The organism is Paenibacillus sp. lzh-N1 (assembly GCF_002872435.1).
Taxonomy (GTDB): Bacteria; Bacillota; Bacilli; order Paenibacillales; family Paenibacillaceae; genus Paenibacillus; species Paenibacillus polymyxa_C.
Genome location: NZ_CP025696.1, coordinates 840,001 through 955,343 on the forward strand (window position 1 = coordinate 840,001; position 115,343 = coordinate 955,343).

Consider the following 115,343-nt stretch of genomic DNA (forward strand, 5'->3'; position numbering starts at 1 on the left):
GTATAAACTTCGCCTGTTGCCTTTTTACCGCACACTGCCCATCTGGTTTGATAGGTATCAGCTTCTTCAGCTGATTAATCGTTCTCTACTTACTTGATCATCTTTTGCTAAATCGTAGTAATAAAAATATTCTTCTAAAATCTTCATCGAGTGGCCTCCAAAAACATTTGTCCTCGCACATTTCACATATTCTTCACATTGCTAGACATACGCTGTAGTGCATCTGTTAAAGCCACAATTTCCTCATCTGCAAACTTATAGAGGAGCTTTTCCTGAAACGCTTGTCTTTGCTCTGTCAAAACTTGCAGCTCTTGAATTCCTAATTCGGTTAAACGTATATAGGTTATACGCTTATCCTGCTCTTTTTTACTTCGTAAAATCAGACCTTCCTCCTCCAGCCTTTTCAGATGCCGGGTCACTGCTGCACCATCCAGAACGAGCAGATGTTGAAGCTCCAGCTGACTTAGTTCCTGACGATGATTAATATGATACAAAATTTCGACCTTGGTGAAGCTGGTTTTTAGCTGTGCTTCAAAAGCGTTATTCATTTCTTTACACAAAAGATGCATTCGATAAAATAGCTGGCTTTTTTCAGAGCAATGTTTGATGACAAACCCTCCTCCTAATACTTGACCCATCAATTGATTCATTTTAAGCATTATACACCCTCACTAAAAATAAACAAGTCCTGAGACAAGTCTATAGACAAATCCTACAATCACAAAAAAATGCTCAAGCTAAACGAATAGCCGCATTCTAGAATTTATAGTTAAGGTCATTCGATGTCTTTCCTACTCTATTAGATCGTATTATTGATTTCGATAAATTTATGTTCAATTGCTGTCATTTCGTGATTGGGACGGGATATTAAATATGTATCCATGTAGCCAAAAATTGAAGGAACCGGTAAATAAGACGTTACTTTAAATTGTCGCGCCAGCTTTTTGGACATAAGGGTAATTCCCATTCCCATCAGAGCGAATTCTACCATCGTATCAAATATTCCAACCTCAACAACCTCGCCATGGGTCAATTGCATGTCCTGATACATCTTCTCTAAATGCGTGAGGTACAGGCAGCTATCCGACAATATGATAATAGAAGCTCCTTGCAGTACCTGTTGGAGATCCGAGCCTTCGTGTATACCTTTCCCCACCAGCACAAGCTCTTCACGGCATATTTTTTGATAATGAATATATGGGTTGGTAGGATATCCTGTAACAAAAGCAATATCAAGCTCGCCGTCGAGGATGAATTGCTCCATTTCGGTGGTAGTTCCGGTTTTTAATGTCACCGAAGCCTGCGGGTACATCTCATATACCTTCGTTAGCGCCCTTGTTGTTTCGCCTGCTACAATGGACTGCATTGTGCCGACGCGCAATTTCTCCTCCTGGGGTCTCATTTTCATCTCCGTGTCTTGCCATAGCAGTAAAATTTGCTTGTACTGAGCATATAGAATTTCTCCTGCGGGTGTCAGTTCCATACCACGAGGCTTTCGGTAAAATAACGCTGTGCCATAATAGGCCTCCAGCTTCTTTATTTTAGCCGTCATATTCGATTGCAGATGATTCAGCTTCTGGGCAGCTTCTGTTAGACTTCTAAGTTCCGCCACTGAAACGAATGCCTGCATATTTTGAATATCCACCTCTTTCCCTCCCATCAAATAAAATGATATCTATATCATTAACAAACATTATTCTTTATGAGTTAAGTGTATTATATTGGGCTTGAGCGGTATTTACTACCCACATTTTAAAATCAGGAGAGATGGCACATGGTACAACAGAAGATTCGTGCAGGTATCATAGGAGGTTCGATGAATAACAAATGGGCCAGCCAAACACATATTCCGGCTTTGCTCAAGCACCCGAGCTTGGATATCACAGCCATCGGCACTTCCCGTATGGAAAGTGCACGAAAAAGTGCAAAAGGCGTGGGGGCGTCATTAGCTTTTGACGATGCGAAAAAGCTCGCAGCTTCAAAGGAAGTGGACATGGTCGTGGTGAGCGTAAAAGTTCCCCATCATAACGAGGCCGTAATGGCGGCTATTCAAGAGGGGAAGCATATTTTTTGTGAGTGGCCTCTGGGAGCCAACACTGCGGAAGCTGCTGAAATGGCTAAGGCGGCGGAACTGGCGGGCATTCATCATACCGTCGGCTTGCAGGCACGGCAGGATTTTGAGGTTCAAACGATGAAAAAGCTGGTGGAAGACGGGACAATTGGTGAAATTGTATCCTGTCATATGCAAGTAGCTACTTCTGGCAAAGGAGGACGAACAGATCAGGATACGGCATACTTGCTGAATAGAGCCAGTGGTGCCAACCTACTAACCATTAACGGGGGACACTCTTTGGATGCACTGCAATACATCGTTGGTGAATTCCGCGAGCTGTCTGCTGTCACAGCATCCCGTTATAACGAAGCCATTATTCAGGAAACGGGTGAAATCATTGCCAAGGATACAGCCGATCAAATTCTGATTCACGGGCTGTTGGAAAAAGGAACTCCGGTATCGGTTCACATTCAGGGCGGGGTGAATTCTAAGTTTGAGCTAGAGATTCAGGGGAAAAAGGGCAGTTTGCGTTTGAGCCAGAATCCTTCGCTTGGACATGTTCAATTTGGGAATCTGACGCTTGAAAAACTTGTATATGATCAGGGAAGTCATCAAAGTTATATTCCTAATGACTTTTTTGAACCCATACGCATAGCTGCTGAACCTGATGGCTGCTTAGACTTTCCCAAAGAAGGAGTAACCCTGAATGTAGCCAAGGCCCATCATGTATTTGCCGAGGATATTTTGACGACCACCCGTCTCGCCCCCGATTTCAACCATGCACTAAAGCTGCATCAGCTACTGGACCGCATTGAGGAATCGGCTGCAACCGGCAAAAAGATTGTATGGTAAGGTAGATTTATAAAAAAAGAACCTTCAATATCAAGATAGATGTGGAATTGAAGGTTCTTTATAATATTAATCAGTTGAAATTCTCCTTTATTTAATAAAGTTATGCATTCTCGACTTTTATACTATCACCTTCAACCAAAATAAATTCCGCGTTGCTGATTGGATATAAATTTAGTTGGCTGCCATATTCCTCAATGATGTTCTCCACCGCTTTTTTAAACGGGATGTTCGTATGGTGGGGGACTGGATAGAATTCAATTATTCCGAGCGCAGCAAAAGAATCCAAAGCAGGCGCCTCCTGCACATTGTCCATAAGTCGAACATACTCGATATTCGATGATAAAATCATCGAACCTGCCGATTCGCCTATATAGAGCTTCCCTGCATTAACTTCTTCAGCAATGATTTTGTCAGCCCCGCTTCTTCTTAGCTCTTGAAGTAAATAAAATGTGTTGCCTCCGGTAATATAAATATAGTCATTTTCTCTAATTTTACTTTCTATTTCATTCAATGTTGCTGTGCTGATTTCAATTTCATCCACGACTAATCCTAAATCCTCTAATGCTTTTTTCCCTGTATTCACATAAAACTTAACTTTCTCTGGAATACTTGCGGTGGGGATGAAAGTGACTTTTTTTCCTTCCAAGTTTTCATCGGCGAAATGGACTAAGCATGGTGCAACATCCTTAAATGAGGACGACAAAAATAATTTTCTCATGTCTTTATTCTCCTTAGAATAGCGTTTAATGAAATGGGATATGTAACACTCTAATCTAGATAAATTATAAAATATATTAGTATCAAAACATGACACCATTAGAGGATGACATGAAAAAAATAAACGTTTAATTCCATACTTGCTTTAAGCTATCTATAGCTTAAAGCAAATAAAATCATATAAAAAAAGGAGACATTACCATTGAATAATATCTCCTTTTTTCAGTCTTCATATTCCGTTTTGTAACAACAAATGAATTTATATCTTCGTAGCATGAGGCAATACTATTCGCCTTTAGCTAAAACCCAATTGAGGTTGCCGTGTAGTAAACTTTCCCGAGCAAAGGTTCGACCTTGCCCCCGTAAAAAGACTCCAACCGCATAGCGATAGTTCGCCGATGCGGAGGAGCCTGATGTTGTATTGGTGAATCTCAAAGGGTTCGTGGTTAAGATGCGGGAGTCTCCACGCTTATTCCCACTCGATTGTTGCTGGTGGTTTGGACGTTACGTCGTACACGATACGATTGACGTTGTCCACTTCGTTGACGATACGAACGGATATTTTTTCCAATACGTCCCAAGGGATACGTGCCCAGTCAGCGGTCATGCCGTCGATCGAGGTTACTGCGCGAATACCTACAGTGTAGGAATACGTACGGGCATCGCCCATAACGCCAACGCTCTTCATATTCGGCAGAGCGGTGAAGTATTGCCAAATTTCCCGATCCAGACCCGCTTTGGCAATCTCCTCGCGCAAAATAAAGTCAGAATCACGTACAATCTTGAGCTTGTCCTCTGTTACTTCGCCCAATACACGGATGGCAAGACCCGGACCTGGGAATGGCTGACGCCATACAATTTCGGCCGGAAGTCCGCATTCTTCGCCGACTTTACGCACTTCATCCTTGAACAAAGCATTCAGTGGCTCGATCAGTTTGAATTTCATGTCTTCCGGTAAACCGCCTACGTTATGGTGCGACTTGATGGTTTGCGCCGTTGCTGTTCCGCTCTCTACAATATCTGTGTACAACGTGCCTTGTGCCAGGAAGTCAAAATCATCGAATTTAGCTGATTCTTCTTCAAAGACGTAAATAAACTCGTTACCGATGATTTTACGTTTTTGTTCCGGATCATCCACTCCTGCCAGTTTGGACAGGAAACGTTCACGTGCATCAATTTTGACAACTTTCATATCAAATTTACCAACGAACGTCTCCATTACACTTTCGGCCTCACCCTTGCGCAGCAGTCCGTGATCAATGAACATACATGTCAGTTGGTCTCCGATCGCTCTGTGAATAAGCATGGCTACAACGGAAGAATCTACGCCGCCACTTAAAGCGCACAGTACTTTCTTGTCGCCTACTTGCTGACGGATTTCACGAATTTGCTCTTCAATGAACGATTCCATGGTCCAGTTGCCTTCACAGCCGCACACTTCATACAGGAAGTTGCTAATCATCTCATTACCTTGAACAGAATGACGTACCTCTGGATGGAATTGTACTGCATACAGATTCCGTTCCAGATTACTCATCGCAGCAATCGGCGCACTCTCTGTTCCCGCATCCAGTGTAAAGCCGGTTGGCAGATCTGTAACGTGATCGCCATGGCTCATCCACACGGTTTGACGGGAATCCAGTCCTTTAGTCAACCGAGCGCCCTCATTGAATTGCACGTCTGCTTTGCCATATTCACGCTTGCCCGCACGTTCTACCTTACCGTCCAGTTGATGAGCCATCAGTTGCATGCCATAACAAATACCAAAGATAGGGATGCCAAGATCATAAATTGCCCGATCCACCTGAGGAGCATTGTCTGTATATACGCTGGAAGGTCCGCCTGAGAAAACAATCCCTTTCGGCGCCAGCTCTCTCAGCTTCTCCGCAGGCGTATTGTATGGAAGGAGCTCGCTATATACGCCGAGATCCCGAATTCTTCTTGCAATTAACTGGTTGTATTGTCCTCCAAAATCGAGAACTACAACGATTTCATTAGGCTTATTCATTACCGTGCCTCCCTCAATTGTTCGTTTCATTATACGCAACGATAAAACAACACGTCAAGAAATCAACCATAGTTGAGTGGTCATGAAAAGATTGATAAAATAAATTGATTCTAAATTACTTAATCTGTCCGTAGGAGTGTACACAATGGATGTGCTGAAGTGGATCGCGCAATTGTTCGAAGAATATGGATACGGCGTCCTTTTTTTCGGCTTGCTGCTAGAATTTATTGCCTTGCCTTTTCCCGGGGAAACCACGATGGCTTATGCGGGATATCTTTCCTATGCCGGTACCCTGGATTTTAGCAAGCTGGTGCTTTTAGCTTTTTTGGGCACAACCATCGGTATGACCATTACCTATTTTATTGGAAAATGGGCCGGACTTCCCTTTATTCAGAAATACGGCAAATGGGTTTTGTTATCGCCGGACAAGCTACAGAAAACACAAAAATGGTTTCAACGTTATGGATACTGGCTTATTTTCCTTGGATATTTCATCCCAGGTGTCAGGCATTTTACCGGCTATTTTGCTGGAATTATAGCTCTTTCTTTCCGTAAATTTGTTCTGTATGCTTACAGCGGTGCTTTATTCTGGGTCGTCCTCTTTCTAAGCATCGGCAAGCTGTTTGGTCCGCAATGGGATGCCATTTTTCATTTGGTAGAGCTGTACGCACTACGAATCGCAGCTGTCGTTGGGTTCATCATCCTGCTGTATTTTATATATCGGTGGAGAAGCTTCCTGTTTGGATCACTATACAAATCCAAAAAATCGGTAAAAACCAGCAACAAGGATGACACGGAATAGTCACACTCCTGCCGCCTTATGACTACAGGCCCTTGCATAATATATCGAAATCACGAAAGGTATTACTACATCCCCCGCTCTTCCAGCCGAGCCCACCATTCGCGGCTCCATCATCTCGGGCGCTCCCCTTACTCCAAACATAGACAATCCGATGATCCCTTGGCTCTACGTCGTCAGCATACCCAACAATCGACCCTGTAAATACAATGGGGCCAAGCATAAATTCATATTTTCAGAGCATACTAAGCCAACAAACTCCAATATCGGAGGATTTTACGTATGCCGAATCCGAATAAAAGTTGTCCACTTACTCATGTGTCCTCTAACTTGAAAGATAATGTAAATCATATCGAGAGCTCCTTTGGGAACAGCGGAGATGTAATCATTAAAGAGCTATTATGGATGCAGAAATGGCCAGCGGCTCTGTTTTATATCGATGGTCTGGTCAACACTCAATTACTTCATGATTCCGTCCTGCGTTCATTAATGCGCGTAAACGAACATCATGTACCGGAAGGCACAGAACCATTCGACTATTTGAAAGATCAAATTTTGATTGCAGGTAACTCGGGTAGTGTGGATGAAATGGATGCCTTATTCAACCAGATGCTATCCGGCGGTATTATCATTTTGCTGGACGGATACGCAAAGGGCATATGGATTGATGCGGTCGGTTGGGAGGATCGCAATGTCAGCGAACCCCAATCCCAAACCGTTGTACGGGGGTCCATGGAGGGTTTTACTGAAAATTTACGTACCAATACAGCTCTAATTCGTAGGCGAATCCGTGATCCGCGACTGTGGATGGAAACAAGACAGATCGGTCAAGTGACTCATACCAATGTAGCCGTGATGTATGTCAAAGGAATTGCTGACGAAGGGGTTATTCAGGAACTGAGAGAACGTTTGGACCGAATTGATATTGACGGAATTTTGGAAGGGGGTTACATCGAGGAGGAAATTCAGGATGAAACCTTCACCCTGTTTCCCACCATTTATAACAGCGAGCGTCCGGATTCAGTCGCTGCCAGCCTGCTGGAAGGGCGAATTGCTATTTTGGTGGACGGAACACCATTTGTTCTGCTGATACCTGCATTGTTCGTTCAATTTTTCCAATCGGCAGAGGATTATTACCAGCGTGCTGACATCAGTACGTTGCTGCGTTTGCTGCGTTTCTTTTCCTTTTTTATCGCAATGCTGGCACCCGCTGTTTATATTGCGGTAACTACCTTTCATCAAGAGATGATTCCTACAAACTTATTGGTCAGTCTCGCTGCACAAAGAGAAGGCGTACCGTTTCCGGCTTTTGTCGAGGCGATGCTCATGGAAATAACTTATGAAATTTTGCGTGAAGCAGGAGTTCGAATTCCGAAGACCGTCGGGCAAGCCGTATCCATTGTAGGTACACTGGTCATTGGACAAGCAGCCGTGGATGCAGGAGTGGTCTCGGCGGCTATGGTTATTGTTGTATCAATCACAGCGATCTCCAGCTATGTTATTCCGGAAAACGGTCTTTCCATTGCGGTTCGTATTGTTCGCTTCGCCTTAATGATGCTAGCGGCAGCCTTTGGACTTCTGGGAATATTGATGGGGTTAATCGTACTTTTGTTGCACTTAACCAGTCTGCGATCGTTCGGAGTATCTTATATGAGCCCGTTTGGTCCCTATGTGGAAAGCGATATAAAAGATACGATGTTTCGCCTACCTTGGCCTCGCATGAAGACACGGCCTCAATCCATCTCTATCCAAAATACAATTCGTCAAAACACGAAAAAAAGACGGATTGGCAATAAATCGAAAACCAGAAGGGATCAGCCATGAAACAGACCATACATTTGTTCTTCGTCTGGGGACTGATTGCATTACTATTAGGTGGTTGCTGGGATCGTAAAGAATTAAACGAGCTGGGCATCGCTATTGGGATCGGAGTGGATATGGAAGGTGACCAGTATCAGGTGACGGCTCAGGTGGTCATTCCTTCGGCAGTAGCTTCCAAATCTTCACCAAGTGCAGGCTCGCCCGTCGTTACTTATGAGGCTACTGCGCCCACAATTCAAGAGGCTATTCAAAAAATGACGGATACAAGCCCGCGAATCATCTATTTATCTCATATTCGTATGCTGATTTTAGGTGAAGAGTATGCGAGAAGAGGAATTTCTGATGCGATTGAAGCCTTGATGCGAGAGCCTTTTACCAGAAGTGACTTTTATATTGCGATAGCCAAAAATAACAAGGCTTCCACGATGTTAAAGATCCCCACTCCACTGGAAAAGTTACCGGCCAATAAAATGTTTGCTTCATTGGATACGTTAACAAAAACATGGGCTCCTGCCACCAAAGTAACCATGGATCAACTGCTGAGCGACTTGGCTAATCCTGACATCCAGCCCACTCTGCCCGCATTGGAAGCTTTGGGAGATACAGAATCGTCCAATGAAAAAGGTGTGGATGATATCAAAAGCATATCTCCTGGAACCACACTGAGGTTCTCCGGTATCGGTGTCTTAAAAAAAGACCGCTTGCTGGGCTGGATCAATGAACAAGACAGCAAAGGGTTCAATTACATTCGAAATACGGTGGAATCAACTACAGGACACGTCGACTGTCAGGGAGGAGGTAATATCGCCTTATTAACCTTGAACAGCGAAACCCAAAGAAAAGTGATCATTCGCGATGGAGAACCTGTTATCTCCATATCCGTTACCAACGACAGCACAATACGAGAGGTCAACTGCCAGCATATGAAGTTAAGCAGTATGGCTGACATCAAAGAAATTGAAGCTGCAAGCAATGAAAAAATAGTTGAAATTTTGAGGCATTCTGTAGAGACTGTCCGACGTGAGTTTAAGTCAGACATTTTCGGCTTTGGTCAGCTGATCCACCAGTCCAAACCTGAACTTTGGAAACGACTAAAAGAAGAAAAAGAAAATCCATTTATGGACTTACAAATTGAATATAAAGCAAAGACCACGATCAAAAAAATTGGTTCCTTGTTTGAATCGTTCCAAAAAGAAATGAAGGAGTGAGCTTGGTGGAGGAGAAAGGGCGTATCAGCATTACAAATATAGCCATACTCGTATTTTTGAGTATTATCGGAGACTGTGTATTGGTATATCCCTCCCTCATTACTAGCATATCCAAGCAGGATGCCTGGATCAGCTCATTACTAAGCATCCCTGCAGGACTGGCTGTACTACTGCTATTCCTGCGGGTACATCAGCTATATCCTGATCTCACCTTTGTTCAGCTATGCGAGCGAATTTTGGGTCCGTGGCTAGGCGCCCTCATCTCCATATGGTATTTGTTCCATTTAATGATGAATTCAGCGATTTATTTAAGAGAAGTCGGAGATTTTATGAACAGCCAAACCTATGTGATGACGCCTCTTCCCGTGATCAATTTACTTTTAATCCTTGTGCTAATGTGGGGCATGTATATGGGATTGGAACCAATTGCGCGTACGGCTCAAATCTTATTTCCATTTTGCTTGGCTTTTGCTTTGTTTTTAATCCTGTGCTTGCTTCCCCAATGTGACAGTCAGCAGCTTAAGCCCATTATGGAGCAAGGTATTCCTAAAATTATGGAGGGCAGCCTATTTGCGCTCTCCTACCCATTCGGTGAACTAGCCTTTTTACTCATGATTTTTCCCTATGTGAACAAACAACCGGGTCTAAAAAAATCGGTTTTACTTTCCGGACTTGCTGCCAGCATTCTGTTAAGCGTACTACTCCTGGTTTCTCTCCTGGTGCTGGGTCCTTTTGTAACCGAACATAGCGTGTACACCTCTTATATGCTATCTAAAAAGATCAATATAGGAAATTTCTTACAGAGAATTGAATCCATGATGAGTACTGCCTGGATTATCACTACCTTTGTTAAAACCATTTTACACTTCTATGCCTTTACCTTAGGAATGACTCAGCTACTGCGATTAAATAATGTTCGGACCTTTCTTGGTCCTAACTTCATGATCCTGTTTGGTCTGATTATCGTGTCGGCGCCTAATATTACTTATTATCTGGATACGATCGTCCACGCCTGGATTTATTGGGATTTGACGGATTCCATTGTCCTTCCTTCGCTGCTGCTTATCGTATACAAGTTAAGATCGAAAGGCCGCCACAGCCTGGGACCCAGTTGATCCACACCCTTAACGGAAGGAGCCTTCACTGTGCTGATCACTACTGTTATTATCTGTATCGGTCTAGCCATTGCTGCCAAAGATTTGCCAGGCTTGTATCGAAAACATCGCTTTAAAGATATGTTCGTGTACATCATTATGCTCGGAATAGGCACATGGCTTAGTGTCCTTGCCGCCAAGTCAGAGGTTACGCCAAGCCCGTTGGTACTGATTGAAATCATCTACAACCCTGTTAACGCTTTTGTGTCACATATATTTGGTTTTTAGAAAGGAGACAGCCACATGTCAAAAAAAGCACGTATTAGCGTTCGGCAAGTGACTGTCCTGATGTTTATGAGCTTAATCGGGGATATGCTCTTAATCTATCCGACTATGATTACACATATTGCTCTTCAGGATGCCTGGATCAGCTCCATACTGTCCATCCCGCTGGGCTTAATTATTATTTACGTGCTTATTCGCGTTCATGAACTCCACCCGAATCTTACACTTATTGAAGCGATTCGCAAAATTATGGGACCCGTGTTAGGAACCATTATCTCCTGCTGGTATCTGTTTTATTTTTTAATGAACACCGCTCTTATTGCGAGAGAGGTAGGCGATTTTCTGAATACACAGTTATTTGTACATACCCCTCTACGTGTTCTGCTCGCTATGGGAATATCCTTAATGGTGCTTACTGCGCTAACGGGAATTGAAGCTTTCGGTCGGGTTAGCGAGATGCTATTACCAGCATATATATTAATCTTCTCTGGTCTGATCCTTGCACTCCTGCCACAAGTTCAGCTTTCTAATGTACGACCTGTTTTGGAAAATGGGCTGGCTCCTGTTGCTAAAGGAATGGTTCCAGGCGTGGCAATGCCTTTTGCCGGAATGTCCATTATGCTTATGGTTTTTCCTTATGTAAACAAGAAAGCCCATTTTAAAAAGGACATGTTGCTCGCTTCCCTTATAGGCGGAATCGTGATTAGTCTGTTTCTGCTACTCTCCCTTCTTGTGATTGGACCCTTTGTGACTAATTACAGTCCATACATTTCTTCTGTACTCACGACAAAAATTAATGAACTGAATTATATTACACGCGTTGAATCGCTTGTTGCTTTAACCTGGGCACTGGCTGCCTATTTCAAGGGAGTTCTTTTCTTCTACGCCTTCACTTTTGGAACCCCCCAGTTGTTCCGAATTTCTAATAGTCGTCCATTCGTCATACCCGCAGGAGCGATTGTGTTTGGTATGACCATTTTGATAACCCCAAATGTGTTTTATTATGTAAGAACTCTTGTTTATCCGATGGCTGCCTGGCATTATACGAACGGCTTGTTCATTCCGCTTCTTTTGTGGGTTGTTTACCTCTGTCGGCGAAAGTGGAAGCAGCGGCAAAACATATCTACACATTAACAAAAAACCTTTTGAAACCGAGCTTAAAAAGCATAGCCCGATTCCAAAAGGTTTTTTTCATAACTTATGCCATGTCCTGAATGTATGCCAGTGCTGCATCAATATGCCCTTTTACTCTTAAACCGCGCCATTCATGAACTAAAATGCCATTCTCATCAATAAGGAACGTAGAGCGAACAATGCCCATGTACTGCTTGCCGTACATCTGTTTTTGCTGCCATACACCATATGTTTCAGCCACCTGATGCTCTTCATCAGATAACAACTGAAAAGGTAGACCGTACTTGGCAATAAACTTGTCATGCTGCTTAAGTGGATCGGGGCTTATGCCCAGAATCACGGTGTTCAAACCTTCAAACTCCGCATGTTTATCCCGAAAATCACAAGCCTGGGTCGAGCAGCTAGAGGTTAAGTCCTTGGGATAAAAATACAACAATACTCTACTGCCGCGATAATCCGACAGCTTGACACTCTTGCCCTCACTACCAGGCAATTCAAAGTCTGGTGCAGCTTGTCCAATAACGGTCAATGTCGTGGACATCTTATCATCTCCTATCTTGTAGGGGTTCTTATATCATCCACCCTATGAGCCAGCCCCCCGGTAACGCCGAATCCCCCAGTTCCAAGCCAGTAAGCCCAATGTCAGAAAAACAATTCCCATCACAGGAGTTAAGAGCGCCATATGGCGCATGTCCTCTCGTTGAAGGAACAGGGAAGCCGGGTATACACCGACAAAAGCAAAAGGGAGTATCCAAGTCAGCACAACCTGAATGGCACGGTTATAGATCGTTACCGGATAACGTCCGTAGCCCTGAATATTGTACATGAGCGGAATAATTCCTGTGGGCGCATCCGAAAAGAATGAAAGAGAAGTCAATATGGTGTATATGCCCGTATAGATCGCCACGGCACTTAGACTCAAAACGATCAGCGCCGGTACGAACCACCACTCCATAGCCAAATCCATCTGTGCGCCGCTGATCCCCATAATAATCAGACCGATCACTGAGCCAACCAGCGCGGGCGGGTCCACATTTTCAAGGAAAATCTGGAACAGATTATACGCAGGACGGGTCATTACCCGATCGAGTTCACCTTTTACAATATAACGCTCGCTAAAGTTCCAAAGGTTAACGAAACAACTGAACAGTCCATAAGGAACCATAAAAAATCCATAAACGAACACAACTTCGCTTTCACTCCAGCCACCCAAGCTGTTCGTATGCATAAAAATAACTAAAATAAAAATAAGATTCGTGGCCTGAAAGAGCAGATCCGAAATGACTTCTACCCAAAAATCAGCACGATAGGTGAGCCGTGACTTCATGTAATTTTTCAAATATTCGCTAATGAGACCCAAATAGTACATCATCGGCTTACCCTCCCTGCACGAACAGACGTCTGCGCGCCAGCCGCCAAATGATGATCATCGGCACAAGCAGAACGACTAGCCAAATGATTTGGATACCCAGCACATTCCATATGCCAACGCCTTTTACACGTCCCGTAAATACAGAGCCCGGCAAATAAGTAATTGCCTGAAACGGCATCCATTGGGAAACTGTCGCCAGCCAGCCCGGAAACAAACTGATTGGCAAGATCAACCCCGAGAACAGGTCTACGACTACGCGCTTCATGCGCATCATGCCCTCGTTATTTTCAATAAAAAAGGCCGTCAATCCTGTAATGATATTAATCTGAGTATTGATCAGAAAGCTGAAAAACAGCATGACCAGAAAACCAATCCAGGCTACCGGGTCACTAGGAAGCTTTACGGGAAACAACAGCATCGCAATCGCCATGCCCGGAATCATAAACAAGAGGAAGCGAAACATCCCCTCGCCGAGCCCCTGCATAAACTTAACAAGTACATAGTTATAAGGTCGGATCATCTGAATAGCAATGCTTCCATCCCGAATATCCGTCGATATTTCGCGATCTAGATTGTTAAAATAAAAGGCTCTCGCCATCCACGATACGGCTACATAGGTTGTCATCTGAGCAGCAGTAAAGCCTCCAATACTACCCGCATCACCATATATCGCTTTGTATGTGAAATAATACACGCCAATATTCATGGAATAAATAAGTATGCCTGAATAATAGTTCACACGATAAGCAAGCATGGTGAGGAATCGAATACGAATAAAATCGGTATATACGCTAAGCATGAACTTTGGCCTCCACTATCGGATTGCCCTGGCGTTCTGCCGAGCCAGACTGATAGATACTGCGGACGATATCATCCGTGTTGGTTTCAATGATTTTGATATCCGTAATGTCCGTGCGACCAACTACGTTAGCTAGTACATCCGATACATTAATATGAAGAGGAATCCACACCTTGGCAGCCAAATCGTTATCCATGGTCCACGTCAGCGGCATATCGGCTGTCCATGCCTGCAATTGCTCCAGCTGTGTCGTCGTACCAAATTGAAACCGTACTTCCCTTCCTGTCCCCCAACGATCCTTGAGATCATCCAGTCCACCATCATAAATGATATTCCCATCATCCAACATAATGACGCGCGAGCACAGCGCTTCAATATCCTGCAAATCATGGGTTGTCAGCAAAATAGTGGTCCCGTGTTCACGGTTCATGTCCTTCAAAAACTCGCGAATTTCGGACTTCACCATAATATCAAGTCCAATGGTCGGCTCGTCCAGAAAAACAATGGACGGATTGTGCAGCAAAGCAGCTACCAACTCACAACGCATCCGTTGTCCAAGGCTAAGCTTGCGTACCGGGCGACTTAGCAGATCCTGCAATTGCAGCCTCTCTACCAGCTCATCCAGCCTACGTTTGAAGTCTGTGGCCGGAACCTGATATACTTTGCGCAGCAGTTGAAAAGACTCGATCACACCGATGTCCCACCAAAGCTGGCTGCGCTGACCGAAAACAACGCCAATGTTACCTACAAATTTCTCGCGATCCTCATAAGGGACATATCCTCCCACCTTGAGATGTCCCGATGTCGGCACTAGAATACCTGTCAACATCTTAATCGTGGTGGACTTTCCGGCCCCGTTCTCACCAATATAACCGCATATTTCCCCTTGCGGAATACGGAAGGATATATCTTTGACCGCAGCTACCTCGTTGTATTCGCGGGCGAATAAATCAAGGAAGGCACCTTTTAAGCCCTCGCGGTTTTTTTGAACCTTAAATGTTTTGCGCAGATCCTGCACATCAATTGCTAGCATACTATACCTCTCAATCAGGATTTGTAAAATCCATAGTTAAATTGATTGTGCTCCAAAAAGAAATTATAATGTAATGAACTGAAAAGCGAAAGGGAGAGCATCCATGACAAGCAGAACCAAAAGGACGATATGGTCGGTTCTAGCCGTGGTAATCGTCGCGATTGTCGGCTTTGCCGTGTACTATTTTACATCCATTTATAATCAGCTGGATAATCTGCATAAAGAGGGTGCTAACTCCCCCTTCAAAAATGTAAAGCAGGTCGATCAGGTTCGTACACCAGAACCGCCCAAGTGGGAAGGTACCGATATGGTCAACATTTTGCTGATGGGTGTCGATGGCCGTGGCATCCAGAAAGGGGAAGTCCCCCGATCGGATAGCATGATGGTCGTATCACTGGACCCCGTGAAGAAAAAAATCCACTTGTTCTCTATTTTGCGTGATACGTACGTGGATATTCCCGGCTACGGAAAAAATCGAATCAATACTGCCATTACTCATGGCCCCAATACGGCCATGAAGACGGCTGGCGATCTATTGGGCATCCCAGTGCAATATTATGTGTATACGGATTTCCAAGGCTTTATCAAACTGGTGGACGCTGTAGGCGGCATTGATTTTGAAGTGGAAAAGGATATGCATTATACAAGTAATGCGGATAAGCATGAATACGATATTGATTTGAAAAAGGGTATGCAGCATCTGGACGGCAACACGGCGCTTCAATATGTGCGGTTCCGCCATGATGCCATGTCCGACTTCTCCCGTTCCGGACGGCAACGGGCATTTTTGGAGGCCGTAGCCCAGAAAATGCAGACCACAACTTCCATTGCTAATCTGCCAAGCATTTTAGAGCAGGTTAACCCGTACATTGATACAAATCTCAGTGTTAACGATATGTGGAAGCTGGCGAATGTAGGGTACCAAAGCAGCTTTGCAGGCAGCGAACAGGTTCCACCGATGAAGCTGCTTGGAGAAGAAAATGTGGGCGGCGCGGCAGTTCTTACCGTCCGCGATCCCGAAGAACTGAAATCATATGTGCAGGATATATTTAATAATCCTCCCACACAAACACAGGAACAAAATAAGGATCAGAACGAAACGAAACAGCCAGATAGTGCATCGTCTTCCAAGACGGATAAAGCCTCCTTTACAGGGGGCAGTAAAACCAGTAATGAGGATGCTTCCACACAATCAACAACAAAGACAGGACAAAAAGAGCTATAATGATGTATGCAGGGGCAGCCGTGAACGCTGCCCTTTGGCGTGTGTATACCCTATTTTAATGAACGGAAAGGAAGTTTTGATGATGAAACGGGATAACTCCGAAGCACTATATAAAGAAGCCCTGGAGCATATTGTCGGGGGCGTTAACAGCCCTTCACGCTCCTTTAAAGCTGTAGGCGGCGGCGCTCCAGTATTTATGAAACGCGCCCAAGGTGCTCATTTCTGGGACGAGGATGGCAATAAGTATATCGACTATTTGGCGGCCTACGGCCCTATTATTACCGGACATGCTCACCCCCATATTACCAAGGCCATCAGCGAAGCGGCTGCGAATGGCGTATTGTATGGAACCTCGACGGCATTGGAAATCAAACTGGCCAAGATGCTAAAAGAGGCCATTCCTTCTATGGATAAAGTTCGGTTTGTGAATTCCGGCACAGAAGCGGTCATGACGACGATTCGTGTGGCACGGGCCTATACTGGGCGGAACAAGATCATCAAATTTGCCGGTTGCTACCACGGTCACTCGGATCTGGTACTTGTAGCCGCAGGCTCCGGCCCTTCCACACTGGGCATACCTGACAGCGCAGGCATTACAACCAACATTGCGAGCGAGGTCATTACTGTGCCATTCAATGACCTTGACGCGTTGCGTCAAGCTTTGGAGCGCTGGAGCGACGATGTAGCGGCAGTCATGGTAGAGCCGATTGTCGGTAATTTCGGCATGGTGATGCCGCAGCCGGGTTATCTGGAAGGGCTGTGCTCGATGGCGCGGGCGAATGGCTCCCTCGTCATTTATGACGAGGTCATTACCGCCTTCCGTTTCCACTACGGCTCAACCCAAACGTATGCAGGTTTGGACAACCATGATGCGATTCAGCCGGATTTGACCGCACTGGGCAAAATCATGGGCGGCGGTCTGCCAATTGGTGCATACGGCGGCAGCAAGCAGATCATGGAGCAGGTTGCCCCACTCGGCCCAGCCTATCAGGCAGGTACAATGGCGGGCAACCCGGCTTCGATCTCGTCAGGCATCGCCTGCCTTGAAGTTCTTCAAGGGGAAGGCGTGTATGAAGAGATGGAACGTCTGGCTGTGAGACTGACGGACGGTATTCAGTCTTCCGCTGATCGTTATGGCGTGCCATTGACGATCAACCGCATTCGGGGAGCGTTCTCGACGCATTTCTGTGATCATCCGATCACGAATTACGCGCAGGCGCAGGATACGGATAGCGAAGCGTTCGCATCCTTCTTCCGCCACATGCTGGATCGCGGTATTCATCTGGCTCCGTCCAAGTTCGAAGCCTGGTTCCTCACAACAGCGCATACGGACGAAGATGTGGATGCCACGCTGGAAGCGGCGGACGATTCGTTCCGTGCGATGTCACAAGGTAAATAAGCAGAGCAGTAAGGGATAAAATATGAATAGGATGAGAGCTGGAAGTAATCTTAGGGACGGGTATCCGACCTCTGGGACTGCGTTCCGGCTCTTTTTCATTTCATAACTGTACCCGTACAGTTGCAGATTTTATGAATTGTATCTGGTTATGCTATCCGGTTATATTGAGAGAACCACAAGTTGAGATCATGATTACGGAGGTTTATTATGCACAGTCGTTCCAGAAATGGGGTCGCCTATCTGGCAGCTCTCAGCTATGCAGCTATACTTGGCTTTTCATTTTTATTTGTAAAATTGACGGTGACGGAGGCAAGCCCGCTGGATGTGATCGCCCACCGTTTTGCGTTGTCATTTATCGCTTTGACCATTCCAGTACTGCTTGGTTGGATCAAAATCAATATCAAGTTGCGTGATATGCTGCGCATTTTACCATTGGCGCTGCTTTCACCTTTACTGTTTTTCCCCTTGCAAGCGTTCGGGCTAATGAGTACTTCTTCATCGGAGGGCGGAATTATTCAAGCTACCGTTCCGATCTTTACGCTTCTACTAGCCTCCTATTTTCTTAAAGAGCGCACAACAGTGCTTCAAAAGATATCCTTACTGCTATCTGTCTTTGGTGTCGTTTTTATATTTGTGATGAAGAGCGGAGCACCGTTAGCTTCCAATAGCTTTGGCGGTATTTTTCTGCTCGTGCTCTCTGCTATATGCCTATCTGGCTATAACGTACTGGCTCGTCCATTAACACAAAAGTACAGTCCGATGGAACTGACCTACGTTACCTCCATTTTGGGATGTATTGTTTTTAACTTGGCGGCCTTGGGGTATCATGCCATAGACGGTTCTATGAGCACTTATACTGCGCCGCTGGTAAAGCCTGATTATTGGATGGCACTGGCTTATCTGGGCATACTATCTACCCTCGTCACCTCGCTGTTGTCCAGCTTTGCCTTGAAGTGGATCGAAGCCTCCAAAATGAGTGTGATCGGTAATTTATCCACCCTTATTTCCATGATGGCAGGTGCTTATATTTTGAAGGAGCAGCTTGCCTACTATCACATTATTGGTGCTGTGGTGATCATTATCGGTGTGGTCGGCACCAATTTCGGAGGACGAAAAAGCTTCACGCCGATCAAAACAACTTCGGCTAAATCACAATAATGGGCTAAAAGCAGACAGGTGCTAATTTGCCTTCAAAAAAAGAAAACTCCAAGCTGGGTCATTCCAGCCTGGAGTTTTTAACTTCATAGTTTTTTGCGCACTAGACCGGGTACGCCATAACACTCATTAACGCCAGCTCCGGCTGTGTCGTGTCCAGTCTGCTATATTGTACAATGATAGGCACGTCGCTAGTGACCGTAATTGCGTAAGGAATACCTGACGGAATTCGTTCGCCGGACTTTTCCAGCGAGGCTGTTCGGATATGGCGGGTTCGTCTTCCTTCCACCACCTCGATCAAGCCCTCCAACGGCTCGCGGTCTTCAAAATAAATGTCTATACTCAGCTTTGCCGCACGGTTTCCACAGTTCAGCACACATATGCTCTCATGACTGAGCAGCTCTCCCCGGCTTTCCGGTGGAATATATCCGTCGGGGATGACCCAGAATAAACTTCCTCGCGGCTGGTTAGCCGCCTTTTCCTGAGACTGTTCAGGTTCTCCCATGCCATTAGCCTCCTTTCACCTATGAATACCTTCACACTTCTAAAGCCTTTTTTACCCGTACGGATTCTCTTTGGTACGCAGCAGTTGAGCCAGAAAAGCAAGCGTCAATCCTTGGCCCCATCCCTGAATGCGTTTGTAGGGTACGTTGCGATAGCCATCTATATCGTTCATTACAGCAGTTCCAGCGGATACGCCAGTCACTGTGCCGTCCTCTTTAATGCGGGAAAGGATGCCGTCGATCGCCTTTTGCGTGTATTTGTTAAACAATCGGCCCTGCATAAGCAAAGCAGTCGCAATCCCTGCCGAGCCGGAGGTTTCCAGATAAGAGGTATCATCATTCAGCACTGTATGCCATAGTCCTTCTGAGGATTGCAGCCGCACTAGTGCATTGAGTTGGTCACGCAGCGAGCCGTCAATGATCATATAAGATGGATGCTGGACCTCCACACATTTCAGCGCCTTGGCCATCGTGAGGGCTGCCCATGAATTGCCGCGCGCCCAGTATATTCCCGACATGCGGCTTTGGTTCGCATGATCCCAGCCGTGATAATACAAATTCGTATCCGGGTCCTGCAAAAATTCTTCATGCCCGTGATATTGCCGAATCCCATCCTCCCAATATGTCTTGTTGCCCAGCAAATGCCCGATCCGCAGCAGATAATAACCGGCCATAAACATCGTATCCACCCATGCTTGCTGCGGAAATACATCATGTAGTGAATTCACGGTGTGCTGGAAAATGCCATCGGCAAACCGCTCAGCTTTTTTCGTCAAAAATTCTGCCATCTCGATGGCGATATCCAGGTATTTTTGCTCACCTGTAGCCTGATGTAGTGCCAACAAACAATGTCCAATAGAAACGCCGTTTACCGACAGAGGCGGAAGTCCATCCTCGATATTCTCGTCAACCCATTCTTTCAGCTTGGTCAAATACTTTTCATTGCCTGTTGCTTCATAGGCCTCGCATACTCCATAAAAGGCTACTCCACCCGGCCAATCCCAGCTATAGTGCATTTGAAACGTGCGTTCCACTACCCGGCCAATCACCTGTTTAATCTGTTCCTCATCAAAACTCAATGCGGGCACTGCTACGTCTCCTCCTTTGGTAAGCTTCACGTTAGTTGCCCTCCTTGCCACCTGTTCCAAAAAAGGTCATCCGTCAACGTAAGTACATGCGCAGCGGTTGCAAATCCAGTTCCTTCACAGCCGCCGTCACCATATTTGCAATCCGGATCGCACCATTCTCATGAAAATGCGTATTATCCTCCAGGCCGCCGGAAAAGTTCATGTATTCCCCAGGCAGCAGCCACATAAAAAGCTCCTTGCTTTCTTCAGGGCCCAGCTCTTCATATAACTCCTGCGTGCGGGCAGACAAATCAATGAGCGGCACGTTCGCTTCTTCCGCCAACTCGCGAACCGCCATTATATAGTCGCCATGTGTATCGGACAGCGTACCATCCTCGTTAAAATAGCGACGATGTACAGGCGTAATCAGCACCGGGGTGCCGCCCTTGCTTCTCGCTCCGTCGATATATAGGCGCAGATGCTCCTTGTAGGTCGTAAAAGGCTCCGTGGCCCGCTTCGGATCAGGCTTCTGATCATTATGACCGAACTGGATGAACAGGAAGTCTCCTGTCTTCATTTCTCCCAAAATAGCATCCAGACGTCCCTCGTCCACGAAGCTTTTGGAGCTTCGTCCCGATACAGCGTGATTATCCACGCAGACATCATGCTTGAACAGGGCCGGCAAGGCCTGACCCCAGCCTGTATACGGATAGCCGGACAGCCCTTGATCCGTAACCGTAGAGTCTCCGGCTAGGAATAGCCGAAGACTCTGCAGTGCGGGTGCAATTTCCAGCGCATTGAGCCGTGGCGCAGTGCCAGATACGGTGAGGCGCAGTCTGCCGCCTCGGACAGGCACCGTAAACATCGCTTCCGTGAACTGGCCCGGCAGCGTGTGTACCGGGGGCAGCATATGCTTGCCCTCGCCAGCCTGGAATCGCGTGAGCGTTTCCGCCAGTGGATCGCCGACCAGTATAGTGACGAGATACAGCCCGTCTGGCACATCTGCAATAAACGAAGCGTTCAGTGGAATACAAAAGCTGTTTCGCAGCCGTGTGCGTGCATCCTTGGCTGGATTCTGCCTTTGTCGCCCGTACACATGCTCTGTAGTCTCGAAGCCATAGCCCTGTTCAGCTGTATATATGCAATCCGGGGACACTGCCTTGTAGCCATCCGCAGGCTCTCCCGGACCAAAGTCAAACTTCCACATTTTACTCACTCCTCGGTCTTAACCCTTCAGGCCACTCGTGCTCATTCCTTCTACAATTTGTTTTTGGAAAGCGAAGAATACAGCGATAACAGGTAGTAGGCTTAAGATGGACATCGCGAACATTCCTCCCCAGTTGGAGGCTGACTCGCTATCGAGGAACATTTTGAGTGCAATCGATACGGTATATTTCTCTGGAGAGTTCAGATACAATACCGGACCTAACAGATCCTCCCACTTCCAGTAGAAAGAGAAGATGGCCGCCGTTGCCAGCGAGGATTTGAGCAAGGGTAAAATAATTCGAAAATACAATCGGAACTTGCCGCATCCATCAATCGTCGCCGCTTCATCCAACTCTGCTGGAATCGTGCGTATAAACTGCACCATCAGAAAGATGAAGAACGGCATCCCGAAAAAGGATGGTACTACCAACGGTAAGATTGTATTGATCCATCCAAGCTTGGTGAAAATGATATATTGCGGTACCAGCACTACATCCCCTGGCAGCATCAGCGTCACCATCATCAGAGCAAACCACAAGTTACGCCCTTTGAATTTTAAGCGTGCGAAGCCAAATGCGATCAACGAGGAGGAAAGCACAGCGCCAATCGTGGAAATCACTACGATCGTGAGCGAATTTAGAATATATGTGCCGAAGTTATAACCAGTTGTGCCTTTCCAGCCTGTTACATAGTTTTGCCAAATCCATTCTGTAGGGAAAAGCGAGGAGGCTGTGACGAATATCGTCCGACTTTCTTTAAATGAGCTGAACAGCATCCAAAACACGGGATACAGCATTAGGAGCGCCAGTGCAGCAACCAGAATGTGATAAATTGGCCATTTGAACGTTTTCCATGCCATTGGTATCAGCGCCCCTTTTCCGTTTCATAGAACACCCAGAATTTGGATGTCATAAATAAAATCGCTGTCAGTATCGCTATCATAATGAGCATGACCCAAGCCATAGCCGCCGCATATCCCATATTGCTGAACATAAACGCCTGCCGGAACAGATACAGTGAATGCAGCATCGTTCCATCCATTGGACCACCCTCACCCTTGGAGATAACATAGGCCGGAACGAAGGTCATAAACGCGCTGATCGTCTGCATAATCAAGTTAAATAAAATGATCGGACTTAGCAGCGGCAGCGTAATACTGAAAAATTTCCGTACTGGCGTAGCACCATCTACACTGGATGCCTCGTACATTTCATGCGGAATGTTTTTCAGTCCTGCCAGAAAAATAAGCATGGATGAACCAAATTGCCATACAGACAAGGTGATTAGCATCATTAGCGAAGCATTCGGATCACCAAACCATTTCACCGGGGTTGCCCCCAAGGCCGAAAGCAAGCTGTTAACAATGCCCTCATTACTGAAAATATTGCGCCACATGATGGATACTGCAACGCTCCCCCCGATAATAGAAGGCAGATAGTACATCGTCCGATAGGTGCCCACCATGCGTGACTTGGTATTCAAAATCATCGCCACAAACAACGCGAAAATCAGCCGCAATGGTACACCGACCAATACATACGTAAACGTGACTCGGATCGAATTCCAGTATTTAGGATCGCCTGTGAACATTTTTTCGAAGTTACCCAGACCAATCCATTTGGGCGGGGTGAACAGATTGTAGCTGGTAAAGGATAGATACAGCGAAATAAACATTGGAATTAATGTAAATGCCAGAAAGCCCACAATAAACGGGCTGATAAACGCATATCCGGTCATATTGGCTTTCAAGCTCTGATGATTTCGCAAGCTCATCAAGCCTCCCTTCTGTTGCATTTTAAAAATTAGCAAATTTAAATATATATCAATCGTTGTTATATGAATTTTGTTGCGATATCTACAAAGGTTGCCTCTACGATGGGTTCGTCGGATCAACCGTACGCAATCATGCTTGGCCCTACGCACGGTTAACCTAACGAAACGTTCCTTCAACCCTGCATTATTACTGCTTGTTATTCGCAAGGATGGTATTCGCATCAGCCCGGAATTTGACCGCTGCGTCTTCAGGCGTCATCTGTCCGAAATTGACTTGCTCAATATAATCGGTCAGAGTAGCAATCACTTCCGGCGATCCAACAGGCGGCGGCGGGCTCATTGGAGAAGCCTTAGGCTCCATGGAAGCCACAAATTCAAACACCTGCTTCGTTGCCTCGCTCAATTCCGGCGCTACAGCTTCCTTGATTTTGGCAGAAATCGGTACGCCGCGTTCGCCTTTAATCAATTTATTCGCTTCTACATCATTCATCCAGAAATCAATAAATTTTGCGGCCTCATCCTTCACCTGTGAACGGGAAGCCACTGCCCAGTACATTGTAGGCTGCATATACACGCCTTTTTCCATATTCGGTCCAAACATCGGAGCAAGCGCCATTGGCCGATTAACGACCTGTTGTAAGCCCACATATTGATTGGACCACTGCCAAATGCCGATGCCTGTTCCTTTAACGATATCCGATTCCTCAAGAATTCCCTTGGTTTGGTTCATGACTTCAGGAGTTGGTGTCGCCCCCTTTTTAATTAGCTCAGCTAAACCGCCGAAGAAATCAACAAACAGCTTATCGTCGTCATACCCCAATCCTGTTCCTTCCGTATTGTAGAGAGACTTTCCATGTGTCCGCAAATAGTAGTGGAAGAAAATATCCGCAGCCATTGAGCTGTCAAAGTAAACTTTATTAGAGGCTGCCTTCAAAGCCAGCTCTTTGTATTGATCCCATGTCCAGTCGTCAGGAATTTTGTCTATGCCCGCTTTTTTGAGCAATGCCGGATCATATTGGAAGCCCAGCACATTGACACCTGTTGGAATACCATATTGCTTTCCGGCAATGATCCCGGTTTTGAGTACATTTTCGTTCACATCAGCGACTTGGATTTTCTGATTCAAGTAAGGCGCCATATCCTCCAGTTGGCCGTTCTTCGCATATTGGCTAATATACGAAATGTCCATCTGTACGATATCCGGCAGTTGGTTTGCTGCCGCCTGCGGGGCGAGCTTCTTCCAGTAGTCATCAAAAGAGGCATATTCCACATCAATCGTCACATTCGGATTTTTTTGCTTATACAAATCGATAACCTTCTGCGTATATTCGTGGCGCGTATCCGATCCCCACCAAGCGATCCGCAACTTTACTTTCCCGTCTGCACTTGTGCCCGAATTGCCTCCACCGTCTGCTCCACTACATGCCGTCGTCAAAACGAGCAGCATCGCTATGATCAGAAACCATCCCTTTTTGCCCACCTATCTCTCCCCTTTTCGCTGTTCTAGAAAGGAGCCTTATTACAAGTAACAATGTACTTACGCAAGTTTGATAGCGTTTACATTTGCTCCTGTTGTTATTTTCCCAAATGCAGAGAAACATTGGAATACACAAATCCGATTTCAAAGGTTCAAAAAACAGAGGGACTCAGCAGCTCATCCCCGTTCGTATGATTTAATGTACTCGGACGGTGTCATACCTGCCCATTTTTTGAACACCTGGCTAAAATATTGCGCATTCCCGCCGAAGCCGAACCATTCTGCCAGCTCAAACACCTTTACGTCTCCCGTCTCCCGAATATGCTCAGCCGCACGTTCGATCCGGTAACGATTGACGTAGTGCGAAAAGTTTTCACCCGTCACTTTTTTGAAAATTTTCCCTAAGTAGTCGGAATTCATATAGAGCATTTGCCCCGCCACTCCGTTCAGTGAAAGATCGGATTTTCTATAGTTTTGCTCAATAATTGTGATCATTTTATCCACCGTGGAAGATTGGCGGTATACATTGCTTTTATAATAAATTGCGGTCATTCGTTCGGCAGCTTCCTGTACAAAAGATTTGAGACATGCCAGTGTTTTTTGCTCTGCCAGCACGACCATTCGGCTCGTGAACGCCGCACGCTCTTCTTCAGGACATATACGGATCATGGCAGCATAGAGCTGTAGCACATAGGAACGGGTTACGGAGATTTCCAGCTTCATACGGGACAAGATTCCGAACAGCCGATCCACTTCCTGCGCAACCTCCTCCCTATTTCCAGCCTTGATCAGCAGACCGAACTTCTCCTCGTCCAGCTCCAAATCTGCCATCTCCCGGGTGTCCTCAGCCGCCAAATCCTCCTTCGTAATGAGACTCCCCTCTCCGGTGTAAAAGCGGTGATTCATACAATGCAAAGTCTCCCGGTACATCCCCCGCGAATGCTGCATGCTATCCGACTCGCTAACTGCGACGGTCACCTCCAGCTTATAAAAGCGGTGAAATGTCGTACGTACCGCTTCAATCTGTTTCATAAATCGAGATGTGTCATCCTCACTCTCCAGCACAATTAGCAGCTGCCCTTGCATAGTCGTACTGAGCAAGACATGATCCATTAAATCCCCTGCTATATTTTGCAAAGCAAACAAATGCTCCGGCTCGTGGGACTCCTCCACCCGCAGCAGCAGCATTCGAACCTGCTTATCTTGCAACTCCAGACCGAACAAACGCTCATAAAAAGCGATATCACGGCTGCCGTAAGTTTTATAGGAAATAAACTCCTTCAAAAAATGCTCCTTAACATGCGGCAGCATACGCTGAAAATCAAGCTTCATCCGGTTCACAAACTGCTTGCGTTCTTCCTGTTCCTCTCGCTCCTGTCCCAACTCTGTCAGAGCGTCATGAATTTGCCGCTCGTTGCAGGGCTTCAACAAGTAGTGCTTCACCCCGTATTGCATAGCCCGACAGGCATAGTCAAAATCTTTGTAACCTGACAACAGAATAAACCGAACGTCTGGAAAATGCTCCGTCGTTTTGGCAACGAGTCCGATACCGTCCAGTCCTGGCATAGAAATATCGCTGATCACAAAATCAGGCGGACTCGCCTGGATCTGATCGTATGCCTCAATCCCATTACGCGCCGTACCTACCAGCCTTGTTCCTGCCTTGCCCCAATCGACCACCTGTGATATGCCTTCCAAAATCATACGCTCATCATCAACCAATAGCACCTTGTACACGACCCTGATCCCCTTTCACATATGGAATACAGACATGAATTGACGTTCCTGCTCCTGACTCGCTATGCAGCTCTATCCCCCAAGGTGTACCAAATGTCAGGCTAATCCGTTCTTGAATATTCGCAAGTCCAATCCCCCGCCCACGGGTGGTGATCTGTCCGCTCCGCAGCTTTTCCAAGAAATCCGGGGTCATTCCAGGTCCGTCATCTTCAACCCGCAGGAACAGCGCCCCTTCGCTTTCTCTGACCACAATCGTGATCCGACACGGTTCAATACGCGGCTCCAGCGCATAATGGATTGCATTCTCCACCAAGGGCTGAAGTGTTAGCTTCGGAATTTGCGCGTCCATCAATTCTTCCGGGACATCGAGATGGAAAACGAGACGTTCATCAAAACGTGTTTTTTGGATCGTTACGTAGCTTCTCACGATATCCAGCTCTTTTTGAAGCGGAATCAGCTGTTCTTCAAAACTGACCGCGCTGCGTAATAAAAAAGCAAGGGCTTCCACCATTTCTGAAATCCGATCCTGTTTATTGGCCTTGGCGAGCCAGTTCACAGACTCTAATGTATTGTATAAAAAATGTGGATTTATCTGTGCCTGAAGCGCCTTTAGCTCTGTTTCCCGCAGCAGTAGCTGCTTGGCAACATTCTCATTAATAAGCTCACGGATACGGCGGATCATCTTCTTATACGTCCGATGTAGTAAGCCTACCTCATCCTGTGTGGAAAGGGGGACCGCTCCAAGCGCTTCCTCTTCCAGACGGTCGAGATCCCCTTTTTCTATTTTACGCATATTCTGGATCAACTGAACGATCGGTTGGGTAATGCTGCCCGACAGCCTGGCTCCTAGCGCCAATGCAATAAGCAGCATAATGACAAAAATAGCGCTTACAATTTCTTTTATTATCGTAATACTGCGAAACATATCATCAAAGGGAGTCATATGTAAATACGTCCAGCCCGTATAAGAGGATTTGATTTGAGCAGCAAAAAAGGTCCCGCCTGTATAGGTCGCGATCCCGTAAGGCTGCTTCCGCCCAAGCTCTGCCTGAATATCGCTCTCACTCAAAAGCGGTGTTTCGGGATAAATCATCCGTCTTCCGTCTGTAATCATCAACTGTCCGTCACGGCCGGAGGTCTGCACACGATCCGCTACAATCCGGTCAATTCGCACACGAATCGCAAGCGTTCCAAGCCCGTTCAGCGTAAAATTGGAATCGGTAAAAGATTTGAATTGCCGTGCTGCCAGCAAGGAGGAATGGCCTGCCGCATACCATGCATGGGAGCCGTCATATTCGTCTGCCAACTCCGACAGGGTGGATCGAAGCTCTTGGGGGATACCTTCGCGGTTGCCCGCACTCATCACCTGTCCCTCTTTGTCGATTACCATCATAGAATAGACATAGGTTTCAGAGCCGGCAAAGGCAATAAGCCTATTCGTTATTTTTTTGCGCAGTACCATTTTGACATAAGGTGACGTTTCCTTTTCCAACTGGAGCAAATAACGCTGAAGCTGCTCATCCGTTATTACCTTAAAAGTAACCTTTTCAACATCCTTCAGTTCATTTTCAATGCCAATTGAAGAAATATTGAGTACCTCGGATGTCTTTTTGTACATTTGATTATCATAAATATGAAATACGTATTTAAGTATGACTGCAACAACCGCAAAATTAACCAGCATGAGCACCGTAATCAGCAGTACCATCTTATGATGGATTCCAGCATTTTTGTAAGCGCTCTTAAAATAGGTAATCAGTACATGTCGCCTCCTTCGCTCATCCTGCACGGTCCAGCTCAAAATGGAGAAAACTCTATATATTATACAAAATACCCCATGCCTTGGTCATTCGGCAAGAGGTATTTGGGTTTGCTTAGCGTTGATCGTTTGCTTTCGATTTGTCCGCCTTGCTCATATATTCGTCATATCGGTCATCAAGTTCACGTGCCATACTCCGGTATTTTCGCGTCTCTTCGACAATAGGGTCCATTTGAGTCTGAACCCGCACCTCATATTTGGGGCTGAGTCGTTCCCGTTTTTTGGCCTCATTCTCACGAATTTCGCCTTCCGTCAGCAGTTCACTGAGCTGGCGTTCCAATTCTTCGGATTGGCTCATCGCGATTTCCTCCTTCAGGATGATGGTTACGTAGTATTATAACCCGGTTGCGTCCGCTTCTTTCAGCACTTGAATAAGTTGAGAATGAATAGCTGTATTCGTAGCTACAACATGCCGTACACTCAGGTCATAAGGTTGGCCTAATGTGTTCGTAATGGTGCCTCCTGATTCCTGTACCAACAAAGCACCCGCGGCCACATCCCAGGCATTCAAACCGATTTCGCAATAAGCGGACAAACGTCCCGACGCCACATAAGCCAAATGCAAGGCTGCCGAGCCGAGCGCCCGAATGCCCCGTACTTGAGGTGTAAGAACCTGCGTAATTTTCATATTCAACGGTTGTGCATACGTACGATCCGGCGGGAAGCCGATGCACACCAGACTATCTCCCAGCGTTTCTTCTTTCGATGCTCGCATACGATTTCCGTGGACGTATGCGCCTTTTCCCTTTTCCGCTACAAACATTTCATCGCGGGACGGATCATAAATTACACCGACAATTACCTCTCCACGATGAGCCAAGGCAATAGACACACTGTAGTACGGCAGACTGTGCACGAAATTGGTAGTGCCGTCTACCGGATCAATGATCCATAAATATTCCTCTTCACGGGCAGCCTCTAATGCTCGGGCTGAAGCTTCAGCTCCCGGCTCTACCCCTTCTTCACCCAAAATGGCATGATCGGGAAAATGGGTGAGGATGAGTCTGCGAATCATCTGTTCTGCACCTTTATCTACCTCGGTTACTAGATCGGTCGAAGATTGCTTGGTATTCAATTGTTCAACAGTGCCCAGTCTGCTCTTAATCCATTCCCCGGCTTTGGATGCCGCATTAATAGCCACGGCCGTATAGCTTTTTCCTGATACGATATAGGGAACCTTTTCGTTTTCATGTTCGTTCAACGTGTTCACTCTACTTTCTATATCATTGTTACGTGGTTTACGAATCTGCCCTGCAGACAGTCTCTTAACCATCTCTGTTTCAGTACAAGTTTGCTAGTTTACACATTCTAGTATACACAATAAGCTTCATAAAGTTTCTCCATATGGAAGCTTTATCCGCAAAATACTACTTTTTAAGGCGTAATTTCTATGGAAGCCCCATCCAACACTTTGACCCCGTTATCTTCCTGAAGACGCAGTTCATTCATTAATCCGAACAATGCTTCATCCTTAAGTTTGGCTTCAAGCATGACATCAATCCGATCCGTATATCCAGCAATATTACGCAGAAAGGTCAGCAACGGCTCCACCAGAACACCGTCTGCATGACCACGAGGGTCTTTTTCACTTTTAGGACTGGAGGCATGAATTTTGGGCGGCAATGGATGATCAGTAGAAGATCCGGCTTGAGCCAATTCCCCTTTCCAGGTCTCCAATATTTCCGGCCATAGCTCCCACGGCTTTTCCCCCTCGTTATTGACCCATTGATGATGAATATCGAGAACCATCGGCAAGCCCGTTATTTTGCAAGCTTCCAGTGTTTCCACCGCATTGAACGTTTTATCATCATTTTCCAATGTTAACCGTTGTCTTAATGAAAGATCCAGGGCATTCACTTGCTCTACAAAACGCTGACCTGAGGTCACCTTATCTCCGTAGGCACCACCAATATGAATGTTGTTCTTGGCTTCAGCACCAAGTCCCATGGCCTCCAGCATCGCCACGTGGTACTTCAGATCATTAATGGAGCTCTGTAACACTTCAGGACGGGGAGTGCTGAGCACTGTAAAATGATCGGGGTGAAACGATACTCTCATCTTATTCGCCTTGACATAGTCCCCCACCTCTGCAAAATCAGCGGCAAGCGCCTCAAACGGGTCCCAGTCCCGCAGATCCTGATGGGTCGCAAGCGGAATCAGCTTGGATGAGAAACGATAGACCTGAATATCACTCGCACGATTATGACGCAGCAGCCTCAATGTATTATGGAGATTTTCGGCTGCAATCCGTTCTAGCTTGCGGATCGCCGCTTCTCGGTCTCCGATCTTGTTAAAGCTGGCCATGGTCATAGTTTTAGAAGGGGATGCATTTTGCACGGTGACTGACATGGCAACATATCCGAACCTTACGATCATAGATGTCCTTCCTTTCAGCAGTTCGCAGTAGATGGCAAGGCCGCTTTCATTCTGTGACCTAAACCCCTTTTCTACTGATCATACCCGGAAAAGCACCTGCTGATTCGGTGTATTGCACAAAACTGTAAGAAACAAACAGCTAGGATTGCTGCTGTGCTCCAAAAAACATTTCATCCGCCAATGCGGTCTGAATTCTTGATTCCTCTTCATTCAGCTTACGAATGAGAGTCATTTCTACCTCGGTCACTTCGTCACCTTGGAAATTGATTTCGGCGATACAGCCCACAATCTGAACGATGGCTACTGCCACGTTGTCCACGCTATATGCGATGACCTTCTGTCCTGTCGGAAAAACGCGCAGTCCGGATTTAACCATTTTGCCACGTCCATATTCCAGCAGTTCATAAAGTTCTTGTTCGCTCTTGAATTTGCACACCGAGTTAAATTCAGTTTGAAAGCCCATGTCTAGCCGCCACCTTTCATAATTAAGGGTTTGGTAAAATGCTCAAGTACATCAATATATATGAACAAAAAGGAGAGTGATCAGCTCCCCTTCATTTTTTTCGTTTATGAGTTCTCATAGTGCAGTGCCGACCGGCGCTCATAACGCTCCAGTGCAAGAGCAATCATGCGATCCAGTAGACTTACATAGGATACGCCGGTTTCTCTCCACAACAATGGATACATGCTGAACGGTGTAAAGCCAGGCATCGTATTCACTTCATTAATAAGGATATGTCCATCTGAGCGTCTGACGAAGAAATCTGCACGGGAAATCCCGCAACCTTCCAGAGCGCGGAAAGCTTGCAATGCGGATTCACGGATACGATCTGCCACTTCCTCGTCCAGTGGTGCCGGAATGAGCATTTCCGATTGGCCATCGGTATATTTGGCAGCATAGTCGTAGTAATCACTCGACGACACAATTTCACCCGGTACCGAGGCAATCGGCTCATCATTACCAAGTACGCTGACCTCAATCTCACGGGCATCGACGTACTCTTCCACGATCACCTTCAGATCAAATTGCAAAGCCAGATCTACAGCCTTTTCCAGTTCTTCTCGGTTACTCGCTTTGGAAATACCGACACTTGATCCCAGATTGGCTGGTTTGACAAAGCAAGGATAACCTAGCTCAGTTTCAATGTTACGCACCAAGTCATGACCGGTTTGTACCCACTGTGTACTATTAAAATAGCAGTATTTCACTTGCGGCAATCCTGCATGCTCAAACAGCTTCTTCATGACGCCTTTATCCATACCTGCTGCCGAAGCCAGCACTCCTGCCCCGACATAGGGCATATCCGCCATTTCGAACAGACCCTGAATCGTTCCGTCCTCGCCAAAGGTGCCGTGCAGCAGCGGAAACAGTACATCCAGTGTCTGCTCTCCATACAGCTTGCCGAACAACGTATCTAATGCCGCCTTGGTGCCGCCTTCAGCATGCTCCAGCTTCAATTGCTCTACAGTAGTCAGAGGCGCATTTAACAGCGTCCCTCTACGCCAATCGCCAGCCTTCGTAATATAAAAAGGAATAATCTCGTATTTCTCATAGTTAAAAGCGTTCATTACCGCATACGCCGTTTGCAGCGATACCTCATGTTCGCCCGATTTACCACCGTACACCAGCCCTACGGTCAATTTTTGATTTGCCATGCCTATCCTCCGCTTTCTTGCTTTCGTCATTGTGCCTGATTTGCTTCACTGTACCTGTTATCCATCATCTCATTTAAAAATAGTCGGCGATGTGATAAAAGCGATATACCGTATTGTCCGTCCACGCATACGAATTTTTATAGTCCCAATAACGATGTCTGGAGCTTACCGTATGTGCATTGACTAGCGGCATGCCGCCAGCATCAAAGGCCGTTACCACCGTGCTGTGCTGGAAAGTTCCGTCACCATCCCAATCATAAAAAATGACGTCCCCCAGCATGAGCTGCTCCGGTCGACTCACCTGCTCTGCGGTCAAACCCCAGGAACTGGAACCCAAATACCGTTCCAGACTGTTGGAAACCGCCCAGCTATAGCTCCACAGCTCACGTCCGGCGACCCGTCCTTTATACCACCAGCCCGATTCTCTTTTACCAGTATAGTGGATCGGTGCACCACCTGCAAAGAGGCACTGCGAGATATAATTGGTGCAATCCACATCAAAAGCCTCAAACTCCGGGTTAAAACTATCCCACCATTGATCTGCATAGGCCGCTGCTTCTTCACGGCGATATCGGCTGGGGCGTGCTGATGAACCGAAGCCCAGCACACCACGATTTAGCAGCGGCAGACTTCCTCCCTGATTAAACGACGCTTGTTCGAAAGGAACCTCTCCTCCCGCTGGCTTTCTTTCTGCCGGATCACGCTCAATCCTCGTCACCTGCCAGGCTTCACCCTCGCGTGTAAACGTCAGGCGCTCCCGTTCAATCCGATCCTCCCGGTGAGTCATTCCGCCCTTCTCATAAAAGAGCCGCACATGCAGTTGTACATCGACCACTGCCTCATCCGGAGTATCCTGCACTATTCGTATCGGCTTGGCTCGTGTCTCGCTGCGTAGGGGTACAGCGTCCCGTTCGCTGTACCACTGCTCCAACCTGGCCGCACGTGCTGCCCGCTCCATTCGCTGGCCCACCTCCAGGTACTCATCCGGCTGTGGTACACCATTTACCTCACTGCGATTGTACTGATTCACGTAAGCAAAAAGGGCCTGTTTCCATTCCCGCTCCCCCATCCCTATCCCTCCATTTTTCGTCTCGCTATCCTTATTCGGGGATAACCACGCCGATATATAACTTCCTTTCTTTCCTCTCTGGTCTGATATGCTCTCTATCTATAAGTATGAATCTCTAAAGCTTGGTATGAACATCGAAAAACGCGGGGGAACGGAACGTTTTATTTTCCAGTCTGACACGCATAATTTAGGTCAAAAAAACTTTACGGAACCGTCTGAAAACGGTATACTTAATCCAAAAGCAATCATTTTGAAATCATGTTTCATCTAATGAAACGAATTACATTCATCTCAACCTCTTAACTTACGATGAACCACTGAAGATGAAATTGAGAACGCAACCAATTAAAACCAAATGTGCAAGACGTCGAAAAAAGACATCCCTATTTTCCCGCAAGCATCCACTTCAAGGAGGTAATACTTATGTCAGGAAAAGATCAATTCTCCATTACCCGTAGCTTGGAAGTTAACGGGAAGCCTTATCGCTACTACAGTCTTAAGGCACTGGAGGAACAAGGAAAAAGCGGTGTTGCCAAGCTGCCTTTCTCCATTAAAGTGTTGCTGGAAGCTGCGGTTCGCCAGTTTGACGGACGCGCCATTACTGAGGAACATGTGCAGCAACTGACAGGCTGGGCTGAGGATCGTGACACCAACAAGGAAATCCCGTTCATTCCTGCACGTATCGTGCTTCAGGATTTTACAGGCGTCCCGGTGGTTGTCGATTTGGCGGCCATGCGTGATACGGTGAAAAAAGCGGGCGGCGATCCGAAACAAATCAACCCGCTCGTTCCCGTCGATCTCGTAATCGACCACTCGGTTATGGTTGATGCATTCGGTACCAGTGACGCGCTGGACTACAATATTAATGTAGAGTTTGAACGCAACGAAGAACGGTATCGTTTTCTGCGCTGGGCGCAAACGGCATTCAATAACTTCCGTGCGGTGCCGCCGTCCACTGGTATCGTTCATCAGGTTAATCTAGAGTATCTCGCCTCCGTAGCCGCGACCAAAACCATCGACGACGAAACCGTGGTCTTCCCAGATTCCCTCGTGGGAACGGACTCCCATACGACGATGATTAACGGGCTGGGTGTTGTGGGCTGGGGTGTCGGCGGGATTGAGGCAGAGGCCGGTATGCTGGGGCAGCCGTTGTATTTTGTCACTCCCGATGTGATCGGCTTCAAACTGACAGGCAGTCTGTCAGAAGGTGCTACCGCTACGGACCTGGCGCTAACAGTTACGCAAATGCTGCGTAAAAAAGGCGTGGTCGGGAAATTCGTAGAATTTTACGGCCCAGGTCTGGCCAACATCAGCTTGGCTGACCGTGCGACTGTGGCCAACATGGCACCGGAATACGGCGCAACGATCGGCTTTTTCCCGGTTGATGCCGAAACGCTGGCTTACCTGCGCAGCACCGGACGTACCGATGAGCAAGTCAGCCTCGTAGAGGAATATTACAAAGCTCAAGGCATGTTCCGCACAGCCGATACCCCAGACCCTGTGTTCAGCGATACGATTGAGCTGGATCTGGCTTCGGTTGTACCGAGTCTCGCCGGACCCAAACGTCCGCAGGACCGTGTTGAGCTCAGCCGCATGAAAGAAACCTTCGAAGGCATTATCCGTACCCCGGTAGACAAAGGCGGCTATGGACTGAGCGATGAAAAGATTGCACAGAAGGTTCCACTGACCCATCCGGACGGCTCCACCAGTGAACTGGGTACTGGCTCAGTCGTGATTGCAGCGATTACAAGCTGCACGAACACCTCCAACCCAAGCGTTATGCTAGGCGCGGGCTTGCTCGCCAAAAAGGCAGTACAACGCGGGCTCAAAAAGCCAGGCTATGTTAAAACAAGCTTGACACCAGGTTCCCTTGTTGTAACGGAATACCTGCAAAAAGCCGGGCTGATCGAACCACTCGAAGCCCTCGGCTTCCATGTGGCAGGCTACGGCTGCGCGACCTGTATCGGTAACTCCGGTCCACTTCCTGACGAAGTGAGCCAGGCCATTACAGACCATGATCTGACCGTCGGCGCAGTCATTTCCGGTAACCGGAACTTTGAAGGACGTGTGCATGCGCAGGTCAAAGCCAACTATCTTGGTTCGCCGCCACTGGTTGTCGCTTACGCGCTGGCAGGTACGGTGAACATTGATTTGACGAATGACCCGCTTGGTTATGATCAGGACAATCAGCCTGTCTACCTGAAAGATATCTGGCCTTCTTCCGAAGAAATCAAAGAAGCGATCAGCCTGTCTCTCAGCCCGGATATGTTCCGCCGCAAATACGAAAATGTATTTACAGCCAACGAGAAATGGAATTCCATTCCGGTTCCTGAAGGCGAATTGTATGAATGGGATGAAAACTCAACTTATATTCAAAATCCGCCGTTCTTTGAAGGACTTCAAGATGGTGTGCAGGATATCAAGGAAATCCGTAATGCCCGTGTACTTGCCCTGCTGAATGATTCGGTCACGACTGACCACATCTCGCCAGCAGGAAACATCGCCCCTTCCAGCCCGGCAGGACTGTACTTGAAGGAGCATGGTGTAGAGCGTAAGGACTTCAACTCCTACGGCTCCCGTCGCGGTAACCATGAAGTCATGATGCGCGGTACATTTGCCAACATCCGTATCCGCAATAATGTAGCTCCAGGCACCGAGGGCGGTGTAACCAAGTACTTGCCAACAGATGAGGAAATGTCCATCTATGATGCGTCCATGAAATATCAGGCAGCCGATCAGAACCTGATCGTCATCGCTGGTAAGGAATACGGTACAGGTAGCTCCCGTGACTGGGCGGCCAAAGGTACGCTGTTGTTAGGTGTTAAAGCCGTCATTGCTGAAAGCTTCGAGCGGATTCACCGCAGCAACCTGGTCGGCATGGGTGTACTGCCGCTGCAATTCCAGGAAGGCTATGGCTGGTCCAGCTTGGGTCTCAATGGTCGCGAAACCTTCGATATTCTCGGCATTGACAATGACGTGAAACCAGGTCAAGAACTTACGGTTGTAGCCAAACGCGAGGATGGCACCAAGTTCGAATTCCCGGTCACTGCCCGTCTGGACAGCACCGTCGACATCGACTACTACCACAACGGTGGTATTTTGCAAACCGTATTGCGTCAAATGATTCAAGCGTAATAATCGAGTGAATCATGAAAATCCCCTCCCAAATGCGGTGTAAACTGCAATTGAGAGGGGATTTTTTACATTCTTCAAGCCTCTAAAAGAAAACGTATGCCAAGGATTGAGAACACAAGGGTTATAAGAAGCGTGAAGAGACCAGGCAGGCTTTCCATGATTGTAGAACTTTCTTCGCTCTTGAACTGACGTCTGAGAAAAGGCTGGAGAAAAAGCATAATCACAAAAGCTATGAAGCTAAGTGCACACAACAACCATACTTCAGGGGAAGATTTGTCAACAAAACGATCAGCCACATCATTGAAATTGTAGTGGATTGCTACATTTCTCGGCATTGTCGGATAGATAAACAAGTAGATACTGAAGGGCACAATAGAAAGAAGAATGGAAAATAAATTTAAAATATTTAATCTACTTCGCATGAAAATCCTCCTTATTAGAGCTAAACGATTTATATGATACACAGATCAGCAGTCTATATTTTTACTTCCCTGGCTTAGTAAGAGAGAAATAATAAAACTAATCATCATCGTGGGCAAAAAAGAGGCGAGTACCATATACACATTAACTCCTTGTCCTAATCCTATGGAAATCCCTATTAAGCCAAAGGCTATCCAAATATAAGCAGAGATGCGATGTGTCTTCTTCCATGCCTTTTCATCCGAAAGCAGCCAAGGAAACTTTAATCCGATTAGACGATTGGGTGTTATTGTAGCAAAAGATATTCCTATTGCTAAATGCAAAATAGCCGATAAAAATAAAGCTAATTTTAATGTGCTGAATAGAAATCCACCCGAATATTTGAACATGAGTGCAAGGAAAATCAAATCAAGTACAATAAACACACTTGCACAAATCTTACGATAAGAAGCGAGCATACGTTCAGAAAAGGTGTTTCTATGCTTTGAATACCTAGGATTCAGTACTACGATAGCCAGTGTTAAAACCATAGTAACTAATGGAAAATACAACAATGCTATACGATCCTTAGCGGAATGAAACAAGGAGGAAAACAAAGAAAAATTTATAACATGCAGCACAATAAAGAAAATAGACACATGCATCCACGGCTTCTTGAATTCTTCTTTTACATCATAGTTGCTTTTACTCTCCATCCCGCTTGCTCCCTCCATATAACAGAAATTGAGTGACTCCACTTTATTATGCATATTTTCCAATACTAAAAATGAAATAAACATCACAACAGCAAAAAAAGCCGACCCACTCAGGACCGGCTTCCAACCATGTTCTCTTACCTTCGCTTGCCAATTACTTCGAGATATCCAAGAAGCCCTCTCCGAATACGTCCCGTACGTCATGAATGGTAATAAACGCTGCTGTATCGATAGCTTTCACAATCTTTTTAAGCGCGGACACCTCTTGTTTACTAATGACGATATATAGGACTTCTTTTGGATTTTTGGTGTAATATCCGTGACCTGACAGGACGGTAACTCCACGGTCCATTTGCGTAATGACCATCTCGGCAATTTTATCTTGGTGCTCCGAAATGATCATGACCGCTTTTTTCGGGTTCAGTCCTTCAATCATGAAGTCCATCACCTTCGTACCAACGTACAAAATAACGATAGTCAGCATCAATTTTTCCGGACCAATAATAAAATAGGAAGAGAATGCAACAATCAGATCAAAAAACAACAAGGCATAGCTGATATTCCAATCCAGATATTTGTTAGCGATCCGGGCTAAAATGACGGTTCCTGCCGTTGTACCACCGACCCGTACAATTAAGCCAATTCCAACCCCTACCAAAACTCCGGCAAATACAGCATTAATCGTCGGCTCATGCGAATCAATCCGCCAGTTGACCGTTAAATGCAAAAACAATGAGTTAAATGCGACCGCAATTATAGTGTACAAGGTCGTTCTCTTGTCCAAAAATTTATATCCAACAATCAGCAGCAAGCCATTAATCACCAGATTGACGATCGAGGGAGACCACTGAAACAGGTAGTACAAGATGATCGTGACCCCTGTAACGCCCCCCTCGCCAAACTCATTCGGGATCACATACAGATTAACAGCCAGCGCGAAAAAAAACGCACCCAGAATAATAAATACGATATCTGCAATACTTTTTTTCATATATGCTCTAATCCTCTCTCTAACATTTCAACGGATGAATTGCCAGATGGATTGGCTGACTCTTCTTGCCAAAATACGCTGACAACCAGTTCATGGTATCCACTCCCCAACATAAAGTCAATACAACTTTGACACTTTAATTCGCCACCAGACTGCCTTAGTCCAACCTTAGAATTCCGCAAAATTCTGCTAATACAAGGTTATTCGACAAAAAAACACAATCCCGACTACTAAACTAAGAAAACGGGCCTCTAGCCCTTGTTTAGGCCCTAGGCACATTTTCCCCTAAAATGACCATCCTCCTAATACACATTTTGGACACATACGACCATCTTCCTGTTTTATGGCAAAAGCGTTTTACTTTGGATAAATGCGGGTATAATGATTGAAACCTTACCAAGCAACCTACACGGCATTACGACATCAAGTACATATAAATAGTCCTATACAGTTGTCCTAAGCAACTCAATCTGAATTTGACAATATGGAATTGGAGGAATGACCCACATGAATACAATGAACTTAACTGTCCACACCCTGATGCCCTTTCACCACCAATACCAACGTGCCAACGCGGTGAGTATGCAGAAGAAAGAAGATAGCTCGGAGAAGAAGCTCAGCTTTCAGGACATTTTGAATGAAAAAATGGGTAAAAAATAAAGCGCCGTTAAGCCGGTGCATATCTCGCTTTACATAAGCTGAAAAGCCGTAGTTTTCTACATCGACTGTAGAGAACCACGGCTTTTTGCTATGTCACGCGTTTCTAAACCTAAACTCATACGTTCATGGAAATAAACCTCTGACGAGCTTAACTGTACTATTTGTTGAGGCTTCCCAGTTGATTGACTTTCGTATCGCTTCCGATTTATCGCTCGCCATCCCGATACTGCTCTGCCTTCTCACGCATCCCGGCGACGACGGCTTCCTCGGTATTCAGTCCCTTATCTGCCGCATAGGCACGAATGTCCTGTGTGATACGCATACTGCAAAACTTAGGACCGCACATCGAGCAAAAGTGTGCTTCCTTGGCCCCCTCTGCCGGTAGTGTTTCATCATGGTAGGACAAGGCCCGCTCAGGGTCAAGCGAAAGATTGAACTGATCGCGCCAGCGGAATTCAAAACGTGCCTTGGACAAAGCATCGTCCCGCTGCTGCGCCCGTGGATGACCCTTCGCCAAATCAGCAGCATGTGCGGCAATTTTGTAGGTAATAACTCCCTCGCGGACATCATCCTTGTTCGGCAGGCCCAAGTGCTCCTTCGGCGTAACATAGCACAGCATGGACGTCCCGAACCAACCGATCATAGCCGCCCCGATAGCTGAGGTAATATGATCATATCCTGGTGCGATATCCGTCGTCAGCGGCCCTAAAGTATAAAAGGGAGCCTCCTTACAAATTTCCATTTGTAAATCCACATTCTCCTTGATTTTGTGCATAGGGACATGTCCCGGCCCTTCAATCATGACCTGGACATCATGCTTCCATGCGATTTGCGTTAGCTCGCCCAACGTCTTCAGCTCTGCAAATTGTGCTTCATCATTCGCATCATAGATACTACCCGGACGCAGACCATCCCCGAGAGAAAAGGCCACATCGTAGGTTTTCATAATTTCACAGATTTCTTCAAAATGCGTATACAAAAAGTTCTCCTGATGGTGCGCAAGGCACCAGGCTGCCATAATCGATCCGCCCCGGGATACAATTCCCGTCATTCTATTCGCTGTCATCGGTATATATCGTAGCAATACTCCCGCATGAATTGTAAAATAGTCCACTCCTTGCTCCGCCTGCTCAATCAGTGTGTCTCGATATAACTCCCACGTCAGCTTCTCTGCTTCGCCGTTCACCTTTTCCAGTGCCTGATATAGCGGCACCGTCCCAATCGGTACGGGTGAATTCCTAATAATCCATTCGCGTGTCGTATGGATATTACGACCTGTGGACAGGTCCATGACGGTGTCTGAGCCCCAGCGTACAGCCCAGGTCATCTTCTCCACTTCCTCCTCGATGGAGGACGTAACCGCGGAATTTCCAATGTTTGCATTGATCTTCACGTGAAAATGGCGCCCTATGACCATGGGCTCGCTTTCCGGGTGATTGATATTTGAAGGTAAAATGGCTCGTCCAGCCGCCAACTCCTGCCGCACAAACTCGGGCTCCACTCCTTCACGGATCGCCGCAAATTCCATTTCAGGCGTAATGATCCCTTGCCGCGCATAATGCATTTGCGTCACAGTGCGCCCTTGTGAAGCCCGAAGCGGACGGTTAGTCACGCCGGGAAATTCCACTGTTTCCCGTTTGGAGCCGGGTTTCAGTCCATTATCCTCCGGCTTGACGGCGCGGCCCGCGTAAGCCTCCACATCCCCCCGTTCCAGTGCCCAAGCTCGCCGTAATGGTGGCAAGCCCTGACGAATATCCACCTGATAGGCTTCATCTGTCATCGGACCGCTGGTATCGTACACACGCAGTGGCTCATGATACTCTATCCCCTGCGGCGTATGTGTGGGATGCAGCGCGATTTCACGCTCTGGCACGGCAATGTCCGGCCGAGAACCTTGAATATACACCTTGCGGCTCCCCGGGAAAGAATTAACCCTACTGGATTGCTCCGCACTTGCCTTCTCTACTGCTGTTGATTTCATTCCTGTTTCTTTTGTTCCTTCGGTTTCTGTCGGTTTCATGATCCATTCCTCCCGTATCGTTGAAATGACACACCGATCCGGAACCATTCCGAGGGTGGCGCTGATCTATGCAAAAAAGCCGGTTCCCTAGGGAACCGGCTAATCAAACGAGGCAGCTATCCAGATAGCACGCACATGGAATAAAACCCTATGCGTCACCGCAGACAGCAGCTGCGTATACATTTCAATGGCCGATTACTTCCCTACGCTGGTATGATCCAGATCAGGTGCAAAGGGTCCGGAATCTTGCCCGATTCCATCTCAGCCCGCATTACAGGCTCCCCCAGTAACTGTGATACTTTCTATTCACATGAATTGGCGGCTATAACAGACAACCCGCCATCTCTATCAGACTACTTTAAATCTATAGCTTTGGCAACCCTTGTATGATTTCCTTTTGTATTGATTACTGTTACGGGAGCATAAGCCCCATTTCCTTAGCTGCTTCGATCAAAACCGGAGCAAAATCATGCAGCGTCTCAGGCGCAAGTCGACTGACCGGGCCGGATACAGATAAAGCCGCCGCGACCTGTCCCTTTCGGTTCACAATAGGCGCGGCCACAGCCGCAGCTCCTGGCTCACGTTCTTCATAGCTAGTCGCATACCCCTTCTCACGAATGTCCTGCAGCTGGGCTTTATATACCTCAGTATCTACCGAGGGAGGCCATTCTTCACTGCTTAGCAGTACCTCCAGCTCCTGTGGCGGCATAAAGGCCGCCAGCACCTTGCTGGAGGCTCCCACAGCCAGCGGCATACGCGCTCCCACGGGAGCAACCCTGCGGATCGCCTGATTGCTCTGCACGGCTTGTATGCGAATACGCATGCTTCCATCTCGCAGGTACAAGCTGACCGTCTCCCCTAAGCGATCACGCAGTCCTTCCATTGCAGGCTGTAACAACACCGCCGGCTCATCGCTTTGGGACAGATGCGTCGACAGCTCCCATATGCGAAAACCAAGCCGATATTTTTCCGTTTCGGCATTCCGAACGACAAATCCCCGATCCTCTAGCGTAGTCAAAAGACGATGAACGGTGCTTTTATGTAGACCAATTTGGGAGGCAATCTCCGTTAGACCAAGATCAGATTCTGCGGTAAAACACAGCAGTATATCAAGTGCACGCTCTACAGCGCGGACGGTTAATTTACGGTCTTCCATCGTGAACCGCTCCTCTTGTATCCATATTCGTTTCACACTATGAAACATGGTTACATAAATTATATAGAATAGTCGCGGCTACTGTAAACCGATGTTTTTGTGACAACCATATTACAGAACAAGAACAAACATCGACAATTCTTTGCATCATTTTTACTTTTCCGGTTCAGACGTTGACTTTGGATAATACCCATCATACGATAATAGGTATCTATACGGACATACCCTACTATTTTCAAGTGGAATTATACCTAAATTTTATGATTCGAAGATCAATTCTATATAAGGAGGCTCTTACATGATTTCGACATCCCAGCGTAACGCTCAGCTACAGACCGCTGTTCAGGAGCCGTCCACCCCACTCTTTAATCCCCGTATGCTGCGGTTCAAGCACGTTGTGATTGCTCTGCTGCTGTCGGTCGTATTTTTTCTGTTGTTTTGTTTTATTGCCTTGCATGCTTACATCGCCTGGGTGCTTACGAATCCCACCGTCGCGCCATTATACTCTAATCCGATGCAAGCCAAAGGTATGCCTTATGAGGAAGTCAGCTTCCCAGCCAAGGATGGTAGCCGCATGGTACAAGGCTGGTATATCCCGGCAGATCAATCGCGGAAAACCATTATTTTCAGTCATGGCTATGGAGCCAACCGTGAAGAAAGCTGGATTCCCATGTATGATCTGGCGCATTATGCCCATAGCTTGAACTTTAATGTGGTCATGTTCGATTACGGATTTGCGTCACAAAACAGCAAGGCCGTCGCAACCGGAGGCAAGGCAGAATCCCAACAGCTTCTTGGGGCCATCCAGCTTGCAAAACAACGCGGCTCGTCGGAAATTATTGTATGGGGCTTCTCTATGGGAGCAGGAACCGCTCTTCAGGCGGGTTTGCAAACCAAAGATGTGGACGCGATGATTTTGGACAGCACCTTCCTACTGGAACCGGATACGCTGTACCATAACATTCACAATCAAATTAATTTGCCGAGACATCCATCTTTGGAAATACTGGAGTTGCTGTTTCCAGTCTTGAACGGCACCAGTTTGCATCAGATTCCATATCAGGAGGTAAAAAAGGAGGACTATCCGTTTCCAATCATGTTTGTACACGGTACACAGGATGAAAAGGCCCCTTACCCCATTGCGGAAAAGCTCGCTGCCAATCAGACCAACCCGCTTTCCAGTGTATGGATTGTCAAAAACGGGATACATGAGCTTATTTTCAGAGAGCATCCTCGTGAATATTTACGACGGGTATCGACATTTTTAAGCAGTGTACAGGAGCTGGAGGACAAGAAAACCACGGCTGCTGCCCATAAACAAACGACTACGCAGTAAAGAATTATTTTCGAATAAGCATTCATCGCCTTGAAGAAGCTTGCCTATGGACACTTAACCCGTGCCGTAGACAGGCTTCTTTTTTTATTTTCCACGATTAATTATTGTTCTGTGCAAAAGGTATAACCTGATGAAGGAAGTTCATAGACATATTCCCGATGGGACGGCGAATATACTGGGTACATATGCATCCAGGACAGATCTGCTAGATCTGCTGGATAGCCATAGTGGGATACGGGAGGTAAAAACGATGCTGAGTACTTATGGGTCTTTCCTGCCCTTACGTGTGCTGGAGGAAATCCGTCATTGGAAGCAGCAGGAAAGTTGGCATGTGGAAGTGATTAAATCCGCTACTGAAGGGCTAGAACCTGCTTATGTGCGGCTACTGGATGATTGGCGAACCGTATTTGAACAAACGGAACGGGCCGCCATAGAGCTACTTGAAGAGCAACGGAGCGCGCTTGACCCGGTAGAACAAGCATGGCAACATCAGGAGAAAAAAGCGTCGTCTGCTCCCCAAGCTCATACACACCAGCTGGATGAATCATCAGCCCATTCAAGGGGATCAGACGCATCAGCAACTGGAGAGAAACCGTTGTCCGAATCAGGCTTGAATTCACAGCCTGCCTCTCAAGAATTAAATCGTCGACTGGACGATTTGCTGCAAACTGCGAACCGTCAATCACAGGAATATGTACGGCAGCTAGGTTTGCTGACCGAGCACAGTCATGCATTGCGTCAACAGCCAAAATCCGCCGGAGTTGTAATACACGCAGCACATGAAAGTCAATATTTCCTGATTTCGACAACTCCCTTTCAAGAGCCCGGCTCCATCGCACGAGCCGCTGGGTTGTATCATGTAGCGGCAGAGGGTGAGGATTACCCGGAGCAAGCGTTTCGAGAGAGGCATGCCAGCATGAGAGGAGAAGGTTCTGGGGCTACTAAAGGCGTCCAGTCCGGTCAGACGCAACCTTCAGCAGCGGAAAAATCCTTAGTCGGTCGCCCGGTCCCTATTGGGGGACATCGGCTCCCTCCGCTTCCTTACCCTTATAATGCGCTTGAACCGTACATTGATGAAAAAACGATGCGTATTCACCATAACAAGCATCATTTGAGCTATGTGAATGATCTGAATAAAGCGGAAAAGAAACTGGAAGAAGCCCGAAAAACAGGTGATTTTGACCTCGTAAAGCATTGGGAACGTGAACTGGCATTTAACGGGGCAGGTCATTATCTGCATACTCTTTTTTGGACGATCATGAGCCCTCAAGGCGGTGGAAACCCAAGCGGACCGCTGGCTGAACAGATTAAAAAGGATTTTGGCAGCTACGATGCCTTCAAAAAGCAATTTAGTTCGGCAGCCGAAAAGGTCGAGGGCGGCGGCTGGGCTATCCTGGTATGGAGCCCGCGCGCCGGGCGGCTTGAAATTTTGCAGGCCGAAAAGCACCAGAACCTGACTCAATGGGAGTCTATTCCGCTGCTGGCGATCGATGTGTGGGAACACGCATATTACTTAAAGCATCAGGCCGAACGTAATAAATACATCGAAGATTGGTGGCATGTCGTCAACTGGCCTGAGGTGGAGGCGCGCTATGCTCAAGCCTCCAAGCTAAGATGGCAACCATTCTAAGCTAAAACAAACTACACCTGCAAATCGTACCGCTCTCTGAGCGCTGCCATCTGTTCTGCCAATCCTTCCGGTTGCACCAGCGAGCCATCGGCAGGCAAAATGGCAGCCCGGCTCTCAACTACACGGCGTAGCGATGCTGTATACGCCTCGACAGACGGCACACCAGCCAGCTCTGCCAGGCTGCCCATCGTTGCCGGATTCACTCGGGGATAATCCGGCTCCTGCACGCCTTCAGGCGTACCCCCGGCCGCCTCTCGATAAAACTGCTGCACCGCCTGTGCACGCTCTGCTCCGCGGCCCTCAATCATCACAAAGGCTGTGATGATATACGCCTTGGCTTGACGCCGCTGCGCAATGCCGCAAAACTTGCGTCCCCCAACGCTCACATCGTAGTCCCCGGGACAGAAGGACCCGATGATTTCTCCGGTCTGCGCCTCGACAGACCACGGGGCCAGCGCATCGGCAATCAGCCCTGCCATGAGCCGAAAATCCTCATGCAGGCTGATGGCCCGCTGCGGATTCGGCAGGATCAAGGACAGGTTCAGTACCCCCCTGTCCAGCATGACGGCTGCTCCGCCTGAAGGACGCACGCATACCGACGTTCCTGAGCTGCGCACCCGCTCCATCGCCTGTGGGGCGTTGGGAAGCCTGCGGTCCCGGTGACCAATCACAAGCGCCCCCGGATGCCGCCATAAATGCAAAATAGGCGCAGCTCCTTTCCCAACTTGCCGACAAGCTAGCTCCTCCCAAGCCAGCGGAAACAATACGTCTTCCTGCGTAGTCGTCAGTGGCGCTTCCAACCATTGCAACGCAGGCAATGCTGTTGTTATTTCTGTTGAGCTATGTATATGATCCATACGTTATCCCCTATCTTAAAAATAACTGTTATCCATAGGCTAATCGTAACTTTCAGGGCAGCTATGCTGCCATTGTTCCATTTCATTCTTCACAGCAGCGATCTATTTTCTCTATTTCTGATGTTAACAAAAAAAGGCGGCTACGCCTATGCGTAGACCACCCTTTTTTTCATCCTATCACGCCATGTTCAATCATTCCTTAATCAGGGACAAGAACTCTGCGCGTTGTGCTGCATTATCACGGAACGTGCCGCGCACTGCAGACGTTACCGTTTTGCTGCCAGGCTTTTTGACGCCTCTGGCACACATGCATAAGTGCTCGCCTTCCACGACCACCATAACTCCGTGAGCGGAGACCGCTTCATTTAGAATATCAGCGATCTGCGATGTAATACGCTCCTGTACTTGTAATCGGCGAGTCACCGCCTCCACCAAACGGGCAAGCTTGCTTAGTCCTACAATTTTACCGCTGGGTACATAGCCGATATGCACTTTTCCGAAGAAAGGAGCCATATGGTGTTCACACTGACTGTAATAGACAATATCCTTGACGATTACAAGCTCCTCGTGATTCTCGTCAAATGTCACACCCAGCGCATCCCGTGGATCAACCTCATAACCCGCAAATATTTCCTCATACATGCGCGCAACGCGTGCCGGTGTTTCCAACAAACCTTCACGCTTGGGGTCCTCACCGATCAGTTTTAAAATCTGCTCCACATGGTACTCGATTTTATCCCGGTTATCCGCAGCTTTGCGGTTAATATAATCTTTTACGCCAGCCACAGTAATCCTCCTCTATGCAGCAACCTCATGCGGCATCCGTGCTCACGTTGCTCATTATTTCCGACGGCCCTGATTTTTACGCGCACCAGGCTGATTTTTGGAGAACTGTTGGTTCTTCATCATCTGCTGGGCTTTTTGCATCTGTTTCCCATTCAGGTTGTAGCCCATCTGTTTGGCCATTTTTTGCAGCGTTTCAGGGTCGTTTTGCATCTTTTCAAGCTGTTTGCGAAGATAATAAGCACCGATGAAAAATCCCCCGACCAAGCCAACAATCAGGGTAATAATCGGAATGACAATATTCCACACCACGAAGTCGTCACCTCTGTATATTTATATGAAACATCTTGAATTACACGAACCTATCATAGCAAAACATGGGACAGCTAGCAAATTACTTTTTGCAAACATATGTCCTTATTCCTTCTCCAATTCCAGCAGCTTCATCTTGACTGGCAAGCCTCCGGCATAGCCGACCAAACTTCCATTTGCACCTGATACCCTGTGACATGGAAACAGGATTGGCAATGGATTTTTGTTATTGGCTCCGCCGACAGCACGTACCGCCTTGGCTCGTCCGATCGATTCTGCAATATCTTGATAGGACACACTTTGTCCGTACGGAATATTTTGCAGTGCGCGCCATACCTGCTCTTGAAAAGGAGTGCCTCTCAAATCATAGGCTATACTGAATTCCCGTCGTTCTCCCGCAAAATATTCACGCAGTTGTTCTGCAGCTTCGCGCAGCTTTTCCGGCTCCTGTACATAGACATATTCCCCGACCCATGTCCGGGCCCATTGCTGAAGCAATGCTTCCTTCGCATAAAAAGAGCCATAGTCAATTCGACATAGCCCACGATCCGTAGCACACAGCGTCAGCGTGCCCACAGGCGTCTCCATTTCATCATAATAAATCGTAGTTGGACCCTGTGAATCCTCCGTCTTTAATTCAGCAGAAGTTTGTTGCTCTGCCTGCTCTTGTTCCTCTAGCTTGGAATGCGCCTGTGCGATCATTTCGCGTACTTGCTCATGTTGTTCCTTCTCTGATGCTTGCTTGATCGCTGTCATAGCGTTTTCCCCTCCTATTCGACTCAAAGCCCACGCCGCCGTGCCTCTCAGCTCGGGACGCGGATCATCCAATAAAACCTCCGTCAATTTGGGCACCGCGCTAACATCCTTGAAATTGCCAAGACCAATGACTGCATTGCGTTGAATCGGCTTCTTCCCCCGCCAGGCCGCCGCACTTTGACCAAATCGGTCTTTGAATTCGCGATTGCTCAAATCCAGTAACGGTAACAGCAACGGCTTCACAATTTCAGGATCGGGTGTAAGCTCGGGATGATGATCCCAGTTAAGGCCTCGATTTTTGGGACATACGATTTGGCACGTATCACATCCATACAGCCGATTCCCTATTTTCAGCATAAACTCCTCGTCCAAAAAGCCCTTGGTTTGCGTCAAAAAGGACACACACCGCTGGGCATTCAGCTGTCCCGGACCTACAAGCGCGCCGGTAGGACATGCATCCAAACATTTGGTGCACTCTCCGCAACCATCCGTAACCGGTTCATCTGGCTGGAAAGGAATGTTCGTCAACAGCTCCCCCAGATAAATCCATGATCCCAGTGTCGGTGAAATCATCATCGTATTTTTGCCGCTAAAGCCAATCCCTGCGCGTTCCGCTACGGCTCGGTCTGACAGTTCTCCGGTATCTACCATGTTTTTTAAAATTGCATCAGGTACCCGTTCACTTATAAAAGCCTCAAGCTTTTCCATCGCTTCGCGCAATACCAGATGATAATCTTTGCCCCAGGCTGAACGCGCCAAAATACCACGGTACTTGCCCTTGTCCGACTTCGGCGGGTCCTTCATTTTGGAAGGATACGCCACCGCAATGGCAATCAGGGATGCAGGTTGCGAGCCATACAGCTCCGGATAGATGCGCTTATCAATATCGGGCTCTTCAAAGCCGGACTCATAGCCTTTAGCACGATGCTCTTCCAATATAGCTTTCAGAGACAGAAAGGGATCGGCGGATGCGAACCCGATGGAGTCGATACCCAGCCCTGGAGCTGCCTCAATAATTTCCTGCTTGAGCGAAGCCCAAGTCGAAGCCGTTCCGGTAGCCGTCCGAGTTAATTCGCGTTGCATCCGATACTCACCTCTCTTCTACTTTTATCATTACGGCTATGAGAATGTTGCAACATTCTCATATCTCAAATTTCAACAGAAAACAGCAACAGATGCTACCGTAAATTTTTAACAGCACTTGTCGCCAGAAAATCACAACGATTATTGAGTTCGTTGTCACTGTGGCCTTTCACCTTCACATATTCAACCTCATGCTTACCCATTAGTTCCCACAGTTCTTCCCATAGTTCCTTGTTCTCCACCGGCTGATTTTTACTGTTGCGCCAGCCATTACGGAGCCAATTTTTAATCCAGCCTTGTTTGAAGCAATTGACGACATAGGCAGAGTCACTGTGTACTTTTACACGGCACGGCTCCTTGAGCAGCTTCAGCGCTTCAATCACCGACTTGATCTCCATACGGTTGTTTGTCGTCATCTTTTCGGCACCCGACAGCTCCTTACGATGCTCTCCATACAGCAAAACGATCCCCCAGCCCCCTGGGCCCGGGTTCCCCGAACAAGCACCGTCGGTATAAACCATCACTTCTTTCATCGTTCTCTTCCTTTCCTGATTGGGAACCGCTGACCGTTATAACTCTGATCGGTTCGCACGTATTCCGCATTGATTTCAGACTATCGTTGCTCATAGCCACTTCCACTCCGAGATCGGCCAAAATATAAACTCTGCACGTCCCAGTAAATCTTCAGACTTAACGCTGCCAAAATACCGGCTATCCTTGCTTGCAGCCATATGGCGATTATCGCCCATGACAAAAAAGTGTTCCGGCTCCACTGTAAAAGGACCGTAATCACCATCCTCCACGTCCGAGTTGGTGTACGGCTCATTTAGCAGCTCGCCGTTTACATACAAATGATTATGCTCAATCCGAATGACATCTCCGGGAATACCTATGACTCTTTTCACTAAAAATCTTGGGCTGGACAGTTTGGAATCAGGATCTTTTAAAATCACAATGTCCCCTCTTCCCGGATCATGAAAATTATAAACCAGCTTATTAACGAACAAATGCTGGCTTTCCGTTAGCGTCGGTTGCATCGAATGTCCTCTGACCGTGGACAAGTTAAATACAAACAGGTTCAGAAGCAACAAGACGACCATTGCAATCAGCAGAGTAACTAACCAATCGCGTATGTAACCAGAGCGACCTGCCTGTTTGGACGTTTCCGGTGAAGGTAGCAGGTCTGACGAAGGAGTCAAAGCATCCATAATTAACCTCCTCAACCCTGTTATAAATAGAAAAGCATATCCCGTACCCGATTGCAACGGTTACTCAGATATGCTCTAAATGTAAATATTATACTTCATTTCTGTATATCGATTGCCGATTAATGAGGTGCCAAAATACTCAGCTTCTGAAACGCCTGTAAAATCTGGCTTGCTCCGTAGCCCATAGCTTCGTACAACGGCATGGCCGCACTGTTATGCTTGTCCCCGGCTACCCAAATACGGCTAACCTTACGTTGCTGAAAACGTTGCTCCATAAGCTCCACAAGCGATTTCCCGATTCCCATCCGACGATGATCCGGGTGAATAGCAATACGATAGTAACAACCATGATTCTGATCAATCGTGCCAATCAGGGCACCAACGATCTCTCCCTCTTCTTCGGCAACAACGATCAAACCGGAATCCCACGAAAGCTGACGGGCAAAAGCACCCACCGTCTCTTTGTAGCACTCCTCTGACAAGGCAATTTGCATGAGTTCCGTAACTGAATTCACATCACTTAATTGAAAGGAACGAACGTGCATAAGTAATATCTCCCTTTTCGTAAGCATAATAAAAAAATTGAGACAGCACCGTCATTTTTACATAAATCCATAAAGCGCTTATCATGGTGTTAATCACAAGGCATTATGATAAAAATGCATACGATCTGCTATATATGAAATGAAGAACAGGAAAAGGGTGTATGCCCTCAAGTTCGTCATGTCATAGACATGACAGCTTATAGCAGACGACAAAAAAGCCGAAAATTCTGCTTCCTTGACCATTAAACCATACTTTTTGACGGAATACATCCCTTTTTCTCATGTAAGCGCTATATATAAAGCGTTTACATTTTTGGAGGTCAAATTTACCTCTTTTTACCTATGTATTACGTATTCCAATCGGGTTTTTGGACATGCTATCTACCAGGCCCTATTGCTCAGTTTGGTATTTTACAAACAAAAATGTTGAAAAAATAGGCTGGATGCGGTTTAATATAACTATCGAGGGTATTATTACATAGGAACACTTACCCAACCATATAACCAGGAGGGATTTTATTATGGCATTTCAATTACCAGAACTTCCTTACGCAAAAGACGCACTGGAACCACACTTTGATGCACTGACAATGGAAATTCACCATGATCGTCACCATAACACATATGTTACGAACTTAAATGCAGCTCTGGAGAGCGCTCCTGAACTGCAAAGCAAAAGTCTGGAGGATCTGATCTCCAATCTGGACAGCGTTCCTGAAAGCATCCGCACTGCGGTTCGCAATAACGGTGGTGGACACCACAACCACAGTTTGTTCTGGGAAGTTATCGGTCCTAACGGCGGTGGACAGCCAACAGGTGCAATTGCTGAAGCAATCAACAACGAACTGGGTGGCTATGACAAATTTAAAGAAGACTTCACTAAAGCAGCTACAACTCGTTTTGGTAGCGGCTGGGCTTGGCTGGTTGTCGGTAAAGACGGCAAACTGGCAATCACTAGCACTCCAAACCAAGATAGCCCGCTGTTCGAAGGTCTGACTCCGGTACTTGGACTGGACGTTTGGGAGCATGCTTACTACCTGAAATATCAAAACAAACGCCCAGATTACATTGCAGCTTTCTACAATGTAATCAACTGGGATGAAGTTAACAAACGTTACGCGGCTGCAAAGAAATAAGCCAGTAGCAACATTCTTATCCTAAATCATGAAGGGTTGTCTCAAAAGTAGATTTTCTACGAATGAAACAGCCCTTTTGGCATTCTGTGGTAAACTGGTGGAAATCATTCTTTATTACAGTCCCAGGAGGGTAATGGATGCAGACTTTTTTTCGTTATAACTGGATGGTTCGAGAACAATGGTATCGCTGGTGTGAAGAGGTGCCGCAGGAGGAACTGCTGAAAGAACGTATTGGCGGGGCTGGCGGCATTCTAAAAACGCTCTTTCATATCGTTGATGTAGAATGGAGCTGGGTTCAAATCATTCAAGGCAAACCTGATTTCCAGGAGGACTTCTCTCAGTATAATACGCTGGCTAAAGTCCGCGAGCTGGACGCGAAGTTTCGACTCGATGTGGAGCCGTTCGTCCTCGCCTGGCATGAAGGTCTGGAACGAAAAAGGTTTGAAGATCACCTCCCGGACGGCAGAATTGCGATCGATGCCTGGGGCGAGGTGATGCGCCATGTCATTGCCCACCAAATTCATCATATCGGACAGTTGTCCGTATGGTCGCGTGAGCTCGGCAAGGCCCCGGTTTCAGCCAATGTAATTGGCAAAGGGCTGATTGAGAGCGATCCATCCATATAGGTCATTTCTTAAGATATTGCTTTTGACCTCTTGCTCTTGATAACACCATAAGCCAATGTAAATAATGCTCCACATATCAGGGCAATAAGATGAGCGACAAGATAATTGATATGACCGTGGTTATCTGACGCTGCAATTGCAAAGCCAGGAAGAGCCGTGGTTCCGAATCCAATGGCTGTCAGCTTGCTTAAATATACATATGCTCCGGCAACCATTCCTCCGAGACATCCAGCAACCAGAGGGAACTTATACTTCAAAGTGACCCCGAAGATCGCGGGTTCCGAGATTCCAAAAAGTACAGACCCGAATGCAGAGTAACCCAGTTCTTTAACCTTGGTGTCTTTGCGATTCAAAAGAATATACCCCAATACGGCGCCCCCTTGAGCCATCAAAGCTACCGATGCCAATGGATTGATAAAATTTCTGCCTGTGTCAGTTAACAGCTGTGCTTCTACCGCGCCCATAACATGGTGCAAACCTGTAATAACGATGATCTGCTGAATACCTGCAAAAAACATAAAGCCGAATATTCCTAGGTTTTGCGTCATCCAAAGCAACGAAACAGTCACCAGACTGGCTAGCTCCCGCCCAAGAGGGCCGATAATCGTAAACAATAGCAGAGAAGAAACAAAGACCGTCAGCAAAGGAGCCAAAAATAGTTTAATCATGTCTGGAATCTTTTTGTTAAAAAACTGATCCAACTTGGCTACCACATATCCCATCATCAGAGCAATAATAATACCGCCCTGAAAGCCTACCAACTGTACGGGAAGGCCGAAAAGACTGATCGATTCCGGATTTTGGCTCCCTTTAGCTACCTCAAAGGCATCCGCCAAGGCTGGATGAAGCATAATCGCACCCAGCACAAGCCCCAGAATCGGACGGCCGCCATATCTCTTAGTTGCAGAATAAACAACAAGCAGCGGCAGGATGGTGAAAATACCTGTGGAAACGATTTGAACAAAGCGATTGATCCCTTGGAAAATTGGATATATCTCCACAATCGATTTAGGGCCGAATAGCCCCTTCTGGCCTAATAGACCGGTGATCCCCATTAACAATGCGGCGGCAAGAATTCCAGGCATGATCTCAATGAAGACATCTGACAGCGATTTAATGGCTTTTTGAAAAGGATTTTGCTTTTGTGCGGACTTCGACTTGACATCACTTAATGACATATCTTCTGTTCCGGTCAGTTTGGAGAACACGGCATAGATATTATTGACCAACCCAGCTCCAAAAATGATCTGCAGTTGATCCCCCGCTATGAACACACCTTTAACCAGATCAACTTCTTCAATCTTTTTTAATTCCGCTTTTTCATTTTCTTCAAGTACAATTCTTAATCTTGTGGCACAATGGGCCACACCGATAATGTTCTCTTCACCACCGATATATTTTAAAATTTCTTGAGAAATTTGCTTATACTGCTTTTCTTTTGCTTCCATCTAGTAAAACCTCCTCTAGCTGAATCAGATGATGTCTTCTTTAACAAATCTCCAGAACAGACCTAAAAAGTCCTGCTTCACCCTGGTCAGCGTTATGCCTACATGCATTAATTCATCACCGCCAAACAGCCCACCAGTTTCTATATTTCTGTAAATGTAGTCTGGATTCAGACCTTTGAATTTTAACGTTTTAATCGCGGCAGCCGGTTGGGATAAAACCTTGAAATAACTGGCCGCCATTTCCGTTTGATCCTCTGACACAAAGCTCCATGCAGCTTCATTTTCATCAAACGGATTAATGATTCTGTAAAAGTTTCCAAACTGAATGAGCGATCTCATTTCCTTATATAGAGCTATCTGCTTTTTCACCACTTCTTTTTCTTCAACAGTTAATGTCGTCAAATCCAGCTCATATCCTAAATTCCCGGCCATGGCGACATAACCCCTGGTCTCCAACGGAGTTATTCTTCCCACTTGATGGTTAGGTACCGTGGAGACGTGTGCGCCCATCGTAATCGGAGGGTAGACAAGACTTGTCCCCCATTGAATTTTCAGTCGGCAAATGGCATCCGTATTATCACTCGTCCAGGTCTGAGGCATGTAATAGAGCATACCGGCATCAAAACGGCCTCCTCCACTAGAACAGCTTTCGAATAAGACATGGGGAAACTTCGATGTAAGCTCTTCCATAATACTGTAGAGTCCCAGGATATAACGATGCGCCGTCTCCCTTTGTCTCTCAGGTGGCAAGGCGGCCGAACCCACATCTGTCATGTGACGATTCATGTCCCATTTTACATAAGTAATTGGAACGTTCGATAAAATATTGGAAACCGACTTAACGATGTACTCACACACTTCCTTCCTCGATAAATCCAACATAAGCTGATTTCTTCCCAGCGTATACGGACGATCAGGGACATGGATACACCAATCGGGATGCTTTCTGTATAAATCACTGTCTATGGATACCATCTCAGGTTCAAACCACAAACCAAACTCCATACCCAGATTTCGAATGCGATTGGCAAGATCCGGCAATCCATCTGGAAGTTTGCGACGGTCCACCACCCAATCGCCTAATGAAGTATTGTCATCATCTCGTTTCCCAAACCACCCATCATCCAATACAAACAGCTCCACTCCTACATTTTGAGCTTCCTTCGCCAACTGCTCAATCTTGTCGGCATCAAAGTTAAAGTAGGTGGCTTCCCAGTTATTAATCAGGATCGGCCGTTCCTTGTCACGAAATGGTCCACGACATAATCTGTTCCTGTATAATTCATGATAAATTCTCGACATGCCGCCCAAGCCATTTTCGGTGTATACCATAACCACTTCCGGCGTTTGGAACGACTCCTCCGGTCCAAGCAGCCATGTGAAATCAAAAGGATTAATCCCCATCGTGACTCTAGTGTTCCGATAGGAATCTACCTGCGTCTGGGCCGTAAAGTTCCCGCTGTACACCAGATTAAAGGCGTATACTTCGCCCTGATCTTCATCTGTCCCTTCTCTTACAAGTGCCATAAAGGGTGCCTGATGAGGGCTACTGGCGCCACGGCAGCTGTCTACCATTTGAATTCCAGGTAAAACTTTTCTCCTTGCTATATTTTTTTCATTGTTATGCGCACCGTACAAGGTAATGAGTTCATACTCATCATCTCGAAAATCCACACTGGCACTTAACGCTCTAAGCAGTTTTAGCTGCTGCTGGCCTTCATTATCAAAACGGACAGAACGGGTAATGACATCCCGCTTTGGATATAGGCTATAGGATAGTACAATCTTTACATCAATTAATGGATCTTCAAGGATGATTTCCAGTGTTTCTACTTCGCCATCATCCTCCGCATACGTAGAAGGAAGCCCTTTCAATTTTGCTTTGCCTTGGTAAACCCGATGTTCTTTATACCGAAAATCTGTCACTGTAGAACCATTCTCCAATTGAAGCTGATACGCAGGAATCCTGAAATCACTATTTCCAAATGACGGATATTCTTGCGGGATGGTATCCAGTGAAAAAGCTCGATCCGCCCCATCCGGATTGGGTGAAAACCCTCTATCCATAAAGATGATTTTATTGCTTCCCCGATAGTTCTGAATTTTCTTTCCCCAATACAGATGGGCTAAATAACCATCTCGTATAACCTGCATGACATAACTGGTATTGCTGCCTTGTAAATGGAATAAAAGCTTCTCTTTATCGATGATTATAGCCATAGTGACCCCCTTGTAGCGCCAATAGTAATATTTTCAAAAAGTATAAATTATGTTGTTTCCTTGTTTCTTACACCCTAATCATAATGGAATAGTTTTAATAATTATATGGAATAATGTAGACTCTATATGAAACGGTGTGATAATATGCAGAGATGAATTAAGAGGTGAAAACAAATGAGTTCGCATTTTTCCGATCATTCCTATAACAACTTGGATCTCAATCTATACACATGTGGCAAAGAGAGCTGTACCAGCAAACACTCTTATGGTCCAGCCATTCGAAGCGGGTATATGGTGCATTTTATTTTAAAAGGAAAAGGGATCTTTAAAGTCAACGATAAAATCTATCATTTGGAGAAAAACGATGCTTTCTTTATTGAGCCGAAGGTTTTAATTTACTACGAAGCGGATGAAGTCGACCCATGGGAATATGCCTGGATCGGTTTTAATGGGGTGCAAGCAAAAGAATATCTAAGCCGGACCTGTATCCATAGGGACAATCCCATTTTCCGGTTTGAAGCAGAGGGCAATCTTGCTCGCTGTATGGAAAGTATCGTCGTTTCTTCTACGCTGAAATCCAACAAAGACCTGTTGCTTACATCCAAGCTGTATGAATTCCTGTATCTGATGTTTGAACTTTATCCTAATCAGGAAGTCAACAATGAGGTAAGACAGCAGCGTTATATTAAAGAAGCGCTTCTCTTTATTCAACAAAACTATTCACACTTCATTACCGTAAGTGACATTGCCAAGCACATTTCAATTGACCGTTCGTATTTGCATCGTTTATTTAAACAGCAACTCAATAAGTCACCACAGGAATTTTTATTGCATTTGAGGATTGAAAAATCTTGCTCCCTCTTAAAAAATACTTCCCTGAAAATCGGAGATATTGCTCGGTCTGTAGGGTATAAAGATGTACTCCTGTTCTCCAAAATGTTTAAAACGGTCAACAAGATGACCCCATCCGAATACCGAAAAAATCACCAAAAATAAAACGCTTTGACGTTCTACCTCGGCTGCCCATAATAAACCTCTTATGAACAAAGAGGTCAACCAGTAAAAACTGGCTGACCTCATAATACGAACGGACAGGACAGCTTGGTTGTTCGAGAAAAATAATAACTCCTTTAATTCCGGACAGCCAGAGCAGCCGCAACGGCAACTGGATCTCCACCGCACATCTCAAGCTGATCGATTACGATTTATCATTAGGCCGGCCTTATCATTACTCATGTTACATCTTCTTTAAAGTGACGACAAAGAAATTTATAAAATTATGCTACTCAAGTCTCAAGACCCATTCACCAAATAATTTTAAAATTGAATAGATTATTTCACAATCAACATTAATATGCGGCGAAGAGGGAATTTAATCGACCAGAAGAGGGCAGTTGTTCTCTCTCTCCTATTCAGACACCTTACAAAAGAAAAGCACGTTAAATTACTCAGTCGGAGGAATCACTATTTTGAGAAAGCTATCATTTTTTATTGCCATTATCATGTTAGGTACAATGTTGTCCGCTTGTTCTGCCATTACATCCACCGTGGATCAAGCGCCTGCAGGCGTTACGTCCCGCGAGAGCAAAGAAATCGAAAAATACAATGCGTATGTGAGGCTGAATAACTTGATGACAGGCAGAATCAATGAGGTTCTGGTTCATTATTTCGAGAAGTTCGGAGGTGATACACAGCCTGTAATCGACAAGAACTTCAGCTTCATCATGCTCGGCGTTGCTGAAACTGAGCGGGAAATTGTTGATAAAGCGAACGGCTATACCGCAAGCCAACCTGCTTTTGCGAACGTAGACCCCGTAGTGATCAAACTGACACCGGTCATCAATGATCTGTTGTCCGTCCTGGACGAAATGAAAGCCTACTACGATACAAAAGGCTACGTGGATGATGATTTCGCAAAAGGAAAACAGCTGCATACCAAGCTTATAAGTGCCAATCTCGCTTACGAGACTGTCGCCAAACAATACTTCACGGCTTTGCAAAAATTGGGTAACGAGCAGCGTCTGGCCGAACTGCAAAAACTCAAGGATTCAGACCAGCAGATCAGGTATAATGCCTTGAAGTTCATGATAGATGCCGAGGCTACGGCCATTGAAATGGATGAGCAGGGAATCACCGCCGACAATGTGCTGCAACTTGATATGACGAAGTTTAAAGCCAAATACGACATTATGACCGCAGATCTAAGTGCACTCATGACAATCTCAAAAGACAAGAAACGAGTTCAAAAAGAAGGAATTAACAGCTTCAGTATCGAGAGCTATGTTGGTTCAGCCACTGAGGCAAAAGCGGCCGCTTCGAAAATCATTGAACGCATCAATAAGAAGGAACCTGTATCTGATTCTGACCTGAACGGCCAGTTCCTGAACACTACAGATGGCACACCTGAGAATTTCAATTATAAGCTGAGCAAGGCAGTCGAACGATATAATGAAATAAATTAAGCGTATCGTGGAAAGGTTGTAGCAACGATTCTAGGGAAAGAAAAGCAATGGTGGAGAGGCGAAGAGGTTAACAAGATTGCCGTCGGGATCGCGAAACAGAACGACACGGTTCCCCCACGGCATTGTGGTAGGTTCCTTTACCCACTCATCGACAAACGGCTTCAAGCGCTCGTAATATTCGGCATCGACATCGTGGACGTGGAACTCGATGATGACAGTGTGATTGTCGGCCGCCACTGCCGAACATATACAAAAACACTACTGACAACAGTATGTAAGTAGCGTTTATGAAGAAACCATAGGGAAAGAGTGATATGACTGAACTAACAGGATTCGTTAGTTCAGTGGAACAGCGACAGTCTAGGACTTTATTTCGTATTATTAGGTCAACCAAAAATTTGGTTGGCCTATTTTAATAGGTGTTTTAAGATGACGATAGCCGGGAAGAACTAGGTGGTTTTAGGGAAATAAATAACCCCGTCAAGAAAACTGTTCTCCCACTATCACCAACGACCATGTTTGAGCTGGTTGGGGCATGCGATCCCGTATAACAAGCGAAGCTATGAGGTTGGAATCATCGTGGGCTCGTTTCATTTCTCATACGAGAAGAAATTGAACATCTCATTGTGAATCCCTTGCAATCTAAGCGAGCACGCGGGACTACGTTACGCAAAGTTAAAACAGATGCAGCAGACGCTTGGCACTTAGCTGAAATGTTCTACCGCGGCGATTTAAAGCCGCACCGGGCATGGCATGAAGCTCATACAAGCTTGCCTTCAGGGTAAGGTCAAAAATGCCTCTCAATCTTTGTTTGAACATGCCAGGCTCTCTCACTCTAGGAAGTGGATTAACGATAGAGCAGAGCTGCTAGACATAGCGCTGAAGCAAAAAGCCAAGGTCAACCGAAGCATCTCTCAACATTACGTTTTAGAAGGAATGATTACCTTATTACTTGCTTTTCAGTCTCAACTCGAAATATTAGAGACACAAATGGAGGAAATTTCCGTAAATCAGCTTATACATACATATACGCCATACTTAGTAAAAACGAGCCCTATTGTCTGTAAAATTACCATATTACCATATTAATCCATAAATTTCTGTAGGAGCAGAGGGTTTCTTAGTCATGCCTCTAAATGGGGTCCAACCAATATTTTAACGAAAATATACGCTAAGGGAGCATAAAAAACGGGCTTTTCTTACTCTAAGTCGTTGTCCACTATACATCATTAGCGGTCATCAGTATGCCGAAAAACGGTTCGTTACGTCCGCTAAGGTCATCAGGAACGACGAAAATGCATGTCCGATAAAGCTAAACATAAAAACGGTCAAAATGTTGGCGCTACCCCTTATACCAAAACTGGTCCTCTATAAATTCTAAAGCATCCCGGTTTTGGACAGTAAACCGGTCACTCATAGAATGAATCGTGTTGATACGCTTACATAGATCATCCGGATTCCAGCGTGAGAGTAAGATCTTTGGATCACCACGCATGCCTCCAAGAGGATTCGCACGATAAATGCCTGAAAACGCCAGACGGTTGACCAAAAGCAGATTCCATGCAGCCTCGAACATCATCTATGTTCATATTTTCACTACCCCTATTTATTATCATTTTAGGGGTGAATGACCAATTACATTATGAACGTTTCCCATCTAGGTTTCCCCTTATGCAGAAGATCATGGAAATGAGAAGAAGCACCAATGGTACTGCCGCGCATATGATCATTCCAAAATACCCCGTTACTGTACCAAAGTTATCTATTTGAATAAAATTTTGAGGATAGATGCTGACGGCAAATATGATAATTAACGGAAGATAAAAAATGTATCCGTTCCACTTTTGGGTGAGCTGGCTGATCCCGGCTACAAGATAGAAATAATAATTTGAGGCGGTCATGAAAATTTTGATTGTCCACAAAATGATAAAAAATATTTCAAACCGTTCCAGGAACGCACCGGGGAATTCAATTTGCTGCGCAAAAGAAACGACCGGCCATTGCAATTGGGAAACTTCTTCTACCGACATACAGCCAACGACCATCGTTACCATCATGACATACAAAGCCATTGCAATCGAGTAGCCGATCCCCCCCGCTTTCCATGCTTTTTGTGGATTGACCATAAAATTAGTTAATATGAGCATGGATTCAAAACCCAGCGTCGAAAAAGGTACAACTTTAAGAGATTTGAGGATCGGCCCCCACCCTTGATGGAAAACAGGGCGCAAATTATCAATGTCAAAATGATTGATATTGAGAATGATCAGCAATAAATAAACAATAAAGGTTAAGGGAAAGAAAAGCTCGACCAAGCGAACCATCGCATGAAGACCGCCCGAGGTCAAATAACCAATGAGCAGAAGAAACGGCAAGAGAATCATGCTTACCGGAGTTCTCTCCAATGCAAGGGCTTTGAGGAATTCTGCCATCATTCTGGATACAAGAGAGCAGATCATTACGCAATATACCATGAACGCAATATTGATGAAAAGGCTGATAAATTTACCTGCGATCACAGAATTGAGCTCATAGAACGTCTTCCCTGGAAATCGCCGACACAATTTCACGTTGATAAAAACGACGCCGACACCAAACAGACTTGCCAGCAAAAGCCCCTGCCACACGTCAGGCGTTTGCGTCTGTTCCGTGATGGTTCGTGGTAAACTGACAATTCCCACAGCGTACACGGTCGAAGTTACTGTTAATAGAGCTTGTATAGTAGAAATTTCATCCTGTTTCATGGAAGGTGTGTTGGGCATTACGCTCCCTCTCCTTTTGTATAAGCACCTGTTCGTTCAATCTGTACTTCAACCCGAACGTCGATCGGTATTTCACTGAATGTATCCTGCCAATTGTCTTTTACACGATCCCAGTAGGCGGGATAGTTCACTTTTACCTTTGAACCGAAGCCGGCTACGTCTGCTTTCATTTCTTTCTGGAGCTTGCTTAATGATTGGAGCACGATCTTTTTGATTTCATCTTGCACCGTTTCTTTAGCGGTTCGGATGAACAGTTCCTTCAAGAACTCCGAAGAAATAACCGAGTTTTCGTTTAGTTTGACAGCTGTTTTGATACGAACCGTGAATGAGAGAGCCTCCCCTTTGACGTGAGGGATAAGTTTGCTATGGGTATCCTCAACTTCATCCTGATAACACTTCTATCACACACGCCTCAAGATCTGTTCCTTCTTTCGCATTGATCGTAAAAGCCGCCTGCTGTACCAATTCTTCCTTCAGTTGTTCTCAGATTAACCTGAGAGCGGCCTTCACGGATTCCCGTTTGTCCCACATCCATTTTTTTGAAGACGACATCAGGAAGATGATCCAGGATCTTTTTTAGATGATCTAATTTCGCCTCGAGTAATCTTGCCATGACGATGACGGTCCCCCTTCAAAAAACTTAAATCATGATATACATGTAATATGTGTAAAATAGTGATAAATATTCATGGGGGAGAACAGGGGTCTATCGTGTTCGGCGATGAGTGGATACTAGAACCAGAGGGACTCTCTTTGAGTATCAGTAAGCAAAAAAACGAACACCAGATGGTGTCCGTTGTTGGTCAAACATATGGAGGTGAGGGTACTCTCGTCGAGCGATTCCGTGAAGCTAATCCCTTTTAGTTGCTCATTAAATTCCCGAATTGTTCTGTCGTTCCGTTTGGTTCAACAGTAGGATTTCTGTTTAATGCAATTGGCAAACATTTTGATTTTTGGCGAGTAACACAATCACAAAAGATGCATCCTTTTCAACCTTGCCGTTCAACATAGGAGTATATCCTGTACTAGTTTCACTCATGGTGTACTTGATCAAAAAATGGAAGAAGGGTCCATTTCTTACGATTATTATTTTTACCACTGTGACAACAGTTGCTGAACTATGCGCTGTTTGGCTGGGCTGGGTTACTTATAGCATTGGCTGGAATTATTTATGGACTTTCATTTCTTACGGTATTGCATTTGTACTAGTTTACTTATATATACTGGTTTTGAAATGGGCAGAGAAATAGACGAATCTCCAAGCCAAGCGATAGCACAATAGAAGCAGTGACAGCCTAGTCTTTCGACTTGCGGGTCACTGCTTTTTTGAGTGGGAGTCAAATAAATGGAATTTGATACTCGACCTATTAGACGATCATACCGTTCAGTTTATAGAAAAATATGCCATCCCCTTGGCGTATTTTTTCGTTAGAATGTTGGTGGAACCCCTTGACAAACATTAGCTGGTTTTCTCGTCCTTGGTTGTCGCTGTTTCAATTTCTAGGCCCAGTCTAATACTTTATTTTTTGCTGACAGTTATATTATTAACATCAGTTCTCTTTTTGCTTTGCATAATATTCGTTGATCAGATCCAGGAATACCTTGGGAAACGCCAAGGTGGACATATCTGCCTCGCTGATCCAGCGGTACCCCGCCGGCAGCGCATTATGTGCGTGCTCCACCTGCTCAGCCAGCGCAATCAACGCACCTGGCTTCGCTGCGGCGCTGTAGCTGGCCCGCTGCTCGGCAGCCAGCAACTGTTCGCCCGCCTCCCCGGCAGGGACGGCGACCTCTTCACACTGGAACACACGCAGGTTCCAGTGAATGTGGCTGAACGTGTGCTCTGCCTCACGTACGAACCGCACCGGGCGCGCATGCACGCCCTCTGCCAACAAATGAGCTGCCAGGTGATCCATGGCTGGCTCATCTGGTACCGGACCGGTGTAGCCCTCCGGTCCGGCAAGCTCGTGCGGCAGCTCCCACATACGGGCCAACAGGCCCTTGGCCGGGCGCTGGCGCACAAGCAGGCGGCCTGCGTTGGCACCGCTACCCTCGATAAGGGCGACGGAGCGAGGCTCCAGCCGCGGCGGCTTCGCTTTTGTTTTGACTGGCAGCGTCTCCTCGCGGCCTGCCAGCCTGCCCGAGCAATGCTCCATGACCGGACAGGTCAGACAATGAGGCGACTTTGGCGTGCAGACCAGCGCCCCCAGCTCCATCAGCGCCTGATTAAAATCGGAGGCTCTTCCTTCGGGAATCAGCTCCCTGACCAGACTTTCCATATGCGCTCGCGTGCTGCCCTTCATGATATCCTCTTCAATGAGAAAATAACGCGACAGCACACGCATCACATTCCCGTCTACAGCAGGCTCTGGCCGATTAAAGGCAATGCTCATAATCGCCCCCGTCGTATACGGACCTACTCCTTTCAGTGCAGCAACAGCCTGCGTATCATCTGGCACCTGCCCACCGTGAAGCTCAACTACCTGTTTCGCCGCCGTTTGCAAATTCCGGGCCCGCGAATAATACCCCAGCCCTTCCCACAGCTTGAGAACATCCTCCTCGGGCGCTTCCGCCAGCGCTTCAATCGTCGGAAAACGTGCAATAAAGCGATTAAAATACGGAATGACCGTATCGACACGTGTCTGCTGAAGCATAATTTCCGAAATCCAGATATAAAAAGGATTGCGATGGCGGCGCCACGGCAAGTCGCGTTTGTTACGTGTATACCAATTCAACAGTTCAAAACTGAAGTAACGCTTTTGTTCCAATGTATTTGTAGTCATCACATCACGTCTCCTTATATTCGACAATCACAAAAGCAGAGGCAATGTTAGGCTGATGTGTAATACTCAAGTGAATGCTGTAATTCGAGTCACCCGTATTCGGTAATCTCAGTCGATCCCACGCAGACGAAGACAAATAAACTACGGGCTTCCCCCCCGGTTCAGGTAAAATTTCCATATCGCTGAACCCGATGATTTGTCCAATTCCACAGCCAAAGGCTTTCGTTATGGCTTCCTTGGCAGCAAAGCGCCCTGCTACGAACTCCGCTAGCCTTCCCTTGCGTTCCACTGCAAGCTCGCGTTCTGCCGGGGTCAACACCCGATTCAAAAATGCATCTGCATATTTACCTGCCAAAATATGAGCCATACGGCTTATTTCCAGCACATCATGTCCAATTCCGTAGATCATTTGGGTATTCCCCGCCCTTTTTTTACTTTACTGGATCTATTGTAACAGTGCGTCCACACCCTGGCGAGTCGTAAAGGCGTAAAAGCGTCACCAAAATATGTTAAAATGAGAGAGGCAATCAGTGAATGCTTTAAATTCGCGGATATGCCGGTTAAAAAACTCCCGTAGAAAGGAAGGATAGGATGTCAGAAACGATTGTGGTTGAAGCTGGTACTGATGCAGGAACAGATGCGGTGATCCGGGCCTCATGGTTTCCCGCTAAAAATACGGCCAAGAGCCTGCTCATCATCGCTCATGGCTACAAAGGATTTAAGGATTGGGGTATGTTCCCCTTTATTGCAGAAGCATTGAGTATGGATAACCACGTAGTAACCTTCAATTTTTCACATAATGGCATAGGTGAGGATCTGGAGAATTTTACCGAGCTGGAAAAGTTCGCACGCAACACCTATAGCCGCGAACAAGAGGATTTGGAACTATTGCTGTCCAATTTGAGATCACGCCATGAATTCAGAGAATTGCCGTTGTTTCTGTTAGGACATAGCCGAGGTGCGGGAAGCTGCTTTGTATATGCACTAGATCATCCCGGCGAGATTGCTGGCGTCATTTCATGGAATGGCGTAACCAATCTTGATCTGTTTACTTTACCACAAAAAGAAGAAATGCGTGCCAAGGGACGCAGCTATGTGCAGAACGCCAGAACCGGGCAACAGCTTCCGCTTGATGCTATCATTCTGGACGACCTGGAGCACAATCGCGAGCGTTTTGCCATTGTAGACAGGCTTGCCAATAGCCAGCTCCCAGCTGTACTTATCCAGGGAACCGAAGACTCCAAACGTCTACGGGAAGGCTCTGCCCAGCTCACCTCCGTTCGTCCCGACATCGAGTGGGTACAAATTCAAGGCGGCAATCATACCTTTAACACCGTTCATCCATTCCAGGGAGGCAGTCTTCAACTGGATCAGGCAATTACCGAAACCCGCCGCTTCATTGACCGGATCACTAATTAGGCAGTAGCCCCCTCAATACAAACGGCGATCCGCCGGGCGGATCGCCGCATTTATTTAGCTTAGCATTTTACAATTCCAAAATGATTAATGCTTACACTCCCGGAATGCTTGTCCGCTTATGTGCTGTACGTGTAAAATAGCTTTCCAGCTTTTCGCGGGCCGCCGGGTCAATTTCTTTGCCCTCCAGGTAGTCGCTGTTTGCTTCGTAGGAGATTCCCAGTTCCTTTTCATCCGTCTGGCCTTCCCACAATCCTGCTGTAGGCGCTTTGTCCAAAATAGCCTGCGGAACTCCAAGATAGCTGGCCAGCAAACGCACCTGACGTTTGTTGAGAGTGCTGAGCGGTGTAATATCGACCGCACCATCACCCCATTTGGTATAAAAGCCTGTAATGGCTTCTGAAGCGTGATCTGTACCCACGACGAGCAGGTTCAGTTCATTCGCAAGTGCGTACTGAACCACCATACGTGTTCTTGCCTTTACATTTCCTCTCACTTGCGGAGTAATGGAACGTTCCAGACCGATATCCTTTAATGTGTGCTCTACTTCCACGGCAATCGTATCCACGGCTTCCTTAATGTTCGTTTCCCCGGCATATTTCAGGTTGAACGCTTTAGCCACCGCGTAGCTATGCTCGATATCTTCCTGTTGACCATAGGGCTGGAATACACCCAGTGTTTTGTATTCTTGCCCTTGCTCCTGTGTCAACTCATCTGTAGCCTGCTTGCACAAGGCGGCTGCTACGGCACTGTCAATCCCGCCACTGATGGCGATCAACAGCCCTTTGCTTCCTGTTTTTGTTACGTACGACTTGAGGAAATCCACACGCTTGCGGACCTCCGCCTCTACGTTGATCGTAGGCTGTACTCCCAATTCAGCAATAATCTGTTCCTGCAAACTCATCAGATAAGCACCTCTTTTTTAGGAATTTCCTTCACAAGCCAACACGCAAAAGCCCCGGCAAGTTTCGCAGGCGAAAAATGCGGGGGCATAGCTTGAGCAGTCTTACCGGCAAAAACGGTCAAATGCACTGGTCAAATCAGCAGCAATCTGATCTGCCGAACGATCTTCGATCTGATGACGCTCGATAAAGTGAACCAGTTCGCCGTCTTTCAGTAACGCGATCGAAGGGGAAGATGGCGGATACGGCGCGAAAAATTCGCGAGCCTTCGCCGTTGCTTCCTTATCCTGTCCCGCAAAAACCGTATACAGATGATCCGGCGTTATATCATGCTTCAGCGCTTCAGCTATACCCGGGCGGCATTGGCCTGCGGCACAACCGCATACCGAGTTCACAACCACCAGCACTGTACCTTTAGCATCAGGCAGCTTAGCCTCCACATCTTCAGAAGTACGCAGTTCCTGAATCCCAAGATTCGTCAGTTCATCGCGCATAGGCTGAACTGAATCTCTCATATATTGATCGAAAGACATAGACATATTCTTTCACTCCTTTTCACTAAATCATGTATACTACATTTCTAATTTCACCCTTTGCCGTAGTAAAGGCATGGACATCTAAAGCCCATTATACAATCTTTTTCACGTAATTTGCAAAAAATCCGGTTACATCTTTGCACAATTATTTCTGTATCGAATTTATGACAGGAGTCTCAGAATGCTCCCGATAAGTCGGAATGGTTCTGCGCAAACGGACTTTAAACTGTGTGCCCATTCCCTCCACCGAATCTACGGCAATCGTACCGTGATGACGCTCCACTATACTTTGACATAAGGCCAGACCCAAACCTGTACCTTTCGTTTTGGTTGTGTAAAAAGGCTGGAACAGCTTTTCAAGCTGTTTTGGCGGAATTCCCGGACCTGTATCCCTCACTTCCAGTTCGACAAAATCCTCTTCTTCATGAGTAGAAATGGTCAGCACACCCTTTTCCCCCATAGCTTCCATCGCATTACGCGATAAGTTAAGCAGCAATTGCTTGATTTCCTTAGGATTCAGATGCAGCATCGTTACATGATCCTCCAGTTTTAACTCAATCGTCTGTCCCCTCAGGTTCGCATCTGCCCACAAAAGAGGTGTTAGTTCACGAATGATATCATGCAGATGACACTGCTCCTTCTCGACAATCCGATTCTGGGCCAGGGAAAGAAAATCATTAATAATCCCGTTCGCCCGATCCAGCTCCTCCATCACGATGCGGTAATAATGACTTAGAGAATCAGGACTCTTCTCGCGCATAAGCTGTAAAAACCCGCGCACAACCGCCATCGGATTACGTATTTCATGAGTAATGCCCGCTGCCATTTGTCCGACCAGACTAAGCCTCTCGAAATTGCCCAACTCACTGCGCAGCGTCTCCAGCTCTGTGATGTCCTGCAAGGCGATAATGACACCTGTCGTTTGATTGATATGTTTATCTCGAATAGGAAGGAAACTGGAGAAGAATACTTTGGGAGATACATTTATAAAATCAGCGCCTGCTTCTCCTTCCAATGCTTTCGCAACTCGTTCGTTGACTACAGGCGAAGCGCTAAAAACGTACAACGAGTTTAAAGGACGGCCTACAACCTCAGGCAGCGTAATATAGGGATCGAAGTCCCGGTAGAGCTCCAGCATCGTTTTGTTCATATGTATAACTCGTTCTTCGCTGTCCAAAGTAACAAGAGATAACGGCATCAAATCCATGACTTGACGCAGCTTATCCACTTCGATTAAATATTTGCTCGTAAACTCAGTTACATCTCGCCGCAACGTCAGTTTCTCAAAGGAATTATGCATCAGACTTACGACCGTAAAACTTGCCAACACACCTACAGCAACATTCCAAAACGTTGTGAGCAGATCAGGAATGTATACTGAAATGTTCTGTTTGCCCCACAATAGCGGTAATAATGCCTTAAGCAGCATATCAGCCACAACATATGTGAAAATTACGAGCTTTTTGTCCAACAATGTTCCTCTTTGAAAAAACTTGACATGCAGTAGCATAAAAGGAAAAAGGATAAAAGCAGTGCCCACATACATTGGGGACATTTCTATCGACTGCGCTATAATTAGAACACCCGTCAATGCAGAAGCAGCGAGAACAAAGGAAGTGCGACGTGTACCATACATGACGCCTACAGCAAGGGGAATAATACCGAGATTGGAAGGTAGGCCATATGGAGGCTGGTATTGAAAGAGCGAACATAGCAATATAGCTGGCAAGCAACACAGATAAAGTATTCCTTGATGAGGTCCGGGAAGCAGATTGCCTGCCCAAACCTTTTTCTTGTCCCCATAATTCGTTAATATAGAGAAAAAACCCGCCGATATAACGGCAAGGAGAACTTGGAGCACACTTTCCTTCAACGCAATTAACAAGGACTTCTCCCCCTCATCATCTTTCCTTGACGCCGTTAGTTGAATTAAAGCACAGGCTACAATATATTACAATATATGTGTTAAAATCCCGGTGTAGAACGACAAATTCTGCTAAATACCGGATATATATTAGAGGATCGTTTTTACGGTTTTTATACTCCTGTAAAATAAGAGATATACGCAACTACTGTGCTCAATGTCTATCTAAAGAGACGGTATTACGATATGATGGAAAATCGGTTACGCTATTCTGAATTTTTTGAAAATTTGTCGACGAAAAGGAAGAGGTCTATGACTTACGACGTTATTGTGATCGGAGGCGGCTCAGCCGGCTTAATGGCAGCGGCTGCTGCCAGTGGCGAGGGCGCCAAGGTGCTTTTAGTGGAAAAGGGAAATAAACTTGGACGAAAGCTGGGGATCTCCGGCGGAGGTCGCTGCAATGTCACCAATGCAAAAGAGCTGGATGAACTTATTCGCCACATTCCCGGCAATGGTCGTTTTCTGCACAGTGCCCTGGCTGCTTTCGGCAATCGGGATATCATCGCCTTCTTTGAACAACTAGGTATAGCCTTAAAGGAAGAAGACAACGGGCGTATGTTTCCAGTAACGGACAAAGCCAAAACGGTCGTCGATGCTTTGATTAATAAGGTACGCTCTCAAGGAGTCGAGATTCGGACAAGCTGCCCTGTTCAAGAAGTAATTTGCAAAGAAGGCCATACGGCTGGTGTGCGGCTGCGTTCTGGTGAAATGCTGCGTAGCCGTAACGTCATTGTCGCTGTCGGTGGCAAGTCCGTCCCGCACACAGGCTCGGAAGGTGACGGCTATGCATGGGCAGAGCAGGCAGGGCATACCATTACGGAACTATATCCAACAGAGGTCCCGCTAACGTCAGGCGAGACGTTCATCCAGACAAAAGAGCTTCAGGGACTCTCCTTACGAAACATCAGCCTGACCGTATGGAATGCGAAACAAAAGAAGGTTGTCGTTCATGAAGGAGATATGATTTTCACGCATTTTGGTTTGTCTGGTCCAACCGCTTTGCGTTGCAGTCAGTTTGTCGTCAAGGGAATGAAAAAGGATAAGGTAAACACAGTATTGTTAACTCTCGATTTACAGCCTCACAAACATGCTGATGAAGTCTACCGTGAGACACTGGAACTGGCATCGGTCGATGCTAAAAAGGCGATCAAAAACGTGCTTAAACCTTATTTACCGGAACGCATGATTCCGTTGTTGCTTCAGCAAGCCGAACTGCGTGAAGATTTGACCTATGATCATATTCCCAAGCAGCAATGGCAAGAACTCGCCCATCGAATCAAGGCGTTTCCCATTCGTGTGAATGGGACGCTCTCTCTGAAGGAAGCATTTGTTACCGGGGGTGGTGTGAACTTGAAGGAAATTAATCCGAAAACGATGGAGTCCAAGCTGATGCCTGGATTGTTTTTTTGCGGTGAAATTCTGGATATTCACGGCTACACTGGAGGTTATAATATTACAGCGGCGTTTACGACAGGGCATACAGCAGGAACGCAAGCGGCTTTAAACGAGATGCTGTAGGAGTGGGAGGCACTACGCGTAGGCTTTGATCTTACGATCGCTGGCCCTTCTCCAGATTCAAATCCTCCGCTTCGCTACAAACGCTATCACAGCCGCATTTTTGGAAAAAAGAAGAAAAAGACTTAAATCAGTTGTATTACTGATTTAAGTCTTTTTTGATTAATCGCGTATTGAACAATATTCATTTGTTTGACAGTTATCGGCTATTTCTAAACCTCAATAATGATAGGTAAAATCATAGGTCTTCTCTTGGTTTGGCTGTAAATAAACTGACCCACATTATCCTTTAACATCTGCTTAATCAAGCCCCACTGACTCATTTCGATTTCTGTTAACTCGTTCACTGTGGCCATAATCGTGTCGCGAATCTGATTCATCAGCTCTTCGGAATCCTTAACAAATACAAAGCCTCTTGATATGACTTCTGGCGTTGCAAGCATTTGCTTCTCGTTTTTACTCAAAGTCATCACAATAATCAGCATTCCGTCTGAGGCAAGTTTTTTACGGTCCCGCAGTACAATATTGCCCACATCACCAGTTACCAGCCCGTCTACCAGGCTATTGCCGGATGGTACTTTGGGACCCAGGGACGCCCTTCCCTCTTTGATTTGAATTGTCTCACCGTTTTGGACAATAAATACGTTTTCCATAGGTATACCGACTGATTCTGCTAGCTGACGATGCTGATGCAGCATTCTGAATTCACCATGTATAGGAATTAAATACTGGGGTTTCATCAGGGTCATCATTAATTTTAACTCTTCTTGGCTGCCATGACCGGATACGTGCATCCCCGTAGCGCTGCCTGATCCATAAATAACGTTAGCGCCCAGTACGTACAGGTTATCGATGACTTGGGAAAGATTTCGCTCATTTCCCGGTATCGCTCCCGCAGCAATGATGACGGTATCCCCAGGCAATATTTCGATTTTGGGATGCAGGGAATTAGCTAAACGGGACAATGCAGCCATCGGTTCACCCTGACTTCCTGTACATAAAACTGCAATTTTTTCTGCAGGATACCGCTCCGTTTCTCCAGCCTCAATCAACAAATCCTCGGGCATGTGCAAGAAGCCCAGCTCTTTAGCCACCGTTACCACATTTACCATGCTGCGTCCGAGTAAGACCAGTTTGCGGCCTGTTTCCACAGCAGCGTCAATGACCTGCTGGACACGGTTCACATTGGAAGCGAACGTGGAGATAAATACCTGCTGCTTGGCTCGAGCGAATGCATCCAGAATGTGCCCGCCAACCAAGCGTTCTGAAGGCGTAAATCCTGGTCTTTCCGCATTCGTACTTTCGGAGAGAAGCACCTTAACCCCTTTCTTTCCGATTTCAGCCATGCGATGAAGATCCGGAAAAGGTCCGCTGACAGGAGACATATCAAATTTGAAATCCCCGGTATGGACCACATTTCCTTCCGGTGTCTGAAAAAAGACGCCCAAGCAATCTGGGATACTGTGGACAGTAGTGAAAAAGGATGTCTGAATCTTCCCCACATCAATGGTAGAATCCGCATCTATAAGATGAAGCTCGGCATCACGTAAAAGATTATGTTCCTTTAGCTTAATCTTAATTAATTCGATGGTGAGCTTTGTCCCGAATACCGGAATGTTGATCTGCTTCAGTAAATAAGGAATGCCCCCGATGTGATCCTCATGTCCATGGGTTACAATGAGCGCTCTAACTTTATCCTGATTCTCCAGCAGATAGGTGACATCCGGTACAATGAGGTCAATACCAGGCAAATTTTCATTAGGAAACTTGGAGCCACAATCAATGACGACAATATCCTGATCGTATTGGATGAAATACATATTTTTCCCAATCTCATTAACACCGCCTAGAGCAGCAATGAGTAATCTGTTATCAGCAAGCATCAAGTTTATTTCCTCCTTAGGAAAATGCTATCCATATTATTTATTTTCCGCGTAAACTTATGCACCATATTGGGAAAGAAATGAGTAGCCTTCCTAAATAAGAGGACTTGTTTCACAAACACAAAAAGAAACCCTTGTCTCTAACAGACAGGGGCCCTCACTTGATTGATTACATACCCACCGCAGCCGATATCGCAGCAAAAATAGCAGCAATCAGCCATAGGATCGGGAATAGTTTGAAGATTACCTTCAGCCACTGTCCAAAGCTGATCCGGGCAATGGCCAATCCTGCCAGCAGCACTCCACCTGTCGGTGAAATGAGATTAGTTAACCCGTTACCAAATTGGTACGCTGTGACTACGGCTTCACGATTAATGCCTACAAGATCGCCAAGCGGTGCAAGTACAGGCATGGTTAGTGCAGCTTCCCCCGAAGAAGAGGGAACGAGGAAAGTAATGATATTATGCGCAAGCAACATAATAGTCGTGAATAAATAACTTGGCAAACCTTCCAGAACGCTTGCAAGTGCATTCAATACGGTATCAATAATCATCCCCTGTTCTGCGATAATCAGAATTCCGCGGGCGAGGCCTATGATCACCGCGGCGTAGATAAATTCTCCGCATCCTTTTACAAAATTCTCAGCTATCTCCTTCTGACTCATTTTGGTGACAACCCCAACAAAAATACCAAGGGCAAAGAAAAGGGCGCCGATCTCAGTCATATACCAGCCTTTGACCAAAATTCCCCAGACAATCGCTCCAAGCGTTACAATAAATCCACCTATAATTAATTTGTCCCGGAATGTGAAGACGACGTCCTCGTCTGTGCCTTCCTTAATAAATTGCTCGCGGTTTATAATATCACTTTGAAACACGAGGGATTTCTCCGGATTTCGCTTCACCCGGTGCGCATACCACATCGTAAAAGCAATAGAAATCGTCGTAAATACAAGCCATTCGATAAATCTCAGCCAGAGCTGAGGATTCCCCTCCACTCCTGCGATTCCCTGGGCAATCAACACTGAAAATGGATTGACAGTCGAACCAACATAGCCAATTTGCGTTCCCAGAAATAAAATCAAAATAGCTGTCATAGAGTCGAAACCCAAGGCAAACATCAACGGAATGAAAATCGCATAAAGTGGGATAATTTCTTCACTCATCCCAAAGGTAGAACCTCCGAGACTGAAGATAACCATAGCAATGGGAATAAGCAAAATCCCTTTATTTTTCAACCGCCTGGCAAGAGCTGTCAGCGCACGATCAATGGCGCCTGTCTGCAGAATAATACCGAAGGAGCCGCCTACAATAAGAACAAAAGAGACGACATCGGCGGCATTGATAATCCCCTCAATAGGAGCGCTAAGAATCTGAGGGATTCCCTGTCTTAAATCACCGTTCTCTCCCGTTTTGGGTACAGAGTGATAGGTTCCTGAAACGATTGCCGTTTTGGTCACACCGTTCACTGTCACTTCATGACGCTCAAATTGACCGCTGGGTACAACCCATGTCAACGCGGCGACTGTAATAATAATCAAGAATATTAAGGTATAACTATGGGGCAAGGATAATTTCCATTTCTTATTCGTGATGTTCATGTTTATCCCTCATTCCAAGAATGGTTATACGTAACCTTCCCTCCCATAATGGTCAATATCACTTGGGCATCCCTGATGTCACCAGCGGATGCATTAAGGAGGTCGCGATCAAAAACGGCGATGTCAGCATATTTTCCAGCCTCCAGCGTACCTGTAACCTCTTCCATATAACAATGTTTGGCTCCATTAATCGTCCACGCCTTTAAAACTTCGGATGGCGGCATTCCTTGGTCAGGATACCAGCCTCCAGCAGGCGAGCCATCCGGGAATAATCGGTGAGAGGCCGCATACAGCGAATCGGGGACACTGGTGATAAATAAAGGCAAATCAGTACCTATAGTGATCGGCACGTTAGCTTCCAGCATGGACTTATAATTATAAAAACGGTTTTCATTCTCTTTGCCTGCCACAGCAGACATATAAGCCTCTTCGTAAGAGGGATTCAGCAGCAAAATCTGAGCATAGACCTCGGCAAAAATTTCGTTTTCTCCCATTCTGGTCAGGTCATCTGGATGAGGATACTCCAGATCACTGATCGAATGTCTGATAAGGTGATTGCCTTGCTGCGCGCGGCATTTTTCAATCATGGATACTGCTTGGCGAATCGCAGCATCGCCTTCTGCAGTTAGGCAGCATTTGATCCCCTGGCTGTCCGCTTCCAGAACTGAGGCTTCAATTTTTTCGTAATCAACCGCCCTCAAATTCGTGACTCCAGGCATATCTGCGTAAGGCTCCAACATATCCCCTGTATGATCGGCTACGACGCCGTCAAGCATCAGCTTGTAGCCTTGGAAACGAATAAGGTCTCCATGATAAAGTGCCTTATACTTGATACCAATACTTATATCAAACGGTTCAACAACCGGTTCCAGCGAGAAATGAAACCGGAGTGGCAATTCACCTGTTTCTTTCAATTCCTCTAGAATCGGAAGCAGCTCGCTATGCCGGTCAAAGCCAATATCTTTTATAGAAGTAACCCCTCGTGCAGCCAGCAGGCGGCAAAATTCCATAAACTCTTGTTGGACAAGGCTGCGATCCTGCATCATAGCTTGGAGCAGTAAAGCGCGTGCTTCGGCACTGCATTGATCTGGCGAAAATTGATATCTCTCCTCAGCCAATCGATTCATCCAGCAGTAACTTTTATTTTGGTTGATGGCGATTACCGCCCGATCGGGAAACAATCCATCCAACAAGCTTGGCTCAGGCAGCCCACCCCATTTTTCCTCGCTCCAACCGTAAGCGGTTACATCTTTTCCTGATGGAAGGTGGTTTGCCTCTTGAAGCAGTAGTTGCACTGCTTCTTCACTTGAGGCTGTATGCGTCAGATCCACGCCCCGATGCATTGACATATATCCGGTGAAAAATACATGGTTGTCATGAATTCCCGGCATGATAAAGGCATCGCCCAGATCATAGACAACCGTTTCCGATCCTATCCAGGCTTGTGCCTCTTCCGGATGCCCCACTGCTGCAATACGTTCTCCTCGCACTGCAATAAACCCGGGCGAAGCTTCATTTTCCAATCCATTAAAAATAGCATTGGAGAGTAATACTTTGTCTGCTAATGTATCTTTCATCCCTTGCATAGTTTCACCACCTCATGATTGATTCACCTAACAACATGACGTAATATAACGTTATGTTAATGCTTCTGCTTCTCCCTATTGGATGGAAGCAGAAGCCAGACGTACCTGAACTACCTTGCATAACAGGTAACGGATTATATGGAGAATTGATAACGGTCTCCGATGATGTACTGCTTCCCTACATGAACCGGGCTTCCATGCTGGTCATAGATAATGGTATGCATGTAAAACAACGCCTGCCCGATCGCCGTCTCCAGCAATTTGGCCTGATTTTCATCCGCCAAGGCAATTTGTAATATCGTCTCTCCTGGCTGGTTAGGGTCGATGCTGTATTTTTGCCGCAGCAGTTCGTATACAGACCCCTCCAACTGCTCGTGCATTAGAAATGCAAAGCGTTCATAAGGATAAAAATTGTTTTCCAGCATCAGGGGGCGATCATCCGCATATCTTTTACGCTGGATAAATAACACTTTTTCTCCTGGCGATAGCTGCAACTGATGTGCAATTTCTTCATCTGCTTCTACGATTTCACGTTTTGTGACCACACTGTGTGAAGAAAGCCCGTTGGATTTGCAAGCAGCCGTAAAGCTGATGACATGTTCAATCTTCCGTCCAATTTTGGGGATATTGACAAAGGTGCCTTTTCCCTGACGTTTGGTCAGATATCCTTCATGAACTAATTCGGCAATTGCTTTCCTTACAGTAATTCGACTTACATTATACATTTCGCTTAATTCTGTTTCGGTCGGTATACGACTTCCTTGCGTAAATGTTCCATTATGAATTGCGGTTTTGACCGCTTTTTGTAATTGAATATATAATGGCTCCGCTTGGTCTGAATTTAACATAATGTACCCTCACTTGTCATATAACGTTATATCACTCTCACTTAGAGTATCAAAGGTTACATATTCTTACAAGTGAAGATATTCGAAAAGGATCGTCAATAATGAACGCCGTATCCGAAGGAACCTTCTACCAGGCAGCTCTGGGCGGCAAGCCTTGAGCCTTCTGCCATAGCAGCCTGTATGTTGCCTTTTTCCAAAAAGCTCAGTAAAAAAGCAGTTATATAAGAATCGCCTGCTCCCATGGTATCCACAGCGTCAACGGAATCGGGCATTTGAAAATAGAACTTCGTACCATCATAGGCGATAGATCGGTCACCGCCACGTGTGGCGACCAGAATTTGCCCCTCTTTTTTTCGATTGGAACGGATAAAATTCTGTGTCTCTTCATCCGTCATATGGCTGCAAGAGAAGAATGCAAAATCGGCATGCATGATATATTGTTCTACCTGTGTATCTGTAAAATCATCTGAAAAATCAAAGGAAATAGGAATTCCCAGTGTCTCCAACTCGGGCAGCAAGTGGCCTGTATGGCTGTACAAGCCAGTATGAATCAGGTCGAATCCGCCAAGATAATCCTTGTCATCTTCGCTCAGTTCCAATGGATGGAGACGTGTCACTCCCCCCTCATTACTGCCCAGAAATACTCTGTCTCCGTCTTCCAGGGTTACACGTGCACAGCCGTTCTCACCGCTGTGATATCTGCACCGTGAAATATCGATGTCAAGCTCACGGAGGGTATGTTCTACATGCCGTGCTTCGTGATCGTCCCCAAACACGCCTATAAAGGCTGCATCCACTCCCGCTTTTTTGGCAAACACACTGAAATTAAGCGCATTGCCGCCAGGGTACATCATGCGCAGATGAACATATTTATCTACCACATTATCGCCAATGCCTAGAACCTTCATGATGGTTTCCTCCTGTTGGTAGGTGCGCTTAGTAAGCTACTTTGCCCATATAACGGCGAGTTTCCAATGGGTGGTTGCGTACATTTGCTAGTGCTTCACGATACACACATACAATGCTGTAAAATAAAACCGGGTTAAAAAACTCTACCACTTCGTCTGCAATCGTTCCGATGCCAAGCTCCTTTGCATCAATCACTTCCACTTTCTCGGCATACTGATTCAGGAAAGTCTGTGCCCGCTCATCCAGCGCCCGTGTACGTCCTTCGTTGATCATCAGAATAAATGGAGTTTCCTTATCCGTTACTTCAAATGGGCCATGGAAGAATTCACCGGAATGGATAGAAGCTGCATGAAGCCATTGCATTTCCATCAGCGAGCAGATGGCAAAGCCATAAGCATGTCCATAAGATGCTCCGCTGGTCAGGATATAAAAGAGTTCCTCATTGCGGTATCTGTCAGCGAATACTTGAGCGCGCGGTTCAACTTGGACTTTGGCCCGGTTAATAATCCCATTGATTGCCCCCAATCCGTTCTGGAAAGCTGGGTAATGCGCATAGCCCTCAGTGATTTGAAGCAGTTCAACCGTAAGTTCTAGAATAATGGCCATCGGGTTGTTTTTAACATCGCTCTCATCCCCCCACTCGTAAAGGAAGGAATAATCCGAATAGTTAAGCAGGCTCGCTTCACTATTGTGGGTTAAGCCAATGGTATAAGCACCTTTCTCTTTGGCAGATTTAGCAGCTGCGACCGATTCTGGAGTATTTCCACCGTGGGAACAAACGATGACCACTGAGTGTGCCCCCAATCGTTTGGGCAACGCATGTACAAACTCATTCGCTGTATACATCCCTGCTACCAGTTTCTTTGCTTCACTATCCAGAAAATATTTTGAAGGATACATATCAACTAGTGAGCCCCCGCAGGCTACTAAATAAACCTCAGAAATCTTCCCATTCGCTTGTTCATTAATCGTCTGAATCGTCTGTTGTACATTCATGTGTTTATCTCTCCTTTTTATATAACGTTATATAACGTATTGTTTACGAGATAAATATAAGCGCTTTCATTAAAAGTGTCAAGCCCCTTCATTAAAAAAAGCTCTAACCCTTTTGTTTGAGGTTTAGAGCTCCTTTTGGGATTTAATTCATATTCATTGATTGGGTTAGCGATAAGGAAGCTATGCCTATAATATACGCACAAAAATATGGTCTTACACATGGGTTTGTCCGAATAAACTAAATGAGACAAATACATAACGTCCAATAAATAATCAAGGAGGAAAACACCATTAATACATTTATCGGGTATGTTTTTCTAGGTCTGTCACTTTCAGCTCCCATTGGACCCATCAATGCCGCGCAGTTAGATCGAGGTATTAAAAATGGATTTTGGCACGCCTGGTTTATTGGGCTAGGTGCAATCACAGCAGACATTATCTATATGATGCTTGTCTATTTGGGAATGATCCACCTTCTTAATTCCCCATTTGTCAAAGCTTTTTTATGGCTGTTTGGTTTTTTCGTGCTTGTGTATACAGGTCTTGAAAGCATCAAAAATGCTGGTGTGATTTCAGAATCCGAATTAAGGGGAAATGGCAATACCCTAACCAACTCCTTTGTTGCGGGCTTCCTGATGTCGTTGTTTAATCCCCTCTCCATCCTTTTCTGGCTTGGTATTTACGGTTCCATACTGGCCAACGTTGCTAATACATATCCAGTACAACAGCTATTGATTTACAGCGGAGCGATTGTACTGGGCGTGTTGGCGTGGGATGTGACGATGGCAGCCGCTTCAAGTGTTTTCCGTAGATTTCTCAAACCCGGATTGCTTAAAACCATCTCTTGGATGTCAGGTCTATCTCTTGTAGGCTTTGGCTTTTATTTTGGTGTACAGGCATTTCAATTGCTTTTTTTACGCTAACGCTTGTCTTCTTGATAAAGTTAACGAGACTCCTTGCCGTGCTTTCGACGCACCCATTGAACAATGAGGTCACATATTGCAATTAACAAGACCAGCAGTAAACTGATGTAAACCCCAGGGCGGCTAAGCTTATGAAAAAAGGCCCCGACTACAGCCAAAGCGATCAGCAATAATCCAATCCAGCGTTTGATATTGCTCGATGTGCTTGATTCCAGTAACTTACCTGAAGACAGCAAAATAAAGCACCAGTTATATAACAGCATTAAGCCCGCAGCTGTTGTGATATATTCATACACTTTCCCCGGTAGCAGCAACGATAATACGATTGCTGAGATTAATCCAACAGAGATCAAACTGAGTGCATAAAGAGGATATTTGCCCTTCCACTTTCGTGAGAACAGTGTGGGCGCATCTCCTTCCTGAGCAAGGGTAATCATCATCGAAGTCTCTGCATATAGCGATGCTGTCATCGTGGAGAACCCTGCAATAATCAGGACTCCGTTAAACAAATGAGGCACAAAGGCCAGATGATCGCTACTGAGCGCAAGTACAAAAGGGCTTTCCTTCGGATTAAAGGCACTTAATGGTACCATAGACACAGCCAGCCCAATCGAAAGCACATACACTGCAACCAGCGTCATCAACATGACCTTTCCTGCTTTCGGTGCTTCCTCCGGGTTTTGAAGTCGGTTAGACATAATTCCGAGCACTTCAATACCTCCGTATGCATAAAAGGCAAAAATAAAAGATGACCATAACCCTATGCCACCGGTTGGAAAAAAGTCTTTGGAGCTGAGAGGGAACTTCGGATTATATTTACCTCCTCCGATCCAGCCTGCCAAAAGCGCTACCGCTAGGACCAAAAACATCAAAAGAGCCGCTATCTTAATGATCGCGAGTACATTTTCTACACGATCAAAACCCTTATTGCCAAAAAAAACAATCACAAGCCCTAAGAGCCCGAAGCCTGCCGCAAAAATCCACATCGGTACCTGAGGAAACCAAAAGCGTGAAAATATAGACAGCGCAGTTAGTTGACTCCCATTAATAAGCAATTCCGAGAACCAATACACCCAGCCACTGCCGAAGCCTGCCCAATTGCCAAATGCTTTTTGAGCATAGGAACGGAAAGAGCCCTGTTCTGGATGATCTGCTGTCATGCGCGAAAGGGCGTCAAACACCACATACGTTCCAACTGCTGCCAAGAAGTAAGCAATCAGCACGGCTGGACCACCAATGGAAATTGCTAAACTAGACCCGAGGAAATACCCTGTACCGATGGTGCCTGCAACTCCTAACAAGCTCAGCTGCCACCATTTTAGTTTTTGCTCTTTTTGTTTGCCCGCTGAAGACTTGCCCATACGAAAATCACCCTATTCTGAATTTGAGACCTATTTTTTGTTTTTTTATGATTGCCTTCTTCTCCATATTTCATGTGAAAGTCAATTCAATTTGTAATAAAGAAGCACCAGCAAACCCGATTAAAGGTTTGCTGATGCTTCTTTTTAATTAAACGTTTTACATTTTGGACAAAGAAAGTGCCTTGTCTGCATTTTGAATATCCATTTGAATTTGCTGATCCGGATCATAGGCGTTGTAGTAACCATTATTCTTCATATAATTAAAAATTTGCTCATGAAGGTTAACAGCTTTGCTCAATTGGTCACAAAGGACATTTCGAACTTCTGAGCTGGTCGACTCTGTTAAGGCCGCGGCGTAGTTTTTGATCCCACTTTTAGCTGCGATTAACAGATCGGAAGCAATCACCTGATCGGTCATGGGGGTTGTACCGGTCATATTCCCAATAAAAGAATTCACGTTATTCCTCCTTAGATTATACAAGCAGATTTCTAAGCTGTTGAATATCTTGTGTACCGCTGCTGATGTCCTGCTGTAAAATATTTTTTAAATTTGAATCTGAGACTAAAGGGAGCATGGTTTGAGTTTTTGTAATACAAGTTGTTTTAAACGTAAGCAGCTCATGCAATTCCAACTTTTCGTGAACTCCAAGTTTTTGCAAGATCAAAACCTCCTTTCTGAACTTCTTTTGGTATTTCCTACGATTGCTGCCCTTATGCACGATCCAAGAATCTTAGTTTTCACAATGTCCTTTTCAGCTGTTTCTCATGATGAAAAAAGGTTCCTTCAAACCATTAGTCATGGTTTTGAAGGAACCTTTTTGTTCCAAAGTGGCAGCCAGGGCGGACACAATTTTCAGGTATGTACGCTTCCTGAAAAACCGTCCACATCGTCCTCCGGTTGTTGGTCAGAGCTGACGTTGTGTTCCTGTGTTGTGTTAGTAAACGTTTGGGAAGAGCCGTTTTTATACGCCTCGCTCCAGTCTTCATTGATGATGTGCGCTGGAATAATCCAATCCTCCGGGCTATAACCTGGATTTTGCATACCAATATTACTTTGTTTACCTGGACGATAAGTGAGAACTCCTGTCTCAATTATACTTCCTTCATAAGCTTGGCAAATCTCTAATGCAGACAGCACATCCTGGTTCTCAACGTGAACACTGAGGCCTGTATCACCGTTCGTGCTGGCAGAGTATCCAATTTCCTTTAATGTTTCACAGGCTTGGGCGGCTTGCTGCGGATCACGAAATTGAAAACGGAAAGAACCCGTATCCATGTGCTTCATCTCCTCTGAATTTATCTTATTTTGTTATTTGGGTTCATTAGGTATGTTATTTGTTAATATAACCAATCGGAACGCTATTTTTACATTCGAAACCTTTATTTTTCAAAAATTTACCTTAAAGCTTTGAAATTAAATAATTAAAAAAGCAGCTACTGTGACAAATCGCATGTTTTCCCTACGTAAATCCCTTTATGCTAGTAGTAAGGGTATGGTTGCCCGGTCATCCGAACCGAGCGGTCAAAGGATGCCCAAATCCATACATAAAGGCGGAATGAAGATGATAGATTACCGAACATTGGTGACACAGCAATCCATGCATTTGTATAGCGTGTTTGCCAAGTCATTCAAAAGTGTAAACGAACATGCGGTTGCTGGCATCAAAACGGTGGGCTTCAACCCAACGGCCTTCGCCGTGATGGAAGTTTTATATCACAAGGGAGCACAGCCAATTCAACAAATTGGAGCCAAGCTGCTTCTACAAAGCGGAAATGTCACTTATGTGATCGACAAGCTGGAGAGCCGCGGTTATTTGCACCGTCACCCGTGCGACCAAGATCGTCGTATTATATATGCAGAGTTGACGGACGAAGGACAACGCGTCATGGATGAAATTTATCCTGATTATACACGTCAGATTGAACGTGCCTTTAGCGGAATCAGCGAAACTGAAAGAGATCAACTCATCGGCTTGCTCAAAAAATTGGGCCGTAGCGCTGATAATCTGTCACCTTATCACAAATAGAATGAATAGTAACTTTAGCAACTGTTCAATTGTGAATAAAAGAACAATCCTATAGCTGTGCTAAACGAAAATTTAGATTTACACAGAAAAGTCCACCCTTATATTCATGGGTGGACTTTTTTAATGACTAAAATGTTTGATCACTACATTATTAAAAATAGCCTTACCGCCATCTGAAAAAAGAGTAATTCCCCGATCCTCTAAGCGTGGGAATATTAAGGAGGAATAAGCTACTTCTCCATCATCTACAAAGACTTCGATGCTGGTTTTATCGACGAGAATCTTCAAGTGGACATTTTTCTTGTCGGTATTAAAGGGCGCCTTACTCTCTACATATTTTCCACTCTGATCCGGCTGCCCGGTGTTCGCTCTGTTTACATAAGAGTATTGACCCTCCACCGAAACACCCACATCTACATGACGCTTGCCATCCGCAGACTCTCGAAGCCTCAATCCTGTATTCTTGATCGTTGACCAAGATACATCCGCCTCTAACTGATAGGCATCACCTGCTATCGGAAGCGTGTGAGTCCCTGCTACTTGGATCTTCCCCAATGATTCCGTTGCAACTGGGAATTGCTCCAAAGCTGGTACAGGCTGTGAAACCAAGCGATAGCCGACATCAGATGTACGCTTCAACCGAATTTGGCGAACAACCGAATCCATTCCATTAAAGCCTTCTTTTAGGGTAGGCGTGTTATTAGCATAATCCCAATTGTTCATCCAGGCCAGCGCATAACGGTGACTGTATTGGTCTTTGGCTTTGCCATCCTCGAACGTAACCGCACCATACCAGTCAAAGCCATAATCCAGCCAATCAGGATCATTGCGATCAGGGAGAAATGCTTCTCCATTAAAATCTCCTATCCAATAGGCATACGTGTTGGGCCCGCCGGTTGGTTTACTATTGGCGCTCGCGCCAAGAATCCATTGATAGGTCCCATCATCTGCGCGCATCTGGTAAAGGTCAGGACATTCCACAAGCCCGATATTTTCCGTTTGAAAGCCACTCGTAAACTGCCAATCCTTTAAATTTTTAGACTTATAAAAGCCAATCTTCGTTCCCTCTGCCATGACCATTACCCATTGATTACGCCCAGTATCCCGGACGATCTTGGGATCTCTGAAATCCTTCGTACCAGGGTTGGACATCACAGGCTTGTTGCGGTAAGAAGTAAACGTCTTGCCTTTATCCTTACTGTACCACAGAAATTGTTCCTGCTTTCCTCCATCTGCGGAGGGCTGTGTGACAATGGCTACAAGTGCGCCTTTTCCAAAACCAGCGGTGCCATGATCGTCGATCACGACCGAACCGGACCAAGGATCTCCATTTGGGTTTGTATATTTGGGAATCGCCACCCCTTCATCTTTCCAATGAACCAGATCGGTCGATGTTGCATGGCGCCATTCTGTACCGTTCTTATGAGGGTAATCACGATTATATAAATAATAATAATGATATTCCCCATCCATATAAATCGGCCGCTGCGGATCATTTTTCCACTTATCCGGAACGGTAAAATGGTAGGCTGCCCGGTAGGTCGGTGTTGAATGCTTACTTTGATTCGCTTGATTTTTTGGAGTTGCAGCAGGTTTAGGGGGTTTGACAGCATCCTGTTGGTACATATTCCATCCCATAGCTATGAATATCGTTAAGCCTGTGATGACTACTACGGATCGTATCCAAATGTTCTTGGGAGCTTTTTTTCTCATTATGACGATCCTCCTTACTTCATTGCATCGTTATGTATCGTCCGACGGACGACAGATCGGGTTGCTACCGACTGCCGCCTTCGGACATACTGCTTAAATACCTACTTATTTCTTTCCGTACTCATTTTGGTGTTCTTTTTTGTCATTCGCTGGATCAATCGTGATTTGCCCTTGTTCCAGAATACCGTTTTTCACAACAGAAGTTTTCGAACCTTTAATATTCAGCAGGAAGCTTGGTGCAAAAGTAGATTTGTGATCCGGGAAAAGCCCACGATTGGTCATATAACTCGAAACGACTACGTTATTACCTTTGCCTTGCGGGATAGCAAAATGGGCATACGTCCAGGTAATATCATCACGATCCAGATCCTGATGAAGAACGAGACCGGTTCCATTCAACGGTTTATAAGGCCCTGTCAAGGAAGTAGAAACATAACCCAGCATGTAAATATCATCGTCACCGATCGCATCTACAGTCACCTTAGAACCTCTTGTACTCGTAAATAAATACCACAAACCGTTCATTTTGAACACATTCGCCCGTTCAATTTCATCTGTTACCAGATTGGATGCAATCAAAGGAGGCATTACATTTTTCAACGTATAATCATCATTCAATTCAACGATGCCCAGTGCGCCGTTTGCCAGCTCAGCTCCCTTTTTCTTAGGACTTTGCAGCAGGTTTTGTTGCTCCTCCTCGAAGAAATTCTTATTGCCGCCATAATAAGCTGGGTTTTGAATCGAATCTTCGCCCTGATAGCCTGTCTCTGTTCCTGTGTTGGCTTCAAATATAATATATTTGTGGCCTTGATCCTCGACATAGTGAGGGTCTCGAAGAGTATGATTATCCATATCTATTCCGACGCTTTGCTGTACATTTTGATAGGTTTTCCCATCTCCACCGTCATAGATCGATTTCAAATCCTCGACTCCATCTACTTTCAGTGTCTTATCATCAGGCTGAGAGACATTAATTTGAGCCGTGCTCAAGGTTTGCTTGCCGTATAATTTGTTATTCGGGTCATACGGCTGTCTGCTGGTATAGAATAAACGTACTTGTCCATCAGAGGTTAAGGTAGCTGAGCCGGACCATTCTTCTGACTGATTTTTGAGAATCGGATCGTTGGAGAGCAGTTTATCATTGTCTTTAAATACTCTACCAGCATTTTTCCAGCCGCTCAGTGAAGTATCACCCGCTTTTTGATAGAACAGATATATAAATGTATCCTCACCTCTTTTAGGATCGCCTGCCAATCCAAAAACGATATTATATCCCTTGTAATTAGCCACTGTGCCATCGGCATTTTGTAACGGCCAGCTGTCCCAGACATCCAGATCAATCTGCTTGCCTGAGCTATCGTGACCAATAGCAGAAGGAATATTTTTAATTGTAGAGGCATCGAAGGACGGAACCTCATATTTCTCTTTACCTTGCTGTTTGAAAATATTCAGCATGTCACTACGCGTAATTTGGGTAAATGCACTGTCTGCTTTGGAATCTGCCTCGTCATTTCCCTTTGCAAAAGCCTGAACGCCGCCTCCTAACAGTAAGGTAGTTGCTACTGTTGCAGTGGCTGCTTTACTAAACCATTTGTTAAACTTCAAGTACTCCATCTCCCTTAATCTGATTATGATTTCTAGATTTGAAACCCAACTTTTTGGTTGGTAGGGCCATTTTATATGGTATGTCAAACGATTGATATAGACTGAAAATCCCTATTATGCGAGGGAAGAAAACAGATTCCTCTATAAATTTCATCCTCATATTTTCCTAGTAATTTTCTGAAAATCCCTGTTTTTTCATTCTTATTACATTCAGAAAAATTTGTTACTTGATTTTTTTTCGTATCCCATTTTGCTTGGTTGGTTGCTTCATTCACATGCAAAATCGTTCTTAAATAAATCATACAAAGCCCGATTTGGAAGCGGGTTCAAAAAAATGGTTCCTTAGTACTGTACGGCTCAATACAGAAACAAATTTTTAGTTACAATTTTTTAAGACTTTTTTACCATTTCGTTACCTATTCGATATGAATATATCGCAATCTCTAGGGGGTTTTATTTTCTTTTTTATATACTGGGGAATTTATCGGTCCTATACGAGGTGGCTATTTTGCTAAATCAGTAGGAGAAGAGACCTTAGCATAAAGAAACAGCCCGGCCCCTTATTGGTGTACCGGACTGTCTCTTATAATGAAAGAAGTATATTATTTTTTATGCGTGTTCTCTTTGTGGTGCCTTTATACGCTGATCTGCCTCTTCTTCCGTACCCGGTGGGCGGTTCCGCAAGCCGAGGACAACAAACCAGCTAATCACTGCAATAACGACCATGATCACGAACAGGGAATGCAGACTGTTTTCCAATACAGACCGGAGTAATCCGGCAACCTTGTCACTTAGACTCTGTGAAGCATGCGGGGCCAGCAGACCATTGATATCCTCCTGCGTAACCCCTTGCTGAGTGAGCTGTCCGTCCGCTGTCTGGGCAGCAATGCGATAATTCAGCCATGAACCGAAGGCTGCAACCCCAATTGTTTGTCCCAACGTGCGCAGGAACGTATTCAAGGCTGTAGATGCGCCACGCAGCTGGAATCCGACCGAGGACTGAGCAATAATCGTGAACACGGTCATCGAGAAGCCGAATCCCAGTCCATACAATAATGTAGACAAGAACAGCAGCCAGATCGGAGCCGTTAGGTCCATCAAGGTCATGACGAAAGCTCCCAATACAATCAGGGTCAGCCCGATCAAAGAGGTTCGACGCGAGCCCAGCGTCAGCAAAATGCGTCCACCGATCATGGAGCCAAACAGCCAGCCTACGGACATTGGTGCCAGTGCCAGACCAGATGAAGCGGCATCTCCACCGTGTACGCCCTGAATCCATAGTGGAAGATAACTAGTCAGCCCGATTAGCAGGGTACTGACGAGTAGTGCAGCGGCACAGGAAAAAGCGATGTCCCGTATCCGAAACAGCTTCAGAGGGACCATCGGTTCCTGAGCGCGCTTTTCGATAACCAAAAACAAAACCAGGAACAAAATGGCCACCGCAGCCAAGGCCAGTAATTCAGGAGAAGCCCAGTCGATATACTGTCCCCCAAGGGCCAATACGAGCAAGAGTGCCGTCATCCCGATGGTAAAGGTAACTGCTCCCGCCACGTCGATACGTGCGGTACGCTTGCTTACCTGTTCCCGCAGGTAACGGGCGATGAAGAACATAGCCAGTAATCCAAAGGGAACGTTAAAGCCAAAAATCCATTCCCAGCCAAAATAGGTGACCACGTAACCGCCCAAGAGAGGCCCGACAAGGGAAGAAATCCCCCATACCGAGCTGATCATGCCTTGGACTTTACCACGTTCCTCCATTTTGTATATATCACCGATAATGGTAAAGGTAACAGGAATGACACCGCCTGCTCCAATCCCTTGAATAGCCCGGTATAAAATAAGCTGCTCCATACTACCAGCCAGCATACAAAGCAAAGAGCCAACCACAAATAACGAGCACCCAATTAGAAAAATGGGTTTTCGGCCAAACAAATCGCTAAGTTTGCCGAAAATAGGCGTGGTTACAGCCATCGTCAGCAAATATGCCGTAAAAATCCAGCTGAGCAAACTCACACTGCCCAGTTCACTAACAATTGTCGGTCCTGCTGGACCGATAACCGTTCCTTCAATCGCGGCCAGAAAAGTGGCCAATAGAACACCTGTCAGCACGAGCCCGCGCTTCATAGGTTTATCGTTTCCCAAGCAAATCACAAATCCTTTCCTTGTAAAAACTGTGTTGTATCTGTACGGTTTTTCCTTCCCAGCTTGGATGATTACCCGCACTGCATAATCGTAAACAGGCGGCCTATATAGGCCGCCTGTTGTGTACGATGTATATATATTATTGTCTACATATCCTTAATTTTTGTCAACTGTAATCGTATGATAACTCCCGCTATCTTCCGTTTTATAGAGATACCCCTCTTCCATACGAAGAACATGGCTGGCAAAGCGTTCAGCTATCTGTATATCATGGGTAATGATTAGAAAAGCCGCGCCTTCAGCAGCCTGCTCTGTACACATACGGAGCAGGCTATTCGCCCCTTCGTAATCCGTTCCCGCAGTTGGCTCATCCAAAATGTAAAGCTTTTTGGGTAGGATAAACTGTGCCGCAACGCTCAAAAGCCTTTTTTCGCCTCCACTTAGCAGGTACGGTGAGGCCTCCAGCCTGTGATCCAGCCTGGCGGCTGCCAGTAAGCGATGCGCTCGTTCCTCATAGGCGGCGGGAATCGGATCTCCGATCCGTAAACCAAACTTGGCGCGTACACTATACAAGCACTCTTCCCACACCGTTGCAGCTGCAAATTGATGCTCTGGTTGCTGGAACACATAGCCAATCCCCGCAGCCAGTCGGTGAATGGGCAGTTTCGACATATCCTGCCCCTCCCACCACATGCATCCCTTCGGTGCGGGGAGTAGACCCATAAGCAGCTTGCCCAGCGTGGTTTTGCCAGAGCCGTTCTCGCCCAGCATTACGGCTCGTTCGCCAGGCGCAAGGGCAAGACTCACACCCTTGAGCGCCGGGCGCTGGCTGCCGGGGTAGGTGAAGGGCAATCCCTTCACCTCCAGCAACGGCTGCCCAGCGCAGTTAGCCGCCGAGCCGGAATTCACCCCCGGCTCATGCGGCATGTCTTCCCTCCCTGCGGAAGAGGGGAGCAGCCCCCAGGCTGCCAGCTGCGCCCCATGCTCGCGCAGCAGCTCTTCGGGCGGGCCTTGCAGCAGCATAGTCCCGCCCTTCAGCACGATGACGCGCTGTGCTGCACGCGCGCCATCATCTATACGGCCGGACGCAGTGATCACCGTCCGGCCTGCGGCATGAAGCCGCCGACATAGCAGGACGAAGTCCCGTACAGCCGGCGGGTCCAACTGCGCAGCTGCGTCGTCGAACACGACCAGCGGCGCTTCCAGCGCCAGCACCGCAGCAATGGCGGTGCGTTGGCGCTGGCCTCCCGAGAGGCGCCGCACGAAGGAGCCGCGCTCGGATGCCAGGCCGACGGCCTCCAGTGCAGCAGCAAGGCGCTGCTCTATTTCTGCCGGAGGCACGCGCAGGTTCTCCGGTCCAAAAGCAATTTCGTCTTCGACGATTCCCTGCACTAGCTGAGCATCCGGGTCCTGAAGCACGACGCCGACAGTGGTGGCGACCGTAGCCAATTCAGCGGTGTCGGGGTCCATCCCGTACACGGTCAGCTCTCCCGTCCGTTCACCCTCGCCAGAACGGGACAACCCGCCATGAAGCAGCTGGCACAGCGTAGACTTTCCACTTCCGCTAGCTCCAACAATGGCTACATGCTCGCCCACCGCAATGTCCAGCGTCAGACCATGTAACGCTGGCTCCACCTGGTCATCATACCGATAGCCAAAATTCCTCAAGGACACGGCCACTCTATTCTCAAAAGCATGATCACTACGTTCATTCATAACCGAAATACCCTCGATCCCTATTGTTCAAGCTATAGCCATGCATAGCCTTGGTTATGCACGTGAAGCGCGTCCCAGTTCAAAGCGTTTTAACAGCCCCGTTCCATTTAAGGCATCGCCCAGTACTTTCGTCAGCAGACCACACAGGACAATGCCGCTCAGGATACGAACGACCAGTGCAATCGTCAGCACCTTCCATCCCCAATGCATATAGCCAAACATATTGGCTGCCACGATAAACCACAGCGGAACCATGGCTCCGCCCGCCAGCATCAGTGAAACTGTGTTCCAGCGGCGATATCGCAAAAGAGCAAATACCAGTTCCGCCACAACCATATAGCAGACAGCCGCCGCGATGATAGACGCAATTCCATAGGCAGAGCCCATAAAAGACTGCACTACTGCGCCAAAGGCATAAGCAATTACCGCCGTACCTGGCTTACGAATAATATAATAGGCCAGCAAACCATATATCATGTACAGCCCGACGATAGTGGAAGTTGCAATAGGCCCTCCCAGACTGTTTAACGTTTTGTTAATCATCGACAAATACACAGTCATGACGCCGTTCAACGTAGCCAGCATGGCCATTAACACGATATCCAGCGTTGTAAACTTGGCAAAAATACGAGATTCTTTCATATATATTTCTTGACTCCTCTCCATAATCTAGTATACAAGGTCATAGACTCTGGCCCTTGTACAAACTGTTACTGTATAAATGTATTCATCCGCCGTCTCATTGTCAACCTAATTTTATTTAACAAGTTGACAATGAGAGCAAAAAAAAGGGGCTGCTTCTTTATCATACCCACCATAAAACAGCCGTAGCGAATACAGCAATCACAGCATATACGTAGCCTAAACGCCCATTTTTCAGTGTACGAAAATACGTCCGTTCTGCATAAGCGCCAAAACCTTTGCCCTCCATAGCCAGTGCCGTCTGTTGAACCCGCCTCACAGCATTCACCAACACAGCAGCCGCATACCCGCTCCACCATGATAACCGATTGCTCCATCCTCGTGGTGGCTCCTGTCCGCGGACACGCCGTGCAGCCATAATTGTTCGCCCTTCTTCTTCCAATAAGGGTAGAAACGTCAACGCCACTGAAATACCGAACGCAAACCGATAAGGCACACGCAAGCGCAGATTCAAAGCCTGCACAAAATCTCGGGGATCGGTCGTTGAGAGATAGATATAGGATGCCAAAAACAATACAAAAATCCGCAGCGTTAATGCCCCCGCGATATCCAGTCCCTCAGCTGTAATCACAATGGGTCCCCATGAAGCCACTTCATGTCCTTCTCGAATCGCTAGGATAGACAGTATAAAATATGGAATCCCTAAACCAATCAGGAACGACATAGCGCGAAGTTGTCGTGCCAGGGTCAACCGTGCACCCAAGCCAGCCACAGCGATCAGTACCGCCAAGAGTGCCGCTTCCCGTAGCGTCGAATCCCATGACATCGACAGAAGACTAAAGCATCCCACCCATATAAGCTTACTTAACGGTCCAAGCCTGTGCAGCGGCGACGAACCGCCGTTATACTGAAACAGCATTTCGTTGTACCTCCAGTCTGAGCCATTCTTCATGCAGTAATGAGTACATCAGCATATCCTTAAAACCTGTAGATGTATGCTGTACCTGCCGTAACAGCCCTTCCTGGGTCCAGCCCATCGAGGACAGCAGGGCTTGCGAGCCTGTATTGCGCGGGTCCACCAGCGCTTCAATCCGATTTAATCGGATCGTGCCATATCCGAATGAAAGCACCAAGCGAAGCGCCTCTGTCATATAGCCCTGTCGCCAATAAGGCTTGGCCAACTCATAGCCAATCTCGGCTTTATAAGCTCCCTCTGTCTGCCAATAATTAAAGCCGCAGCTTCCAATCAGCTTCCCGTTGTCCTTCAGCTCGATCCCCCAGCGCAGCGCATCCTCCGTCTTCGCCAGCTCATTCAACAGCCCAATCATATCCTCAGCATCCTCACGTCCTGACATACCGGAAAGATTCATATAACGGTGAACCTCCGGGTCAGACCAGCAAGCGAACATCGTAGCAGCATCCCGACTTTCCATCCTTCGCAGCCGAAGACGCGGGCTTTCCAGCAGTGGTATATGCCCCTTACATGCATATGCACACATGTTCCATCATCCTTCCAACATCAAAATACAACAAATATACGCTACATTTAAGCATACACCTCCAACAAACACAACCTTATTAAAGTGGACAGACCCTATAAAATCAAATTAGCCCTCCGCTTCCTGGAATCAGGAATGAAGAGGGCTACCTTTTATTTTTATATGATTTTTTTGTGTCCCTATTCTTTTAAGAAGAGGCACGGGCAGCGACTTGCGCTGGATTTTTCACAACATCTTCGTACAATACGCCTAGCATTGACTGAATCTCCTGCAATTCTTCGATCCCTGCGCCGGTAAGGCTGAACATATCATCATGCGGTGTCAGAAAGTTTTCCTGTGTCAGGTTTTCCAGCTCCTGCTTGACTTCACGTTCTCCTACGCGGTATCCGCGTTCTTCGAGTACAGGTTGTATATCACTCACCGTCAAATCGTTCTGCTGTGCGTAAGAAAGCATCTGTATACGGATAAACAAGTTCTGAACATCTGCATGCATCGTTTTAGCTCCTCCCTGGCCTAGGCCAACAATATTATACTGTTTTTACCCTTTGGAGGACAGCTGGAAACAGATGAGGGATAACCTTTGCAGAGAATTGCTCTCTATTATTACTTAAATCCCAGTTCATAAAATTGACCCTTTGAATTAAAGGTACCGATTAGAGATGGAGATCCACTTTTCGTAAAATGCACGACAGCCGTCAACTTGGGATCTAGTTTTGCTTTATAGCCCGTCAGGTCAACCTTCAGAAGCTCCTTGGATTGCCCAGCTGCATTTTTCAGCAGTTGAGGCTCGCTGTATGATTTCATTTTTTTGTAGGCTTCTTTATAATTGGCAACCGGGTCCTGCAATTCATATGCCGCAACCTTGATTACTTTATTCGTACCTTTTTCGACATTAACAAACACAGGATCAGTACCAAACATCAGGTTATACACGGTCTTTCCATTCTCAGTGATCAGCTGGGTTGGTTCATTCAACGCTCCCTGTTTCACGCCCTCCAGACCAGCGAAGACACCACTTGCCGCCTTCAGTGCGTTTTCATCTATCTCCTGCTTGGCAAGCATCTTTACTGTGCGCAGCACTTTACCCTCCCGCAGAATAATAATGTTATTATCGATTCTGGTATATAAATCTACTGCACCTTTAGGATACTCCGGGCTTTTATCCACTGAAATATTTACGTTTTCCGGTATTTTGCTTGCTTCCGGTTCCTGGAGAACGCTTTTCAATGCGGCTTGAAGTTGCTGTTTGTAGCTATCCTTGAGCTCTCCCCAGGATTGATCTATATATATACGTTCTAATTCACCCTTCTTGGTAACCATGACTTGACCGTGTTCCACACCTTTTATACTGAAATCCCAACCGTTCTCGTTACCCATACTCCATTTCTTTGCCCCACTAAACGTATAGCTTTTGCCTGTTGCTGCTTTTAAATGCTCTTGCGCCTTTTGTACAATTTTAGCATCCACTTCTTTTAGGGATGATGCTCCTGTTGCAGCTTGTGCAGGTTGGGTATTTTTCGTTGAAGCTCCATATACTGCCGATACCGGAACAGCCGTCAGAATCAAACTCGCCACCACCGCGGAGGTGAGTGTGTAATATACCTTTTTCATAATAAAAAACTCCTTTTCCCTTATTTTTTCTGTCCAGAGATTAGATTACGGAGACTAGCCAAAGGTTACAGAGAATTTTTCAGTTGACTGAATATGTACAATCGTTATATCTTAAATTAATTAACCAATGGTAAAAGCGATTTGCACAATTACCTATTTTTGGTGATATATACAACTGTTAATATGAAAATTTAATGTTAGGAGCGTGGTCTCTACATGTTTCAAACTATCCCTTACGAAGGAACACGTCAGGAACAATTCGAATCCGTTCTCGGACAACTCCGGGCACTTGTTCACGATGAATCCAATAGGATTGCCAATTTAGCGAACGCTTCAGCGTTACTGGGTCACTTTCTTCCAGATGTGAACTGGAGTGGCTTCTATCTTTATGATGGGACTGAGCTTGTACTAGGTCCCTTCCAGGGTTTACCCGCATGTATACGGATTCCATTGGGGCGCGGCGTTTGCGGTACCGCAGCAGCTGAACGGCGAACACTTGTCATTGACGATGTACATGCATTTCCAGGACATATCGCCTGTGACGCTGCTTCCAATAGCGAAATCGTTATCCCTCTAATCAAGAACGATGAGCTGATTGGGGTGCTGGACATTGACAGCCCGCTAAAAAGCCGATTTGATCACGAAGATCGTGTATTCCTAGAGGAATTTACGGCTATTCTGGTATCCAGCCTGTAACCAAAAATTGTGCATATATATGCTCTTCCTTCGCCACAATATATGAGGGTCCTAAAACCTAAACTATCCGGCGAAGGAGATTGATGATCAATGTTCAACAACATGGCTCCGCAACAACAAATTCATCAATGTGAACAAATTATTCAGCAATTGGTACAACAAACACAGCAAGGAACCGCTATGTATCAACAGTTGCTGCAACAAGAGCAACAAAATGCATCCAGCCTTGAAAGCCTGATGCAACGTGAACGTAATGCGGCTCAAATGATCCAAACCGCAATCCAGGACCACCAAAAAGCTATGCAGCAATACCAACAAGTTATTCAACTGTGTAGTCAGCTGGAAAACACCATCCGCTCGAGCAACCAAATGACTCAACCTGGATTTGGCGATAACTATGCTTCCCGTAGTATGCAACCATCCGCCTTTAGTACAGGAAGCCACATGAATCACAACTTTCCGCAACATATGGGGACGACCGGACAACATTTTGCAGGCAGTAGTAACATGCAGCAGTTCGGAAACAGCAGTCAACAAGGCATGAGAACAGCACCAAGCGGCATGTAAGCTGCTTTACACAAAAAAGGGTGAACAGCAGGCCGTCGATTGGTTTGTTGTTCACCCTTTTTTCATATTACTTATAGCCCTTTCATCAGCTATTGCTAGGTTAATTCCCGCTTGGCCAGCTCCTTCATTCCGTCTCGCAAATACTCAGCCAGCCCAGGGTGATAGCCTTCATACATTTTACTGAAATCCTCATGTTCTACATACAAGTCTCCCAGCCCGCTATAAATTTCTGCTGTAGGGGTATAAAATCGGCTTACCCATTGAAGATGACGGCGGATCAGCGCCTGTACTTCTACACTGTTATGCTTCAATCCCTTATTCATGGCTTCAGCCAACTCCCGATGAATCTGATCTGCCTCTGCCTGCGAATCCAAATAATCCTCTTTGCTCCAGTTCGTCGTCGCAGTCTTACTCTCCTGAACCTTCTCTTCGACCTGTGAACCATAACGTTCCGTCAGATCACGTTCATACATTTCTTGTTTTTCCGGGTTAAACCCTTGGTACATTTGCTCTGGTTCCATCGTTTGTTCTCCTTTCAAATGAGCCACCGTTTCGTCGATGGTCTGAAGGAGAGTATGCAAGCGGAAGACCTTGGCCTCAATATTGGCTCGATGCACCTGCAAAACCTCAGCCTTTTGTTCCTTGGTTTGCTCCAGCACATTGCCAATTTCGGATAAAGGCAAATCCAGTTCCCTGTACACCATGATTTGCTGAAGCCTCAATAGTTGTTCCTGTTCGTAATAGCGATATCCATTATTTCCGATATGATGTGGTTTCAGCAATCCAATTTCATCATAATAATGCAAAGTTCGAACGCTGATTCCCGACAGATTAGATACTTCCTTAACCGTATAAGCCATTCCGCTTCACCTCCCTTGCTTTCACAGTCTACAGCCTCACGTGGCGTGAGAGTCAATACCCCCACTTCCCCACCTTGGTACTACACTTTTACCCTGTAAGCACATTGTGAACCGCCTAATTGCCAACGACTTTTCATACTTGCGACCTACAGCAGGTATCTTTAGATATCTATGCAAAAAAAAGCCCTACAGCGTATTTCAAATAGGCTGGGGGCTTCATATATTCAATTCGATCTGGCTACTAAGAGAAGCTTTTTCCCATGACCACATGATCGTAGTAAGCGATCTTTTGAATAATTTTCTCCAAATTGTGTTGCGTTTGTGCCATATGTTCTTCCACTTTCTTTTTGTGAGCAACCAGGAAATCTCTTCGCTCTTGGATCGTGGCTTCTCCTTTTACATTTAGCTCAAGGTATGCCTTAATTTCTTCAATGGTCATTCCTGTGTCTTTCATAGCCATAAGGAACCTGATCCAATCCATTTGTTTCTCGGTATATACCCTTCTCCCACCTTCATCCCGACCGACATCAGGTAGAATGCCCTCTTTTTCATAATAACGAAGGGTAGATGCTGGCAATCCGCTCCTGATTTCAACTTCTTTAATGGAGTACATGGTTGATCCCCTCCTCGTTCTTGTATTTTCGCTTCAAGTCAGCTGTAACGATAAGTATAAGTTTTCATAGAAAAGAGTGCAAAATTAGGATTTCCCTATTCACAAACTGAACAGCTAGCTCTCTCCCTGTCCTTCCCCTCGCAATTTTCCAATATAACTCCTTACATTCTCCTCCGGATGGCTCACTTCCCATTGATCCAACAGCCGATTGACCTCCTCATCCTGAGAATTCAACTGGTAATAAAATATGGCCGCTCGTAATTGGTGGTGCTCTTCGACAGGTTCATCATCAGGCCAGTGGTACTCTTGCTTGCCGTTCTCATCGGTAGTCCCTATCGCTCCGTCCAGTAACGGAGAGCGGCCTTCTAGGCCTTCACCACGGGCAATGGCTTTGAGAAAATCGGCATGTCTCATGGCAACATCAGGCGAACAACGGTGCAAATTCTCGAAAATATCAAAGGCATCAATCGGATCGTATTCCAGATTCTCAAGGAAATGCCTTTGCAGCAACGCGGCAACTTTCTTATTGCCCGTCAGTCCGGACAGAAAATAGAATGTAGGCATTTGTGCCTCATAACGAAAATCGTCGACATGGCTGATAATATCGTCCACAATCTGGTCGGTCTGAAGGCCTTCACGGGCTAACCGAGTTAGTATCCGCACCGCCTTATACTGCGTCCAATCGTACACCCCGAACGCCACCTCATACAGCATGGGAATCGCCTTTTCCCTGTAATTATAGATAATCTCAAAAATAGCATCCTGTTGAATATGCAGCCAGTCACCCAAACCTTCGTACTTGCCCGCCAAACACTCTGGCTTCTGCAACTCAGTCCCGAAAAAATAACGCGGAAATAGAGGCAATGCCTCTTCTCCTAGCATAGCAGCCGAATTTTTCGCCTCGGCGGTGAATTGCTCTGGCTGATCTACTAATCCGCCAACCTTTATAATGGCTGCAGGAATAGCAGTGTCCAAATTGATTGCCACCACAGCTTTTTTATTTTTCTTCCAAAACTGAAATATTCTCATATGTAATTCACAGCCCCTTAACGTATATTACTAAAAATTTCTTTGCCAACTAGAATATTGATTCTGAATATATATAGGCAATCCCCTATAATTCCTCAACACGTTTTCCACCATTAAACAAACATATTATGGGAATTACTTGTATACTTTTCAACAGTTTACTTAATATATGCGATTGCTTCTCTAAGCCTATTCTTTTTTATCATAATTATTTAGTATTATAAGGATATAAAAAAAGGAGGTTATCATTTGAAAAGTACAGGTATGACACGTCCCCTAGATGCGTTAGGCCGTATCGTCATTCCCAAAGAAATGCGAATTTCTATGGATTTTAATGTGGGTGATCCCGTTGAGATTTTCGCAGATGAGGAAACTGGTATTCTCGCCTTTCGAAAATATACCGGGGTGACGTGTAAAATGTGTGGTTCAGCAGAACAATTGACTTATTTTAGAGACAGTTTTATTTGTAAAGAATGTATTGAAAGTTTAAAGAAGGGGTTAAATTTCAGTCCTGTCCTGAGACCAGCCAAATCAGCTTTAGCCAACGGACAACGGTCGAATAAAGAGCCCAAACGTCTACGGCGATCAACACAGCAGATGATTGAAAGTCTCAAAGAATTAATGCAAAAGCAGCCCAATGCAGCACAGCACGAATATGCCAAAATGCTTGAGGTTTCCCAAGCCCGTATATCCCAGCTCAAAAAATTGCTATAACTACAGCTTGCTATCCTACATAGGTATACACCAGAGATTTCATCATGTACAGCTAATTTTGAACCGTGATACGCAGCATCATAGCTAACCGACAAAACGCATATGCGAAAATTCAATACTAGGTATAAAGAACCACTGGATGAATTGCAAGCGATTATGCCTTATTTAAGAAGACAATGCCAATTAATAGTAACGCCTAAATTAAACGAAATGACCTCCTCTATATAAAGAAGGTCATTTCGTTTATTTATTCATTTTAATGTTATTTCCAATCATCCAAATGCTTTACCCGTAAAGGTATGCTTTTTGGGGACAGTGAGTTTTAAAAAAATATCTTAAAGGAACATTGCCCATTCCAACGAGTACGTTTGCACATATGATGTCACAAAATTCAATCTAAAGGAGAGATACACACCTTGTCAAAACATTCTTCTAATCGTTCGATGGGACCGGTTGGTTTTTTTCCAACCACTACTGAAGTGAGTAATTTTGTTAATTTATGGGGGATATTTACTGTGAATGGTCAACAGATTGTTGCTTACGTAAAAAGCGTAGATCCCGTAAATAAATCAATGTTAGTGCTATATCCTAACGGTACACAGTCTTATATTGACGTTACTCAAATCAGTCAGGCACAAGGTCCCTATCCAAGTATGCCTTCTGTTGCAGGACAAAGCGGTGGCCAAGGCGGCGGTCAAGGTGGTGGATCGCATTGGCAGCCTCATGGGCAAGGCGGCAGCCAGGGCGGTGGGTCTCAATGGTGGCCTCCTCATGGGCAAGGCGGCAGCCAGGGCGGTGGGTCGCAGTGGTGGCCTCCCCATGGGCAAGGTGGCGGTCAGAGCGGTGGGTCGCAGTGGTGGCCTCCTCATGGGCAAGGCGGCGGCCAGGGCGGTGGGTCGCAGTGGTGGCCTCCTCATGGGCAAGGTGGCGGTCAGGGAAGCGGGTCACAATGGCCCTCCAGAGGATCTCATAGTGCTAATCGGAAAAATCGGAAAAACTAATACCCATCCCTTAGTGTAGCAAATTGATGCTTGCCATGAGCGAGTGTTGATTGGAACACATTCAATATTGCACCGAGCAAAAAGGCAACGCCTGCAGATGCACGCGTTGCCTTCTTTCCTGAGAACACATTTTCATTAAGCCTTGCTGGCCATGTCTGCAATCTGGTAAAGCCACTCTTTACGTGTATCTTCATCGGATTGGGGTACCGACTCGAAAAATAGATGATACATAACGTCAAGTCCGCAATATTCAAATATACCTTTATCGGACGTCAAGCGAAGTGCTTGATCCATGCCATTGCTGGCATATTCCGCATGTGATTTCCCTTGTGTGTTGAGGATGATGACCTTCTTCCCCTTGAGCAGTCCCATCTGCACCCCGTTTACATATTTGTAAGCAAATCCGTAAGAGAATACGCGGTCAATATACCCTTTCATTATGGCTGGCATCCCCGTCCACCAAATCGGATAAATAAAGGTGATTACCTCTGCCCATTGCAAAAACTGCTGTTCCCGCACAATATCTTCTCCGATTCCTCCAATAATCTCGCTACTGCTGACTACAGGTTGAAAGCCGATATCATACAGATCACGAACCACCACATCATGTCCTTTTTGCTTTAGCCCCTCCACTGCAGTGGTCAAAATTGCATGATTAAAGCTTCCCTCAGATGGATGCGCGTAAATAATAAGATGTTTCATCTTTTTCTCCTCCATTTACAAATAAAATGAGTGATTGATCAATTACATAACTTCATACTTCTTCATCTAACTGAATCTTTATCAATCTATAGTTCCAATAAAGATACGTTTAGTAAACTTGAAGCAGTCTCTTGCTCATGAATGTTACCTCGTTGCTTGTTAATCAATTAGTAATTGATCAATCACTAACTAACTGGCCTCAGTATAGTTTATTCCTTTTTATTTTGCAAGTGCTTTTGGTTCAACTTTATATAAAAGATTGTAAAAAGATCTGATCCAAGGCAGTGTTATTATCGCTGTCCAAAGAAAATAAAAGTCCCCCTGTTGATGCCCATTAGGGTGTGATGTAGAGCAATCACTTAATATGACTTTATAATGTCATGTTATAAGGTGTATGCTACCGAGTGAGGTGAAGCTTATGCCATTAAGCAGACATTTTGAAATCGTTTATATGTTACTCCATAAGAAAAAGGTGACTGCTGACGAATTGGCAGAGCATTTTGAGGTTTCCACACGAACGATTTATCGGGACATAGATGCCTTAAGTGCAGCTGGGATTCCCATCTACAGCAGTAGAGGCAAGGGTGGCGGAATATCATTGATGGAGGGTTATGTCTTTAACACCTCTTTACTGTCCGAGCAGGAACAAGATGATATCTTAATGGCCCTTCAGAGTGTGGCTACAGCTACCATCCCACAGGTAGAAGAAGTGCTAAGCAAGTTGAGTAGGCTTTTTAAAAAAGAAATGGGAAACTGGATCGAAGTAGATTTTTCGCCATGGGGAAGCCAAAACAGCCAGAGACAGCTATTCACTCTTATACGCAACGCAATAATCACAAACCGTGTTATAAAGTTCCGCTATTATAACGTCGCCGGGGAACAGAGTTATCGTAGCGTCGAACCTGCCAAGCTCTTGTTTAAAGATAAATCCTGGTATGTGGAGGGTTACTGTTTAAATACCGAAAGTTATCGTGTATTTAAGATTAGCCGAATGAAAGAGATTGTAGTTACGGAAATTAGTTATGAGCCAAGAACAGTCGTGGCATCTACAGATACAAAGATGAACGACTTGCTTCATACCATTGAAGTAACTCTTCACATTTCTGCTCAAGGAGCTTACCGCGTATATGATGAATTTGCCGAGAAAACAATTACTCAGAGGGAAGACGGCTCTTATATCGTCACGGCACAATTTCCTGTAGGCAATTGGTTGGACAGTTATCTGCTATCCTTTGGTCCCCTCCTTATAGAGGTTAGCCCCGAACAAGTACGTACAAGAATATTGTCTCATTTAGAAACGATGAAAAGAAATTTAAATGATCCTCTATAATATGACATCATGTAGTCATATTATTACTGCTATGATGAGTTTGAAGTTATCGCTCACCACATACTCACCATAGGAGGTTGAAGAATCAATGAATTCACATAGATCGATGCCACCAGCAGTAGAAACTTACTTTACATCAGCGAACAAATCCCGGCTTGAAGCATTTACTTCCGCTTTCGATAAAGATGCGTTGATCTTGGATAACCATCGCGAAATCAAAGGTATGGAAGCCATAAAATCATGGTGTGAAGCAGAAATATTTGAGCCGAATGTCACCTTCGAGATCGTGGATATGGATGACATTAATAATACCATCGTCGTAATTGCGAAAGTAGACGGAGACTTTGATAAATCGAATCTTCCCGACCCACTCCTACTTAAACATCAATTTCTAGTAAACAACAATAAAATTAAAGAACTGATTATTACACTTCCATAAAGAAATTAAAAAATAAGAAAGGGAAAACGTATATGCCCGCTTATGTTGTTTTTATACGTGAACAGAGTACCGATCAAACTGAACTCCAACTCTATTCTCAGTTGGCACCGGCAGGTTTGGCGGGACATTCCGTCACCCCCCTAGCAATGTATGGCGCATACCAGGTCCTCGAAGGACCCGATATTGAAGGGCTGGCCATCTTGGAATTCCCCACTTTTGAGGAAGCACAAGCTTGGTACTTTAGTCCAGCCTATCAAAAAGCCCTAAAGCATCGACTGCGCGGAGGGCGGTACCGGGGTATCATTGTCGATAGTGTGTAAGGTTCGCAAAACAAGTGAATCCGGAGTAGAGATACCTAGAGATATTTCTCAACCACATTGTCAAAATTAGGAGGAATCATTCACATGAGTTTTCAATTAGAAAGCATTTTAAGTGAGTTTAAAGGCAAAAAGGCCTTGGTCACAGGCGGTACCCAAGGAATGGGAGAGGCTATTGCTAAGAGACTTACGGCTGCAGGTGCTACTGTAATAACTACGGCTCGAACTACTCCAGTTAATTTAGAAAATCCGGACCTATTTATTCCAGCCGATATTAGTACGCCTGAAGGTGTAGATAAAGTGGTAAACAGCGTTCTTGAGCGCCTAGGCGGTGTAGATATTCTTGTCAACAATGTTGGAGGCTCGTCTGCCCCATCCGGGGGAGCTCTTGTCTTGACGGACGAGCATTGGCAGCAAACTTTTAACGCCAATCTGTTTGCTGCCGTCCGTTTAGACCGTGGACTGCTGCCGGCTATGGTGGAAAAGGGTTCAGGTGTTATTATTCATATTTCATCCATTCAACGTCGCTTGCCTCTATATGATGCAACATTGGCTTACGCTGCGGCCAAAGCAGCTTTAACTACTTACAGTAAAGGATTATCCAAGCAGTTTTCGCCTCAAGGCATTCGTATTAATACAGTTGCGCCAGGCTTTATCGAAACGAAGGCAGCACAAAGTTTGATTGATCGGATTGCTGAGACGACAGGCGACCGAGAAAGTGCATTAAAGCAACTAATGGACTCGTTGGGAGGAATTCCAATTGGTCGTCCAGGACTACCAGAAGAAGTTGCTGAGCTTGTTGCTTTTCTGGTATCCGACCGGGCCGCTTCTATTACAGGAAGTGAATATAATATTGACGGTGGAACAGTTCCAACGGTCTAAAACTCAAGCTAAATACGCTTTATCCAAATATTCTTCAGTCTAACACTTTATTTTCATCTGACATTCGCGCAAATAATGAGAAAAAAAAGCCCATCTAATGAGCAGACATACGTAAAATGTATTATCTATGTCCATCAGATAGGCTTCTATATAGCTATTTACCGTTTAATAACGATCAGCTTGGTTTCCAGCATTTCTTCCATAGCGTACTTTACACCTTCGCGTCCGGTGCCACTTTGCTTCACACCGCCATACGGCATATGGTCAACACGGAAGCTTGGTATGTCATTGATCATCACGCCTCCCACCTCAAGCTTGTCCGCTGCATCCAGCGCGGTCGTGATATTACGTGTGTAAATTCCCGCCTGTAAGCCATAAATTGAATTATTCACATGATTCACAGCCTCATCTACAGAGCTAACGGAATGAATCAGCACAAGTGGGGCAAACACTTCGCGGCAGGATACCTTGGAAGTCGGGTCCACATCGAGCAATACGGTTGGCTCCAGAATCCCTCCTTCGGTATGCCCACCCAGAGCGATCCTCGCGCCTGCCTGGACTGCTTCCTCCAGCCACTCACGAACACGCTCGACATTCTTGGCTGAGATGAGCGCCGATACGTCCGTGTCCGGGTCTAGCGGATCTCCAATTTTTAAACGTTGAGTCGCCTCTACAAATCGGGATACAAATGTATCATACAGCTCATCGACAACGTAAATACGTTGAACCGAGATACATACCTGCCCCTGATTGGCAAAGGCTCCACTTACACAACGGTCGATGACCGCGTCCACATCCGTATCACGGTCAATAATAACAGCCGCGTTGGAACCCAGCTCCAGCGTGACCCGCTTCAAGCCAGCCTTGGAGCGAATTTCTGTACCGACCGCCGGACTACCGGTAAAAGTGATATAGCTAACGCGCGGATCAGTGACAAGTACGTCGCCAATGGTTTTACCATCGCCGCTGATCACGTTAAGAGCGCCCGCAGGCAACCCGGCCTGCTCCAGCAGTTCCGCGATCAAGTAAGCCGACAGCGGTGTCTGCTCCGCAGGCTTTAATACGACCGTATTGCCTGCTGCCAGCGCAGGGCCCACTTTATGAGCGACCAGGTTCATCGGGAAATTAAATGGTGTAATAGCTCCTACTACCCCGACAGGTTCTTTAAGCGTGTAGGCCATTCGGCCCTCGCCGCCCGGTGCTGCATCCAGCGGAATGGTTTCCCCGTGAATGCGCTTGGCTTCTTCGGCTGCGAACTTGTAGGTTTGCACGGTCCGATCAACTTCCGCGAGCGCAGCCTTCCATGGCTTGGACGCTTCGCGTGCAATAATACGTGCTGCATCCTCACGCCGCTCTTCCAGCAGGTCAGCCAGCTTCTCCAAAATAGCTGACCGCTGGTGCGCTGGCATGGCCCGCATCTCTGCACATGCATCAGATGCGGCCTGAATAGCGGCCTTGGCATCCTCAGCAGTGGCCTCTGCTACCTCAGCAATGACTTCCCCGGAATACGGTGATTTCAGTGTCGTATATGATGAAGCTACTTGCCATTCACCACCAATAAATAAATGCTGCTGCATGCTTTTTTCCTCCTTTTCTCTATATCAATGTTCCTTTTAACATCTATTTTACCGTCAGTACCGGACAAGGTGCATGCTGAATCACATGATGACTCACACTACCCAGGATCAGCTCCGAAACAAGTCCCTGTCCCCGTGTTCCCATAATGATCATATCCGCCTTTTCCTGCTTTGCACTCTCGCAAATAACACTCGCCGGATCACCATGACCCGCCAGCATACGGTACGAAATGCCCTCGTCCTTCAAATAGTCGGCTGCAGGCTCCAGAATATGACGACCTTCCTCTTCGATCCGCTCATCCACATCAATCCCAACCGGGGGCTCATTCATGGATAAAGTCGGATTTACATGCAATACGGTCAGATGCAGGTTTCCCTGAAGCTGCTTGGACAACGTTTTGGCTGTCTCCAATGCCTTCATAGCGTGTTCCGAACCATCAATCGCGACCAGAATCTGTTTGAATTCGCTCATATTCTTTTCCTCCCCAGAAGTTCAATGTTAGTGTGCATCTACCTGAATATCCTGCATATGTCGGCGACGTACGATCAGCACAGCTACACCAATCAGTACCATCAACGCTCCAAAATAAAACGGGGTTTCTGCTGAGTACCACTCTGACAGCTTCCCTGCAAGCCACGGCGAAATGGCCCCGCCCAAAAAACGCATAAAGCTGTAGGCCGCAGATGCTGTCGAGCGCTCCACTGGAGCAGCCTGCATAACAGCAGTGGTAATCAATGTATTATTAATCCCCAGAAAAATACCAGCTACAATGACGGCGACAATCACAGTCGTTGGCGAACCAGCTACCGTCCCAATCGCCATAACACCTAAATCAATAGCGAACAATGTGAGCATGATACTAATGGAAGATACCACGCTCAAGCGTGCTTGAATCTTTGGAGCCACAAACACCGAGGTAAAGGCCAACATAATTCCCCAACCAAAAAACACGTAACCCAAACCATGCTCGTCTAAATGCATTACATATGGAGAATACGCCATCAACGTAAAGAATCCAAAGTTATATAACAATGCGACAATGCCGAGCGTGAACAAGGCAGGATAACTTAGCGCTTTGAACGGATCGGCAATGGAACCACGTTTTTTGGGCTTTGGAATCGAAGGCAGCATAAACGTAATGAACAAAAATCCCACTACCATCAGTCCAGCTACACCGAAAAACGGACCACGCCAGGAAATGGAACCTAACTCACCGCCCAGCAGCGGGCCGACTGAAATCCCGAGGCCTAAGGCCGCTTCATATAAAATAATTGCTTTAGCTGTTCCAGAAGTAGACAGACCTACAATCGCAGACAGCGCTGTTGCGATAAACAAAGCGTTCCCCAAACCCCAGCCTGCTCGGTAGCCTACAATTCCGCCAACCGTATTGGCCGTACCGCCCAATCCGGCAAACACAATAATAAATAAAATCCCGGTTAGTAGCGTCCATTTGACACCCAATCGACTTGATACGACGCCCGTAATCAGCATCGCAACGCCTGTCACCAGATTATAGCTGGTAAACAGCAATGACACTTGGCTTTTCGTAGCATGAAGCTGATCGGCAATGGCCGGAAGAATCGGATCGACTAATCCAAGACCCATAAATGAAATAACACAAGCAAAGGCGACCGCCCATACCGCTTTAGGTTGAGACAGCAAGCCTAAGCGTTCTTTTAACTCTTCAGGTAATGCATGTTGTGAACTCATATTATGATGTTACCTCCACATCTGAATGTAAATGTTCTTGTTATGATGGGTCGTGTTCAAGTTCCTCATCCAAAAGGATTTTGCGTTCACGAACCCTGATCCGCAGCTCTTCCAATTCAGTCTGGAGCATACGGATGCTGTTGATTTTCCCCTCCATTAATTCCAACTGTTCGTTCAGCGTACGTTCCATATCCTCCAACATGGCCCGTCGCTCAATTGGTTGCAAATGCTCCGTCCGCTCGCGATATTCCTCCCGCTGTCCCTTGAGCATTTCCGCTGCGGACATGTAACGCTGAAGCTCTTGCAAAGAAAAACCAAGCACTTCCTTGGCACTCACTATTTTTTTTAGTAGATCCACATCCTCCTGCGTATACAGCCGCATATTTCCTTCACTGCGCTGCGGGGAGGGCAATAAGCCGATTTCCTCATAATAACGAATAGTTCGCTTGGTCAAACCGCTTTGTTTCGCGACCTCATCAATTTTATACGTAACCATGACACCCACCTTATGAAAAAGATTATATATAAATACTACGCCTATATAACGTTAACGTCAACGTCAACTTTAAAACAAAAAGAAACCGCCTCTATTAGAGGCGATTCCTATTTGGGATTGCATGGTCATAGACCCGAAACATCGGCGCTCAAGCCCATGAATATCGCTTTAGATGAAAATAGTACGTGTGATGATAACCAGCAAAATGAAGAGTACCAGAATAACACCAGTGGAAGTAAACATGCCATAACCGCCACCGCCACAACCTCTTTCTACTTCACCCATCTCAGAATTCCTCCTCCCTCTGTCGATTACAACAAATCGCCCGAAATCAAATTCTTGAGCTGAGAATTAGATAACGAATGCTTTGGAAATAATAACGAGCAGAATGAAAAGTACTAGAATCGCTCCTGTAGATGTAAAAGCTCCATAACCAGCGCCTACTCCAGACATGGTGATTCCTCCCTTCATGGTTTACAAGAGCATCTTATGCTTATGTTACCGTCCATGATAGGGACAAATGCCGCGCCTGACGCCCAAATGTGGGTTAAGATTCTACGGTTCCGTATCCTTCGGATGCCAGCATACCACGATACAGTAGGTTTCGTGCCTGCATAGCAAGAACAGACGGACTTTCGCGCCCAGGCAGCAATTTCGTTAACGTCAGCCGTTCTATCAAACCGATCACGCATTCTGCTGTCAGTTCAGGGTCCAGTTCCTCACGGCAGGAACCCCATCGTTGTGCTGCCAGCAGATGTTTTTTGATGTGCTCTGCCATTTCCGCCTTAATGCGCACCGAGTCTGCTGCCTGGTAAAATCCGACACGAGTGATCGCCGGATTATTAGACAACACGCGAAAAATAGCCTCCAGAAACACTTGTCCCCGTCTCAAAATTTCAGTCTCGCTCTGATCCGGGTCTACCTTCATGCTCTGTACTGTCTCATTCACCAAAGTACGAAAGCTCTCCACAAGCTCCTCATACATCTGTTCCTTGCTTTCAAAATGAATATAAAAATCCGGCTGCGTCAATCCTGCACGCGCCGCGATCGAACTTACCTTTGTCTGATAAAACCCCGTCTGAGCGAACTCTTCAGCCCCCGCTTCCAGTAACAACCGTCGACTTTCCCGACTTCTGACTCCCGCTCTCATCACGGTCTTGCCCCCTTACGCCACAAATCTATCGTATTATAAAATTCCTTTGCAGTAAGAACAACGGGCTTGAGGATGATATATACCTGTCCTTCAAAAGTCCTAATACAGAAGAACTGAAGATTTTGGAAAATCAAGGGCATCCCCCTTCAAGGTATAATTAACCAATTGGACGGATGAACGAGCAGGAGTGAGTATATCGAAATCAAATTTATATATGATGTTATACAAATCTCAATGATGAGGACAATATTTACGCATCATTTCAATTGTTATCAGATCATCATCCAGCCCCCGTTGTTGCAAGCCGTCGATAATTTGCTGGCGCTCCTGATCTTTAACATTTTGGCCAAATTTAAACTTGGCGGTCCATTCCTCGGGTACAATTTTGATCAGAGCGACCCCTTTCAAACGTGAGGCATACCGAGAATCGTTGGCATCAATCGTGTCATACCCGCCTTCCGGTTGCAGCTTACTCATAAAAATGGAAAATGCTGATGCTTTTTCTTCCAAATCCACTACATGCTCCGCATGACCACGCACGGTAATACTTTTAAAAAATGAAGTCGCAGGACATGCCATATGTTCATCTGTAAAATAAGATGGAATGAGCGCATATTCTTTGGCGGCTGAAAAAGTAACCCGATTATCCTCTTTCATCCGTTCCATCTTTTCTCCAGCACGGCTGCCATGAATATAAAAAACGCCATTCCCATAAGCGAAATTCAAGGGAACCACACGCGGAAAACCATCCTCGCTGTTCATGCCTAAAAATCCGAAACTGACCTCGCTTAGAAACTGCTCTATTTCCTCTAGTTCTGCCACTGTAAATTCTTTTCTTCTCATAGGGATCTCTCCTTCCATCTATTGACCAACAATACATTTCAGATTATGTTGAAAATGGATTATTAAAAAGACCCAATATAAACGAAAATGACTGGTCCAATATAAGGAGAAAAGTATGGACATTACGATTGCTTATCAGCGTGCGATTCAAACATATCATTTGAAATACTTGGCATTGTATCACGCTCTTCGAGAGGGAATTCTCACTGGCTCCCTTGCCAGCGGTACCCGCCTGCCTTCCAGTCGCGATCTGGCTGTGATGTATGGAATTTCGCGCGGGAGTGTTAAAGAAGCATACGATATGCTGTTGGCAGAAGGATATGTGAATTCGGTAGTAGGCAGAGGAACGTTTGTTATGGAACAGACCGCAATGCTGCCAGACGAATCTCTAATCGACCAGCAAAACCAAAACTCACCTAATACAAAACAAAAAGCCCCTGCTCTGTCAGCATGGGGACAACGAATAATGCAGATCGAAAGGGAACGAGCCTTATACGCGACTCCTGTGTATGCTACAGATAGAGATGGTGCACACCAGCCTTTGATTTCTTTTCAAGCAGAAGAAGTTATATTGGAGGGTAGCTCACAGATCGCATGGAAAAGTGCATTGGCTGCCGCCGGCAAAGATCTGCAGAAGCCCTCGGATGACTCGATGCCTGCACCAGTGAACGGTGATAACTGGCTGCGTGAAGCGATTTGCCATCATGTTGGCAGAACACGCGGAATTACGGCCTCCCCCGAACAAGTCGTATTATGCAGCGGTTCCATGGAAGTGATCACGTTACTAAGTCAGCTGCTTATTCATGAACAAGATAACATTGTACTGGAAAATCCCTGTTATTCCGGCATCTATCGTGCAGTAACTGCCTCAGGCGGACAGATACACGCTGCTGAACTGGATCAGCATGGAATTATTCCACAGGATTGGGATGCCAAGCTCCTGTTTGTTACGCCTGGAAGGCAGTTTCCAACCGGTGCTGTATTGCCATTAACACGCCGTCAACATATTTTGCAATGGGCAGCGTCCAAGGGGGCGTGGATTATTGAGGATGATTATGACAGTGAATTCCGCTGGGCAGGACGCCCCATTGAACCCTTAAAAGCATTAGATCGCGCGGATTGTGTCATCTATGTCGGTTCTTTTTCCAAAAGTATGTTCAGCAACCTTCGACTCGGGTTTGCCATCCTGCCTGTGGAGTTGGCCCAAGCGCTGACTGCTGCCAAACGACTATACGATCCCCAGCCGCCTGCCCGCTTGGAACAGCGTGCACTGGCACGTTTTATGATGCGCGGAGACTACATTCGTCATTTGCGGCGGATGACTCGAATATACAGAGCACGCTACGACGTGTTCCAGCATGAAATACAGACGTTGAGTGAGCTGTTTCACTGGCATCAGAACGATTGCGGTCTACACGCCTATGCCATCTGGAAGCATGGGGCTGCCCAGTATCATCATTTGATGCAGACAGCACAATTTTATGGAGTCACATGGCGTGATGCCGCTGATTACCAACTAACACCAGGACCTCCTTCAGCCTGCTTTAACTTTGCTCACTTAACGGAGCAGCAGATTATCGAAGGTGTTAAGCGTCTGCGCCAAGCCTGGGACAGTATCAAACCTCAGTACACCGAGCAACGCTGAGGCTTTAAAAGGGTACTCCATTCGCACTTTATATATAGCAAATTAGACTAACGATAAAGAAGACTTGCCCTTTCCATTCCCTTACTCTTTCATATGATGCTAGTAACTTAAAAGATTTGGAGTGAGAGAAATGGCAGTTAGTCCACTTTGTAAACGGTTTGCCGATATATTAAAAGCAACACCTCAGATCATTAACGGAGTTTGTACTGCATCTGCAGTCAGAAACAACATCAAGCCAATCATTTTGGGGAAAAGGACCAGATCCTTTCTTGCAATACCCCAAGCTTTTTCTTTCGAGAGTATTGCCCGTAACGGAAAAGGATTATGTCTTGGTGAAACCGTGATTTTAACCGCAGAAATTAATCCGTTTATTTCTCGACTTCGTAAACATGATATCAAAGTGACGGCACTGCACAATCACTGGCTATTTGATAACCCCAACCTTTGGTACATCCACTTTGAAAAAGTAGAAAAGCCGCTTGTTTTTGCCACAGAAGTGCGTGACGCGCTTAATGTCTTGACAACGAAGCCTGTACGGCCGGTTATTAAAAAAAAATAAGCTATTAATAAATGCAAGAGATCCGCTTAGGCGGATTTTTTTTGTTATGCTACTTTGCCCTGAACCCCTTATTTGATCACTAGCCCCAAAAGGCCCACAAATGATGAAGCCTGATGCGGTGAGATGATGCAGCCATTCAAATCTTCTATCTCCACTTGTATTCCATCAAATTCGCAATCACTGAGATCTACCCCCTTGAGCTTGGACCCCGACAGGATGGCTTGATCCAGATTGCAACGGGCAAAAGAGGTTTTTTGTAGCGTTAAATGATAAAAATCTGTACTTATCAAAGAACAATCCTCAAAACCAACTTGCTTGAAATTCGCAAAACGGAACATTGAATAATCCCCTAAGCAATCCAGAAAACGAACGTTTTGGAATCTGCTTCTCGAAAAATCCGTTCCAAGCAATTTACAATTTCTGAACTCTGCGCGATGGATAAAGGAACCGGAAAAATTAACATTAGACAGATCACATTTATCAAAAATGACGTCTGTCCATTCACTTTCTGGCAATGACGATTCTGTGATGGTTACATTTTTAAAAGTCATCTTCTCTAATGAAACTTTAACTGCTTCGATATTGTCCAACATGATTTCCTCTACTGCCCCCACACTAAGTTCGTCTTTGGATCGTATGGAGCGTATTTCTTCATTTAATATGGGTAAGTCCGCAGGAATCTTCGGTGACTCCATTTTATTTTTCATGATACCTCTACCTCCACTATGAATAGACTTCTAGGACATCTATATGAATCTATATGAATCTATTTTCTATTAATTCTCACGCATAAGGTAGCAAAAGTATTTTTGACACATATATTAACATGTGAAGTACACTCACGAACCTTTGTTAGGAGGTTGATAGCATGGCAGTACAGCTATCTAATCAAATATTCTCCATCTCGATCGGGAATTATGGGGATATCTCTTCCTTACGTCTGACAGGAGACACCTTCAATACGAATTATGTCATGAACGGCTCCAACGCACCTAAGCAAAATACGTCAGATCATCAGTGGCTGGGTGAACTTATGTTCACCTATCGTCTCGGTAACGGGGCCTGGACTCGGGCGTGGACAAGCAATTCTGCAGATGCGCGCCAGATCACCTCTTCTGGTAACAGTGTCCAGGTGTCCTATCAAAATTCCTCAAACCATCAGGGAATACGCAACTTCACTTTACATGAAACCTATTCGTTGGTTAACGACTATTTACATTGGCAAATGAAAGTAACGAATACCTCTAATCAAACACTGGAAATTGGAGATTGGGGGCTGCCGCTACCTTTTAACGAATACTGGTCCGGCGGTAATAACGAACAAATCTATGAAACCAGGGTACTCTCTCACTCCTTTGTAGGTCACCACAGCTCCTTTATTACCGCTGGACGGCCTAGCGGCATCGGACCGTATATCCTGCTGATGCCCGATGCCTCAACGGGTGCTGGTCTCGAGTATCAGGACCACTGGAGAGTCGAGGAGCATCCAGGCAGTACATGGGCTATGGAGCAAGGTGGCTGGTCTGAGGGATTGAATGTGTTCTATATCCACTCCAATGTCATCAAAAGCACCAACCGTGGTTATCTCGGGAGCACCAGTCTGTCGCTGGCCCCTGGTGAAAGCAAAACGTATGCCTTTAAATTCTACAAGGTAGCAGACGAGCAGGCTGTAAAGGACAGGCTATACAGCGAGGGACATGTGGATGTGACTGTGGTTCCTGGGATGATTGTCCCGACCAATCTCAAGGCTAAATTCGATCTGCATACCCGTAAATCCATTACCTCTGTCACAGCGCAGTATCCCTCCGAAACGACCATCAACTATTTGGAAAATGCCCCTACAAACCACAAAATATATGAACTTACACTAGGACGATTGGGTCACAACAATATTACGGTGAACTACGGTAACGGCGAAAAAACCGTTCTCCAGTTCTATGCCATTGAGCCGGTTGACACTGCACTTCAGCGTCACTCCACTTTCATGGTCAACAGCACGCAATGGAATGTGCCTAGCGATCTGAGGGACAAGGTGTTTGACGATTGGATGATGCAATATAAGGCCAAACGCAACAGCTTTGCCGGCTACTGGGGCTGGGGCGATGATTGGGGATTAACTCACGGCCAGTTTCTGGCGGAGAAAAATGTCCAGAAGCCCGTGGCCTCTGAGATCAAGGCAGTCGATGATTATCTGGAGGTGGCTATCTGGACGAATCTGATGGAAGGCCATCATACCGATTATCTGGTCCCCGATTTCCTGATGCCGCAGCCTAATACGACACCAACGTACCGGGGCTATGCCTATCCGCACATCTATAATACGTTTTTCAGCATGTATAAACTTGCCAAGCTGTATCCCAACCTGATCAGCTATCGCAATAGCAAAAACACATATTTGCTACGTGCTTACCGTATTTTTAAAGCATTGTATGAAGGTCCTGTTGCTTATAACTGGAACACAGGGCTTATGGGTGAGCTGACCACACCGGATATAATTAAGGCGCTTCAGGAAGAAGGATTGACTACTGAGGCTAACGACATGATTGCCAAAATGGCTACCAAGTACAACAATTTCAAAAACACCACCTATCCCTATGGCTCTGAGTACAACTATGACAATACAGGCGAAGAGGCGGTGTATACACTTGCCAAAATGAACGGCAATACGACGATGATGAGTAAAATCAATGCCAAAACACACGCTGCACGCGGTCATATGCCTATCTGGTACTATTACGCCGATCCGGTCACAATCACCGGAGAAAATTGGTGGAACTTCCAGTACACCACCTCGCTAGCGGGCTATGCGATGGACGACTGGACACGTCGTTATTCGTCCAATCCCGAAGTGGACCAGCGTCTATCCTATGCCGCCAAGCTGGCGAACATCGGGGCGATTAATTCGGGACAGATCAGCTCTGATCCTGCCAATATCGGGGCAGTATCGTGGACATATCAGGCAGGCAAGGGCAATTACGGAGCCCTTGGTCTGGACGGCGGCCCTCTGTTTAACGGATGGCGCGGCATGTCCGGGGAAGCTGATCTGGGGCTGTTTGGAGCCATTAAAATCCTAAGCTCCGATGTTGCTGTCGATCCGATATTCGGCTTATTCGGCTATGGCTGTGACGTTACTGAAAGCAATAACAGCTATACGATTACTCCAAAAGACGGCGTATTCCAACGTCTGCATCTGATCACCCAGAAGCTGAGTCTGGAGCTGAACCGGGATCAATATAGCTTGGCCATCGTATCCAAGTCCAAGAACAACATCCGCCTGATGTTGAAAAATACGACACCAGACACAGCTCATACGACTGCTGTTACGATAACTGGACTCGCGGCAGGTACGTATGACGTATTGGTAGACGGTACAAAAACCGGCTCAGTCACAGCTGTTAACAATGCTGCGACTACTGCCAGACTGAATATCGATACGGCAGCCAACTACGATATCCGTATTCAGTCCAGTACAGGCAATCCGGCTCCCGCTGGGGACATTATAGCCCATTATGAATTTAACGAAACGGCCGGATCAACCGCAGCCGATTCGTCAGGTTATGGGCAGCAGGCCAGTGTAAATGGCGGCTCGTGGGGCGCGGGACGGAATGGCAATGCTCTGCGCCTTAACGGTACAGACGCCTATGCCAGCTTGCCCAGCGGAATAGTTAGCAGCCTCAATGACTTTACCATTGCCGCGTGGGTACGAGTGAACACGCATAACGGCTGGGCTCGTCTGTTTGATTTTGGAGCAGGAACAGATCGGTATATGTTTTTGACCCCGAAGGCCGAAGGGACAGGTATGCGTTTTGCCATCACTGTTTCGGGGAACGGAAAGGAACAACAACTGAACGCCCCTGAACTGGCGACAGGGGTCTGGAAGCATGTTGCCGTGACTCTGTCAGGCACTACAGGAATTATGTATGTGGACGGTATAGAGGCGACCCGTAACACGAATATGACGCTGAAGCCTTCCAGCCTTGGACTGACAGATTGGAACTACATTGGGAAATCCCAGTTTGATGATCCTTATCTGAATGGTGCGGTAGATGAGCTGATCATTTACAACAGGGCTCTGACCGCTCAGGAAATCAGGAGCTTGGCCTCGGCAAGCAGCACCATTACAGCCCATGATGTGGGAGTCCAAGCATATGCTGAGGGGGCAGATTAAAATACACCTATGCATTCATTTCATGC

Annotated in this window: 110 protein-coding genes, 2 pseudogenes and 1 riboswitch (1 of these 113 running past the window's edge); of the genes and pseudogenes, 34 read left to right on the plus strand and 78 right to left on the minus strand. The window is 46.1% G+C overall.

Annotated features, from left to right (window positions below):
• The 3 genes from C0638_RS25535 to C0638_RS03780 form a co-directional block, all read right to left on the minus strand.
• Positions 1 to 35, minus strand: partial view of a hypothetical protein gene (locus tag C0638_RS25535; protein ID WP_230493830.1) — the start only. 106 nt of this gene lie to the left of the window's left edge; only the first 35 of its 141 coding nucleotides appear in the window; it begins with the start codon at positions 33 to 35; its stop codon lies off the left edge, out of view.
• Between the two features lie 147 nt (positions 36 to 182).
• Positions 183 to 650, minus strand: a complete 468-nt coding sequence (locus C0638_RS03775) for a MarR family winged helix-turn-helix transcriptional regulator (protein ID WP_058712515.1) — start codon at positions 648 to 650, stop codon at positions 183 to 185.
• Positions 651 to 799: 149 nt separating this feature from the next.
• Positions 800 to 1,645, minus strand: a complete 846-nt coding sequence (locus C0638_RS03780; protein WP_025677517.1) for a LysR family transcriptional regulator — start codon at positions 1,643 to 1,645, stop codon at positions 800 to 802.
• 129 nt (positions 1,646 to 1,774) lie between these two features.
• On the opposite strand from C0638_RS03780, the gene C0638_RS03785 reads away from it, so the two are divergent.
• Positions 1,775 to 2,905, plus strand: coding sequence for a Gfo/Idh/MocA family protein (locus tag C0638_RS03785; protein ID WP_058712514.1), 1,131 nt, complete (start codon positions 1,775 to 1,777; stop codon positions 2,903 to 2,905).
• A gap of 100 nt (positions 2,906 to 3,005) precedes the next feature.
• On the opposite strand, the gene C0638_RS03790 is transcribed toward C0638_RS03785, so the two are convergent.
• Positions 3,006 to 3,623 carry a Type 1 glutamine amidotransferase-like domain-containing protein gene (locus C0638_RS03790; protein WP_058712513.1) on the minus strand — a complete coding sequence of 206 codons (618 nt, stop codon included), beginning with the start codon at positions 3,621 to 3,623 and terminating at the stop codon, positions 3,006 to 3,008.
• 468 nt (positions 3,624 to 4,091) lie between these two features.
• A complete protein-coding gene (gene guaA, locus C0638_RS03795; RefSeq protein ID WP_013369453.1) occupies positions 4,092 to 5,630 on the minus strand; it encodes a glutamine-hydrolyzing GMP synthase in 1,539 nt (512 codons plus the stop codon).
• Between the two features lie 145 nt (positions 5,631 to 5,775).
• Between guaA and C0638_RS03800 the strand changes: the two genes are divergently transcribed.
• From C0638_RS03800 to C0638_RS03825, 6 genes are all read left to right on the plus strand, one after another.
• Positions 5,776 to 6,432, plus strand: coding sequence for a DedA family protein (locus tag C0638_RS03800; protein WP_025677511.1), 657 nt, complete (start codon positions 5,776 to 5,778; stop codon positions 6,430 to 6,432).
• Between the two features lie 279 nt (positions 6,433 to 6,711).
• On the plus strand, positions 6,712 to 8,253 hold the full coding sequence (locus C0638_RS03805; protein ID WP_058710708.1) for a spore germination protein: 1,542 nt from the start codon (positions 6,712 to 6,714) through the stop codon (positions 8,251 to 8,253).
• On the plus strand, positions 8,250 to 9,458 hold the full coding sequence (locus C0638_RS03810; protein WP_013369449.1) for a Ger(x)C family spore germination protein: 1,209 nt from the start codon (positions 8,250 to 8,252) through the stop codon (positions 9,456 to 9,458). The genes C0638_RS03805 and C0638_RS03810 overlap by 4 nt, the downstream gene beginning before the upstream one ends.
• Before the next feature lie 5 nt (positions 9,459 to 9,463).
• Positions 9,464 to 10,573 (plus strand): GerAB/ArcD/ProY family transporter, encoded by a 1,110-nt coding sequence (locus tag C0638_RS03815; protein ID WP_014599484.1) that lies wholly within the window; start codon positions 9,464 to 9,466, stop codon positions 10,571 to 10,573.
• Between the two features lie 30 nt (positions 10,574 to 10,603).
• Positions 10,604 to 10,840, plus strand: coding sequence for a hypothetical protein (locus C0638_RS03820; RefSeq protein ID WP_013369447.1), 237 nt, complete (start codon positions 10,604 to 10,606; stop codon positions 10,838 to 10,840).
• Positions 10,841 to 10,855: 15 nt separating this feature from the next.
• Complete coding sequence (locus tag C0638_RS03825) at positions 10,856 to 11,971, plus strand: GerAB/ArcD/ProY family transporter (RefSeq protein WP_058710707.1); 1,116 nt, start codon at positions 10,856 to 10,858, stop codon at positions 11,969 to 11,971.
• Between the two features lie 64 nt (positions 11,972 to 12,035).
• On the opposite strand, the gene bcp is transcribed toward C0638_RS03825, so the two are convergent.
• Genes bcp through C0638_RS03845 form a run of 4 tightly spaced genes read right to left on the minus strand, consistent with a single transcriptional unit; the run spans position 12,036 to position 15,175 of the window.
• Positions 12,036 to 12,512: a thioredoxin-dependent thiol peroxidase gene (gene bcp, locus C0638_RS03830; protein ID WP_013369445.1), complete on the minus strand. Its 477-nt coding sequence runs from the start codon at positions 12,510 to 12,512 to the stop codon at positions 12,036 to 12,038.
• 42 nt (positions 12,513 to 12,554) lie between these two features.
• The gene (locus C0638_RS03835) at positions 12,555 to 13,343 is read right to left on the minus strand and encodes an ABC transporter permease (protein WP_013369444.1); all 789 of its coding nucleotides are present in this window, start codon (positions 13,341 to 13,343) and stop codon (positions 12,555 to 12,557) included.
• 4 nt (positions 13,344 to 13,347) lie between these two features.
• On the minus strand, positions 13,348 to 14,142 hold the full coding sequence (locus tag C0638_RS03840) for an ABC transporter permease (protein WP_013369443.1): 795 nt from the start codon (positions 14,140 to 14,142) through the stop codon (positions 13,348 to 13,350).
• Complete coding sequence (locus tag C0638_RS03845) at positions 14,135 to 15,175, minus strand: ABC transporter ATP-binding protein (RefSeq protein ID WP_013369442.1); 1,041 nt, start codon at positions 15,173 to 15,175, stop codon at positions 14,135 to 14,137. Before C0638_RS03845 ends, C0638_RS03840 begins: the two co-directional genes overlap by 8 nt.
• A 103-nt stretch (positions 15,176 to 15,278) precedes the next feature.
• Between C0638_RS03845 and C0638_RS03850 the strand changes: the two genes are divergently transcribed.
• From C0638_RS03850 to C0638_RS03860, 3 genes are all read left to right on the plus strand, one after another.
• Entirely contained in the window at positions 15,279 to 16,400 is a 1,122-nt protein-coding gene (locus C0638_RS03850; protein ID WP_013369441.1) for an LCP family protein, read from the plus strand.
• 82 nt (positions 16,401 to 16,482) lie between these two features.
• Entirely contained in the window at positions 16,483 to 17,799 is a 1,317-nt protein-coding gene (locus C0638_RS03855; protein WP_017428424.1) for a glutamate-1-semialdehyde 2,1-aminomutase, read from the plus strand.
• Positions 17,800 to 18,006: 207 nt separating this feature from the next.
• The gene (locus C0638_RS03860) at positions 18,007 to 18,957 is read left to right on the plus strand and encodes a DMT family transporter (protein WP_058710706.1); all 951 of its coding nucleotides are present in this window, start codon (positions 18,007 to 18,009) and stop codon (positions 18,955 to 18,957) included.
• A gap of 100 nt (positions 18,958 to 19,057) precedes the next feature.
• On the opposite strand, the gene C0638_RS03865 is transcribed toward C0638_RS03860, so the two are convergent.
• The 14 genes from C0638_RS03865 to C0638_RS03930 all read right to left on the minus strand — a co-directional run bounded on the left by C0638_RS03865 (position 19,058) and on the right by C0638_RS03930 (position 33,637).
• A complete protein-coding gene (locus tag C0638_RS03865) occupies positions 19,058 to 19,459 on the minus strand; it encodes a sensory rhodopsin transducer (RefSeq protein WP_025677488.1) in 402 nt (133 codons plus the stop codon).
• Between the two features lie 51 nt (positions 19,460 to 19,510).
• Positions 19,511 to 20,545, minus strand: a complete 1,035-nt coding sequence (locus C0638_RS03870) for a glycoside hydrolase family 88/105 protein (protein WP_058710711.1) — start codon at positions 20,543 to 20,545, stop codon at positions 19,511 to 19,513.
• 73 nt (positions 20,546 to 20,618) lie between these two features.
• Positions 20,619 to 21,731, minus strand: a complete 1,113-nt coding sequence (locus C0638_RS03875) for a rhamnogalacturonan acetylesterase (RefSeq protein WP_058710705.1) — start codon at positions 21,729 to 21,731, stop codon at positions 20,619 to 20,621.
• 18 nt (positions 21,732 to 21,749) lie between these two features.
• Entirely contained in the window at positions 21,750 to 22,589 is an 840-nt protein-coding gene (locus tag C0638_RS03880; protein WP_013369435.1) for a carbohydrate ABC transporter permease, read from the minus strand.
• Between the two features lie 5 nt (positions 22,590 to 22,594).
• Positions 22,595 to 23,503 carry a carbohydrate ABC transporter permease gene (locus tag C0638_RS03885; protein ID WP_013369434.1) on the minus strand — a complete coding sequence of 303 codons (909 nt, stop codon included), beginning with the start codon at positions 23,501 to 23,503 and terminating at the stop codon, positions 22,595 to 22,597.
• Positions 23,504 to 23,690: 187 nt separating this feature from the next.
• Complete coding sequence (locus C0638_RS03890) at positions 23,691 to 24,983, minus strand: ABC transporter substrate-binding protein (protein WP_013369433.1); 1,293 nt, start codon at positions 24,981 to 24,983, stop codon at positions 23,691 to 23,693.
• Positions 24,984 to 25,157: 174 nt separating this feature from the next.
• The gene (locus C0638_RS03895; protein ID WP_013369432.1) at positions 25,158 to 26,717 is read right to left on the minus strand and encodes a response regulator transcription factor; all 1,560 of its coding nucleotides are present in this window, start codon (positions 26,715 to 26,717) and stop codon (positions 25,158 to 25,160) included.
• Positions 26,695 to 28,425, minus strand: coding sequence for a sensor histidine kinase (locus C0638_RS03900; RefSeq protein ID WP_233902318.1), 1,731 nt, complete (start codon positions 28,423 to 28,425; stop codon positions 26,695 to 26,697). The genes C0638_RS03895 and C0638_RS03900 overlap by 23 nt, the downstream gene beginning before the upstream one ends.
• A gap of 166 nt (positions 28,426 to 28,591) precedes the next feature.
• Complete coding sequence (locus tag C0638_RS03905; protein WP_013369430.1) at positions 28,592 to 28,834, minus strand: hypothetical protein; 243 nt, start codon at positions 28,832 to 28,834, stop codon at positions 28,592 to 28,594.
• 36 nt (positions 28,835 to 28,870) lie between these two features.
• Positions 28,871 to 29,737 carry an inositol monophosphatase family protein gene (locus C0638_RS03910; RefSeq protein ID WP_058710704.1) on the minus strand — a complete coding sequence of 289 codons (867 nt, stop codon included), beginning with the start codon at positions 29,735 to 29,737 and terminating at the stop codon, positions 28,871 to 28,873.
• A gap of 173 nt (positions 29,738 to 29,910) precedes the next feature.
• Positions 29,911 to 30,912: a UV DNA damage repair endonuclease UvsE gene (gene uvsE / locus C0638_RS03915; protein WP_058710703.1), complete on the minus strand. Its 1,002-nt coding sequence runs from the start codon at positions 30,910 to 30,912 to the stop codon at positions 29,911 to 29,913.
• Between the two features lie 139 nt (positions 30,913 to 31,051).
• On the minus strand, positions 31,052 to 31,375 hold the full coding sequence (locus tag C0638_RS03920; protein ID WP_016819326.1) for a hypothetical protein: 324 nt from the start codon (positions 31,373 to 31,375) through the stop codon (positions 31,052 to 31,054).
• A gap of 104 nt (positions 31,376 to 31,479) precedes the next feature.
• Complete coding sequence (locus C0638_RS03925; RefSeq protein ID WP_058710702.1) at positions 31,480 to 32,568, minus strand: D-alanine--D-alanine ligase; 1,089 nt, start codon at positions 32,566 to 32,568, stop codon at positions 31,480 to 31,482.
• A 73-nt stretch (positions 32,569 to 32,641) separates the two neighbouring features.
• Positions 32,642 to 33,637, minus strand: coding sequence for an amidase domain-containing protein (locus tag C0638_RS03930; RefSeq protein ID WP_013369425.1), 996 nt, complete (start codon positions 33,635 to 33,637; stop codon positions 32,642 to 32,644).
• 423 nt (positions 33,638 to 34,060) lie between these two features.
• Between C0638_RS03930 and acnA the strand changes: the two genes are divergently transcribed.
• Entirely contained in the window at positions 34,061 to 36,772 is a 2,712-nt protein-coding gene (gene acnA / locus C0638_RS03935; RefSeq protein WP_058710701.1) for an aconitate hydratase AcnA, read from the plus strand.
• A 74-nt stretch (positions 36,773 to 36,846) separates the two neighbouring features.
• Here acnA and C0638_RS03940 read toward each other — a convergent pair whose 3' ends face one another.
• The 3 genes from C0638_RS03940 to C0638_RS03950 all read right to left on the minus strand — a co-directional run bounded on the left by C0638_RS03940 (position 36,847) and on the right by C0638_RS03950 (position 38,878).
• A complete protein-coding gene (locus C0638_RS03940) occupies positions 36,847 to 37,194 on the minus strand; it encodes a DUF1648 domain-containing protein (RefSeq protein ID WP_058710700.1) in 348 nt (115 codons plus the stop codon).
• A gap of 45 nt (positions 37,195 to 37,239) precedes the next feature.
• Entirely contained in the window at positions 37,240 to 37,887 is a 648-nt protein-coding gene (locus tag C0638_RS03945) for an SdpI family protein (RefSeq protein ID WP_058710699.1), read from the minus strand.
• 154 nt (positions 37,888 to 38,041) lie between these two features.
• Entirely contained in the window at positions 38,042 to 38,878 is an 837-nt protein-coding gene (locus C0638_RS03950) for a YitT family protein (RefSeq protein WP_013369422.1), read from the minus strand.
• 507 nt (positions 38,879 to 39,385) lie between these two features.
• Here C0638_RS03950 and C0638_RS25285 point away from each other — a divergent pair.
• A complete protein-coding gene (locus tag C0638_RS25285; RefSeq protein ID WP_010348453.1) occupies positions 39,386 to 39,538 on the plus strand; it encodes a hypothetical protein in 153 nt (50 codons plus the stop codon).
• A 205-nt stretch (positions 39,539 to 39,743) separates the two neighbouring features.
• On the opposite strand, the gene thiC is transcribed toward C0638_RS25285, so the two are convergent.
• The gene (gene thiC, locus C0638_RS03955) at positions 39,744 to 41,558 is read right to left on the minus strand and encodes a phosphomethylpyrimidine synthase ThiC (RefSeq protein ID WP_058710698.1); all 1,815 of its coding nucleotides are present in this window, start codon (positions 41,556 to 41,558) and stop codon (positions 39,744 to 39,746) included.
• A 183-nt stretch (positions 41,559 to 41,741) separates the two neighbouring features.
• Positions 41,742 to 41,853: riboswitch (TPP riboswitch) on the minus strand.
• Between the two features lie 117 nt (positions 41,854 to 41,970).
• Positions 41,971 to 42,714 (minus strand): IclR family transcriptional regulator, encoded by a 744-nt coding sequence (locus C0638_RS03960; protein WP_025677464.1) that lies wholly within the window; start codon positions 42,712 to 42,714, stop codon positions 41,971 to 41,973.
• Positions 42,715 to 43,012: 298 nt separating this feature from the next.
• Between C0638_RS03960 and C0638_RS03965 the strand changes: the two genes are divergently transcribed.
• Positions 43,013 to 44,050, plus strand: a complete 1,038-nt coding sequence (locus tag C0638_RS03965; protein WP_025677462.1) for an alpha/beta hydrolase — start codon at positions 43,013 to 43,015, stop codon at positions 44,048 to 44,050.
• 250 nt (positions 44,051 to 44,300) lie between these two features.
• The gene (locus tag C0638_RS03970; RefSeq protein ID WP_025677460.1) at positions 44,301 to 45,680 is read left to right on the plus strand and encodes a Fe-Mn family superoxide dismutase; all 1,380 of its coding nucleotides are present in this window, start codon (positions 44,301 to 44,303) and stop codon (positions 45,678 to 45,680) included.
• A gap of 11 nt (positions 45,681 to 45,691) precedes the next feature.
• Here C0638_RS03970 and C0638_RS03975 read toward each other — a convergent pair whose 3' ends face one another.
• The 7 genes from C0638_RS03975 to C0638_RS04005 all read right to left on the minus strand — a co-directional run bounded on the left by C0638_RS03975 (position 45,692) and on the right by C0638_RS04005 (position 51,224).
• Positions 45,692 to 46,537, minus strand: a complete 846-nt coding sequence (locus tag C0638_RS03975) for a lipoate--protein ligase family protein (RefSeq protein ID WP_058710697.1) — start codon at positions 46,535 to 46,537, stop codon at positions 45,692 to 45,694.
• Positions 46,538 to 46,729: 192 nt separating this feature from the next.
• Positions 46,730 to 47,323 carry a GTP cyclohydrolase I FolE gene (gene folE / locus C0638_RS03980; protein ID WP_013369415.1) on the minus strand — a complete coding sequence of 198 codons (594 nt, stop codon included), beginning with the start codon at positions 47,321 to 47,323 and terminating at the stop codon, positions 46,730 to 46,732.
• Between the two features lie 54 nt (positions 47,324 to 47,377).
• Positions 47,378 to 47,632 (minus strand): YneF family protein, encoded by a 255-nt coding sequence (locus tag C0638_RS03985; RefSeq protein WP_013369414.1) that lies wholly within the window; start codon positions 47,630 to 47,632, stop codon positions 47,378 to 47,380.
• A 105-nt stretch (positions 47,633 to 47,737) separates the two neighbouring features.
• Entirely contained in the window at positions 47,738 to 49,471 is a 1,734-nt protein-coding gene (gene queG, locus C0638_RS03990) for a tRNA epoxyqueuosine(34) reductase QueG (RefSeq protein WP_058710696.1), read from the minus strand.
• A gap of 95 nt (positions 49,472 to 49,566) precedes the next feature.
• The gene (gene rnhA / locus C0638_RS03995) at positions 49,567 to 50,004 is read right to left on the minus strand and encodes a ribonuclease HI (protein WP_019686138.1); all 438 of its coding nucleotides are present in this window, start codon (positions 50,002 to 50,004) and stop codon (positions 49,567 to 49,569) included.
• Positions 50,005 to 50,094: 90 nt separating this feature from the next.
• Positions 50,095 to 50,679 (minus strand): signal peptidase I, encoded by a 585-nt coding sequence (lepB, locus tag C0638_RS04000; RefSeq protein ID WP_058710695.1) that lies wholly within the window; start codon positions 50,677 to 50,679, stop codon positions 50,095 to 50,097.
• Between the two features lie 119 nt (positions 50,680 to 50,798).
• On the minus strand, positions 50,799 to 51,224 hold the full coding sequence (locus tag C0638_RS04005) for a GNAT family N-acetyltransferase (protein ID WP_014599477.1): 426 nt from the start codon (positions 51,222 to 51,224) through the stop codon (positions 50,799 to 50,801).
• A 521-nt stretch (positions 51,225 to 51,745) separates the two neighbouring features.
• Here C0638_RS04005 and C0638_RS04010 point away from each other — a divergent pair.
• Complete coding sequence (locus tag C0638_RS04010) at positions 51,746 to 52,360, plus strand: superoxide dismutase (protein WP_013369407.1); 615 nt, start codon at positions 51,746 to 51,748, stop codon at positions 52,358 to 52,360.
• Positions 52,361 to 52,497: 137 nt separating this feature from the next.
• Complete coding sequence (locus C0638_RS04015) at positions 52,498 to 52,986, plus strand: DinB family protein (RefSeq protein ID WP_058710694.1); 489 nt, start codon at positions 52,498 to 52,500, stop codon at positions 52,984 to 52,986.
• Between the two features lie 8 nt (positions 52,987 to 52,994).
• Here the strand turns inward: C0638_RS04015 and C0638_RS04020 are convergent, their stop codons facing one another.
• The gene (locus C0638_RS04020; RefSeq protein ID WP_058710693.1) at positions 52,995 to 54,434 is read right to left on the minus strand and encodes a PTS transporter subunit EIIC; all 1,440 of its coding nucleotides are present in this window, start codon (positions 54,432 to 54,434) and stop codon (positions 52,995 to 52,997) included.
• Positions 54,435 to 54,458: 24 nt separating this feature from the next.
• A complete protein-coding gene (locus tag C0638_RS04025) occupies positions 54,459 to 56,654 on the minus strand; it encodes an alpha-galactosidase (protein ID WP_102163352.1) in 2,196 nt (731 codons plus the stop codon).
• Between the two features lie 174 nt (positions 56,655 to 56,828).
• On the opposite strand from C0638_RS04025, the gene C0638_RS04030 reads away from it, so the two are divergent.
• Positions 56,829 to 57,650, plus strand: a complete 822-nt coding sequence (locus tag C0638_RS04030; RefSeq protein ID WP_058710691.1) for an AraC family transcriptional regulator — start codon at positions 56,829 to 56,831, stop codon at positions 57,648 to 57,650.
• Positions 57,651 to 58,123: 473 nt separating this feature from the next.
• Complete coding sequence (locus C0638_RS04035) at positions 58,124 to 59,116, plus strand: YiiG family protein (protein ID WP_058710690.1); 993 nt, start codon at positions 58,124 to 58,126, stop codon at positions 59,114 to 59,116.
• Between the two features lie 30 nt (positions 59,117 to 59,146).
• Here C0638_RS04035 and C0638_RS04040 read toward each other — a convergent pair.
• Positions 59,147 to 59,359 (minus strand): annotated as a pseudogene (locus tag C0638_RS04040) (VOC family protein); the annotation flags it as partial.
• Positions 59,360 to 59,742: 383 nt separating this feature from the next.
• Here C0638_RS04040 and C0638_RS25540 point away from each other — a divergent pair.
• Positions 59,743 to 59,817 (plus strand): annotated as a pseudogene (locus C0638_RS25540) (hypothetical protein); the annotation flags it as partial.
• Here the strand turns inward: C0638_RS25540 and C0638_RS25545 are convergent.
• The 6 genes from C0638_RS25545 to acpS all read right to left on the minus strand — a co-directional run bounded on the left by C0638_RS25545 (position 59,792) and on the right by acpS (position 65,070).
• Entirely contained in the window at positions 59,792 to 59,935 is a 144-nt protein-coding gene (locus C0638_RS25545) for a hypothetical protein (protein WP_233902281.1), read from the minus strand. The pseudogene C0638_RS25540 and the gene C0638_RS25545 sit on opposite strands and share 26 nt — an antisense overlap.
• 821 nt (positions 59,936 to 60,756) lie before the next feature.
• On the minus strand, positions 60,757 to 61,878 hold the full coding sequence (locus tag C0638_RS04055; RefSeq protein WP_013369398.1) for a GerAB/ArcD/ProY family transporter: 1,122 nt from the start codon (positions 61,876 to 61,878) through the stop codon (positions 60,757 to 60,759).
• A complete protein-coding gene (locus C0638_RS04060; RefSeq protein WP_080683394.1) occupies positions 61,878 to 62,234 on the minus strand; it encodes a Ger(x)C family spore germination C-terminal domain-containing protein in 357 nt (118 codons plus the stop codon). The genes C0638_RS04055 and C0638_RS04060 overlap by 1 nt, the downstream gene beginning before the upstream one ends.
• 56 nt (positions 62,235 to 62,290) lie before the next feature.
• Positions 62,291 to 62,491: a hypothetical protein gene (locus C0638_RS04065; RefSeq protein ID WP_233902282.1), complete on the minus strand. Its 201-nt coding sequence runs from the start codon at positions 62,489 to 62,491 to the stop codon at positions 62,291 to 62,293.
• 937 nt (positions 62,492 to 63,428) lie between these two features.
• A complete protein-coding gene (gene mutY, locus C0638_RS04075) occupies positions 63,429 to 64,661 on the minus strand; it encodes an A/G-specific adenine glycosylase (protein WP_058710688.1) in 1,233 nt (410 codons plus the stop codon).
• A gap of 4 nt (positions 64,662 to 64,665) precedes the next feature.
• Positions 64,666 to 65,070, minus strand: coding sequence for a holo-ACP synthase (acpS, locus tag C0638_RS04080; RefSeq protein WP_013369392.1), 405 nt, complete (start codon positions 65,068 to 65,070; stop codon positions 64,666 to 64,668).
• A 182-nt stretch (positions 65,071 to 65,252) separates the two neighbouring features.
• On the opposite strand from acpS, the gene C0638_RS04085 reads away from it, so the two are divergent.
• On the plus strand, positions 65,253 to 66,080 hold the full coding sequence (locus tag C0638_RS04085; RefSeq protein WP_058710687.1) for an alpha/beta hydrolase family protein: 828 nt from the start codon (positions 65,253 to 65,255) through the stop codon (positions 66,078 to 66,080).
• A gap of 91 nt (positions 66,081 to 66,171) precedes the next feature.
• Here the strand turns inward: C0638_RS04085 and nadE are convergent, their stop codons facing one another.
• The 3 genes from nadE to C0638_RS04100 all read right to left on the minus strand — a co-directional run bounded on the left by nadE (position 66,172) and on the right by C0638_RS04100 (position 69,400).
• Positions 66,172 to 66,981 (minus strand): ammonia-dependent NAD(+) synthetase, encoded by an 810-nt coding sequence (nadE, locus tag C0638_RS04090; protein WP_013369390.1) that lies wholly within the window; start codon positions 66,979 to 66,981, stop codon positions 66,172 to 66,174.
• Positions 66,982 to 67,083: 102 nt separating this feature from the next.
• A complete protein-coding gene (locus C0638_RS04095; RefSeq protein ID WP_013369388.1) occupies positions 67,084 to 67,518 on the minus strand; it encodes a BrxA/BrxB family bacilliredoxin in 435 nt (144 codons plus the stop codon).
• 142 nt (positions 67,519 to 67,660) lie between these two features.
• Positions 67,661 to 69,400 (minus strand): two-component system sensor histidine kinase NtrB, encoded by a 1,740-nt coding sequence (locus tag C0638_RS04100; protein WP_058710686.1) that lies wholly within the window; start codon positions 69,398 to 69,400, stop codon positions 67,661 to 67,663.
• Between the two features lie 291 nt (positions 69,401 to 69,691).
• Here C0638_RS04100 and C0638_RS04105 point away from each other — a divergent pair, with 291 nt between their 5' ends.
• Positions 69,692 to 70,957, plus strand: a complete 1,266-nt coding sequence (locus C0638_RS04105; RefSeq protein ID WP_058710709.1) for a BaiN/RdsA family NAD(P)/FAD-dependent oxidoreductase — start codon at positions 69,692 to 69,694, stop codon at positions 70,955 to 70,957.
• 209 nt (positions 70,958 to 71,166) lie between these two features.
• Here C0638_RS04105 and C0638_RS04110 read toward each other — a convergent pair whose 3' ends face one another.
• The 6 genes from C0638_RS04110 to C0638_RS04135 form a co-directional block, all read right to left on the minus strand.
• Positions 71,167 to 72,837: a ribonuclease J gene (locus C0638_RS04110; RefSeq protein WP_058710685.1), complete on the minus strand. Its 1,671-nt coding sequence runs from the start codon at positions 72,835 to 72,837 to the stop codon at positions 71,167 to 71,169.
• 169 nt (positions 72,838 to 73,006) lie between these two features.
• Positions 73,007 to 74,437, minus strand: coding sequence for a YfcC family protein (locus C0638_RS04115; RefSeq protein ID WP_058710684.1), 1,431 nt, complete (start codon positions 74,435 to 74,437; stop codon positions 73,007 to 73,009).
• A gap of 2 nt (positions 74,438 to 74,439) precedes the next feature.
• Complete coding sequence (locus C0638_RS04120; RefSeq protein WP_058710683.1) at positions 74,440 to 76,023, minus strand: amidohydrolase; 1,584 nt, start codon at positions 76,021 to 76,023, stop codon at positions 74,440 to 74,442.
• Between the two features lie 134 nt (positions 76,024 to 76,157).
• Positions 76,158 to 76,871: a GntR family transcriptional regulator gene (locus C0638_RS04125; RefSeq protein WP_040102148.1), complete on the minus strand. Its 714-nt coding sequence runs from the start codon at positions 76,869 to 76,871 to the stop codon at positions 76,158 to 76,160.
• 95 nt (positions 76,872 to 76,966) lie between these two features.
• On the minus strand, positions 76,967 to 77,779 hold the full coding sequence (locus C0638_RS04130) for a fructoselysine 6-kinase (protein WP_013369381.1): 813 nt from the start codon (positions 77,777 to 77,779) through the stop codon (positions 76,967 to 76,969).
• 28 nt (positions 77,780 to 77,807) lie between these two features.
• Entirely contained in the window at positions 77,808 to 78,776 is a 969-nt protein-coding gene (locus C0638_RS04135; RefSeq protein WP_013369380.1) for an SIS domain-containing protein, read from the minus strand.
• 290 nt (positions 78,777 to 79,066) lie between these two features.
• Between C0638_RS04135 and C0638_RS04140 the strand changes: the two genes are divergently transcribed.
• Positions 79,067 to 79,699, plus strand: a complete 633-nt coding sequence (locus C0638_RS04140; RefSeq protein WP_025676060.1) for a LysE family transporter — start codon at positions 79,067 to 79,069, stop codon at positions 79,697 to 79,699.
• A 20-nt stretch (positions 79,700 to 79,719) separates the two neighbouring features.
• Here C0638_RS04140 and C0638_RS04145 read toward each other — a convergent pair whose 3' ends face one another.
• The 4 genes from C0638_RS04145 to C0638_RS04160 all read right to left on the minus strand — a co-directional run bounded on the left by C0638_RS04145 (position 79,720) and on the right by C0638_RS04160 (position 82,336).
• The gene (locus tag C0638_RS04145; RefSeq protein ID WP_058710682.1) at positions 79,720 to 81,060 is read right to left on the minus strand and encodes an amino acid permease; all 1,341 of its coding nucleotides are present in this window, start codon (positions 81,058 to 81,060) and stop codon (positions 79,720 to 79,722) included.
• A gap of 157 nt (positions 81,061 to 81,217) precedes the next feature.
• Positions 81,218 to 81,517 (minus strand): spore coat protein, encoded by a 300-nt coding sequence (locus C0638_RS04150; protein WP_058710681.1) that lies wholly within the window; start codon positions 81,515 to 81,517, stop codon positions 81,218 to 81,220.
• A gap of 16 nt (positions 81,518 to 81,533) precedes the next feature.
• Positions 81,534 to 81,719: a hypothetical protein gene (locus C0638_RS04155; protein WP_058710680.1), complete on the minus strand. Its 186-nt coding sequence runs from the start codon at positions 81,717 to 81,719 to the stop codon at positions 81,534 to 81,536.
• 194 nt (positions 81,720 to 81,913) lie between these two features.
• Entirely contained in the window at positions 81,914 to 82,336 is a 423-nt protein-coding gene (locus tag C0638_RS04160) for a hypothetical protein (protein ID WP_013369374.1), read from the minus strand.
• A gap of 286 nt (positions 82,337 to 82,622) precedes the next feature.
• Between C0638_RS04160 and C0638_RS04165 the strand changes: the two genes are divergently transcribed.
• Positions 82,623 to 83,087 (plus strand): MarR family winged helix-turn-helix transcriptional regulator, encoded by a 465-nt coding sequence (locus tag C0638_RS04165; protein WP_013369372.1) that lies wholly within the window; start codon positions 82,623 to 82,625, stop codon positions 83,085 to 83,087.
• A gap of 120 nt (positions 83,088 to 83,207) precedes the next feature.
• Here the strand turns inward: C0638_RS04165 and C0638_RS04170 are convergent, their stop codons facing one another.
• The 9 genes from C0638_RS04170 to C0638_RS04215 all read right to left on the minus strand — a co-directional run bounded on the left by C0638_RS04170 (position 83,208) and on the right by C0638_RS04215 (position 94,015).
• Entirely contained in the window at positions 83,208 to 84,800 is a 1,593-nt protein-coding gene (locus C0638_RS04170) for a glycoside hydrolase family 32 protein (RefSeq protein WP_058711667.1), read from the minus strand.
• Positions 84,801 to 84,905: 105 nt separating this feature from the next.
• Positions 84,906 to 86,405 (minus strand): glycoside hydrolase family 68 protein, encoded by a 1,500-nt coding sequence (locus C0638_RS04175; protein WP_058711668.1) that lies wholly within the window; start codon positions 86,403 to 86,405, stop codon positions 84,906 to 84,908.
• Between the two features lie 609 nt (positions 86,406 to 87,014).
• On the minus strand, positions 87,015 to 88,529 hold the full coding sequence (locus C0638_RS04185; RefSeq protein WP_040102153.1) for an MDR family MFS transporter: 1,515 nt from the start codon (positions 88,527 to 88,529) through the stop codon (positions 87,015 to 87,017).
• Positions 88,530 to 88,703: 174 nt separating this feature from the next.
• Entirely contained in the window at positions 88,704 to 90,263 is a 1,560-nt protein-coding gene (locus tag C0638_RS04190; RefSeq protein ID WP_058711669.1) for an ABC transporter ATP-binding protein, read from the minus strand.
• A gap of 54 nt (positions 90,264 to 90,317) precedes the next feature.
• Complete coding sequence (locus C0638_RS04195) at positions 90,318 to 90,905, minus strand: ECF transporter S component (RefSeq protein WP_025678048.1); 588 nt, start codon at positions 90,903 to 90,905, stop codon at positions 90,318 to 90,320.
• Between the two features lie 163 nt (positions 90,906 to 91,068).
• On the minus strand, positions 91,069 to 91,824 hold the full coding sequence (locus C0638_RS04200) for an energy-coupling factor transporter transmembrane component T family protein (protein WP_058831251.1): 756 nt from the start codon (positions 91,822 to 91,824) through the stop codon (positions 91,069 to 91,071).
• Positions 91,808 to 92,404 carry a GNAT family N-acetyltransferase gene (locus C0638_RS04205; RefSeq protein WP_040102156.1) on the minus strand — a complete coding sequence of 199 codons (597 nt, stop codon included), beginning with the start codon at positions 92,402 to 92,404 and terminating at the stop codon, positions 91,808 to 91,810. Before C0638_RS04205 ends, C0638_RS04200 begins: the two co-directional genes overlap by 17 nt.
• A gap of 187 nt (positions 92,405 to 92,591) precedes the next feature.
• A complete protein-coding gene (locus C0638_RS04210; protein WP_058711671.1) occupies positions 92,592 to 92,897 on the minus strand; it encodes a hypothetical protein in 306 nt (101 codons plus the stop codon).
• A 110-nt stretch (positions 92,898 to 93,007) separates the two neighbouring features.
• Positions 93,008 to 94,015 carry a hypothetical protein gene (locus tag C0638_RS04215; protein ID WP_058711672.1) on the minus strand — a complete coding sequence of 336 codons (1,008 nt, stop codon included), beginning with the start codon at positions 94,013 to 94,015 and terminating at the stop codon, positions 93,008 to 93,010.
• A 216-nt stretch (positions 94,016 to 94,231) separates the two neighbouring features.
• Between C0638_RS04215 and C0638_RS04220 the strand changes: the two genes are divergently transcribed.
• Positions 94,232 to 94,711 carry a GAF domain-containing protein gene (locus tag C0638_RS04220; protein ID WP_013369361.1) on the plus strand — a complete coding sequence of 160 codons (480 nt, stop codon included), beginning with the start codon at positions 94,232 to 94,234 and terminating at the stop codon, positions 94,709 to 94,711.
• A 90-nt stretch (positions 94,712 to 94,801) separates the two neighbouring features.
• Complete coding sequence (locus C0638_RS04225) at positions 94,802 to 95,278, plus strand: hypothetical protein (protein WP_013369360.1); 477 nt, start codon at positions 94,802 to 94,804, stop codon at positions 95,276 to 95,278.
• Positions 95,279 to 95,373: 95 nt separating this feature from the next.
• Here C0638_RS04225 and C0638_RS04230 read toward each other — a convergent pair whose 3' ends face one another.
• From C0638_RS04230 to C0638_RS04240, 3 genes are all read right to left on the minus strand, one after another.
• Positions 95,374 to 96,138, minus strand: a complete 765-nt coding sequence (locus C0638_RS04230) for a MerR family transcriptional regulator (RefSeq protein WP_013369359.1) — start codon at positions 96,136 to 96,138, stop codon at positions 95,374 to 95,376.
• Between the two features lie 241 nt (positions 96,139 to 96,379).
• On the minus strand, positions 96,380 to 96,751 hold the full coding sequence (locus tag C0638_RS04235; protein ID WP_013369358.1) for a MerR family transcriptional regulator: 372 nt from the start codon (positions 96,749 to 96,751) through the stop codon (positions 96,380 to 96,382).
• A gap of 114 nt (positions 96,752 to 96,865) precedes the next feature.
• Entirely contained in the window at positions 96,866 to 97,780 is a 915-nt protein-coding gene (locus C0638_RS04240) for a transcriptional regulator (protein WP_102163353.1), read from the minus strand.
• Positions 97,781 to 98,029: 249 nt separating this feature from the next.
• On the opposite strand from C0638_RS04240, the gene C0638_RS04245 reads away from it, so the two are divergent.
• The gene (locus tag C0638_RS04245) at positions 98,030 to 98,494 is read left to right on the plus strand and encodes an AbrB/MazE/SpoVT family DNA-binding domain-containing protein (RefSeq protein ID WP_013369356.1); all 465 of its coding nucleotides are present in this window, start codon (positions 98,030 to 98,032) and stop codon (positions 98,492 to 98,494) included.
• A 416-nt stretch (positions 98,495 to 98,910) separates the two neighbouring features.
• Positions 98,911 to 99,495: a hypothetical protein gene (locus C0638_RS25290; protein ID WP_199771166.1), complete on the plus strand. Its 585-nt coding sequence runs from the start codon at positions 98,911 to 98,913 to the stop codon at positions 99,493 to 99,495.
• Positions 99,496 to 99,630: 135 nt separating this feature from the next.
• Here C0638_RS25290 and C0638_RS04255 read toward each other — a convergent pair whose 3' ends face one another.
• Positions 99,631 to 100,197 (minus strand): NAD(P)H-dependent oxidoreductase, encoded by a 567-nt coding sequence (locus C0638_RS04255; protein ID WP_058711675.1) that lies wholly within the window; start codon positions 100,195 to 100,197, stop codon positions 99,631 to 99,633.
• A 418-nt stretch (positions 100,198 to 100,615) separates the two neighbouring features.
• On the opposite strand from C0638_RS04255, the gene C0638_RS04260 reads away from it, so the two are divergent.
• From C0638_RS04260 to C0638_RS04275, 4 genes are all read left to right on the plus strand, one after another.
• Positions 100,616 to 101,527 carry a helix-turn-helix transcriptional regulator gene (locus C0638_RS04260; RefSeq protein WP_058711676.1) on the plus strand — a complete coding sequence of 304 codons (912 nt, stop codon included), beginning with the start codon at positions 100,616 to 100,618 and terminating at the stop codon, positions 101,525 to 101,527.
• 88 nt (positions 101,528 to 101,615) lie between these two features.
• A complete protein-coding gene (locus C0638_RS04265; protein WP_058711677.1) occupies positions 101,616 to 101,966 on the plus strand; it encodes a nuclear transport factor 2 family protein in 351 nt (116 codons plus the stop codon).
• A 32-nt stretch (positions 101,967 to 101,998) separates the two neighbouring features.
• A complete protein-coding gene (locus C0638_RS04270) occupies positions 101,999 to 102,286 on the plus strand; it encodes a DUF1330 domain-containing protein (RefSeq protein WP_025678031.1) in 288 nt (95 codons plus the stop codon).
• An 84-nt stretch (positions 102,287 to 102,370) separates the two neighbouring features.
• Positions 102,371 to 103,165 (plus strand): SDR family oxidoreductase, encoded by a 795-nt coding sequence (locus C0638_RS04275; protein ID WP_058711678.1) that lies wholly within the window; start codon positions 102,371 to 102,373, stop codon positions 103,163 to 103,165.
• Positions 103,166 to 103,323: 158 nt separating this feature from the next.
• Here the strand turns inward: C0638_RS04275 and C0638_RS04280 are convergent, their stop codons facing one another.
• The 7 genes from C0638_RS04280 to C0638_RS04305 form a co-directional block, all read right to left on the minus strand.
• A complete protein-coding gene (locus C0638_RS04280) occupies positions 103,324 to 104,742 on the minus strand; it encodes an aldehyde dehydrogenase family protein (protein WP_058711679.1) in 1,419 nt (472 codons plus the stop codon).
• A gap of 43 nt (positions 104,743 to 104,785) precedes the next feature.
• Positions 104,786 to 105,214, minus strand: coding sequence for a universal stress protein (locus C0638_RS04285; protein ID WP_013369348.1), 429 nt, complete (start codon positions 105,212 to 105,214; stop codon positions 104,786 to 104,788).
• A 27-nt stretch (positions 105,215 to 105,241) separates the two neighbouring features.
• Positions 105,242 to 106,453 (minus strand): MFS transporter, encoded by a 1,212-nt coding sequence (locus tag C0638_RS04290; RefSeq protein WP_058711680.1) that lies wholly within the window; start codon positions 106,451 to 106,453, stop codon positions 105,242 to 105,244.
• A 40-nt stretch (positions 106,454 to 106,493) separates the two neighbouring features.
• A complete protein-coding gene (locus C0638_RS04295) occupies positions 106,494 to 106,949 on the minus strand; it encodes a MerR family transcriptional regulator (RefSeq protein WP_013369346.1) in 456 nt (151 codons plus the stop codon).
• Between the two features lie 351 nt (positions 106,950 to 107,300).
• Entirely contained in the window at positions 107,301 to 107,402 is a 102-nt protein-coding gene (locus tag C0638_RS25550; protein WP_014599460.1) for a hypothetical protein, read from the minus strand.
• Positions 107,403 to 107,496: 94 nt separating this feature from the next.
• Complete coding sequence (locus C0638_RS04300) at positions 107,497 to 108,099, minus strand: TetR/AcrR family transcriptional regulator (RefSeq protein ID WP_058711681.1); 603 nt, start codon at positions 108,097 to 108,099, stop codon at positions 107,497 to 107,499.
• Between the two features lie 234 nt (positions 108,100 to 108,333).
• Positions 108,334 to 108,945 carry a pyridoxamine 5'-phosphate oxidase family protein gene (locus C0638_RS04305; RefSeq protein WP_025678021.1) on the minus strand — a complete coding sequence of 204 codons (612 nt, stop codon included), beginning with the start codon at positions 108,943 to 108,945 and terminating at the stop codon, positions 108,334 to 108,336.
• 115 nt (positions 108,946 to 109,060) lie between these two features.
• Here C0638_RS04305 and pdxR point away from each other — a divergent pair, with 115 nt between their 5' ends.
• Entirely contained in the window at positions 109,061 to 110,590 is a 1,530-nt protein-coding gene (gene pdxR / locus C0638_RS04310; protein WP_058711682.1) for a MocR-like pyridoxine biosynthesis transcription factor PdxR, read from the plus strand.
• Between the two features lie 130 nt (positions 110,591 to 110,720).
• Entirely contained in the window at positions 110,721 to 111,149 is a 429-nt protein-coding gene (locus tag C0638_RS04315; protein WP_058711683.1) for a DUF1259 domain-containing protein, read from the plus strand.
• A gap of 68 nt (positions 111,150 to 111,217) precedes the next feature.
• Here the strand turns inward: C0638_RS04315 and C0638_RS04320 are convergent, their stop codons facing one another.
• Positions 111,218 to 111,856: a pentapeptide repeat-containing protein gene (locus C0638_RS04320; protein WP_013369338.1), complete on the minus strand. Its 639-nt coding sequence runs from the start codon at positions 111,854 to 111,856 to the stop codon at positions 111,218 to 111,220.
• A 161-nt stretch (positions 111,857 to 112,017) separates the two neighbouring features.
• On the opposite strand from C0638_RS04320, the gene C0638_RS04325 reads away from it, so the two are divergent.
• Positions 112,018 to 115,317, plus strand: coding sequence for a DUF5695 domain-containing protein (locus tag C0638_RS04325; RefSeq protein WP_058711684.1), 3,300 nt, complete (start codon positions 112,018 to 112,020; stop codon positions 115,315 to 115,317).
• Positions 115,318 to 115,343 lie beyond the last annotated feature (26 nt).

Excerpts from the sequence above, each read along its gene's own strand:
- C0638_RS03775 (WP_058712515.1), bottom strand. The coding sequence starts at position 650 with ATGAATCAATTGATGGGTCAAGTATTAGGAGGAGGGTTTGTCATCAAA.
- C0638_RS03785 (WP_058712514.1), top strand. The coding sequence starts at position 1,775 with ATGGTACAACAGAAGATTCGTGCAGGTATCATAGGAGGTTCGATGAAT.
- C0638_RS03790 (WP_058712513.1), bottom strand. The coding sequence starts at position 3,623 with ATGAGAAAATTATTTTTGTCGTCCTCATTTAAGGATGTTGCACCATGC.
- guaA (WP_013369453.1), bottom strand. The coding sequence starts at position 5,630 with ATGAATAAGCCTAATGAAATCGTTGTAGTTCTCGATTTTGGAGGACAA.
- C0638_RS03800 (WP_025677511.1), top strand. The coding sequence starts at position 5,776 with ATGGATGTGCTGAAGTGGATCGCGCAATTGTTCGAAGAATATGGATAC.
- C0638_RS03805 (WP_058710708.1), top strand. The coding sequence starts at position 6,712 with ATGCCGAATCCGAATAAAAGTTGTCCACTTACTCATGTGTCCTCTAAC.
- C0638_RS03810 (WP_013369449.1), top strand. The coding sequence starts at position 8,250 with ATGAAACAGACCATACATTTGTTCTTCGTCTGGGGACTGATTGCATTA.
- C0638_RS03825 (WP_058710707.1), top strand. The coding sequence starts at position 10,856 with ATGTCAAAAAAAGCACGTATTAGCGTTCGGCAAGTGACTGTCCTGATG.
- bcp (WP_013369445.1), bottom strand. The coding sequence starts at position 12,512 with ATGTCCACGACATTGACCGTTATTGGACAAGCTGCACCAGACTTTGAA.
- C0638_RS03835 (WP_013369444.1), bottom strand. The coding sequence starts at position 13,343 with ATGATGTACTATTTGGGTCTCATTAGCGAATATTTGAAAAATTACATG.
- C0638_RS03840 (WP_013369443.1), bottom strand. The coding sequence starts at position 14,142 with ATGCTTAGCGTATATACCGATTTTATTCGTATTCGATTCCTCACCATG.
- C0638_RS03845 (WP_013369442.1), bottom strand. The coding sequence starts at position 15,175 with ATGCTAGCAATTGATGTGCAGGATCTGCGCAAAACATTTAAGGTTCAA.
- C0638_RS03850 (WP_013369441.1), top strand. The coding sequence starts at position 15,279 with ATGACAAGCAGAACCAAAAGGACGATATGGTCGGTTCTAGCCGTGGTA.
- C0638_RS03855 (WP_017428424.1), top strand. The coding sequence starts at position 16,483 with ATGAAACGGGATAACTCCGAAGCACTATATAAAGAAGCCCTGGAGCAT.
- C0638_RS03860 (WP_058710706.1), top strand. The coding sequence starts at position 18,007 with ATGCACAGTCGTTCCAGAAATGGGGTCGCCTATCTGGCAGCTCTCAGC.
- C0638_RS03865 (WP_025677488.1), bottom strand. The coding sequence starts at position 19,459 with ATGGGAGAACCTGAACAGTCTCAGGAAAAGGCGGCTAACCAGCCGCGA.
- C0638_RS03875 (WP_058710705.1), bottom strand. The coding sequence starts at position 21,731 with ATGTGGAAGTTTGACTTTGGTCCGGGAGAGCCTGCGGATGGCTACAAG.
- C0638_RS03880 (WP_013369435.1), bottom strand. The coding sequence starts at position 22,589 with ATGGCATGGAAAACGTTCAAATGGCCAATTTATCACATTCTGGTTGCT.
- C0638_RS03885 (WP_013369434.1), bottom strand. The coding sequence starts at position 23,503 with ATGAGCTTGCGAAATCATCAGAGCTTGAAAGCCAATATGACCGGATAT.
- C0638_RS03900 (WP_233902318.1), bottom strand. The coding sequence starts at position 28,425 with ATGGTACTGCTGATTACGGTGCTCATGCTGGTTAATTTTGCGGTTGTT.
- C0638_RS03905 (WP_013369430.1), bottom strand. The coding sequence starts at position 28,834 with ATGAGCCAATCCGAAGAATTGGAACGCCAGCTCAGTGAACTGCTGACG.
- uvsE (WP_058710703.1), bottom strand. The coding sequence starts at position 30,912 with ATGATCGTAAGGTTCGGATATGTTGCCATGTCAGTCACCGTGCAAAAT.
- C0638_RS03920 (WP_016819326.1), bottom strand. The coding sequence starts at position 31,375 with ATGGGCTTTCAAACTGAATTTAACTCGGTGTGCAAATTCAAGAGCGAA.
- C0638_RS03925 (WP_058710702.1), bottom strand. The coding sequence starts at position 32,568 with ATGGCAAATCAAAAATTGACCGTAGGGCTGGTGTACGGTGGTAAATCG.
- C0638_RS03930 (WP_013369425.1), bottom strand. The coding sequence starts at position 33,637 with ATGGGGGAGCGGGAATGGAAACAGGCCCTTTTTGCTTACGTGAATCAG.
- acnA (WP_058710701.1), top strand. The coding sequence starts at position 34,061 with ATGTCAGGAAAAGATCAATTCTCCATTACCCGTAGCTTGGAAGTTAAC.
- C0638_RS03940 (WP_058710700.1), bottom strand. The coding sequence starts at position 37,194 with ATGCGAAGTAGATTAAATATTTTAAATTTATTTTCCATTCTTCTTTCT.
- C0638_RS03945 (WP_058710699.1), bottom strand. The coding sequence starts at position 37,887 with ATGGAGAGTAAAAGCAACTATGATGTAAAAGAAGAATTCAAGAAGCCG.
- C0638_RS03950 (WP_013369422.1), bottom strand. The coding sequence starts at position 38,878 with ATGAAAAAAAGTATTGCAGATATCGTATTTATTATTCTGGGTGCGTTT.
- C0638_RS25285 (WP_010348453.1), top strand. The coding sequence starts at position 39,386 with ATGAATACAATGAACTTAACTGTCCACACCCTGATGCCCTTTCACCAC.
- thiC (WP_058710698.1), bottom strand. The coding sequence starts at position 41,558 with ATGAAACCGACAGAAACCGAAGGAACAAAAGAAACAGGAATGAAATCA.
- C0638_RS03960 (WP_025677464.1), bottom strand. The coding sequence starts at position 42,714 with ATGGAAGACCGTAAATTAACCGTCCGCGCTGTAGAGCGTGCACTTGAT.
- C0638_RS03965 (WP_025677462.1), top strand. The coding sequence starts at position 43,013 with ATGATTTCGACATCCCAGCGTAACGCTCAGCTACAGACCGCTGTTCAG.
- C0638_RS03970 (WP_025677460.1), top strand. The coding sequence starts at position 44,301 with ATGCTGAGTACTTATGGGTCTTTCCTGCCCTTACGTGTGCTGGAGGAA.
- C0638_RS03975 (WP_058710697.1), bottom strand. The coding sequence starts at position 46,537 with ATGGATCATATACATAGCTCAACAGAAATAACAACAGCATTGCCTGCG.
- queG (WP_058710696.1), bottom strand. The coding sequence starts at position 49,471 with ATGCAACGCGAATTAACTCGGACGGCTACCGGAACGGCTTCGACTTGG.
- rnhA (WP_019686138.1), bottom strand. The coding sequence starts at position 50,004 with ATGAAAGAAGTGATGGTTTATACCGACGGTGCTTGTTCGGGGAACCCG.
- lepB (WP_058710695.1), bottom strand. The coding sequence starts at position 50,679 with ATGGATGCTTTGACTCCTTCGTCAGACCTGCTACCTTCACCGGAAACG.
- C0638_RS04005 (WP_014599477.1), bottom strand. The coding sequence starts at position 51,224 with ATGCACGTTCGTTCCTTTCAATTAAGTGATGTGAATTCAGTTACGGAA.
- C0638_RS04010 (WP_013369407.1), top strand. The coding sequence starts at position 51,746 with ATGGCATTTCAATTACCAGAACTTCCTTACGCAAAAGACGCACTGGAA.
- C0638_RS04015 (WP_058710694.1), top strand. The coding sequence starts at position 52,498 with ATGCAGACTTTTTTTCGTTATAACTGGATGGTTCGAGAACAATGGTAT.
- C0638_RS04020 (WP_058710693.1), bottom strand. The coding sequence starts at position 54,434 with ATGGAAGCAAAAGAAAAGCAGTATAAGCAAATTTCTCAAGAAATTTTA.
- C0638_RS04025 (WP_102163352.1), bottom strand. The coding sequence starts at position 56,654 with ATGGCTATAATCATCGATAAAGAGAAGCTTTTATTCCATTTACAAGGC.
- C0638_RS04030 (WP_058710691.1), top strand. The coding sequence starts at position 56,829 with ATGAGTTCGCATTTTTCCGATCATTCCTATAACAACTTGGATCTCAAT.
- C0638_RS25545 (WP_233902281.1), bottom strand. The coding sequence starts at position 59,935 with ATGTTCAAACAAAGATTGAGAGGCATTTTTGACCTTACCCTGAAGGCA.
- C0638_RS04055 (WP_013369398.1), bottom strand. The coding sequence starts at position 61,878 with ATGCCCAACACACCTTCCATGAAACAGGATGAAATTTCTACTATACAA.
- C0638_RS04065 (WP_233902282.1), bottom strand. The coding sequence starts at position 62,491 with ATGGCAAGATTACTCGAGGCGAAATTAGATCATCTAAAAAAGATCCTG.
- mutY (WP_058710688.1), bottom strand. The coding sequence starts at position 64,661 with ATGACTACAAATACATTGGAACAAAAGCGTTACTTCAGTTTTGAACTG.
- acpS (WP_013369392.1), bottom strand. The coding sequence starts at position 65,070 with ATGATCTACGGAATTGGACATGATGTGCTGGAAATAAGCCGTATGGCT.
- C0638_RS04085 (WP_058710687.1), top strand. The coding sequence starts at position 65,253 with ATGTCAGAAACGATTGTGGTTGAAGCTGGTACTGATGCAGGAACAGAT.
- nadE (WP_013369390.1), bottom strand. The coding sequence starts at position 66,981 with ATGAGTTTGCAGGAACAGATTATTGCTGAATTGGGAGTACAGCCTACG.
- C0638_RS04095 (WP_013369388.1), bottom strand. The coding sequence starts at position 67,518 with ATGTCTATGTCTTTCGATCAATATATGAGAGATTCAGTTCAGCCTATG.
- C0638_RS04105 (WP_058710709.1), top strand. The coding sequence starts at position 69,692 with ATGACTTACGACGTTATTGTGATCGGAGGCGGCTCAGCCGGCTTAATG.
- C0638_RS04110 (WP_058710685.1), bottom strand. The coding sequence starts at position 72,837 with ATGCTTGCTGATAACAGATTACTCATTGCTGCTCTAGGCGGTGTTAAT.
- C0638_RS04115 (WP_058710684.1), bottom strand. The coding sequence starts at position 74,437 with ATGAACATCACGAATAAGAAATGGAAATTATCCTTGCCCCATAGTTAT.
- C0638_RS04120 (WP_058710683.1), bottom strand. The coding sequence starts at position 76,023 with ATGCAAGGGATGAAAGATACATTAGCAGACAAAGTATTACTCTCCAAT.
- C0638_RS04125 (WP_040102148.1), bottom strand. The coding sequence starts at position 76,871 with ATGTTAAATTCAGACCAAGCGGAGCCATTATATATTCAATTACAAAAA.
- C0638_RS04130 (WP_013369381.1), bottom strand. The coding sequence starts at position 77,779 with ATGAAGGTTCTAGGCATTGGCGATAATGTGGTAGATAAATATGTTCAT.
- C0638_RS04135 (WP_013369380.1), bottom strand. The coding sequence starts at position 78,776 with ATGAATGTACAACAGACGATTCAGACGATTAATGAACAAGCGAATGGG.
- C0638_RS04145 (WP_058710682.1), bottom strand. The coding sequence starts at position 81,060 with ATGGGCAAGTCTTCAGCGGGCAAACAAAAAGAGCAAAAACTAAAATGG.
- C0638_RS04160 (WP_013369374.1), bottom strand. The coding sequence starts at position 82,336 with ATGGATACGGGTTCTTTCCGTTTTCAATTTCGTGATCCGCAGCAAGCC.
- C0638_RS04165 (WP_013369372.1), top strand. The coding sequence starts at position 82,623 with ATGATAGATTACCGAACATTGGTGACACAGCAATCCATGCATTTGTAT.
- C0638_RS04170 (WP_058711667.1), bottom strand. The coding sequence starts at position 84,800 with ATGAGAAAAAAAGCTCCCAAGAACATTTGGATACGATCCGTAGTAGTC.
- C0638_RS04185 (WP_040102153.1), bottom strand. The coding sequence starts at position 88,529 with ATGAAGCGCGGGCTCGTGCTGACAGGTGTTCTATTGGCCACTTTTCTG.
- C0638_RS04190 (WP_058711669.1), bottom strand. The coding sequence starts at position 90,263 with ATGAATGAACGTAGTGATCATGCTTTTGAGAATAGAGTGGCCGTGTCC.
- C0638_RS04195 (WP_025678048.1), bottom strand. The coding sequence starts at position 90,905 with ATGAAAGAATCTCGTATTTTTGCCAAGTTTACAACGCTGGATATCGTG.
- C0638_RS04200 (WP_058831251.1), bottom strand. The coding sequence starts at position 91,824 with ATGCTGTTTCAGTATAACGGCGGTTCGTCGCCGCTGCACAGGCTTGGA.
- C0638_RS04205 (WP_040102156.1), bottom strand. The coding sequence starts at position 92,404 with ATGTGTGCATATGCATGTAAGGGGCATATACCACTGCTGGAAAGCCCG.
- C0638_RS04210 (WP_058711671.1), bottom strand. The coding sequence starts at position 92,897 with ATGCATGCAGATGTTCAGAACTTGTTTATCCGTATACAGATGCTTTCT.
- C0638_RS04215 (WP_058711672.1), bottom strand. The coding sequence starts at position 94,015 with ATGAAAAAGGTATATTACACACTCACCTCCGCGGTGGTGGCGAGTTTG.
- C0638_RS04220 (WP_013369361.1), top strand. The coding sequence starts at position 94,232 with ATGTTTCAAACTATCCCTTACGAAGGAACACGTCAGGAACAATTCGAA.
- C0638_RS04225 (WP_013369360.1), top strand. The coding sequence starts at position 94,802 with ATGTTCAACAACATGGCTCCGCAACAACAAATTCATCAATGTGAACAA.
- C0638_RS04230 (WP_013369359.1), bottom strand. The coding sequence starts at position 96,138 with ATGGCTTATACGGTTAAGGAAGTATCTAATCTGTCGGGAATCAGCGTT.
- C0638_RS04235 (WP_013369358.1), bottom strand. The coding sequence starts at position 96,751 with ATGTACTCCATTAAAGAAGTTGAAATCAGGAGCGGATTGCCAGCATCT.
- C0638_RS04240 (WP_102163353.1), bottom strand. The coding sequence starts at position 97,780 with ATGAGAATATTTCAGTTTTGGAAGAAAAATAAAAAAGCTGTGGTGGCA.
- C0638_RS04255 (WP_058711675.1), bottom strand. The coding sequence starts at position 100,197 with ATGAAACATCTTATTATTTACGCGCATCCATCTGAGGGAAGCTTTAAT.
- C0638_RS04260 (WP_058711676.1), top strand. The coding sequence starts at position 100,616 with ATGCCATTAAGCAGACATTTTGAAATCGTTTATATGTTACTCCATAAG.
- C0638_RS04265 (WP_058711677.1), top strand. The coding sequence starts at position 101,616 with ATGAATTCACATAGATCGATGCCACCAGCAGTAGAAACTTACTTTACA.
- C0638_RS04270 (WP_025678031.1), top strand. The coding sequence starts at position 101,999 with ATGCCCGCTTATGTTGTTTTTATACGTGAACAGAGTACCGATCAAACT.
- C0638_RS04275 (WP_058711678.1), top strand. The coding sequence starts at position 102,371 with ATGAGTTTTCAATTAGAAAGCATTTTAAGTGAGTTTAAAGGCAAAAAG.
- C0638_RS04280 (WP_058711679.1), bottom strand. The coding sequence starts at position 104,742 with ATGCAGCAGCATTTATTTATTGGTGGTGAATGGCAAGTAGCTTCATCA.
- C0638_RS04285 (WP_013369348.1), bottom strand. The coding sequence starts at position 105,214 with ATGAGCGAATTCAAACAGATTCTGGTCGCGATTGATGGTTCGGAACAC.
- C0638_RS04290 (WP_058711680.1), bottom strand. The coding sequence starts at position 106,453 with ATGAGTTCACAACATGCATTACCTGAAGAGTTAAAAGAACGCTTAGGC.
- C0638_RS04295 (WP_013369346.1), bottom strand. The coding sequence starts at position 106,949 with ATGGTTACGTATAAAATTGATGAGGTCGCGAAACAAAGCGGTTTGACC.
- C0638_RS25550 (WP_014599460.1), bottom strand. The coding sequence starts at position 107,402 with ATGTCTGGAGTAGGCGCTGGTTATGGAGCTTTTACATCTACAGGAGCG.
- C0638_RS04300 (WP_058711681.1), bottom strand. The coding sequence starts at position 108,099 with ATGAGAGCGGGAGTCAGAAGTCGGGAAAGTCGACGGTTGTTACTGGAA.
- C0638_RS04305 (WP_025678021.1), bottom strand. The coding sequence starts at position 108,945 with ATGAGAAGAAAAGAATTTACAGTGGCAGAACTAGAGGAAATAGAGCAG.
- pdxR (WP_058711682.1), top strand. The coding sequence starts at position 109,061 with ATGGACATTACGATTGCTTATCAGCGTGCGATTCAAACATATCATTTG.
- C0638_RS04315 (WP_058711683.1), top strand. The coding sequence starts at position 110,721 with ATGGCAGTTAGTCCACTTTGTAAACGGTTTGCCGATATATTAAAAGCA.
- C0638_RS04320 (WP_013369338.1), bottom strand. The coding sequence starts at position 111,856 with ATGAAAAATAAAATGGAGTCACCGAAGATTCCTGCGGACTTACCCATA.
- C0638_RS04325 (WP_058711684.1), top strand. The coding sequence starts at position 112,018 with ATGGCAGTACAGCTATCTAATCAAATATTCTCCATCTCGATCGGGAAT.